Origin of the sequence: Brevundimonas sp. (genome assembly GCF_046299535.1) — a bacterium.
In the GTDB taxonomy this organism is placed as follows: Bacteria; Pseudomonadota; Alphaproteobacteria; order Caulobacterales; family Caulobacteraceae; genus Brevundimonas.
Map to the genome: position 1 here is coordinate 107,617 of NZ_JBKBIB010000003.1, position 109,987 is coordinate 217,603.

Sequence of the window (109,987 nt, forward strand, 5' to 3'; positions counted from 1 at the left end):
CCACTGTTTTTTTCTGTGCTTTTTGTCTGCCAGCTCGGGTGGCGTCGTGCTGCGTCCCCCCCCCCCCTCTCCCCCCTCCCCTCCCCCCCCCTCCAGACACACCTCGGTGAAGCCGCCGGTGGAGGCGCCCACGTCCAGCACCACCCGACCCCCGACCGCCACCGGCCACAGGGTCAGGGCGTGATCCAGCTTCAGCGCCGCGCGGCCCACGAAGCGGTGCGCCGGCTCGGCGGTGACGGCGACGTCCTCGTCCACCTTCTGCGACGGCTGTTTGGCGGGCTCGCCGTCGACCGTCACCCCGCCCGCCTCGATGGCGGCGCGGGCGCGGGCGCGGGTGTCGAACAGGCCGCGCGCGACCAGCAGTTGGTCCAGCCGGGTTTTCAGGTCAGGTCCTCCAGCCGCTTCAAGGCGGCCTGCATCTTCGCCTTGCCGGCCTCCGCGGCGGCCAGTTTCTCGCGCTGTTCATCCACCACTTCAGGAGCGGCGCGGGCGACGAAATTGGGATTGCCCAGCTTCTTGTTCACATGGCCGATGTCGGCGTCAAAGTCAGCCACGGCCTTCTCCAGCCGGGCGCGTTCGGCGCCCAGATCGATCAGGTCGGCCAGCGCCAGAGCCGCCGTGGTCGAGCCGGAGACGAAGGTCACCGTCCCCGCCGGCGCCGCGTCCGCCGTCTGCACCGACGAGACCCGGGCCAGGGTCTGAAGCAGATCGCGGTGACGCTCCACGCGGGCGGCGGTCTGGCCGTCGGGCGCCACAATGGTCAGTGGCGGCTTGGCCGCAGGCGGCACGTTCATCTCGCCGCGCAGGGCCCGCACCTCGGTGACCAGATCCACCAGCCAGCCGATTTCGGCCCCGGCGTCCGCGTCGACGAAGCTGTCCGGGAATTCCGGCCAGGCCGCGCCCATGACCAGCCCCTCGCCGCCCAGCTGCGTCCACAGCTCCTCGGTGATGAAGGGCATGACCGGGTGCAGCAACTTGATGGTCTGGTCCAGGGTCCAGGCGGTCATGGCGCGAGTCTCGGCCTTCGCCGCCTCGTCGGCGCCGCCGAACACCGGCTTGGCCAGCTCCAGATACCAGTCGCAGAACACGTTCCAGATGAAGCGGTACAGGGCGCCCGCCGCGTCGTCGAAACGGCCGCCCTCAATCGCCTCTGACACCTGACGCTCGGTCTTGACCAGTTCGCCGCGAATCCAGCGGTTGATGGTCTGCTCGACCGCAGCCGGATCGAAGCCCTCGACCCGCGCCGCCTCGTTCATCTGGGCGAAGCGGGCGGCATTCCACAGCTTGGTGCCGAAGTTGCGATAGCCCTCGATACGCTGCTTCGACAGCTTGATGTCGCGGGTGCCCGACAGGATGGCCATGGTGAAGCGCAGGGGGTCCGCGCCCAGGTCGTCGATGATCTCCAGCGGGTCGATGACGTTGCCCTTGGACTTCGACATCTTCTGGCCCTTCTCGTCGCGGACCAGGCCGTTGATGATGACCCGCCTGAAGGGAACCTCATCCATGAAGTGCAGGCCCATCATCATCATCCGGGCCACCCAGAAGAAGATGATGTCCGCCGCCGTGACCAGATCGGACGTGGGATAGAACCGCTCCAGATCCTCGGTCTTGTCCGGCCAGCCCATGGTCGAGAACGGCCACAGGGCCGACGAGAACCAGGTATCCAGCACGTCCTCGTCGCGGTTCAGGGCGGTCTCGGCGCCGTAGTGGTCGCGCGCGGCGGCGCGGGCGTCATCCTCGGTCTCGGCCACGAAGATTTCGCCGTCCGGCCCGTACCATGCGGGGATCTGGTGGCCCCACCACAGCTGGCGAGAGATGCACCAGGGTTCGATGTTGCGCAGCCATTCGAAATAGATCTTGGAGTAGCTGGCGGGCTCGAAGGTGGTGTCGCCCTGCTCCACTGCCTTGATGGCCGGCTGCGCCAGGGTCTTGGCGTCAACGTACCACTGGTCCGTCAGCCACGGCTCGATGACCACGCCCGAGCGGTCGCCGTGCGGGACCATGTGGCGGGTCTTTTCGACCGCCTTCAGCCAGCCATCCTCTTCGGCGCGCGCGACGATGGCCTTGCGCGCGGCGAAGCGGTCAAGACCTTGAAGGTCGATCGGGATCGTCGTGAGTAATTCCAGGGTGGCCGGGTCTTCGTCGACTTGTCCATCGGCGTCTGTGCCTTTGAAGGCCCAGTTATGATCGATGATCCGGGCGTTCGCATCGAGAATGTTGATCGATGCCAAACCCGCTCGCTTCCCAACGCCGAAGTCATTGAAGTCGTGCGCCGGGGTGATCTTCACCGCGCCGGAACCCTTGGTCGGGTCGGCGTAAGCGTCGGCCACAATGGGGATCAAGCGGTTGGTGATCGGCAGGACCACCGACTTGCCGACGATGGACGCATACCGCTCATCATCCGGATGCACCGCCACGCCGGTGTCGCCCAGCATGGTCTCGGGCCGGGTGGTGGCCACGACGATGTAGTCGCGGGTCTCCCACTCCGTCGCCTTGCCGTCCTCGTCGAAGGCCACCGGGTGTTCATAGGTCACGCCGTCGGCCAGCGGATAGGCGAAGTGCCAGTAGGCGCCCTCCACCTCCTTCTGCTCGACTTCGAGGTCGGAGATGGCGGTCTGGAAGTGGGGGTCCCAGTTGACCAGCCGCTTGTCGCGATAGATCAGCCCGTCCCGGTGCAGTTGCACGAACACCTTGCGGACGGCCGCGTTCAGGCCCTCGTCCAGGGTGAAGCGTTCACGGCTCCAGTCGCACGAGGCGCCCAGACGGCGCAGCTGGCGCACGATGGTCCCGCCGCTCTCGGCCTTCCATTCCCAGACCTTGTCGTTGAAGGCGTCACGGCCCAGATCGCGGCGGCCGATGTTGCCCTCGGCCGCCAGCTTTCGCTCCACCACCATCTGGGTGGCGATGCCCGCGTGGTCGGTGCCGGGCAGCCACAGCACCGCCTTGCCCTTCATGCGGTGATAGCGCGCCAGAATGTCCTGCAGCGTGTTGTTCAGCGCATGGCCGATGTGCAGCGAGCCGGTCACATTGGGCGGCGGAATGACGATCGAATAGGCGTCCGCCGCGCCATCGGTGCGGGGCGCGAACAGGCCGCTCTCCTCCCACTGTTGATACAGGCGGGACTCGGCGGCGGCGGGGTCGAACGTCTTCTCAAGCATAGGGTGATCGTTTCGCGGAAAGAAAAAGGCGGCCCCGTCGGAGCCGCCTTCCGTAGATAGTCTGATGAGACGCCGAGGGCTAGCGGCCGCCCTGGCGGGAGATGCGCTCCACCTCGGCGCGTACCTCGCGTTCGACGATGCCGGGCAGGTTCGCATCCAGCCAGTCCTTCAGCATCGGCCGCAGCAGTTCGCGAACGATATCCTCCAGCGAGCGGGCGTCAGCGGGGGTGCGGGCGGCGGCGGTCAGGCCGGCGAAGGCCGAGGCGGCGGCGCCGGCGGCGGCGGCGCTGACGAGAGACTCGGCGGGCTGAGCGGCGACGGGGGCGGGTTGCGGCGCCATCTGCGGGGCCGGCGCGGGCGCCGGTTCGGGCTCGGGTTCGGGAAACGGCTCGGGCGCGGACACGTCCAGATCGCCGATGCTCTCCTCGGCCTGGGGCACCTCATAGCGCTCGGTCAGCTCCAGAACCTCCTCGTCCTCGGCGGGCGCGGCCTCGGGCTCGGGGGCGGGCTCTTCCATGGCGGGGGCGGCGGGTTCCGGTTCGGGCGCCGGCTCCGGGTCGGCCTGGAGGGTTTCGGCCTCGGGCTCCGGTTCGGCGGGCGCCGGCTCTGCGGACGCCCCTTCGGCCGGGGCGTCGTCCTCGGAGATGATCCGCCGGATGGAGGCGAGAATCTCCTCCATGGTCGGTTCCTGGGCGGACTGATCGGTCATGGCGAATCCCCGAAGCGGACGGTCATAATCTTCAAACGTCAAAGGGAGGCGCGCTCTAAAGCACGCTAGCCCCCTGTGCTTGTCGTCGCACTTAGAGCCCCGGGAATCAACGCTCGTTTCGCCGATACGCCGAAATTGCGCCGCCTACTCCAGCGGAGCGGGGCGACGCGTCTGCGCCTTCAACTGGGTGTCGATGGGAGCGTCCACCTGATCGTTGGCGGGCATGATCGAAGGCGCCGCGATACGATCCAGAGCCTCGATGGCGCCGTCCCACGGCAGGCCGCCGCGGTTGCGCACGCGCTGGAAGTTCGCCGAGGCGTCATAGACGTCCAGCGACGGGTCCAGATAACGGCCCTCAAGGCGCCCCATGGCGGCCAACAGCGCCGCCTGGGCCACATAGTTGTTGCGCCGCGCGGCCACCAGATTGACCTCCGCCGAGCGCAGCTCCAGCTCCTGATTCAGCACGTCCAGAGTGGTGCGCAGGCCGACCTGGGCCTCCTGACGCACGCCCTCGGCGGCGATGCGGGCGGCGCGCACCGCCTCCTCGCCCGCCTGCAGTGACGACTGGGCCGAAATCATCTGGGCGTAGGCGGTGCTCACCGTGCGCAGCACCTCCCGGCGCTGGCCCTCCACATTGATCTGGGCGGCGTTGGCCTCTTCCAGCGCCTGCGCCACGCGCGAACGGTTCAGCCCGCCGGTGAACAGGGGCACCGATACATTGGCTGTGACGTTCAGGCTGGGCCGCTCGAAGGGATCGAAATCGTTCAGGCGGCTGGCCCCGCCATAGCTGGCGTTCAGACTGGCGGAGGGCAGATAGGCGCCCCGGGCCGAAGCCACCCGGGCCTCGGCGCCGCGTAACTGGTACTCCGCCGCGATCAGGGCGGGGTTCTCCGCCAGACCGGCGTCCAGGGCCATGTCGAAATCAGCGGGCACGCCCGGCAGCGGCGGCGGCGTCTCCAGATTGGCGGGCGACTGGCCCACGACGGCGGCGTAGGCGGCGCGGCTGACCGACAGCTGCGCCTGGGCGGCGGCCAGATCGGATTCGGACTGGGCCAGACGGGCTTCGGCCTGGGCGACGTCGGTGCGGGTGATCTCTCCCACCTCGAACCGGGCGCTCGCTTCCTCAAGCTGACGCCCCAGCACGCCAAGGTTGTCCTGGCGAATGCGCAGGATCTCCATGTCCCGCTGCACATCCACATAGGCCTGGATCACGCCCTGAAGCACCGACTGCTCGACCGCGCGCAGATTCTCGCGACCGGCCATCACGCTCGCCTCGGCGGCGTTGATGCCGTGGGCGAGGCGGCCGCCCGTGTACAGGGTCTGGGAAAGCCCCACGCTGAGGCTGCCGGAATTGCTCTCTCGCGCCGCGCCGCCGCTGGAGAAGGCCGCGCCGGGAATGACGCCTGTGGCGTCAGGAATCCCGTCGCCGTCGGTATCGATGGGCACCGGAATGTCCGGGATGGCCCCGCCGCTGGTGGAGTCGCCATAGTTGCGGGTGTACGAGGCGCCGGCCGAGGCGTCGATGTTGGGACGCAGTCCGGCGCGGGCCTGCACATAGGTCTCGTCCAGGGCACGCTGCTGGGCGCGCTGGGCCAGCAGGGTCGGATTGGTCTGATACGCCAGGGCGATGGCGTCCTGCAGCGAGTCCGCCGAAACCGGGCCCGCCAGCGCCGCCATCAGGGCCAGAGCGGCGGCGGAAGCCAGCGCGCGGGTACGTCTCACCATGACCAGTCCTCAAAAATTCGGGCGCGATATGCGCGCGCGTCAGGCTGGTTTGCGAAATGCCCGCCCTTCGCGCCAGTTAAGTTTTCTTCACGCAAGACGGGCAGCGCTCCGTCCGGCGGTCGACCTCAGAAGCTGAACGCCGGCTCGGGCGTCATGCCCGCCAGCATCGGCGGCGCCGCATCGAACAGGTCGCGCCGCGAAAATCCGTCGCGGCCGCGCACATACAGCACACCCCGGCCGGACGCGCCCTCGCGCTCCACCACCGCCAGACGCCCGCCCACGGCCAGGGCGTCCAGCCAGGCCTGCGGCCGCCCGGCCACAGCCCCTTCGCTGATGATAATGTCGTAGTCCTCGCCCTGCGGCTGATCGAAGGGCGCGACCGTCGTCTCCACCCCGGCCTCGGCCAGCGCGGGGGCGACAACATCCAGCACCGCCTGATCCGCCTCCTGCGCCGTGACCTTCGCGCCCAGACGGGCCAGCACGGCGCCCGCGTATGGGGCCGCCATGGCCAGGGCCCTTTCGCCGGCACGCATGTCCAGCGCGCTGAGCAGCTTGGCCACCTCGCGCGGCAGCATCAGCACGCGCCCGCCCCCGATCTCGCATTCCACCTCGGCATAGGCCGAGAACGCCCGCTCGGGCGCACAGAACCGCTCGCGCGGGACCGCAAGCAAAGCGGCCTGAAGGGCGCGGTCCGTCACGTCGTTCACGCGGACCTGGGAATCCACCATCATCTTGCGGGCGGCGACGAAGTCCATGGCAGCTCGAATCCTGATCAGCCGGAAGGCCTGAAAACCTGCGCGCCTTATAGGTCCGCCCGCCCCGCCCCGGCAAGGCCGCGGCGGCGGATGATCAGGACGCCGGCTCCAGCCGGGACTGTCCCCCGCCTGATCCGGTCTCGGCCGCCCCGCCGGAGTCCGGCAGGATGACTTCAACCCTGCGATTCCGTTGCCTGCCCTGCTCGTCGTCCGAACCGTCAGACCGCGCGTTGGGCGCCACGGGCCGCCCGGCGCCGAAGCCGGCGGTCTGGAGACGATCCCGCGCCACGCCCCTCTCGACCAGCCAGGCGGCGACCGCCTCGGCGCGCCGCTCGGACAGATCCTGGTTATAATCCTCGGCGCCCCGGGAATCCGTGTGCCCTTCGATCTGGATGGTTCCGCCTTCGGCGTCACCCAGCAGGTCCGCCAGGCGATTCAGGGTTCCTCGCGCCTCGGGCCTTATGGTGGCGCGGTCAAAATCGAAGGTGACGTCCCCTTCCAGAGACACCACCGTGCCCCGCTCCGTATCCACGGCGCCCAGTTCAGTCTTCAGCGCCTCGACCACCCGCAACGCGCTGGCGCCGCGGCCGGAGGCGCCGAGACTGGAGGCTTCGCTGCTCATGGGGCGCAGGGCCGTGGCGGGGTTCGCCCTCATACCGGACAGGGCCGACACCTCGGCCACTCCCCGGGCGCCGAACGCGCCCTCCAGCGGCAGACGGAGCTCGAAGCGGGGCGTGCTGCTGAACACGCTGTCGGAGGACCCCCGCTCGTTCAGCACCAGAGTCACGTCCGAACCCCGCGTCGGCGCCCCGGCGAACACCAGCGCCCCGTCTATGGTCTGTCCGGCGGGAATGCTCAGTCGCTCGTTGGTGGGCGGTGCAATCAGTGGAAGTTTCTCGCCGCTGTCCGTGAGCAGGTAAGAGATCTCGTTCCCGTTATTCAGGGTGATCTCCCGATCCCGGCCGTTGATGACGCGCACCATCACCTCGGTGGTCTCCGCGCCCACCCGGGCCGACAGGATCTGCAGTACAGCCCCCGAGGCGTGGGTGAGCTGGGCGCCCACCGGCGCGCCGGTGCGCCCGGGGCCCGCGTCTCCGCAGGCCGCCATCATGGCGGACAGGGCGCAGGCCAGGCCGACGACCATCCCGCGCCGGGCCCCGAAGGCCCTCACGATGCCGCTTCCGCTTCCTGCGACCCCGTCGTCGACAGCGGCAGATCAATCCGGAAACCCGGAGTGCGAGAGTATCGATTGTCGGACGCGCTGTTCTCGTTCAGCACCAGCACGGCGCTCTGGGCGCGGGGAAGGCGGCCGAGGAAAATCAGCTCGCCTTCCAGGGTCTGGCCCGGCTGAACCGCCAGGGTGGTGTTTCCGGCCGGCGGAGAAATGTAGATGCGCTCCCCGCTGTCCACGACGATGTAGCCCTGGCGATTGTTGAAGCGGTTCAGCTGGATCTCGTTGGTGGCCCCGTTGAGGATTCTCACGCCCACGACGGTTTCGGTCTGGCGGGACTGCAGCGATGTCAGTTGCAACACCACGCCGTTGGGATGCGCCACCTGAATATCCAGCGGGGCGACCTCTCCCCCGCGCCAGAGAGACGTCTGGGCAGGGGCGCCATCCGCCGCCACCGGCTGGTTCATCGACCCGTCGGGTGCTGTCGCAGCAGGGGCTCCCGGCGCCGCTTCCTCGTTTCCTCCACAGGCTGAAAGGGCTACAGCCGTGCCCGCCAGAGCGGCGATCAGGATGCGGGTTGAAGCCATGCGCTTTCCTCCTGTGTTCCAGCCTGCGGCCGGAATGTCCCCGCCGCGCCATGTAGAAAACTCCGGAAACGGCGTCGGGTTCAGCGTCTGGGACGCGGGGACTGGTCCAGGCCGGTCGCCGCGCCCCTGAAAACGCGCGTTGCGGCGAGCCGGACGATCTGATAGCGAACGCCCTCGCTCGAGCGACGGCCCTTCTGAAGGGCCCCGGCGGCCTGATGGCGGAGTGGTTACGCAGCGGACTGCAAATCCGTGTACGCCGGTTCGATTCCGGCTCAGGCCTCCAAATCCCTTCCCTGTTCAAGCATCGCCCCGATCAGGGTGTCTTCGTCCTTCGGGTTTGGCTGCGAGGCGCGACCGCCGTATGGGCGAGGAGGATGATCTTCCCTCCCCGCCCGCACCCACTCCTCAGACCGTGGTCGCCGTCGGCCGCACGATGATCTCGCTCACGTCCACCTCGCGCGGCTGTTCGACGGCGAAGCGGACCGCCCGGGCGATGGCCTCGGCCGGGATCGCCTTCTTGCGGTAGTCGTCGATGAAGGCTGCGGTGTCGGCGTGGGTGATGGTTTCGGCCAGCTCGGACTCGGTGACGCCGGGGGACACCACCGAGACGCGCACCTTGTCCGTTTCCTGACGCAGGGACTCCGAAATCACCCGCACCGCGAACTTGGTGGCGCAATAGACCGAGGCCGTCGGCAGGATCTGGTGCCCGGCGGTGGAGGCGATATTGATGATCTGGCCCTCGCCCTGCGCTTCCATGAGCGGCAGGACGGCTGCGATGCCGTGCAGGACGCCGCGGATGTTGACGTCGATCATGCGGTCCCATTCGTCGACCTTCAGGGCGGCCAGCGGCGACAGGGGCATGACGCCCGCGTTGTTGACGATGACGTCGACCCGGCCGAAGTGGTCGCGCGCTGCCTCGACGAAAGCCTTCACATCCTCGCGAGAGGTCACGTCCAGGGCGCGGGCCATGGCCTCGCCGCCCGCCGCCTCGATATCGGCCTTCAGGGCCTCCAGCCGATCCAGCCGCCGCGCGCCGATCACCACACGCGCGCCGGCGCCAGCCAGTTCGCGGGCGATCGCTTCGCCGATACCGCTGCTGGCGCCGGTCACCAGCACCACCTTGTTCATTGCATTCGTCATGTCTGTCTCCCTTGTCTGACGAGACCGGAATAGGATGGCGGCGGGCGAATGCGTTAGAACGGTTCTCCGCCATCCTTGCACAATCCTCCGCAGTACAGCATGGCCCGTTGCGCCGGGCGCCCGGTGGTGGGAAGCAGCAATATGGACCATCTCGCCTCCCTGATCGCCCGGCACACGCCCGGCGACGGCATGTTCGATACAGCCATTCCCGGCATGGCGCTCATTCGCCAGGCCCGTCCGACCGAGCGGATTCCCGCGCTGCACCAGCCGGCTGTTTGCATCATCGCCCAGGGCGCCAAAGTGGTCATGCTGGGCGAGGAAACGTATCGCTACGACGCCGCCTCGCATCTTGTGGTGTCCGTCGATCTGCCGCTGACCGGCCAGGTGACAGAGGCTTCGCCCGAGCGCCCCTATCTGTGTCTGCGTATCGATCTGGAGCCGGCGCTTCTGATGGCGTTGATGACCGAGCGCCCGCCCGCGCCCGGCGGGGAAGGCTCGCGCGGGGTGCACCTCAGCCTCACCACCCCCGAACTGGCGGACGCGGCGGCGCGCATGGTGCAGCTTCTGGACAATCCGGACCACGCTGCGGTGCTCGCGCCCCTGATCCGGCGCGAGATCCACTACTGGCTGCTCACCGGCGATCAGGCAGGCGTGGTCCGTCAGATCGGCGCGCCGGACAGCCGTCTTTCCCATGTGGGTCGCGCCATCGCCTGGATCCGCGACAACTATGATCGCCCGTTCAGCATCGAGGCCGTGGCCCGCGAAGCGGCCATGAGCCCGTCGGCCCTGCACCAGCATTTCAAGGCGGTGACCGCCATGAGCCCCCTTCAGTATCAGAAGCAGATCCGTCTGCAGGAGGCCCGGCGGCTCATGCTGAGCGAAGCCTGCGACGCCCAGGGCGCGGGCTTTCAGGTGGGCTATGACAGCCCCTCACAGTTCTCGCGGGAATACGCCCGCCTGTTCGGGACGCCGCCCGCCCGCGATGCAGCCCGTCTTCGTGCAGAAGGAACGCTGGCGACCGCCGTGTGACCCTGCGGACAACTTTGCGTTCCCGGCGAGCGCGTGATGGGGCTAGCGTGGCGGCATGATGCTCAACATCCGCCTGTCGCCCTTGCTCATCGGCCTGGCCGCCCTCGTCCTGACCGCGTGCCAGAGCACCCTGCCCTATGTCCGGACGGATCAGCCCGCCCCGACGCCGGTGGTGGTGGCGGACCGTTCGCCCGAGCGGCGGGCCCTGAACGAACAGGTCTATGACGAGGCGACGCGCTGGATCGGACGGCTGTTCTATCGATCCGACTTCGGGGGGGTGGACTGGGATGCGCTGACCGCCGCGCGGCGCGAGGCCGTGGTGGCCCAGCCCGACGAGTTCGCCTTCTACGACAGCCTCAACGCGGTCATCGAGGCGCTGGACGACCGCCACACCAACGCCCGCGCGCCTCATCGCCGGGTCCGCACCGAGGCGCTGGAACGGGGGGAGGCCCAGGCGACCTATGGCATGACCCTGCGCTGGGCGCCCGACGGCTGGTTCGTCCATGTGGTGCGCCCGGACAGCCCGGCGGGCCGCGCGGGCGTGCAGGTGGGCTGGAAGGCCGAGACCTTCGACGGCCGCAGTCTGGAGGCGTCCCTGCCGCCGTCGGAAGGTCGGGCCGAAGAGATCGTCTTCACCGATGAGACCGGCGCATCCCACGCCTTCATCCTGACCGCCGAGATCATGCCGGCCCTGCCCCAGCACCGCGTGGAGCGTCTGGACGGCGACCTTCTGCTGCTGGCCTTCGAGGGTTTCGACACGGCCCCGGTCGACGCCGTGATGGAGGCCATCGCGGCCTTGCGATTCGAGCAACCGGCCCAGGGCGTCATTCTGGATCTGCGGGGCAACCGCGGCGGCTCGCTTTATGAGATGACGCGCCTCATGGGCATGCTGGTGCGCGAGCCCATGATCGCCACGATCATGACCGGCCGCTTCGTGGACCAGCGCATCGCGGTCGACCCGGCCGAGGGCGCCTACGGGGGGCCGCTCGTGGTTCTGGTGGACGCCGCCTCGGTCAGCGCCGCCGAGGTTCTGGCCGCCGCCTTTCAGGAGTCCGGCCGGGCGGTGGTGGTGGGCGAACGGACCCAGGGCGTGGTCGTGGCCTCCCGCCACCTGAACCTGTCAGACGGCGGTCGCCTCAGCGTCGGCATGCAGGAACTGCGCACCCCGTCCGGGGTGGTGCTGGAGAAGCGCGGCGTGACCCCCGACATTGAGATCGCCCCCACCCTGGCCCAGCGCCGCGCGGGCGAGGACGTTGTCCTGGCGGCGGCGGCGGCCCTGCTGACCTCTACTCCCTGACGGGCTTTACGCGCGAGGCCGCCTCACGCGCCCGTTCGCGGGCCTGATCGGTCGTCTCGCCCCGCGCCAGGGCGACGCCCATGCGGCGTCGCTCGAAGCTCTCGGGCTTGCCGAACAGGCGGATGTCGGCGGTGGGCACGGACAGGGCGTGGTCGACGCCCTCGAAGGCGATGCCCTGCGCGTCCATGCCGCCATAGATGACGGCGCTGGCGGCGATGTCGGTACGGCTCACGTCCACCGGCAGGCCGAGGATGGCGCGGGCGTGGATGGCGAACTCGCTGAAGCGCTGGCTGGCGAGGGTCACCAGACCCGTATCGTGCGGGCGAGGCGAAACCTCGGAGAACCAGACCTGATCGCCCCTCACGAACAGCTCCACCCCGAACAGGCCGAGACCGCCCAGCGCGTCGGTGACCTTGCGGGCGATGTCCTGCGCGGCGGTCAGGGCGGCGGTGCTCATGGCCTGCGGTTGCCAGCTTTCCACATAGTCGCCCTTGACCTGACGATGGCCGATGGGGTCGCAGAAGTCGGTGACGACCACACCGTCGCGCAGGGACCGCACAGTCAGCAGGGTGATCTCGAAGTCGAAATCGATGCGTCCCTCGACGATGACTCGCGCCGTCTCGACCCGGCCGCCGGACTGGGCGTAGGCCCAGGCGTTGGCGCAATCCTCAAGCGCCTCCACATAGCTCTGCCCCTTGCCGGAGGAGGACATCACCGGCTTGACGAAGACCGGCAGGCCGAGGCGGTGGGCCGCGTCCGCCAGCTCCATGGCCGAGCCGGCGAAGGCGTAGGGGCTGGTGGGAAGCCCAAGCTCCTCGGCCGCCAGACGTCGGATGCCCTCGCGGTTCATGGTCAGCTGGGTGGCCCGCGCGGTGGGGATGACCGTGGCCATGCCCGCCGCCTCGATGGCGGCCAGCACGTCGGTGGCGATGGCCTCGATCTCGGGCACGATGATGTGGGGCGCCTCGGCCATGATGACCCCGTTCAGCACCTGCGGGTCGGTCATGGGGATGACGTGGCTGCGGTGCGCCACCTGCATGGCCGGCGCGTTGGGGTAGCGATCCACCGCCACCACCTCGGCGCCCAGGCGTTGCAGCTCGATGGCCACTTCCTTGCCCAGTTCGCCGGCGCCCAGCAGCATCACGCGCACGGCGGTGTCGGAAAGCGGGGTGCCCAGTTTCATCGGTCGTGCTCCCGGCGTCAGAGCCGCGCCTTCACCTGCTCCACCACCGCATCGGCGGTGATGCCGAAGCCTTCGTACAGGCGCGGGGCCGGGGCCGAGGCGCCGAAGGACGACATACCCACGAAAGCGCCGTCCTCGCCGATGAACCGCTCCCAGCCCTGCTTGATGGCGGCCTCCACGGCCACGCGGACCGTGCCGCGGCCGATGACGGCGTCCTGGTAGGCTTTCGGCTGCTGCTCGAACAGTTCGAAACAGGGAACCGAGACCACCCGGGTCGGCACGCCCTGGGCCTGAAGCGTGTCGCGGGCCTTCAGCGCCAGCGGCACCTCGGTGCCCGTGGCGAACAGGGTGGCCTTCGCCTCCCCGTCGGCGGCGCGCAGCTCATAGGCGCCTCGGGCGCACAGATTTTCATCCGACGCCGAGACGCGCACCGCGTCCGTCTTCTGCCGCGACAAGGCCAGGGCCGAGGGGGCGTTGCGGTGCTCCAGCGCCAGCTTCCAGCACTCGAAGGCTTCCACCGTGTCGGCGGGGCGGAACAGCAGCAGGTTGGGAATCGCGCGCAGGGCGGCCAGATGCTCCACCGGCTGGTGGGTGGGGCCGTCCTCGCCCAGACCGATGGAGTCGTGGGTCAGCACATGCACCACCCGGATGCCCATCAGGGCGGCGAGGCGGATGGACGGGCGCGAATAGTCGGAGAACACCATGAAGGTGCCGCCGTAGGGGATCACCCCGCCGTGCAGCGCCATGCCGTTCATGGCCGCGGCCATGCCGTGCTCGCGGATGCCCCAGTTCACATAGCGGCCGGAATAGTCCGGCGTGTCGAGGATGGGCGTGTCCTTGACATAGGTGTTGTTGGACCCCGTCAGGTCGGCCGAGCCACCGATCATCTCGGGGATGCGGCCGAACAGCTCGGTCAGGGCGGCGCCGGACGACTGGCGCGTGGCCTGGGCCGGCTTCGTCTCCACCAGTTCGGCGATCTTCGCGTCGAGGGCGTCGAAGGCGCCGGCAGGCAGGTCGCCCTTCATCGCGCGGGTGAAATGGTCCGCCTGCGGGTGAGCGGCCAGGCGTCCTTCCCAGGCCTTGCGCAGCTTGGCGCCCCGACGCCCCACGGCGCGCCAGGCCTTCTCGATGGGGTCCGGCAGGTCGAACGGCTCGTGATCCCAGCTCAGGCCCAGACGGGTGGCGGCCACCTCGGCGGCGCCCAGGGCCGCGCCGTGTGTCTTGTGGCTGCCTTCCATGGTGGCGGCGCCGCGGCCGATCTTGGTCTTGCAGGCGATCAGGGTGGGCTTGTCCTGGCGCGTGGCCCACAGCAGGGCGCGGCGGATCTGGCCCTCGTCATGGCCGTCGATGGCCTTGACCGCCCAGCCCGAGGCCTTGAAGCGCGCCAGCTGGTCGGTGGCGTCGGACAGGCGCACCGCGCCGTCGATGGTGATGTCGTTGTCGTCCCACAGCACGGTCAGACGGTTCAGCTTCAGCCGCCCGGCGATGCCGATGGCCTCCTGGCTGACGCCCTCCATCAAACAGCCGTCGCCGGCGATGACCCAGGTACGGTGATCCACTAGATCGTCGCCGAAGCGCGCGTTCAGATGCCGCTCGGCCATGGCGAAGCCCACGGCGTTGGCCAGGCCCTGGCCCAGCGGGCCGGTGGTGGTCTCCGCGCCCGGAATGTGGCCGTACTCCGGGTGACCCGCCGTCTTGGACCCCCACTGACGGAAGTCGGAGAGTTCCTCCTTCGTCACGGCCTTGTAGCCGGTCAGGTGCAGCAGGCTGTACAGCAGCATGGAGCCGTGGCCGGCCGACAGGATGAACCGGTCCCGGTCCGCCCAGTCCGGACGGCTGGCGTCGAACTTCAGATATTTCGAGAACAGCACCGTCGCCACATCGGCCATGCCCATGGGCATGCCGGGATGGCCGCTGTTGGCCTTTTCCACCGCATCCATGGACAGCACCCGGATCGCATCGGCCATCTGGCGCATTGAGGGCTTGGCGGACGGGGTGCGGATGGTCTGGGGCTCGGCCACGGCGGCGGACCTCTCGAACAATAGAAAGTAAACGGGGACGGCGCCGCTTTACCCCGGCGCGCCTTCGGGTTCTATACGAAAACTGGAGGATTTGAGCATGGCTGACGCCGTCGAGGCCGCACGGGCCCGCATCGACCGTGCGCTGAACGATCTGGAGCGCAAGGTGCGCGAGCTGAAGGCGCGCCCGGCGCCCGTGGCCGACGACGACCTGTTCGCACCGCGATCCGGCGGCGACGATCCCGCCAGCGCCTCGCGCGTGGCCGAGCTGGAGACCGCCGCCGACGAGGCGTCACAGGCCCTGTCCCGCGCCGCTGACGAGGTTCGCGCCATGCTGAACGGAGAGGGCTGATGGCCACCGTCACTGTCGAGATCAACGGCCGACCCTATGCCGTGGGCTGCGCCGACGGCCAGGAAGAGCGCGTGCGCATCCTGGCCAAACAGTTCGACAACCATGTGCGCGACGTGGCTGCGGACGTGGGACAGGTGGGCGACATCCGTCTGTTCCTGATGGCCGCCCTGATGCTGGCGGACCAGTTGCAGGAAGCCCGCATGGGCGAGGCTCCCCAAGCCCCGACCGCCGCGCCCTCCGAGGCTGGCGTCGCGGAGGCCCTGAACGCGGTCGCCGCCCGCATCGAGAAGATCGCGGCGGGCATCTGATCCGCCTTGTTGAAGACACCGCCCGCGCCTATCTTGCGCGGTGGCGGGTCATGCTGTGGCTCACGTCGAAGGCAACATATCCTCGCGGCCTTAATTCACTCGAAGGGAGTTGTCCCTGTCCGGGCTCGTGGGCCCGGGCATACGGCGCCCACCTGGTTACCCAGGCTCGAGAGGATCAAACCGTCCTTCACGGCTCTCGCGGCGCCGCCAACCTTTTCCCTCGAAATACGCTAGGCTGGGATCGTGACCGTCAAAGCCGATCTTCGCGCCGCCATGCGGGGCCGCCGCAAACAGGCGTCCGACGCCAACCCCTACGCCGCCGAGCGGCTGGTGGAGCATGCCGGGGCCATGCTGGACGTCTTGTTCTCCACCACCGGTGACTTCGCAAAAGACGCCCCCGACCGGACGATCACCGCCGCCCTCTATGGCGCACAGGGCTCGGAGATGGACGCCGCCCCCCTCGCCCGCGCCCTGATGGTTCACGGGCTGGAGCTGGCGCTGCCGGTGGTGGTGCGTCGCGACGCCCCGCTGGTCTTTCGCCGCTGGCGCCCCGGCGACCCGCTGGAGCTGGATCAGGCCGGATGCCCCGCGCCGCTGGATCTGGCGGGCGAGATCACGCCCGACCTCATCATTGTGCCGCTGCTGGCGTTCGACGCCTCGGGCGGACGGCTCGGTCAGGGCGGCGGCTATTACGACCGGACGCTGGAGGCCCTGCGCGCCATGGACCGCACCCCGCCCATCGCCGCCGTCGGCCTGGCCTATGCGGCCCAGGAGATGGACAACCTGCCCATGGACCCTCACGACCAGCCTCTGGATGGCGTCCTGACCGAAGCGGGCTATAGGTCCGCCAAAAGGATTTCTGAATGAGACTGGCTTTCTTCGGCGATGTGGTGGGCAAGTCCGGCCGCGACGGGCTGTCCGATCACCTGCCGGGCCTTCGCCGCGACCTGAAGCTGGACTTCGTGGTGGTGAATGCCGAGAACGCGGCGGGCGGCTTCGGCATCACCGAGAACACGGCGCGCGAGATCTTCGCCGCCGGCGCCGACGTCCTGACCCTGGGCAACCACTCCTGGGACCAGCGCGAGGCCCTGACCTATATCGTGCGCGAGCCGCGCCTGATCCGCCCGGCCAACTATCCCCGCCTGATGGATGCGCCGGGCCGTGGCGCCGACGTGTTCACCACATCAGATGGCCGCCGCGTGCTGGTCATGAACGTGCTGGGCCGGGTGCACATGGACCCCATGGACGATCCGTTCAGCGCGGTGGAGCGCGAGCTCAACGCCGCGCCGCTGGGCGTGGTCGCCGACGCCGTGATCGTGGACATGCACTGCGAGGCCACCAGCGAGAAGATGGCCATGGGCCACTTCTGCGACGGCCGCGCCTCGCTGGTGGTGGGCACCCACACCCACGTGCCCACGGCCGACTGCCAGATCCTGCCGGGCGGCACCGCCTACCAGACCGACGCGGGCGGCTGCTGCGACTACGATTCGGTGATCGGCAACGACAAGGAAGAACCCCTGCGCCGCTTCACCACCCGCTTGTCCGGCGGCCGCTACGCCCCGGCCAGCGGCCCGGCGACGGTGTGCGGAGTCTATGTGGAGACCGACGACCGCACCGGCCTCGCCACTCGGGTCGAGCCGATCCGGATCGGCGGCCGGTTGAGACAGAGCGTGCCGACGGCCTGATCAGTCGTCCAGCCATCCCATCAGCGCCAGCGCGCCGACGCCGGTAAGCACGCCCAGCGCAAAGGCGGTGACCACCGCGCCGGTGGCCACGGCGGTGGAGACGGTGACGGGCCGGGCCTCGTACCATTCGACGATGTCGGCTTCGTCCTCGTCGTCGATCAGAACTTCCTCGGCGCCCATGTCGTCCTCCACTTGGCTGATGCAAGTCTAATCCCCGGCCGGCGCACCGGTTCCTTGTTAGGTTGCGGCGGTTGCGCTAGATGGCGCCCTTCCCTTTCCGACCCAGATTCCGGGGTTCCGCATGGCCGGCCATTCCAAGTTCAAGAACATCATGCACCGCAAGGGGCGCGCCGACGCGGTGCGCTCCAAGCTGTTCTCGCGTCTGTCGCGGGAGATCACCGTCGCGGCCAAGTCCGGCCTGCCCGACCCGGCGCTGAACCCGCGCTTGCGACTGGCGGTCAACAACGCCAAGGCCGAAAGCCTGCCCAAGGACGTGATCCAGCGCGCCATCAACAAGGCGTCAGGCGGCGACGTCGATACCCTCGAGGAGATCCGCTACGAGGGCCGCGGCCCCGGCGGCGTGGGCATCATCGTCGAGGCGTTGACCGACAACCGCAATCGCGCCGGATCCAACATCCGCGCCGCCTTCACCAAGAACGGCGGCGCCCTGGGCGAGATCAACTCCGTCGCCTTCATGTGGGACCGTGTCGGCGAGATCCGCTACCCGGCCGAGGCGGGCACCGAGGACGCCGTCATGGAGGCCGCTATCGAGGCGGGCGCCCAGGACGTGCACAGCGATCTGGTCAAGCCCGACATCTACGAGGACGCGCCGGGCCACGTGATCTGGACCGCCTTCGAGGATCTGAACGAGGTGGCCGAAGCCATGTCCAAGGTGCTGGGCGACCCCAAGTCCACTGCCATCGTCTGGAAACCCCAGTCCGAAGTGCCGGTTACGGGCGAGGCCGTGGGCACCCTGATGAAGCTGCTGGACGCCCTGGACGCCGAGGACGACGTGGCGAACGTCTATTCGAACGAGGACATCTCGGACGAGGACGCGGCGAAGTACGCGGGCTGATCCGTTCTGTAACGCGGCGTGACTTTGCCGCCGTCGGACGCTAGACAGCGGCAAAATAACAGTTTCAGGGGTATTTCGGCATGGATCTCGCGGCTCTGAACGCGGTGGCGACGGCTATGGTGCAGCCCGGCAAGGGCATTCTGGCGGCGGACGAGTCCACAGGCACCATCAAGAAACGCTTTGACGCCATCGGGGTCGAGAACACCGAGGAGAACCGCCGCGACTATCGCGAGCTGATGTTCCGCGCCGACGCCATGAAGGATCACATCTCGGGCGTCATCCTGTTCGAGGAGACCCTGTTCCAGGACGCCGCCGACGGCACGCCGCTGGTGGAGCTGATCAACGCTGCGGGTTCCATCCCCGGCATCAAGGTGGACAAGGGCGCCACCAAGATGGCCGGCTTCCCCGGCGAGACCGTCACCAAGGGTCTGGACGGCCTCAGCAAGCGCCTGCGGTCCTACCGGGAGCGCGGCGCGCGCTTCGCCAAGTGGCGCGGCGTCATCGAGATCGCCGACGGCGTGCCCACCTGGACGTGCATCAAGTCCAACGCACACGCCCTGGCCCGCTACGCCCGCATCTGCCAGCAGGAGCAGATCGTGCCGATCGTGGAGCCCGAGGTGCTGATGGACGGTCCCCACGACATCAACCGCTGTGACGAGGTCACGCGCATGGTGCTGCAGGCGGTGTTCAACGAGCTGTTCGAACAGCGCGTGGCGCTGGAGGGCATCGTGCTCAAGCCCAACATGATCATCTCCGGCAAGGGCAGCGTCCGCCAGGCCAGCGTCGAGGAAGTGGCCGAGCGCACCATCGCCGCCCTCAAGGCCACCGTGCCCTCGGCGGTGCCCGGCATCGCCTATCTGTCGGGCGGCCAGACCGACGAACAGGCCACCGCCCATCTGGACGCCATGAACCGCATCGGCGGCTTCCCGTGGAAGATGACCTTCTCCTACGGCCGCGCCCTTCAGGCCGCGCCCCAGCGCATCTGGGGCGGCGACAACGCCAACACCGCCAGGGCCCAGGCCGCCTTCGCCCATCGCGCACGCCTGAACGGCCTGGCCAGCCTGGGCCAGTACGAAGCGTCCATGGAGAACGAGGCGGCCTGAGGCCGCCTCACCAGTTTCCGTAAACCGGCGTGAACCGGCTGCGCAGGCGGCTGACCTCCCGATCCGCGTCGGTGATGTCGTAGAACAGGGCGTTGGCCTGATCGTTGGCCGTATCCCGGTCCCGCCGCAGCCGGTTGATGCGGTCACGGATCGTGCGGCGCTGCTCCTGGGTCAGATCTTCCTCGTTGGCCAGGCGGTATTCGGCGTCGCGGATGTCCTGCTCATATTCCGCGGCTCGGGCCCGGGACTCGTCCGCGCGCGCGCGCAAGGTGTCGGCTCGCTGCATGGCGTCCCAGATCAGGCGCCCGTCGGAATAGGCGTAGAGGAAATCCTGCTCCAGATCCGCAGGGCAGAAACCGTTGGCGTAGCCGCCGCCGGAGACAGCCACCCTGAAGGCGCGGCCTGGCACGCAGTACTGGCGCACGCCCTGCTCATGACCCCGGTAATAGGCGTTCGGATCCGGCGTTACGCCGTGTCGCGCGCAGGCCTGGGCGTGATCGGACAGACGCCCCGCGCCATAGCCCGCCGCGCCGTCAGCGCGCCCCTGACCCACCCAGTCCCCCATCAGGCACTGCTCCTGATTCATGGTGGCGCAGCTTCCCAGCCCCATCAGGATCGCGCCCGCCCCCAGCGTCAGCAGAATTCGCATGTCACACTCCCCCCGTTAACCATTCGCCCGGCGGCTAGATGCCTCAAAGACCTCTGTTTGGCCAGAGCTTGGCCGCTCACCGCTGGATTTCGGGACCAGTTCGCCTCACACAGGCTGAATGGATGCTGACGAGGATGTTGAGGAAACCGGCGGGTCCGCGCTGACCGTCCGCCTGACCGACGCCCACGCGGGCCAGCGTCTGGACAAGGCCCTGTCGGACGAGATCCCCGACCTGTCCCGCGCCCGCCTGCAGGCCCTGATCGAACAGGGCCGCGTCACCCTGAACGGCGCGCCCATATCCCGCTCGGGCAAGGCCGCGCCGGGACTCTACGACATCCTGATTCCGGCCGTCGCGCCCGCTGATCCGGCCCCCGAGGCCCTGCCCCTGCCCGTGCTGTTCGAGGACGCTCACCTGATCGTGGTGGACAAGCCCGCCGGCATGGCCGCCCACCCGGCGCCGGGCAACGAGACCGGCACCCTGGTCAACGCCCTGCTGCATCACTGCGCGGGCTCCCTGTCCGGGGTCGGCGGGGTGGCCCGACCCGGCATCGTCCACCGGCTGGACAAGGACACCTCCGGCGTCATGGTCGCGGCCAAGTCCGACGCGGCCCACGCGGGCCTGTCGGCCCTGTTCGCGGCCCACGACATCGAACGCACCTACATCGCCCTGACGCGGGGAATGCCGATTCCCCGAGAGGGCCGCATCGAGACGCAGATCGGCCGCTCCAACGCCGACCGCAAGAAGATGGCGGTGCTGAAATCCGGCGGACGGCTGGCCGTGACCGACTACAAGGTCCAGCAGGTTTTCGGTGCGCCGAAAAGGCTCGGCGGCGCCCCCATGGCCGCCCGCGTCGCCTGCACCCTGCACACCGGCCGCACCCACCAGATTCGCGTCCATCTGGCGTCGAAGGGCGCGCCGATCCTGGGCGACCCCACCTATGGCTCCGGCAGCCCGGCCCAGCCGGTGAAGGACGCCATCGCCGCCGCCGGCCTGAAGCGCCAGGCCCTGCACGCCGCCGTCCTGGGCTTCATCCACCCCATCACCGGCGAGGCTCTTCGCTTCGAGACCGATCCGCCGGAGGATATGCGGATGCTCGAAGCCGACCTCGCCGCCCTGTGATGCGGCGCTCGTGGCCGATCATCGTGGCTTGCCTCGCCGCCTGCGGCCCCGGCGGGACTGGTGGTGAGGTCCCGACCGCTCCGGAGATGCATAGTCCGGTGGGTCTGGCGACGCTGCCGTGCGACCGGTCAGAACCGTTGGCGCCGCTTCGGGCGCGCTATTGCCAGGGCCGGAACTTTCTCACGCCAGAGGCGCGGGACGCCATGATCGACACAGCCCGGGCGCTGTCGGAACAACATTCCGGCGCCGTGATCCACTTCATGGATGCGTCTGGTCCTGACGGGGTGAAGCCCTTTCAGCCCCATCTCAGCCACGGCGACGGTCGTCAGCTCGATATTGCGCTCTTCTTTGAGACCCTTGAGGGGGAGCAGCTCGTCACCCCGCCAGACACGTCAGGATATGGAGGCTGGTGGCCGTCGGAGCCGCCCCGACCCGGCGAGCGCCTGGCCTGCCCGCATGGGCGATCAGGTCCCGCAGACAAGCCGGATCCGCCGGTGGACCGAGACTGGCGTCTGGACGAAGTGCGAACCCGGGACCTGATTCAGCTGCTGGTCGATGATCCCCGGGTGCGGCGTATCCTGATCGAACCCCATCTTGAAGAACGCCTCGGTTTTTGGGGCCACCCCAAAATGCGGTTCGCCGGTTGCCAAGCGGCCCGCCATGACGATCATCTGCATATCGACTTTTACGAATAGGATACGCACGTGCCCGACTCGCAGTTCACCGACAACACCGACGCCAGGCGATACGAATTGGCCGTCGATGGCGGGACCATCGTCGCCACCTACAATCTCGTCGACGGCGGCGTCATGATCACCGAAACGATCACGCCAATTCCGCTTGAGGGCAAAGGCCACGCCAGCGCCCTGGCCCGTCACGTTCTGGCGGACATTGAGGCGCGTGGTCTCAAGATCCTGCCCGTGTGTCCCTTCTTCGCCGGCTGGCTGAAGCGGCATCCCGAACACGCCGAGACGGTCCACCCCACCTATCGACAGATCATCGGCGTTTGAGATCGCGGCCCGGCCTTGCGGCCGCCGGAATGGCCGTCGAGAGCGCGGCGCCCGGTGTCCGTATTGAAAAAGGACGGACTATCCGCTATACAGATCGGGGCGGATCGGGATGCGCGAAAAACACAATTGTTCACCCCTGCGTCGATTCACCCCTGACAATGGGCGAAACTCATTCCTATCTGGCTTGTTGAGGGGCGAAAGGTCCGGTGCACATCCGGTGGCTGGACCGAGCAACGCCTGCTCTTGACGCGTTGGAGGGTAGCCATATGGCTTTGAAATCACTTGCGGTTATGTCGCCTGAACAGGGGCTGTCCCGCTATTTGACGGAAATCCGCAAGTTTCCGATGCTGACCAAGGATGAGGAATTCATGCTGGCCAAGCGTTGGTCCGAGCATGAAGACCCCGAGGCGGCCCACCGCCTTGTGACCTCCCATCTGCGCCTGGTGGCCAAGATCGCCATGGGCTACCGCGGCTATGGCCTGCCCATCGGCGAAGTGATCTCCGAGGGCAATGTCGGCCTGATGCAGGCGGTCAAGAAATTCGATCCGGACAAGGGCTTCCGCCTGGCCACCTACGCCATGTGGTGGATCCGCGCCTCGATCCAGGAATACATCCTGCGCAGCTGGTCGCTCGTGAAGATGGGCACCACGGCCGCCCAGAAGAAGCTGTTCTTCAACCTGCGCAAGGCCAAGAGCCAGATCTCCGCCTTTGAGGAAGGCGATCTGCGTCCCGAGCATGTCACCAGGATCGCCACCGATCTAGGCGTGCCCGAGGAGGACGTGATCAACATGAACCGGCGCCTGACGGGCGACGCGTCCCTGAACTCGCCCCTGCGTTCCGACAGCGAAAGCGAATGGCAGGACTGGCTGACCGACGAGACCCAGGTGTCCCAGGAAACCACCCTGGCCAACACCGAGGAGCACTCCCTGCGCATGGGTCTGCTGCAGGAGGCCATGGAAGAGCTGACGGACCGCGAGAAGCACATCCTGACCGAGCGTCGGCTCAAGGATGATCCGGTCACCCTCGAGGAGTTGGCTGGCCAGTACGGCGTCAGCCGCGAACGCGTGCGCCAGATCGAGGTCCGCGCCTTCGAAAAGCTCCAGAAGGCCATGCGAGCCGCCGCGACCGAACGGAACTTGGAAGCGGTCTGAGGGCGTTGGCGGCTCTTACGCCGCCAACTCCGCAAGGGTTTCCGGCGCCGCCAGCGCCACCACGGCCGCGACTGGCGCGGCCAAGGCGGCTTTCGTCGGCTGTGCGTCCATCAGGGCCCGCTCCAGCTCCGAGACGGCGATCACCAGCGGGGTATCGGACGCCTTCATGGAAAGGGCTTTCAGGGCCGCACCCTGTTCACGAATGGCCCGCAGCGCCTGCATGGGATCGCTGTCGAACTGCTTGTGGGCCGAGGCCAGGATGCGCATGGCCTGATCCTTGGCCGCCGCATCGGCGCCGCCCTTGGGCGCGTCCGCCTTGCGTTTTCTCGGGCCGGAGTACTCACCCGAGTTGAAGCGGCGCCGGTCGGGACCCACATAGCCCACCGCCTCGATCCAGTTGCGCGGCTTCAGCGACACCACCTCGACCCGCTTGGTCAGGTCGCCGGAGGTGTAGGGCTTCCTCAGAAACTCGTGTACGCCGGAATCCCGGGCTCCCAGAATGCTGGCGGCGGTGGCCTCGGCGGTGATCATGATGATGGGAACCTTGCGGCACGCCAGGTTCGAGCGGCGCACAGCCCTGGCGAAGGCTTCGCCGTCCAGATTTGGGCCCTTGTACTCGGTGAAGATCAGGGTGGGTTCGAAATCGCGACAGGCGTCCAGCGCCACCCGGCCCTCGGCCCGGTGCACCACCTCGCCCACCCCCAACCCCTTCAGGCTCTCGGCCAGCAGCTTGGCCGCCGTCCCGTTGGGATCGACGATCAGCACGCGCTTCAGCGTGGGGGCCATCCTGGCCAGACTTTTTGCGTCAGTGGTGAACACGGGCGACTCCGGCGAACGCCCTTGGTTACCCATTGTGGGTAAAGATCGCCTTGACGCTATATCGAGATGCCGGGTTCCAGACTGAACCTATCCCTCGAACGGATCCCGCATCAGGATCGTGTCGTCCCGCTCCGGACTGGTGGAGAGCAGGGCCACCGGCGCCTCGATCAGCTCCTCGATCCGGCGAACATATTTGATCGCCGCGGCGGGCAGGTCCCTCCACGACCGCGCGCCCTGGGTGCTTTCGCTCCAGCCTTCCAGCGTCTCATAGACCGGCTGCACGCCCGCCTGATCCTTCATGCCGGCCGGCAGGTAATCCAGTTCCCGGTCCCCGATCCGGTAGCCGGTGCAGATCTTCAGCTCGTCGAACCCGTCCAGCACGTCCAGCTTCGTCAGGGCGATGCCGTGGATGCCGTTCACGGCGATGGACTGGCGCACCAGCACCGCGTCGAACCAGCCGCAGCGCCGCGGCCGCCCCGTCACCGTGCCGAACTCGCGCCCGCGCTCGGCGATGCGCTCGCCCACCGGATCGAAAAGCTCGGTGGGGAACGGCCCCTCGCCCACGCGGGTGGTGTAGGCCTTCACGATGCCCAGCACATAGCCCACCGAGCGCGGCCCAAGGCCCGAACCCGCCGCCGCCTGCCCCGCCACCGTGTTCGACGACGTCACATAGGGATAGGTGCCGTGGTCCACGTCCAGCAGAGTGCCTTGCGCGCCCTCAAACAGGATGCGTTTGCCCTCGCGGTAGAACCGGTCCAGCGTCCGCCACACCGGCTGGCCCGCATAGACCAGCACCTTGGGCGCCACCTCAAGCAACGCAGTCTTGAGCCCGGCCACGTCCACCTCCGGCAGGTCCAGGCCCTTCCTCAGGGCGTTGTGGTGAGCCAGCAGCCGCTCGATCTTGGCGTCCAGCGCCTCGGGGTCCGACAGGTCTCCCACGCGGATCGCGCGCCGTCCCGCCTTGTCCTCATAGGCCGGGCCGATGCCCCGCCCGGTGGTGCCGATCTTGGTCTTGCCGGCCTGCGCCTCGCGCGCCTGGTCCAGGTCCTTGTGCAGCGGCAGGATCAGACAGGCGTTGTCCGCCAGGCTCAGGATCTCGGGAGTGATCGACACCCCCTGCGCCTCGATGCGGCCGATCTCGTCCAGCAGGGCCCAGGGATCCACCACCACGCCGTTGCCGATCACCGAAGGCTTCTGCTGCACCACGCCCGAGGGCAGCAGGCTCAGTTTGTAGACCTTGTCGCCCACCACCAGCGTATGGCCGGCGTTGTGACCGCCCTGGAACCGCACCACCACATCGGCCCGGTTCGACAGCCAGTCGACGATCTTGCCCTTGCCCTCGTCGCCCCACTGGGCGCCGACCACCGCGACGTTCGCCAAGACATTACACTCCGCTGGAATTGCGGGAGCACGCTATACCGAGGGAATCGCTCCGTGTCCCCCTCTCCTCCCTATTTCTCAGGAAGGTCAGGGCGCAGTCGATGCGGGATCACCGCAGGGCTTCCCCGAACGCCCAGTCCAGCCACGGCGTCGCCGCCTGCACATCCGCCGTCTCGACGGTGCATCCGCACCACAGCCTCAGGCCCGGCGGCGCATTGCGGTGCGGCTCCATGTCGAACACCGCCCCTTCGCCTTCCAGCAGATCCTTGAACCGCTTCACGAAGGCGCGCTGATCCTCCGCCGGCAGGCCCGTCACCCGCCCGTCCGTGAACTTGAGGCACACCGACGTCGTCGACCGGATCTCCGGCCGCCCGGCCAGGAAATCGATCCAGTCGGTCCGCTCCACCCAGTCCGACAGCGCCGCGAAGTTCGCGTCCGTCCGCGCGATCAGGGTCTCCAGCCCGCCGATGCCCCGCGCCCACTCCAGGGCGTCGATCCAGTCCTCGATGGTCATCACCGAGAAGGTGTTGATCATGGTCCCGGTCGCCAGCGCGCGATCAAATCCCTCAGCGCCTTGCAGCCTCAAAACCTTCGGAATGGGCCACGGCGCCCGGTACGCATCCAGCCGCTCGACGGCGCGAGGCGACAGCACGGCCACCCCGATCCCGGCCTCGCCGCCCAGCGCCTTCTGGAAGGAGAAGGTCGTCACATCCAGCTTCGGCCAGTCCAGCGGCATGGCGAACGCCGCCGAGGTGGCGTCGCAGATGCTCAGCCCCTCGCGGTCATCGCGGATGAAGTCGGCATCGGGAACCCGCACGCCCGAGGTGGTCCCGTTCCACGGAAACACCACGTCCTTCGCCGGATCGACCCGCGACAGGTCCGGCAGCTCGCCCCACGGCGCCTCGATGATCTCCGGGTCCAGCTTCAGGTGATCGCGCACGTCGGCGGCCCAGGTCAGGCCGAAATTCTCAAAGGCCACCACCTGCACCGGCCGCTGCCCCAGCATGGCCCACAGCGCCGCCTCCACCGCCCCCGTGTCCGACGCCGGCAGATAACAGGCCACATAGTCCTGGGGGACCTGCAGCACCTCGCGGGTCAGCCTCAGCGCATAGGCGAACCGCTCCACCACCTCCGGCGCGCGAATGCCCCGGCCCAGCAGGTCGGTAGGCAGCCCCGCCAGCGACCATCCCGGCCGCTTGGCCGTCGGCCCGGCCGAGAACCACGGCCGCACCGGCTTCACCGACGGCTTCCCCCCCAACGTCATCACGCCTTCCCCGGCGAATAGGGTCGGTCCGCCCGCCATTTCTCGGCGAATTTGACGAGGTTGTGGTCCTGATATTCCGGCAGGGTCACCACCAGCCTGGCCAGCAGGTCGCCGCGCTTGCCGCCCGCGAACGCGCCCTTGCCCTTGAGCCGCAGCACCTGGCCCGAGTTGGACGCCCTGGGAATGGTCATGCTGACCGCCCCGTCCGGCGTCTTCACCGTCACCTTGCCGCCCAGCACCGCGTCGGGCACCGACACCGGCAGATCCATGTGCAGGTCCGCGCCCTCGCGGCGATACAGGGGGTGCGGCTGGACCTTCAGCTCGATCAGGGCGTCGCCCGCCTCGCCGCCGCGTCCCGGCATGCCCTGTCCGCGCAGGCGGATGGTCTGGCCGTCGCCCGCGCCCTTGGGAATGGTCACGTCCAGGGTGCGCCCGTCCGAGAACTGGATGCGCCGGGTCGCCCCTGTGATGGCGTCCTCGAGGCTGATGTCCAGCGTCGCCTTCAGGTCCTGCCCGCGCGAGGAGAACCCGCGCCCGCCCGTCTGGCGCGCACCGCCCCCGCCGCCGAACATGCCGAACAGTTCGTCCAGATCGATGCCCTCGAACCCGGCCTTGGCGCCGCCCGCGCCGGGGCCCTGACCAAAGCCGCCCTGCCCGAAACCGCCGCCCGCGCCGCGCGGCCCGCCGCCGCCGAAGCCGCGAAATTGCTCGCGCCCGTCCGCGTCGATCTCGCCCCGGTCGAACTTCCGGCGCTTCTCCTCGTCGCCCAGAATGTCGAAGGCCGCGGTGATGCGCTTGAACCGGTCCTCGGCCGCCGTGTCGCCGGGGTTCTTGTCCGGATGGAATTCCTTGGCCAGCTTCCGGAACGCCTTGCGGATCTCGTCCTGAGTGGCGCCCCGCGCCACGCCCAGTTCCTTGTAAGGATCACCCGCCACGTCCGACCCTGCTCCATAAAAGCCAAAGCCGTCAGTTAAGCCATGCCGCCTCCATCGCAAAGGGGCGGGCCCCAGATCATGGCGCCATATCCGCTGCCGCCTCCACGCCCCATCCGAAAACCGCGCTCCACTGGCTCACCGCTACGCGCGCGTCCTCGCCCACGCCGGCCGGAAAATCCGCCGCCAGGCCGGCCGCGCCATACACCGCCGTCTCGGCCTCTACCTCGAACATCCGAACCACCGCCGCCCCGTCCAGCACCCGCACCCGGAACCGCAGCGGATCGCTTCCTTGGGTCTCCGCGTCCCAGCGGTCCCCGTCCCGGCGCGTCCGCGCGATCCAGCGCAGCCTCAGCCCGCCGTCCTCCGCCGCAACGCTCAGATGCGCGGGCGCCCAGGGCCGGTCATGCACACCGCGCCAGATAAAGGTCGCCTCGCTAAATCCGCCACCGCCCGGCGGCGCCCCGGCCGGTCCGGCGCGCCAAAGCATCGGCAGGCCCCGTTCACCCGCCTGAACCTCCAGCCGCGCCAGCGCTTCATGCAGAAACACGATAACCGCCCCGGCCCCCGCGCCCATCTCGGCTTCCGTGCCCTGCTGCCCACGCAACAGGCCGCCCAGCCGCCAGACATCGCCGCCCAGCAGCTCGGCGTCCCGGAACTGCACGATCTCCCAGCCCTCGTCGCCGCGCACAGCCACGGCATTGGCCCCGTTCAGCACCGCGCCCGCGCTCCGCGTCTCCGGCGCCCGGCCCTCGACCGCCGCCACCAGCGCATTTGCCTCGTCCCAGCGCCCGGTCACGCCCGGCGGCAGGGGCTCTGTCAGCCGCCCCACCGTCGCCGGCGCCGCCACGCTGGCCCGCGCCGTCAGCCCGTCCGCGTCCCCGCCCCCATGCACCTGCATGGCGCGCCACGGCTCCGCCGCTGCCGCCGCCAGCGGCCGCCCGTCATCCTCCGCGCCGGGCAGGGGCGGCAGGTCCAGCAGGGCGAGGAAGGGCGCGCCGGCGCCGCCCCCCGGCGTCTCCACCCGCCAGTCGACCGCCTCGTCGACCGCCCCCGGCTCCACCCAGGGCGTCAGCACCGCGCGCGGGTCCTCGTCCAGCTCCATCCGCGCCACGCGCCAGATGCCGCCATGGCCCTCCACCGCCACTGCATCCCCCGGCTCCAGCCGCAGCGCCTCCAGCGGCCCCAGGTGCACGGTCAGGGTCTCCATGGGCGACGCCAGCGCCCGTCCCGCGACCTCCCGCGCCAGCCCCGCCGAACAGGCCGCCGGCAGGTCCACGTCCAGCCCGCCGCCGCCCGTGTCCGGCCCGCGCACCACCACCGACCCGGCCTGATAATCCGCCGCCTCATCGATGAAGCGCACCCTTGCCGTGTCCGGCGCCGTCTCCAGCACCCGCGCCGCCGACACGGGCGATCCGTCCTCCGGCATGGCCATGGCGTCGGTCGCCAACATCGCGACATCCGCGCGCCGCCCCACCACCGCCACGCGCCCGTCCCGCTCGCCGCCCTCTGCGCCCAGGGCGAACAGCAGCGGCTCCAGCGCGTCGCGCGTCCGCATGGGCCGGTCGATCACATAGCCCGCCACAGCCCCGTCCACGCCGCCGATGGCGAAGTCCGCCTCGTCCAGCCCGCCGCGCTTCAGGATCGCCGCGATCAGGTCACGCCCCTCCCCCGCCAGCCGCCCGTTCAGCCAGTGTCCCGCGCGCCAGTTGCCTGCATCGGCCCACACCCCCGCCCGCGCCGGAAAGTCCGGATACGGCCGCGCATCCCAGCACCAGGCGTCCAGCCCCTGCACCATTCGCCCGCCATAGACCGCCGAAACCGGATTGTTCGCGTCCGCCGCGAAGTGGCTCAGCCACGCCTCCATGGCCCGCCGCTGCATCAGGTCGTCCCGCGCCCCGGTCGAGAACGGCGGCAGGAAGCTCTCGCTGCTCTTGGGGTCCGAAAACAGGTTCGGCCCGTTGCCGCCCTTGTCCACGGCCGCGCAGCCGAACTCGGTCAGCCGGATCGGCTTCATGCCCGGAATCCAGGCCGTCGGCGTGGGGCTCCGCACCCCGCCCGGCCGGTCATGGTGGGCGTTGGACCACCAGCTTTTCAGATCCTTGGACCGCCACACCCACGGTTCGCCGTAAGCCTCATCCGTGATCGGCGTGCGCACCTGCGCCGCCCGGTCCGCGTCCGAGCCATAGAACCAGTCGAAATTCTCCCCGCCCGCCGCGTTCGCCGCCAGATAGGCCGGGTCCGCCGACCCCGCATATCCGGCGACCGCGTCCAGATGACCCTCCCCCTCGCGCCAGTCGCCGATGGGCGGGTACCAGTCGACGCCCACATAATCGATGTTCGGGTCCGCCCACAGCGGGTCCAGGTGAAACACCGCCTCCCCGCCGCCGGGCTGGTGGCCGAAATATTCCGACCAGTCCGCCGCGTAGGAGATCTCCACCCCCGGCCCCGTGATCGCCCGGCACTCCGCCGCCAGCGCCCGCAGCGCCGCCACCGCCGGATAGCCGCCACCCCCGTCCCTGAGCGTCGTCACCCCGCGCAGCTCCGAGCCGATGATCAGGCCGTCCGCCCCCGCCTCCGCCGCCAGCGCCGCATAATGCCGCGCCATGCGTCTCAGGCCCCAGTCGCCCGCCCCGCCGAAGAAGGCTGCGACCTCCCCGTCCGCCGCCGCCCCGCCCTCGCCCGTGATCCGCCCCCGCCAGGGATAGGCCGGCTGATCGCCGCCCGGCGGAATGTCCATGAACACGAACGGATACAGGGTCACCGCCATGCCGCGCGCCTTCAACTCGCGCACGGCCTTGACCACCGTCTGGTCCGAGGGCGTGCCGCCATAGGCCAGGCCGCCGTGCACCTCCGACACCACGAACGCCTCGCCCCGCGTGACCCCCGCCACGGACCAGACCAGCGGCTCGGTCGGCTTCACCGCCCGCTCCACGCCGGGCCGGATGCGGCACTGGCTCATGCGCAGGTCGTCGCCGAACCAGCCCACCACCAGGTTGATGCGCCGCACATTCGGCAGCTGCGCCTCCAGCTGGTCCAGCGACACCAGCAGGTCAGCCCGCCCCTGCAGATTGTTCAGGTTCTCCGCCGTGGTCCGCGTCAGTCCCTCGCGCCGCATCACCGGCGTGGTCGCCAGACAGAACTCCCCCGCCCCGGGAATCAGGCACACACCGTCCAGCCGATCCTCCAGCCCCGGCGCGCCGCCCCGCGGCCGCCGGAACACCTCGAAGCCCAGCTGCGGCGGCCGGTTCCCGAACGACCCCAGCGGCAGGTCCTCGAACACCACATAGGCCGTGCCCCGATAGGCCGGGGCCGCGCCCTCGACCGCCTGGATCAGCGGGTCCGCATTCTGGTCCTCGGTCCCCCGGTGCACCCGCATCACCACGCCCGACAGGTCCAGCGGCCGTCCGTCGGCCCACACCCGCCCCACCCCGTCGATGGGCCCCTCACACAGGGCCACCGCCAAGCTCAGGGAATAGTCGTAGTCCACCGTGCGCGGCCCGCCCTTGCCGCCGCTGCGTTCGTTGCGCTTCTCCAGAAACCGCGCGGCCCAGATCACCTGGCCCGTGACCCGCGCCCGCCCGAACACGCACGCCATGGGCGCCCCGTCCGCCGAGGACTGCACCTTCAGCGTCTCCAGCCGTGGCCCGCGCTGACGCGGCTCGGCCAGCGACGCTGCCGCCAGCCGGTCCAGCGACGCCCCCGCGAACGCCCCGATGGCGCGCCCCAGCCCGCCCCCGATCGCCCCGCCGATCCCCCCCAGAATCACCTGCGCCATCAGTCCTGCTCCAATCCGCTGTTCCCTCTCCCTCCCCATTGGGGGAGGGCGGCCGGCGCGCAGCAACGGCCGGGTGGGGCGGGCTTGGCCACACAAGCGCGGCTGCCTTGCCGAGCCGCCCCCACCCGTTTCGCCTGCGGCTCAACGCCCTCCCCCGCCGGGGGAGGGAGAGGGGACTCCGGCCACGCAAACGCCGCCGCCACGCGCCGCGTCCACCAGTCGCCCATCCAGCTCTCGATCACCGCCCGCCCCCAGTAGGCGTGGATCAGGGTCATCTCCTCCCCCACCGGGGGAGGGGGACCATGCGAAGCATGGTGGAGGGGGTCTGTCCCCCGCACCGATCCGCTCCCCACGATCCCGCAATGCTTCACCGGAACCCCGGCGCTCATGCGGAACAGCAGCACATCCCCCGCCCGCGCCTCGCGCACCGGGATCTGGATCATCCACCGCCGCGCCGCCTTCAGCAGGGTCTCGTCCCCGCCCCGCTCGGCCCAGTCCGGCGAATAGGGCGGCAGCGTCTCCGGCTCATGCCCGTAAAGCCCCCGCCACACCCCCCGCACCAGCCCCAGGCAATCGCACCCCTCGCCCATCACGCTGGCCCGGTGCCGATAGGGCGTCCCGATCCATGCACGCGCTTCGACAAGCGCCCGCCGGCGTTCTCCCTCCCCGCCCCGGGGAGGGCGGTCGGCGCGCAGCGACGGCCGGGTGGGGGCGACTTCAGCAAGATCGCACATCCCCCTCACCGCCGGCTCCCGCCGTCATGGCGTCCCCCCTCGGCCGGATACGCCGTCAGGAAGTCGTCGCCCGGAATGTCCGGAAAGCCCCGGAACCGCGCCCCGTTACCGAACACCCCCACACACGTCGCCCACCGCTTGTCACACACTGCGCCCGGATGATCCGCCAGATCCACCCCACATCGCGCGTCCCCCAGCACCGCGTCGCAGCTGCGCCCATAGGTGCGCCCCACCACCCGCTCCAGCGCCGCCATGGGCCCGTCGAGCTCGGCGGTGAACGCCTCCCCGTCCCGCACCATCCGGCTGATCCGCCCGGTCCACAGCCGCACCTTCAGGTCCGGCCGCGCCCAGTCCACGCGCCACACCTCCAGCCGCGCCCCATCATAGAGCCCCGCCGTGATGTCGCCCTCGGTGATCGCCCCGTCGTCCAGCGCACCGGACGCCGCCGCCGACCCGGCCGTCAGCCCCGCAGCCCCCTCGGCCGCGCCCGCCGTCCATCCGCTGGCCGCCCGGCACACGACCCCCTCCACGGGCAGGTCCCGGTCATGGTCCGTGAACCCCAGCCGGACCCTGTCCGCCCGCGCCAGCACCCAGGCATGGCACATCGTCGCCGCCCCGCCCTCGATGCGGTCGGCCAGTTCGTCTGGAATGTGTCTCATCAATCCTCCCGCCTCTCCCCTCGCGGGAGAGGCCTGAGTCGCAGCGAGCCGCCTTGCGGATCGCTTCTCGCGACCAGGGTGAGGGGGCGCTGGGGCCCCTAGACCCGCACCTCGACCAACGGCACGGCCGCCATGCGCCCGGCCTCGAAGGTCTCCAGCGTCACCTCGATGCGGTCCGCGTCGAAGCGCACCGGCGTGTCGAACTCGAACCCCGCCGTCATCACCGCCCCCGCGCCCGGCGCCACATCCAGCGTCACAACACCCGTCGCCGGGTCCACCGCGAAATCCTCGACCTCGACCCCGTCCACCGCCAGCCGCACCGACCCCGCCACGGGCTTGCGGATCTCGCGCGCCAGCCCGCCGTAGTCCTTGACCAGCTGGAACGCCGCCGCCTCGCCGTCCCCCGTTCCGATAACCTGATCGCCCGCCGAAACCGCCGCCCCCGGCGCGCACGACTTGAAGTCGGCGAAGTCCCGAAACCGGAACCCGTACAGCCGCCCGCGCCGCGCCTCGAAGAACGCCGTCAGCGCCGCCATGTCATCCAGCGACCGCAGCCCCGCCCCGATCAGATAGCGCCGGCGCCCATGGGCCCAGGGCGTCGAGCGCCGCTCGTGGCCGGAGCCCAGCGTCACCACCTCCGTCCGCCGCTCCACCCCGCCCGTCGATCCGAACGCAAGGCGCACCGGGAGCCTCACCTCGTGGAAATTCATGGCTAATCGCCGCTCCCTGACTTGATTGTTGCACCGGCCCGCGTCCACTCTCCCGCTCCACGGCATGGAGGGGTGAAAAATGCGCGGCGAGATTCTCAGCTACGACGACAATATCGGGTCCGGTCTGATCAGCGGGGACGACGGCGTCCGCTACACCTTCGCGCGGTCATCCCTGGCCCAGCTGCGTCCCCTGCGCCCCGGCATGCGCGTGGATTTCGTGCCCGTCGACGGCACAGCCACCGAGATCATGGTGATCGGCGGCGGACCCGTGACCGGCCTGTCCGTCGACGGCGTGGACTGGAAAAATCTCTTCCTCAGCTTCGAGGGACGCACGCGGCGCTCCCACTTCTGGATCTCCTGGCTGATCCTGCTGGGCGTCGGCGTGGTGGTCGGCTGGATCCCGCTGCTGGGAATCCTCATCTCCTTGGCCCTGATCTGGCCCAATCTCGCTATCGCGGTGAAGCGTCTGCACGACATGGGCCGCACCGGGTGGCTGGCGCTGGCGCCGATCGGCATCGCAATTGTCTGCACCTTCGCCGGCTTCGCGGTTCTGGGCGCGGGCGCCCTCGCCGCCGGGTCAGCCGGCGCCTACGACGAGGCAGCGGGCTTCGCCATGCTGGCGGCCGCGGGCCCGGCCATGCTGCTGTTCTCGGTGGCCGCCCTCATCGGCCTGGCCTTCCTGCTGTGGATCGGCCTGACCGACAGCCAGCCCGGCGAAAACCGCTTCGGGCCCAATCCCAAGGGCCAGTAGTCAGCCGTCGCGTCGCGCGCCCAGCCGCACCGCGCGCGTCAGGGCCTGGGCGATCTGCGCCTCGGACCGCAACAGGCCCTGCGCGCCGCCGTCCACCCGCACATTGACTGTCACCCCCGACCCGCCGCCCATGGGCTCGATCACGCCCGCGCCGTGCGGCCGGAACACCTCCGGCCCCCGCTCGCCCACCACATAGGCGGCCCCCGGCGTCACCGGCCCGCCGTCGGCCCGCGAGCCGCCGAACAGCCCGCCTACCGCCGCCGCCAGCACGTCGCCCAGCGATCCGCGCCCAATTCCGATCTTGGCCCCCGCCGCCGCGTTCACCGCCGCCAGCACCGCCCGCGCCAGTTCCGCCAGGCTCACCTCCCCGTCCGCCGCCGCACGCGCCAGCGACCGCGCCATGCCCTCGCCCGCGCGGCCAAAGGCGTCCTCGATGGACGCCGCCGCCCGCTCCGCCGGCTCCCGCAAAGCCTCCAGCGCCTCGCCCGCCTCGGCGGCCTGCTGAGGCAGGGCGTCCAGTGGTGTCATGTCCGTCATCTGTTCCTCCCAGTGGCGAGTGATCAGTGACGAGTGACGAGTCGAGGCGGCGCGGGTTCGTCACTCGCCACTCGTCACTCGGCACTCATTCATCCGGCCACCGCTGCATCAGCTCATCCAGCCGTCCGCGCTTCATCGCACCCGGCCCGCGCTCCGCCTCCGTCAGCATCCGCCATTCCTTCAGCGACAACCGCCAGAACGCGCCCGGCGGAATTCCCATGGCCAGCGCCGCGCGCAGCATCGGCGCCCACATCACACCGAGGCGGCGAACGCCGCCGCCACCGCCTCGGCCGCCGCACGCGCATCCACCCGCGCCGCGCTCAAGCCATCGGCCAGTTCATGCTCGCCGCCGCCGCGCAGCAACGCCGCCAGAACCGCCAGCAAATCCGCCGCCGACAGCGCCCGCATGCGTCCCGCCAGGGCCTCGATCCCCTGCACCCCCAGCGCACCTTCCATCTCCGCCAGCGCCCCCAGCGTCAGGCACAGCCTGCGCGGCGCCCCGGCCAGATCGGCCACGACTTCTCCACGCGCGGCATTAGCTGGGAGTGGCGAGTGACGCGTGGCGAGTGACGAGTCGCCCTGCCTCTGCATCATCCGCCTGCCTCCACGAGCACACGCTCGCTCCGCCGCACGGGCGATCGCTCGCCACTCGCCACTGACCACTCGCCACTCATCAAACCGCCTCGAACGTCACTTCGCCCGCGCTGGCCAGGCTCAGGGCGAAGCTCGCCTCGCCCTCGTGCTCCCCGGCGTATTCCAGCGCCGCCACCAGGAACGGCCCCTCCAGCACCCCGAAGTCCGGCACGATCAGCCGCCAGGTCCGCGCGCTCTGGTCAAAGAACGACTCCCGGATCGCGGCGTCCGACGCCGCATCGCGAAAGATCCCCTGCCCGCTCACCGCCGCCGAACGCACCCCGGCGCCCGCCAGCAGTTCGCGCCAGCGCCCGGCGCTGTCGCCGTCGGTCACATCCACCGTGCGCGCGTTCAGGGCGATGGTCCGCGCCCGCAATCCCGCCACCGTGGCGAACCCCTCCGGCGCCCCGCCGTCGCCGATTTTCAGCAGTATGTCCTTGCCCGCCTGAGCACCCATCTCGATCCCTTTTCAAATGTGGCGAGTGGTCAGTGGCGAGTGACGAGGTTTCCGCGCCGAACCGCTTCGCCCTCGCACTCATCACTCGCCACTCGTCACTGCCTCAGTCACCGCCCGCACCCGCACCACCGCGTGGCTGCGGCGCCCTTCCGGGCTTCCGAACACATCGGCGAAGGTCACGCGCGGGTTGACCACCCGAACCCCCTCCGCCGCCGAATACGCGGTCAGATCCGCCTCATGCAGGGCCGCCCGGATCGCGGCGGACATCGCCCGCGTCTCCCCCAGCCCCTCGAACCGCGAATGGCCGGTCAGGGTCAGCACCTGCTCCACCCCGCCGCCGTCCGCCCGAACCGGCCGGCTCTCCACCCGGCTGACAGTCACATAGGGGAACATCCGTTTCGCCGGCTCCCCGTCCCAGATCCGCCCGGCCACCAGCGCATCCAGGGCGTCGTCGCCGCGCAGTCGCGCGATCAGCGCCGCCTGCAGCGCCGCTTCATGATTGATCATCGGTCTCGCTCCAGCATCAGGCGCGCCCGCCCCGGCGTCGCCGCGTCCACCAGCGCGATGCGCCAGTCCGCCCCGTCCCACCGCAGCAGCCGCCCCTCGGTCAGCCGCGCGTCGGCCCGGCATTCGGCGGTCAGGGTCAGCGCCTCCGCCACGCCCTCGCCGCCCGTGCGCACCCCGCGCCGCGCCGCCCCCGGCGCGATCCAGACGAAGCCCAACGGTTCGTAACTGACCGCCCGCCCGCCCTGGGCCGTCACGCCCTCGACGCGCGCCAGCAGCTCCGCCAGCTTCCTCACAGCCGCACCTGTCGGTACGGCGCGATCCAGCCCTCCACTGGCGCAATGGGCATCTCGTCCTCGCCGCGCTCATAGGCCCGCAGCGTCAGCATCAGCACCGCCAGCCTCAGGGCCGCGGGCGAGGTGGAGGTCAGGGTCAGCCCCGTCTCCCCCTCCACCCGCCTGCGGGCCGCATCGATCAGCAGGGCGATCAGGTCATCCTCCGCGTCATGGGTGACGCGCAGAAACGCCTTCGCCGCCGCCATGGAAACGGGTGCGGTCATTTTGAATCTCTCGAAGTGATTGGTGACGAGCGGCGAGTGGCGAGCTGAACCAGCCCGTCACTCGCCGCTCTGATCCGTCGGCCAGCCGTCAGCGGGAGCGGCGATCCCTCGCCACTCGTCACTGACCACTCGCCACTCGGAGGCCGTCAGGCCTCCGCGAACTTCAGCACCTTGCCCGCCGTCAGCGTCAGCTGACGGCGAACTTCAGCACCTTGATCGCATCAAAGTCCTGCACGCCGCCGCCCACCCGCTTGGTGGTGTAGAACAGCACATAGGGCTTGGCGCTGTAGGGATCGCGCAGCACGCTCAGCCCCGCCCGGTCCACGATCAGATAGCCGCGCCGGAAGTCCCCGAACGCCACCGCCAGAGCGGCGGCGCCGATGTCCGGCGCCTCCTCGATCTCGGTGACGGGATAGCCCAGCAGGCTGGACGTCGCCCCCGGCTGGGTCGCCGGGCTCCAGACATAGTTGTCGTCCGCGTCCCGGAACTTCCTGATCGCGCTGGCCGTGCGCCGGTTCATCACGAACCGCCCGTTCGCCCGGTACTTGGCCTTGGGCGCATAGATCAGGTCGATCAGCCGATCCACCGGCGCGTCGCCGAACGCACCGTCCGCGCCGGTCAGCACATGGCCGATCTCGCCCCACTGCGCATCGTCGTTGGCCACCGTCGGATAGCTCAGGAAGCCCCTGGGCTTGTTGATCCCGTCACCGGTCACGAAGGCCGCCGTTTCCTGGGCCGCGAAGGCATCCTCGATCTCCCCCGCCAGCCATTCGTCCAGGCTCACGAACGCATCGTCCAGCAGAGTCTGGGTCGCCGCCGGGCTGGCGTACAGTTCGGCCGAGGGGAACTCGAGCAGGCTCAGGTTGGCGCCCTCGGTCTCCGGCCTGGGCGCCGTCTCCGCAACCCACCCGGCCTCCACGCCGTCGGTGGACACCGGCTTCCTGAACACGCCCGAGGCCACCGTCCGCACGGTGGCGATCTCGCGCATGGGCGAGGCCGCCATCAGGCGACGCTCCACCAGCCGCTCCGTCTCCGCCGGCGCGATCAGCCCGCCCGACCCCGACCCGCTGTCCAGCCCGGCCTTCACCTCCAATCCTCCCCCTCCGGGGGAGGTGGCGGCGAAGCCGACGGAGGGGGTGGCGCCACATCTCAGATACGCATCCCACGCCGCCTTGGCCTCCGGCGCGGCGACCACCGCGCCCTCCATGGCCGGCCGCCGGGCCTCGCTCACCACCCGGTCCAGCCGCGCCTGGGCGCCCGCCACCGCCGCGTCGATCCGCGCCACCTTCTCCTCCAGCAGCGTATCGGCCGAGGCCTTCTTCTCGATCTCCGCCAGGCGCGCGTCATTGGCGCCCTTGAACGCCTCGAACGCCGCCATCAGCTCATGCATCGCCGCCCGCGCCTCAGGCGAGGCGGCGGCCTGTTTGGTCTCTCTCATCATGTCTCCAGTTGAAAACGGGCCGGCTTCGCCGCACCCTCGTCATCCGGCTCGCCGCCGGTCCCGTTCAGACGCTTTGGGGGCGCCCGTGTCGGATTTCAGAAAGCTTGCCGCGTTCGCACTCACGGTCGCGCTCATCTCATGCGCAGACAACGTGACGGCTCAAGATGCCGCCTGCTACGACGCCGAGGTCTCCGCCCGCATCGTTTCACAGACACCCACCGTGGCTCCGGCCTGTGCCGACTGCGTCATCATGCGCTGGCCCTGGATCGTCGATCTGGACGTTCGCCGTGTTCACGCCGGCGAGGTCCGTCGCGGCCCATTGACCGTCCTGACGGTTCAGCACACCGACTTCCGACGCGACCTCGGCGGCGTTCGCTGGACGTTGCGCCGCAACACCGAGGGCGGATTCAATGTCGTCGGGTTCGGGGAAGACCCCGAGCGCCAGTGTTCGCCGGATGACCCGCCCGCCTCGCCCTACATCACCCCACCGAAGGGCCAAACGCTCGAAGACCTCCGCCGGGAAGGTCGTGAATACTACGGCCGCGACAACTGAAACCGCGCCCCCGGCAGCATCGGGAACGTCACCAGCGACACCTCCCACAGGTCCACTTCGCTGAGCACCCGCAGCCGCCCCTCCTTCCTCGCCCGCACCGCCCGGAAGCCGATCGACAAACCATCCAGCGCCCCGGCCCGCGCCAGGGCCCCGGCGAAGCGCGCCTCGGGCGACCAGTCCATGATGCGTCCGGCGACAAACAGCCCGCGGTCGTCCTCCGCCAACTCATCCCACACCCCCACCAGCGCCCGCGCCTCGTGCTGGTGCAGCATCTTCACCCCCGACGCCCCGGTCCGCGCCAGGCTCTCCGCGAACGCCCCCTTCGCCACCACGTCCCCGTTCAGATCCGCCACGCCCCACAGGGAGGCGTAGCCCTGAATGAGGAGTGGCGCGTGGCGAGTGATCAGTGGCGAGTCCGACCGGGACGCCGCCGACGTCATGTCTTCAATGGTCACGCCCGTCCCCCACTCTCCGAACACCTCGTCACTCGCCACTGATCACTCGCCACTCACCTTCGCCTCAATCCGCTCCAGCGACGCCCGCGTGGCCACCGCCTGCTCCTCCAGCCGCGCCAGCCGCTCGGCCACCAGCCGTTGTTCCGCCACCCGGGTCTCCAGCGTCTCGATCCGCGCCGCCGCGCCCCCGGCCCAGATCAGCCCCGCCGCCGTCTGCACCGCCACCGCGACGATCACGGCCCAGGGCATTTTCCGCTCGCTCATCGTCCCACCCCCGCCATCTCCCGCCGCTCGTCCTCGCCCAGAAAGCTCGCCGCCTCCAGCCGCGCCCACAGGGCGTCCCGCTCCGGCTGCAGCGCCGGCACATGATCCAGATCCGCCTCGATGCGGCAGTCGGCGAACCGGGGCTGCATCCACGCCGTCATGGCCCCTGCCGTCTTGGCTGCCAGCGGAACCACCGTCCCGCGCCAGAACGCCCCGTTGGCCTCGCGATAGTTGGCGTATGTCGCGTCCCCCGGAATCCCCAGCAGCTGCGGCGGAACCCCGAACGCCAGGGCGATCTCCCGCGCCGCCGCATGCTTGCCCGCGATGAAGTCCATGTCCGCCGGCGTCCAGGCCATGGGCTTCCACTCCAGCCCGCCTTCCAGCAACAGCGGCCGCCCGGCGTTCACCGCCCCCTGATGCCGCTCGCCCAGCTCCGCCTTCAGCGCCGCGTACTGCTCTTCGGTCAGCCGCTCGCCGTCCTTCGCGCCGTACACCAGCGCCCCCGACGGCCGCGCCCCGTTGTCCAGCAGCGCCTTGTTCCAAGCCCCCGATGCGTTGTGCACATCGATGGCGAAGGCCGCCGCCTCCAGCGGCGAAAACCCGTACCAGTCGTCCACCGGATTATGCAGCTTCAGATGCAGCACCGGCGAGAACCCGTCCGCCGCCCGGCCCAGCCGCACGGTCCGTCCCCCCACCGTATAGTCATAGGCCGCCGGCCACCCGCCGGGCCCCGGCACCACCTTCACCCGGTCCGGACGCAGCACATACAGCTCGTCGACGCCCCGCCGCTCCGGATCGTTTCCGCCCGCCTCCTCCAGATAGGCGTTGCCCGCCGTCTGCAGGTTCGCATACAGCGCCTCGAACAGCTCGGCCCGCCCCTGCTCCGGATTGGGCCGGTCCAGCACGCGGACCAGCGGATGATCCGCCCCCGCCCGCTCGCCGCCCTGAAACACCGTCAGCGGCACCGACGCCGCCGCCTCGGCGATCATCCGCACGCAGCGATAGGCCACCGGGTTCCTGCCGAACCCCTCCCGCGTCAGGCTCTCATAGTCCCGCGGCGTCCACACCGCCCGCCCCTGCTGCGTCCAGGCGATCACTCGCCCCACAGCCGAGTCCTTCACCTCCGGCGCCCGCCGTTTCAGAAATCCGAACATCATTCTCCTTTCGCCTCTCCCCTGGTGAGAGAGGCCTGAGTCGCAGCGATCCGCCCGCGGATCGCTTCTGGCGACCAGGGTGAGGGATCGCCCCCACTTGGACCAACTCGGAATTCAAGTTGGACCAACTCCCGTCCCGTGCTATCTTCCCGGCATGACCACCCAGGTGAACATCGCCGAGGCCAAGGCCCGTCTTTCGGAGCTGGTCGCCCGCGCCGAGGCCGGCGAGGACATCGTCCTGGCCCGCGCAGGAAAGCCGGCCATCCGTCTCGTGCCCGCAGGCGTCTCCGAGCGGCCGCGCAAGCACGCCTTCATCGGCGCGCTTGAACATCTGGGTCCGGTCTCGGACGAGTTCCTCGATCTCTTCCTCGAGCCCGACACGGAGTATGATCCCGACAAGTCGATCTTCCCGGAATGAGCCGGGTTCTCATCGACACCCATGTCCTGATCTGGTCGTTGCTCGCCAGCCGCCGCCTGTCCGCCGGGGCCCTTCGACAGATTGAGGCGGCCGATCTGGTGCTGGTCAGCGCCGCCAGCTTCTACGAGCTCGAGTTGAAACGGCGCGCCGATCGGGCTCGCTCGCGACGCGATGACCTGGCCGCCCTTCCGGCCGCCCTGCTGGAGCATGTTCAGGGCCTGGGTCTGGCGGTCCTCCCCATCTCCCCGGAACAGGCTGTCATGGCCGCAAAGCTCCCCATCTCCCACGGCGATCCGTGGGACCGCGTCCTGCTGGCCCAAGCCCGCGATCTGGATGTCCCCCTGATCAGCGCCGACGCCGTCCTGCGTCGCTACGCCGGGGACGTCCCCGTCATCTGGTGATCGCTACAGCGCCCTGATCCTCGGCCCTTTGCCGCGCTTGCCCAGCATCAGGTCCGTCAGCGCCCAGACCAGCGCATCCGCCCGGTCCGGCGAACGCTTCGGTCCCTCCTCGGACCCCAGCGCCATCAGTTCCTCCTCCAGCTCGGTGAAGGCCCCGCAGTGAACCACCCGGCTCTGTTCGTACAGCATGGCCACAGGCTCGGCCCGCGCCCGCTTGGCCCGGCTGGCGTGAACCAGCTCGACCCGCACCGGGCACCCGGCCTGCCGCAACACCGCCGACACCATCTCCCCGCCCTGGTTGGCCTCGGCCAGCACCCGGTCGGCCCCGAACGCCCGCGCCGTCTCCGCCACGCGCGCCGCCCAGCCGCCGGGGGTCAGCCCCCGCACAGACCGGTCCGCCAGCACATACGCCCGTCCGTCCAGCCGTCCGGCCGCCACGATCCCGCAGGCGTCCCCGCCCGCGCTGATGGGCGGGTCCACCGCCACCACCACCCGCTCGAACCATCCGGGCGCCTCGCCCGTGAAGGCGTCGCGCGCCCGGGCCAGGTCTCCGGCCCGGAACAGGGCGCCGTCGCCCTCGGTCACCAGCCCTTCCAGCTCCTGCGCCGCCAGCCGCGTCCCGCCGTACAGCGCCGTCAGATGCTCCAGAAATCCGGGCGACAGATTGGCGGCGTTGGCCGCCGTGGCCATGCGCGTCACCGCCGTGCCCGGCGCCGTCATCAACCGCCTCAGGGCCGGGATCGGCCGGGGCGTCGTGGTCACCGTCAGGCGCGGCCGCCGCCCCAGCCTCAGCCCGAAGCGCAGGGTGTCCAGCACCCTCTGCGGCTCGCGCCAGGCGCACAGCTCGTCGGCCCAGGCCGCGTGGAACTGCGGTCCGCGCAAACTCTCCGGGTCCTCCGCCGACAGGGCGTAGGCGATCGCGCCGCCCTCCCAGACCAGCCGCCGCCGCGACCCCTCCCACCGGGGCCGGTCGTCCGGCGGGGCCAGCTGCATCACGCCGGACGGCCCCTCGATCATCACCTCGCGCACATCGTGCAGGCTGGGCCCGACCAAGGCGATGCGCTTGCCTTCCCAGGCCCGATCCAGCACCCATCCGGCCCCGGCGAAGGTCTTGCCCGACCCCCGCCCGCCCAGCATCAACCAGACGGCATGGGCCTCATCGGGCTCCTGCTGACGCTTGCGCGCCTGCACCCCCCAGAAGCGCTCCAGCGCCGTCGCCACGCCCAGCGTCATCAGTTCGTCCAGCTCGTTCCGCGTCAGCCTCTGCAGCCATTGCAGCGAAGCGAGCGTTAATGGCGGCCTGACGCCGCTCGAGATCATGGTCATCCGCCCGGAACTCGTCCCTCTCCTGTTTCAGACCCGCGCGAACGGCGCGGCTTATGGCCTGATCATCGCCGTCGCTCACGGCCCGCAGCACGGCCGCGGTCGCCCGCGCCATGGCCGCCTTGGCCACCGCCAGCATCCGCGCGGCCACGATCAGATCCTTCAGCCTGCGGACATAGGCCGGCCGCTGCTCGTCGGTCTTCGGCTTCTGGTCCTTCAGCAGGCGCACCTGTTCGGCCAGCATCGCTTCCAGTTCGCCCAGGCTCCAGGCGGTCAGGTCGACCGCCCCGCCGTCTTCGCTTTTTCCCGTCATGCCCAAAGAATACGGGACCAGCGTCCACGGTCGGAAAACCGGACGAAATTAATCGCCCGCCCCTTGTCCGTCTTCGCATTGGCTCGAAAAAATACGGGATCAACCGCCGACTTGCGCCCCTATTTCCGGGGCAGGCCGCGCTCCGCCATCCACTCGGGCGCCTCGTAATCCAGCGCGTCCTCGGGCTCGTTCAGGGTCAGTTCGTTGATGGTCTGGCCCCGGATCGACACCCCGGCCCGGTGCACGCTCTCCGGATCACCCGAGACCAGCGGGTGCCAGTCCGCCAGCCCCCGCCCTTCATGCAGCCGCCGGTAGGCGCACGAGTGCGGGATCCACTTCAGCGCTCCGATATTGCCGGGGGTCAGCTTGACGCAGTCCGGCACCTTGGCCTGCCGGTTGGCGTAGTCCGAACAGGCGCAGGCCTTCGGGTCGAACAACTGGCAGTGGACCTTCGTTGGGATCACCTCGCCCGTGTCCTCATCCTCGAACCGCACCAGACAGCACAGCCCGCACCCGTCGCACAGGCTCTCCCACTCGGCGGGGCTCATCTGCTCCAGCGACTTGGTTTCCCAGAAGGGTTTCATCCCCCGGTTCCCGCCAGTTCAGCCTTCTTCTCCTCAAGCTCCAGCCATTCGGTCTCGGCCGCATCCACCTGATCGCGCAGGGCCTGCAGTTCGGCGGTGATCCGCTGGAAACCGGCCGGATCGCGGGCGTACAGGTCCGGATCAGCCAGCTTCGCCTCCTTCGCCGCGATGGCGGCGGGCGCCTCGGCCATCAGCCGCTCGATCTCCTCCAGCCGGCGGGCGTCCTTGTAGGACAGCTTTTTCTGGGGACGTGCACGGCCTTCTCCCTCCCCGTCCCGGGGAGGGGGGCGCGAAGCGCCGGGTGGGGAGGGCTCGGCGATCCGGGCGCTGTCTTGCGGCTGCGCCCCCGACCCGCCGCTGCTCGCCACTCGCCCGTCGCCACTCAAAAACCCCGGGTTCTGGCGCATGAAGTCGGTCCAGCCGCCCGGCGTCTCCACCACCCCGCCCCGGCCGTTCAGGGCGATGGTGGAGGTGGCCAGACGGTCCACGAAGTCCCGGTCGTGGCTGACCAGGATCAGGGTGCCGTCATAGCTCTCCAGCAGCTCCTCCAGCCGGTCCAGGGTGTCCATGTCCAGATCGTTGGTGGGCTCGTCCAGGATCAGAAGATTGGCGGGCTGGGCCAGGGCGCGGGCCAGCAGCAGCCGGTTGCGCTCGCCGCCGGACAGGGTCGAGACCGGCTGGCGCAGCTGCGCCTCGGTGAACAGGAAGTCCCGGGCGTAGGCGGCCACATGCTTGGGCGTGCCGCGCACCATGACCGAGTCCCCGCCGCCGGGCGTCAGGGCGTCGCGCAGGGTCATGTCGCTGGTCAGCTCGGCCCGCGCCTGATCCAGATAGACCGGCTCCAGCCCCGCCCCCAGCTTCACCGAACCGGCGTCCGGCGCCATCTCGCCCAGCATCAGCTTGACCAGGGTGGTCTTGCCCGCCCCGTTGGGGCCGACGATGGCGATGCGGTCGCCCCGCAGGATCCGGGTGGTGAAGGGCGGCAGGATGACCCGGTCGCCGAAGGCCTTGCTCACCCCCTTCAGCTCCGCCACCCGCTTGCCCGACTGACCGCCCGAATCCACGTCCAGATTCAGCTCGCGCGGCTGGTCGCGCAGACGCTCGGACCGGTCGGCCCGCATGGCCCGCAGCTGTCGCGCGCGGCCCTCGTTGCGGGTGCGCCGCCCGGTGATGGAGCGGTAGAAGGCGTGGGTCTCGGACTCGATGGCCTTGGACAGGCGACGCAGGGATTCCGCCTCCTCGGCGGTGACCTGATCGGCCCAGTCGTCGAAATGCTCGAAGCCCCGGTTCAGGGTCCGCACCTGACGGCCCTCCAGCCAGTAGCAGGTGTTGGTGACCTTGTTCAGAAAGGCGCGGTCGTGGCTGACGGTCAGCACGGCCATGCGCGATGAGGCCAGTTCCTGCTCCAGCCGCTCGATGGCCAGGATGTCCAGGTGGTTGGTGGGCTCGTCCAGCAGCAGGACATCCGGCTCCTCGGCGAACGCCTTGGCCAGGGCGGCGCGGCGAATCTCGCCGCCGGACAGGCCCTTGGCCGCCTTGGCGGGCGACAGGCCGAAGGTCTCCAGCCAGCTTTCGGCGGTCCAGGATTCGGCCCCGCCCGAGACGGCGTAGTCCAGCAGGGTCTCGCCGGTGATCACCGGCTCCTGGGGCACATAGGCGAAGCGGGTGCCGCTCTGGACCGTGCGGTCCCCGGAGTCCGGCTCGATCAGGCCCATGACCATGCGCATCAGGGTCGACTTGCCCGCCCCGTTGCGGCCCACCAGACAGCCGCGCATGCGCGGCTCGATGGCCAGGTCCACCCCCTCGAACAGGGGGCGGGGTCCGTCCTGCAGACGGATGTCCTTGAGCGCGATGAGGGGCGGTCTTGAGGCGTTCTTGGCGGCCATGATGATCCGTCAGATAGGGAGGCGCGCCCTATACGTCATCCGGGGCGCCAATGGCCACCGTCACCGCACCTTGAGCCCCAACCGTCCAGCCGGTATGGAGGTCCATGATCCCCGTCCCCCGTCGCACCGCCGAACAGACCCGCCAACTCATCCTGGACACCGCCATCGCCGTGGCCGCCGAGGGCGGGTCGCTGGCCCTGACCCTGGACGCCGTGGTCGAGCGCCTGCCGGTCAGCAAGGGGGCCCTGCTGCACCACTTCCCCACCAAGGCGGCGCTGCTGGAAGGCATGATCGACGAACTGGCCCGCCAGCACGTGGAGGAGGTTCGCGCCGAGGCGGCCAAGGATCCCGAGCCCTACAACCGCAACGCCCGGGCCGCCATGCGGGTCAGCGTGAACAATCCCGGCGACGAGCAGGATCTGGTGCTGGGCCGCGCGGCGCTGGTGGCCTGCGCCATCGACCCCGCGCTGGCGCGGCGCTGGCGAGCGGGCATCGCGGTGCTGGACGAGGACGACCCGGCCGATCCGGCGGGGCGGGACGACGCCCTGATGCTGCGCCTTCTGGCCAACGGGCTGTGGATGTCGGACCTGTTCGGCCTGTTCGACGTGACCCCGGACCAGCGCGCGGCCATCGGCGCCCTGCTGACCGGACCAGACGCCACGTGAGCCCGATCACCTGGCTGGCGCTGGGGGCCGCCATCCTGCTGGAGGTGGTGGGCACCAGCCTGCTTCAGGCCTCCCAGCAGTTCACCCGGCCCGTGCCGACCTTCGGCATGGCGGGCTGCTATCTGGCCGCCTTCTACCTGCTGTCCGTGGCGCTCAGGGAGATTCCCGTGGGCCTCGCCTACGCCATCTGGAGCGGCATGGGCGTGGTGCTGATCGCCATGATCGGCTGGGTGGTGTTCAAGCAGCGACTCGACGCCCCCGCCGTCCTCGGCCTGGCCATGATCATCAGCGGCGTCATCGTCATCAACGTCTTCTCGAAGACCGTCACCCACTGAGACCGGGTGTCACCGGGTGTACGACGGCCCCCGGAACACAGCGTTGAGGAACAGCACGTCCAGCCCGCGCATGAAGCCCCGCGCCGACGGGTCGTGGGCGAAGCCGATCAACTGCCCCGAGCCCAGCGGCTGAGCCACCACGGCGGGCTTGTAGGCCAGCTGGGCCCGGTTCTCGTCCCAGATGTAGCCCGCCGCCAGCAGGTCGTCCGGCCCGGCGAACCGCACCACATTGGCCCCCTGGTCCAGCCGCAGCGGCGCATAGATGGTCGAGCCCGAGGCCAGGATGTTCAGCTCGGGCGCCACGCCTGCCGCCAGCCAGTGGTCCGGGTCGGTCGCAGCGCGCAGCAGGATCCCGGGGATGGAGTCCGGGCTGCCCTCGGCCGGGCGGATGGCGCCGCGCAGCTGGTCGGCGCTGGTCAGGATCACGCCGGGCACAGTGGCCTCGTCGGCGGGGGCGGGGGCCTCGGCGTCCTCATCGGTGACGCGGCCTTCCAGCCGGGTGGCCAGCATCTGGGAGCCGGGCTCGGACATGAAGCCCATGCCGCCGCCGACCCCGATCAGGACGCCGCCCTGCCGGGCCCAGTCGCGCAGACCAGCCACGCCCCGCTCGCCCAGCACGCCGGCGTAACCGCCGCCGTCGGGCAGGATGATCACGTCGTACTGGCTGAGGTCGGACCCCGCCATCTGCGCTGTGCGGATGATGGTGACCGGATAGCCGTAGGCCTGCTCGATCATCCAGCGCAGCCCGCCCGCCGAGGTGGGGCCGGTCGGCGCCTCCCAGGCCATGGCGATGCGCGGCGCGCGGACCGCCGGCGCCCGGCCCGAGCCCAGGCTGGGGCCCGCCGTCACCCAGGTGTCGCCCACGCCCTGAACGACGGCGCCGCTGTCCGCCGCGATGCGGGCGATGCGGGCGGGGGCGTCCTCGGGATTGGCGCCCCGCGTCAGGACCATGGAACCGGCGGGCCAGTCGCGGCCGTCCAGGGTGAAGCCGGCCTCGAGCACGCGCACGGTCAGGCCGTCGCGCAGGGCGGCGGTCAGGAAGCGCATGCCCGACAGGCCGGGGCGCACGATCCAGGCGGCGGCGTTCTGGCCGTCGATGACTCCGCCGGTCAGGGGCGTGTCGCCGGACAAGGGCGTGACCGCCACGCCGGGGCGGCTGCGGCACTGGATGGCGGGGGTGTTGTAGGCCAGCGGCAGGGCCCAGGCGGCCACATCATACAGCTGGTGGTCCAGCCCCTGGGCGCGGCGGCGCTCCTGCTCGGCGGTGAAGTCGGCGGGCAGGCTGATGGACGGATCCAGCAGCACCCGGGCCAGACGCCCGGCGGGCTGGGCCAGGTCGATCACATAGGTCCCGGCGCCGTGCGAACCGCAGGCGGAGAAGCCGGCCCCGGCCACGCCCACCTCGATGCCCTGCCCGGCCAGCAACCGGGCCAGCCGGTCGGCGGCCGTCGGGTCCGCCCCCGTGCGCGGCAGCAGGATGGCGCCCATGCGCCGGCCCTCGTCGATGGCCGAGGCGTGATAGGCGTGGAAATCGCTCATCAGCTGCCGGCGGTTCACCGCCGCCGCGTCGATGGTGGACAGCGAGATCAGGAACTGGCTGCGCACCGTCTCGAACAGGGTCAGCAGGCTGCCGTCCGAGCGGCGGCGCACATCGCCCCGGGCCGAGCCCTGCTCGTAGGTCATGGCGATGGCGCCGGAATAGCCGGGCCAGTTGTCGCCGAAGCCGGGGTAGAAGGCGTCGAAGGTCTCGCGGGTGAAATAGTCTATGCCCGCCTGATCGAAGACCTGGCCGTGGGCCCGGCCGATGACCTCGCGCATGGCCAGCTGGCTGGGGGTGAACAGCGGATTGAAGGGGTCGGCTTCCGGCGGGAAGAAATAGGTCTGGTCCGTGCCCATCTCGTGGATGTCGGCCACCACCTGGGGCTTCCACTGCATCTGCAGGGCGGCATGGCCCCGGGTCTCGGGCTGGGTCTGGGCGAACCAGTCGCGGTTCAGGTCGAACAGATAGTGGTTGAAGCGCCCGGTGGGCCACGGCTCGCGGCCCTGCACCGACTGCACGTCGGGATCGGATTCCAGCCCCTGCCCGGCGCGGTAGCCGTTGATGAAGCGGTCGCGGCCGTCGGGGTTCTGGGTGGGGATCAGCACCACCACGGTGTTCTGGAGCATCCGGTCGATACGGGGGTCGCCCCGCGCGGCCAGCAGGTGCCGGGCCACGGCCATGGAGGCCTCGGCCGGGCCGACCTCGTTGCCGTGCACCGAATAAGCCAGCCAGACGATGGCGGGGGTCTCGGCGATCAGCCGCCGGGCCGTGGCCGCGTCGGTGGTGCGGGGGTCGGCCAGGGCGCGGGATGCGGCGCGGATCTGGTCCAGCCGGGCGATGTTCTCCGGCGAGGAGATGGCCGCCCAGATCAGGCGCCGTCCCTGCCAGGTGCGGCCGTACTCGCCGGTGACCATGCGGTCGGGCGCCGCTGCGGCCAGGGTCTCCAGATAGCGATGGATATCGGCCACGGGGGTCAGCCGCTCGCCCACCGGATGGCCGATGACGCCTTCGGGCGCCGGGATGGCCGTGTCCAGATTGGCCCCGGGGAACAGGTCCTGGGGCTGAGCCTGGACCTGGGCGGCGGGGGCCAGAAGCAAGCCGCAGACCAGCGCGACGACAGACAGCAGACGGATCATGAAACAGCCCCCGGGAACAGGGCTACAGGCTTAGCCGATCGGAGGCCGGGGGCAAGGGCGTGGGTGTGCGGAAATCACGGTGCAATTAGTGCAATTGATGCAATTCGGGGGATCGCCGGCTTGCTCCCTGTTTGTGCGGCGAGGCGCTGATGCTCGGAGAAAGCCAGGCCTCATCTTCACCTTAGCAAGGCGGCCCGGCGCGCGAGGCTGGCCAGCGGTCGCTCACCCTCCGTCTGCCGCAACCCCTCCAGAAATCCCGGCTGCTGGCGCTCCGCCTCGGCGAGGCCCACGGACAGGCCGGCGCGGAAGTCGGCGCCCAGGTCGCCGTTCGCGGCCTCGGCCACGCGGCGGATGATGGTGATGGTTTCGCTCACGGCGGTCTCCGTCTGGAAGGCGCCGACCCGGACCGATGGCTACGGCGCCCAAGGGCGGGAGTCGAGAGCGTGTTCGTCTTATGTTCCCGCGATCTGTGGATAGCCGGAACGCTGAAAGAGACCGCTGCGCCGATGACCGGACCCCACGAAAAAGGCCGCCGGGGTTGCCCCCGGCGGCCAGCACGTCCGTCCGGCCCGATCCCCGCGGGGTCGGCGGCGGGTCGCGGGGGACCAGCCGGGCGGAGTGTCTCCTGAGCCCTTCTCCCATGGGGAGACGGGATAAATCGTCAGTCTTCCTGGCCTTCGTCGGGCTCGGGGGCGCCCAGCATCTCCTCGGCGATCTGACCCGAGTGAGCGCGGACGGCCTTTTCGATGGAGGCGGCGATGTCAGGGTTCTGCTTGAGGAACTCGCGCACGTTCTCACGGCCCTGGCCGATGCGCTGGCTGTCATAGCTGAACCATGAGCCGGACTTCTCGATCACCTCGGCCTTGACGCCCAGATCGATGATCTCGCCGATCTTGGAGATGCCCTCGCCGTACATGATGTCGAAGATCACCTCGCGGAACGGCGGGGCCACCTTGTTCTTGACCACCTTCACGCGGGTGGTGTTGCCCACCACCTCGTCGCGGTTCTTGATGGCGCCGGTGCGGCGGATATCCAGACGCACCGAGGCGTAGAATTTCAGGGCGTTGCCGCCGGTGGTGGTCTCGGGCGAGCCGTACATCACCCCGATCTTGTGCCGGATCTGGTTGATGAAGATGACGATGCAGTTGGTGCGCGAGATGGAGGCGGTCAGCTTGCGCAGCGCCTGGCTCATCAGACGCGCCTGAAGGCCCGGCAGGCTGTCGCCCATCTCGCCCTCGATCTCGGCGCGGGGGGTCAGGGCGGCGACGGAGTCCACCACCACGATGTCCACGGCGCCCGAGCGGACCAGGGTGTCGGTGATCTCCAGCGCCTGTTCGCCGTTGTCCGGCTGGCTGACCAGAAGGTCGTCCAGATTGACGCCCAGCTTCTGGGCGTAGCTGGGGTCCAGCGCATGCTCGGCGTCCACGAAGGCCGCGGTGCCGCCCGCCTTCTGGATCTCGGCCACGGTGTGCAGGGCCAGGGTGGTCTTGCCGGAGGATTCAGGACCGAAGATCTCGATCACCCGCCCATAGGGCAGGCCGCCGATGCCCAGCGCCATGTCCAGGCCCAGCGAGCCGGTCGAGACGCTGGCGATCTCCGCCACCACCCCGCCCTTGCCGAGCTTCATCACCGAGCCCTTGCCGAACGCCCGATCAATCTGGGCCAGCGCCGCTTCCAGCGCCTTGGCCTTGTCGCCGTCTTCCTTGCCCACGAGTTTCAATGCCGCCTGCGCCATTACTTTCGGTCCCTTTGCCACGATTCCCCAGATGTCGTTCCGGAAGAGGCCCGCTACCGACCCGCCCTTGCGACTGACGCCATATGTGCATGGTTTGTTCTCGTTCGCAATATGTTCTTTTCCGCCCATGCGTCCGATTTTGACGCATCGGGTGCGGGCCGTTCAAACCGCCTGGGTTTGTCTCGCCCCGTCCTGTCCGGCCAGGGCGTCGCCCATGGCCTCGAACAGGCCGGCCAGGGTGATGGGCTTGGCCAGGTGGCCGTCGGCGCCCGCCTCTCGTCCGGCCTGCACGTGCTCGGCCATGGCGTTGGCGGTCAGCATCAGGACCGGGGTGCGAACACGGGCGTCCTCGATCTCCAGCGCGCGGATCTCGCGGGTGGCGGTCAGGCCGTCCATCACCGGCATCTGCATGTCCATCAGGATCAGATCCCAGTCCGTCTCGCCATACGCCCGCACCGCCTCGGCGCCGTCCGCCACAGCGGTCAGGTCCATGGCGGTCTGCGACAGCATCACCTCGATCACCTTGCGGTTGGCGGGGTGGTCGTCGGCCAGCAGCACCTTCAGCGGCAGGGCCGTCAGGTCGGCGCGATCCACCGGGGCGGCGGGCTGGACCGCCTCCGCCTCGGCGGGCGGCAGGGGAATCTCGAACCAGAAGATGGAGCCCTCGCCCGGGGTGCTGTCGCAGTCCAGGGTTCCGCCCATCAGCCGGGCCAGGTCGCGGGAGATGGCCAGCCCCAGACCGGTGCCGCCGAAGCGGCGGGTGATGGAGCCGTCCGCCTGCTGGAATCGGCTGAAAATGCGGGCCTTCTGTTCGGCGTCGAAGCCGATGCCGGTGTCCCGGACCTCGAAGCGCACACAGTCGCCTTCACGGGCCTCTACCGTCAGGGTGATCCGGCCCTGACTGGTGAACTTGAGGGCGTTGGAGACCAGATTGGCCAGGATCTGGCGCACCCGCACCGCGTCCCCGTCCACCACCCGGTCCAGCGCCGGGTCGAGGCGGGCGGTGAGCAGCACGTCCTTCTCCTCGGCGCGCAGGCCCCACAGGGTGGTGATGTCATGCACCGCCTCGCCAAGGTGGAAGGGCGAGCGCTCGATGGTGATCTGGCCGGATTCGATCTTGGCGCTGTCGAGGATGTCGGAGAGCAGGCGCTCCAGGGTCTTGCCGGACGAGCGGATGACCTCGGCCATCTCGTGCTCGCGCGGGTTCAGCTCGGCCCGCGCCAGGGCGTCGGCCATGGCCACGACGCCGTTGAGGGGGGTGCGGATCTCGTGGCTCATATTGGCCAGGAAGGCGGACTTGGCCTCGTTGGCCTGGTGAGCCCGCAGGCGGGAGTCGCGCAAATGCCGGCTCTGGCGCAGCTGCCAGATCAGGACGCCCACAGCGAACAGCAGGAACAGGATGGCGATTCCGACCATCCAGCGCTGGGACCGGATCACATCCTCCTGCAGGCCGGCGTTGGCCTCGACCATGGCCAGCTGGCGGCGGCGCTCGTCCAGCTGGGCCTGCATGTCGCCCGTGACCTGGCCCAGCCCGGCGCTGAACCGGCGCGCCGTGGCCACCTCATTGTCCAGGAAATGGTCGCGCAGGGCGCGGTAGGCCTCGGCCTCGCGGCCCTGGGCGAACAGCAGCTCGGCGCGGGCCAGGGGCACGCGGGAGACGCCCTCCTCGCGGAACTCGCCCGCCGCCTGCAAGCCCTCGATGCGGGCCAGATCGTCCGCCGCCGCGTCGGCCATGCCCAGACGCGCCCGCGCGATGGCCCGGCGCGGCAGCATCTGGGGCGCCAGAAACGCGGCGGCGCCCAGATCCTCGCCATAGGGCTCAAGGCACGCCAGCACATCCCGCCAGGCGCGGCGCGCCTCGGCCGTCATGGCGCACAGATTGGCGTCATAGACCACCAGGCCCTCCACGCCCGAGCGCCGCGCCAGCCGGTGGTGCGCCAGATACAGGGCATGGGCCGTGTCGCCGTCCCCCATCTGGGTCGACAGGCGCGCCAGGTTGTAGAGGCTGTCGAAATCGGGGCGGGGGTAATCCGGCGCGTTATAGTCGATTTCATAGCGCCCGAAGGCGGCGGTGGCGCCGGCCACGTCGTTCAGTTTCATCAGCCCCATGCCGGTCATCTCCCACAGGCCGGCGTGCGCCGTATCGGCGTAGGGCTCTGTATCGGGCACCCGGCTGTCCATCTCGGCCAGGCGCTCAAGCCCCTCGCCGATCCGGTCCTGATCCATCAGGGCCAGGGCGTGGACGCGCACCGCGTGGGCCTGGACGAACCAGTCATCGGCGGTCCCGGCCACGCGGTCCATTTCGGCGGCCGCAGCGGTGTCGCCCTCGTCATAACGGATGGTCAGGGCGTTGAGCCGGGCGATGGCGATGTAGCGATCGTCGCCCAGCCTGCGGGCCGCCTCGGCCAGACGGTCGTTCCACCGCCGCGCCTGGTCGAACTCGCCCTGGTTCAGGCTGATCCAGGCCACGTGGTAGAGCCGGTTCAGCCCCTCGCGATCATTCCGGGTCATGGCCTCGCGGCCGAAGGCGTACAGGTCGTCGAAGCTGGTCGCCGCCGCCCGCGCCTCCACCGCCCGCGCCAGCTCCATGGCGGTGCGGGGGGGCGTGCTCGCGCGGGCGTCCCGGGCGCCTGCGGTCATCAGCAGCAAAACAGACAGGAGGGCGGCGACGAGGCAGATTCGGTACATGAGGGACTCTGAAAAACTGCACCCAGTCTAGACCGCGAGTGTTTCGCAACACTTAGCGCCGACGGCCGCCCAGGAGCCGTGACATCCGCTCCGCGTGCGGAAAAATGTCAGCGATCCCGGCCACTTGAAAAACCGTCACAAAAGCATCGTTTCGCCGTCACCATTTCTGGTCCCGGCCGTCACAAGGGGCCGCTATCGGCGCTCCCGAGGCTGGCTTTCTCTCGCCGGCGCATCGGGGACACACACCATGACCAGAACCACGTTCAGCGCCGGATTGCGCATCGGCGCTTCGGCGCTCGCCCTCTTCGCCGCCCTGGCCGCGGCGCCCGCCATCGCGGGCAATGTGAACGCCAACACCGCTTCCGCCAGCCAGAGCGTCATCACCGGCCGGGTGTCGGACCAGAACGGCGCCGCCCTGCCCGGCGCGCGGGTGATCATCGTGGAGACCGGCGCCGAGACGGCCACGGACCGTCAGGGCCGTTATGTGCTGCCCTGGACCGCCTCGGGCCGGGCCACCCTGGAGGTTCAGTATCTGGGCCTGCCCGCCGCCACCCGCGTGGTGAACACCGCCGGCGGCGCCACTGTGGCCGACATCGTGGTGGCCCAGGCGACCGAGGTGGCCGAACTTGTCATCGTCGGCTCCATCTCTGACGGGGTGGCGCGCGCCCTGAACCAGCAGCGCACCGCCGACAACACCACCAATGTGGTGTCCTCGGACTCCATCGGCCGCTTCCCCGACACCAACATCGCCGAGGCCCTGCAGCGGGTGCCCGGCATCGGCGTGGAGCGCGACCAGGGCGAGGGCAATTTCGTCAGCCTGCGCGGCGCCCCGGCGGCCTTCACCTCCATCACCGTGGACGGCGTGTCCCTGCCCTCGTCCAGCCCCGACACCCGCGCGGTGGACCTGGGCACCCTGCCGGCGGACGTGGTCAGCGCGCTGGAAATCTCCAAGACCCTGCTGCCGCACCAGGAAGCGGACTCTATCGCCGGTTCGATCAACCTGGTGACCCGCTCGCCCTTCGACAATCCGCGCCTGCGCATCAGCGGCAACGCGGGCATGGGCTACAATGAACTGGGGTCCACCAACGATGAGCGCGCCTCGCTGATCATCTCGGACGTGTTCGGGCCGGAGGCGCAGTTCGGCGCCCTGCTGTCGGCCAGCTACGCCCAGACCGACCGCCGCGTGGACAACATCGAATCCGTCTGGGACGTCATCGAGGACGCCGACGGCGAGGACATCCTCGGGGTCTCATCGCAGGAGTTCAAGGACTACAATACCCGCCGCGAACGCCTCAGCATGACCGGCGCGCTGGAGTATCGTCCGAACGCCCTGAACCGCTTCTACCTGCGGGGCACCTGGGCCCGGCGCACGGATGACGAGTTCCGCAACCTGCTGGCCATCCTGTATGAGGACGGCGCCATCCAGCCCGGGGCCACGGAACGGTCAGCCAGCTTTACGGGCGCGCGTTTCGCCCGCGAGTTCCGGCACCGGGTGGTGCGGGACGAGAACCTGACCATCAGCGCCGGAGGCGAGCACGAGTTCGACGGTTTCCGCCTGGACTACGTCCTGTCGGTCGCCAACTCGGAGCAGACCTATCCGAACCGCCAGCAGCTGCTGTTCCGGTCGGGCGCCAGCTATGACCTCAGCTATGACTTCAGCGGGGATTTCGATAATCCGGCCCTGTCGCTGTTCACCAGCCAGGAGCACCTGAACCCGGCCAACTACAGCTTCCGCGAACACGTCAACCGCTGGGCCGACACCACCCAGGATGAGACGGCCTTCGCCGCCAACGTCACGATCCCCTCCACGCTGTTCAACCAGCCCGCCGAATGGCAGTTCGGCGGCCGGGTGCGCCAGCGCGACATCGAGTCGGACGAGGAGAGCTACCGCAACCGCGACTCTTCGGCCCGCCCGGCCCTGAGCTTCGGCGACCTGCTGTCGGATGAGCCCTCGCGCAACTTCGACTACAATCTGGGCTGGAAGTACGACTCCGGGCTGGTGCTGGATTACTTCCGCAACCAGGGTCCGCTGACGGCCGCCCCGGCCTATCGCCGGCTCCCCAACTCCTTCGCCGCGGACTACACGGCGGGCGAGGACATCTACGCCGCCTACGGCATGACCCGGATTCAGTTCGACCGGGCCAACCTGATCCTGGGCCTGCGGGTGGAACGGACCGAGTTCGAAGGGTCCGCTCCCCAGTACGACGAGGACGACCTCGAGAACTTCACGACCGTCTCCTTCTCGCGCAGCTACACCGAGGTGTTTCCCAACGTCACCCTGCGCTACGCCTTCAGCGACAACCTGATCGGCCGCGCTTCCATCACCCGGGGCATCGCGCGCCCCCGCTACCGCGACAACGTTCCGCGCGCGGAAGTGACCGACAGCAGCAGCGCAACGCCATCCGTCACGCGCGGCAACATCGACCTTCGCCCCACGCTGTCCAACAATTTCGACGCCAGCCTCGAGTACTATTTCGAGCCGCTGGGGATCGTGTCCGCGGGCGTGTTCTACCGCGACCTGAAAGACTATGTGTTCGAACTGACGTCTACGGGAACTTTCGGCGGGACGGCGGCCAACATCACCCAGCCGGAGAACGCGCCGGACGGCCACATCGCCGGGATCGAGTTCAACTACCAGCAGCAGTTCACCTTCCTGCCGGGCTGGATGTCGGGCTTCGGCGTGGCGGCCAACTACACCTGGACCGAGGCGGAGATGACCCTGCCGTTCGCCGCGCCGGATCGGGGAACCAAGGTGGGCCTGCCCAACCAGTCGGATTCCACGGTGAACCTGTCGGTTTTCTATGAAACCAGCCGTTTCAACGCGCGCCTGGCCTGGACCGACCGCGACGACTTCATCCAGGAGTTCAACTACGACGACCCGCGCCTGGACACTTACTGGGAAGGCCGCTCGCAGCTGGACTTCACCGCCGATGTGGACGTGACCGAGCGGGTGAACCTGTACTTCGAGGCCAAGAACCTGACCGACTCCGAAGGCGTCCGTTACGCCGGGGACCGCTCGCGTCCCACCGAGCGTGAACGCTTCGGCCGCCTGCTGTTCGCCGGCGTGCGGGTCAACTTCTAGGCTTCAGCAACGACACTCCCCCAGACTGGGCGGAAGGCTTCGGCCTTCCGCCCTTTTTCTTTTGGGGATCAGGCGGCGAACGCCTGCTCCAGCGCCTTCAGCATGGGCTTGGGGCGGCCCAGCCAGTCGAACAGCAGGGGCTCGTCGCGGCCGTCGTCCCAGTCGCCCCGGCGCAGGACGCTGTCCCGGTCGCGCAGACCCCAGACGGTGAAGGCGAAGCGCTGACGCTGGGGCAGGGCCATGAAGGCGTCGGCGATCTCGCGCACCCGCTCGGTCTGCAGTTCGCGGCGGCGCTCGATGCGGGTCAGGTCGGTGCGCGAGCGCCCCATGGACATGTCCAGCTCCGACACATGGATGGGCAGGCCGAACTGGCCCATCTCATGGATGAAGGCCGCCGTGCGGCCCGGCTCGATGCTGTAGTCGATGTGGGACTGGGTCCCCAGACCGCCGATGGGCGCGCCCTGGCTCAAGAGGCGCTCAACCATCCGCAGGAAGGTCGCGCCCTTCCGGGGGTTGTGCTCCAGATTGTAGTCGTTGATGAACAGCACCGCGTCCGGGTCCGCCTCGGCCGCCACCTCGAAGGCGCGGCGGATGTAGCCGTCCTGCCCGAAGCGCTGCGACCAGTGACAGTCGCGCAGCCCGTTGCCGTCCTCGGCCACCGCCTCATTGACCACGTCCCAGCCGGTCACCCGGCCCCGGTAGCGGCCCATGACCTCGCGGATGTAGCGGTCATGCTCGGCGGCGAAGCGGGTCTCGTCCAGACCCTCGAAGTACTCCCGGCCCTGCGAGTACCAGATCAGGGCGTGGCCGAAGAGGCTCATGCCGCGCTGGTCGGCAAAGTCGGCGATGGCGTCCGGCGCGGCGAAGCGCAGGCGCCCGCCCGGGCCCAGGATGTATTCCATCTTCATCTCCCACTCGGGCGTGAGCTGGGAGAAATGGGTGGAGGCCAGTTCGGTCCACTGGGGGTCGCGGAAATGGTCGGTCATGGCCGCGACGCCGACGGGGAACGACGCCACGTCGCGCAGCGGGCGGACCGGCCCCTGAACCACCTGCGACGCCGCCGGGCGCCCCTCGCAGGCGGCCAGGGCCAGGGTGGAGGCCAGAAGCGTGCGGCGGCTGAACAGGGGCTGGGTCATGGGAGAGGCCGGTGCAAGAGGCGGGCCAGCCGCAAGACCTACTGATCTTCAGGACTGGCCACGGCGCTCGTTCGACATGGCGCCCACTGGAACACGTAGGCCGCGTCTGACCGTGCGAACTCTACCGCCGTGGTCAAGAATAGTGGCTCTCCGTCGTAGCACAGAGCAACCGCAGGGCCGTCGGTTGAAAGAATTTCCAATCGATAGAGAGTGTCGAACTCGGCAATCGGAACGCGGGCCAGATCACCAGCGACCTTCAGTTCGACCAAGGTCCAGGATGAGCCCGCAGCGCCACCTGCCAATCGCTCCGAGACGATGATCTGCGCCCGCTCATCGATCGTGTGACGGTCACGCTCAGTCGGTTCCACAGATCGGGAACAGGCGGCAACCATCGAAAAGCCGGCCATTGCCCCCACCACCATCCCAAATACCGCAAAGGTTCGGCTGGTCAGGGTTTGGCGCATGGTGGATTCTCAGCTCGCCCGCTTCCTCAGCCCCAGTTCATCAAAGGCCGCCGTTTCGCGTTTGGCGGCGGCGATGAGGCGGTTGAGGCGGGTGGTTTCGGCCACCTGTTCGAACTTCTTCAGGTCCTCGAAGGCGGAGGTCAGGGCGTCGCGGGCGCCGGCTTCCTCGGCGTCCAGGGTGGTCAAATCGGTTTCGGCGACGGCCTTTCTGGCCTTCCAGCCGGCCAGATAGGCGCCCAGCATCATGGCGGCCTGCGCATCATGGCGGCTGCGCTCGCGCTCCACCTCGGCCTCGGCGTCCAGCACCGCCAGTCGCATCTCGGTGGACGCGCGCCGGGTGGTGATCTCGGCGAGGCGCTTCTGCAGCGTCTCCACCTCATAGTTGGAAATGCGGATCAGCGAGTGGGCCCAGCTGGTCATTGGTCAGTCTCCGGCGGGATCATGCCCTGATTGAGGATGGCTTCGAGGCGGGTGAAGGAATCAGCCATGCGCGTCACCTCGTCCTTGTCCTGCCCCAGGAAGGCTTCCAGGGCGGGGTTGAGGGCGATGGAGCGATCGACGATGGGGTCGGCGCCGGCGCGGTAGGCGCCGATGCGGATCAGCTCCTCCATGTCCGAATAGGCGCTCAGGCACTGGCGGGCGCGGCGGTTCAGCTCGCGCTCGGGCAAGGTCTGGCAGTCCGGCAAGGTCCGGCTGACCGATTTCAGCACGTCGATGGCGGGGAAGCGCCCGCGCTCGGCGATCTTGCGGTCCATGACGATGTGGCCGTCGAGGATGCCGCGCACGGCGTCGGCGATGGGCTCGTCATGATCGCCCCCGTCCACCAGAACGGTGAACAGGGCGGTGATGGGGCCCGCCTGGGTGCCGTCCGGCCGGATCTGGCCCGGGCCCGCGCGCTCCAGCAGCTTGGGCAGTTCGGAAAAGACGGTGGGGGTGTAGCCCTTGGTGGTGGGCGGCTCGCCCGCGGCCAGGCCGATCTCGCGCTGGGCCATGGCGAAGCGGGTGACGGAGTCCATCAGGCAGAGGACCTCCAGGTCCTGATCCCGGAAATATTCGGCCACGGCCATGGTCATGTAGGCGGCCTGACGGCGCTTGAGGGCAGGCTCATCACTGGTGGCGACCACCACCACGGCGCGCTTCAGCCCCTCCTCGCCCAGGGTCTCCTCGATGAACTCGCGGACCTCCCGGCCCCGTTCGCCGATCAGGCCGACGACGACCACATCGCAGGTGGCCTGGCGCGCCAGCATGGACAGCAGCACCGACTTGCCCACGCCCGAGCCGGCGAAGATGCCCAGACGCTGGCCCCGGCAGGTGGTGGTGAACACGTCCATGGAGCGCACGCCCAGATCCAGCCGCTCGCCCACCCGGCCGCGCGAATGGGCCGGCGGCGGCGCGGCGCGCAGGGGATAGGGGGCGGGTCCGGGCGGCAGAGGGCCCTTGCCGTCGATGGGATCGCCGAAGGCGTCGATGATGCGGCCCAGCCAGGCCGTGGTCGGCCGCACGCTGGCGGCCATGTCGAGAATGCGGATGTCGGCGCCCGGCGCCACGCCCTCCACCGGGCCGTAAGGCATCAGCAGGGCCTTGGAGTCGCGGAAGCCCACCACCTCGGCGGGCAGGCCCGCATGGCCCCGGCGCACGATCTCGGCCCGGGCGCCCACGGCCAGCCGGCTCATGCCGCCGCGCGCCTCGATCAGCAGGCCGGACACGCCCGCGACCTTGCCGGTCACGACCAGCGGATCCACAGCTTCCACAGCGGCGACGAGATTGCGCAAGACTGCCCCTCAGCACTGAACAGCCCCGGCCGTTCTGCTGTTAACAATTGCTGCGAAACGGTTAAGCGGGAGTGAAGGCGCTGTAAGCTCACGCTCAATGTTGATGGACGCCCCCTTCAGCATTTCTGCCTTTGATGCGCGCTCAAAGGGCCTATCTGTATGATCACGCCGCACCACCACGACAGGAGCCTTTCCATGACCGACACCCCTTACGACGCCTCGCGGCACGCCAAGACCGGACGGGGCAAGGTCTATGACTCCATCATCGACACCATCGGCGACACGCCGCTGATCCGGCTGCCGCGCCTGTCGGCGGAGCTGAAGCCGAAGGCGACCGTTCTGGCCAAGCTGGAGTTCTTCAATCCCATCGCCTCGGTCAAGGACCGCATCGGGGTGGCCATGATCGAGGCGCTGGAGCAGGCCGGAAAGCTGAAGCCCGGCGACGTGATCATCGAGCCCACCAGCGGCAACACCGGCATCGCCCTGGCCTTCGTGGCCGCCGCCAAGGGCTACAAGTTGATCCTGGTCATGCCCGAGAGCATGTCCATCGAGCGCCGCAAGATGCTGGCCCTGCTGGGCGCCGAGCTGGTGCTGACCCCGGCCGAGAAGGGCATGAAGGGCGCCATCGCCACGGCCAATGACTTGCTGAACGCCACGCCCGGGGCGGTGCAGCCGCAGCAGTTCGACAACCTGGCCAATCCCGCTATCCACCGCGCCACCACGGCGGAGGAAATCTGGAACGACACCGCCGGGGCGGTGGACATGGTCATCGCGGGCGTCGGCACCGGCGGCACGATCACCGGCGTGGGTCAGGTGCTGAAGGCGCGCAAGCCCTCGGTGCGCATGATCGCGGTGGAGCCCACCGCCTCGCCTGTGCTGTCCGGCGGCGCGCCCGGCCCGCACAAGATCCAGGGCATCGGCGCCGGCTTCATTCCCTCCATCGTGGATCAGTCCATGATCGACGGGGTGGAGCAGGTCGCCAACGAGGACGCCTTCGACATGGCGCGCCGCGCCGCGCGGGTCGAGGGCCTGCCGGTGGGCATCTCCTCCGGCGCCGCCCTGACCGCCGCCTTCCGCCAGGCCGCCCTGGACGAGAACGCCGGCAAGACCATCGTGGCCATCATCCCCAGCTTCGCGGAGCGCTACCTGTCCACGGCCCTGTTCGAGGGATTGTAGGCGTCGACTGTCACGCCTGATTAACCGAAAGGGGCCTAGGCTGGCGCCGACATGTCCGAGCCTGCGGCCACATCCGCTGACGGCGCGCCCTCGCCGGGGCCGCGCGCACGCCATGCGCTGCTGAAGCGCCTGGCCGATGTGGCGGCCTTGCCCGCCAGCCGGGTGAACGCCTTCGAGCGCGCGGTGGTCGGTGATCTGCTGGTGGAGATGCTGCGCCTGGCCACGCCCGACGATCGTCGCAGGGTGGCCGTGCGGCTGGCCCCGCTGGGCGAAATTCCCCACAGCCTGGCGCGGCTTCTGCTGCGGGACGAGCCGGATATCGCGGGGGTTCTGATCGAACAGTGCGCCGCCCTGTCGGACTCCGACCTGATGGCCTGCGCAGCCGAGGCCGGAGCGGAGCATCGCTTCCTGCTGGCCGCACGCCGCAACCTGTCCGAGGTGGTGACCGACGCCCTGCTGGCCCACAGAGAGCCGGCGGTGATCGAGGCGGTGCTGCGCAACACCACCGCGCGCCTGTCCCAGCCCGGAATCGAGACCGTGGTCACCATGAGCCGCATCCATCCCCAGTTGTGCCAGCATGTGTTGCGGCGGCCGGAGATGCGGCCCTCGGGGGCCTATGTGATGTTCTGGTGGTCCGGGCCGGACGAGCGGCGGGCCATCCTTCAGCGCTTCGCCGTATCGCGAGAGGTGATGCAGGAGGTGGTGGAGGACGTCTTCGCCATGGCCGCCGCCGAGGGATGGCAGGACCCGGTGTCGCGCAAGGCCCTGCAATTCATCGAGCGACGCCAGAGGAACCGCGCCGCCATCGAGAAGAGCCCCTATGACAGTCTGGAGCACGCCGTGTCCGAAGCGGCGTCGGGCGGACTGACCCGCGAGCTGGCGGCGGAGATTTCCTATCTGTCAGGGATCAAGCCCCTGACCGGAGCCAAGATCCTGGGCGACGTGGGCGGGGAACCCATGGCCATCCTGTGCAAGGCGACGGGGTTGTCCAAGGGCGACCTGCAGGGCCTGTGGCGCTCCATGCGTCGGCCCGAGACGACGGACGACGGCGGCTGGCACCCGGTCTGGGAACGGGTGATGATCACCTATGACATGTTCGCCGTGGACCGGGCCCAGACGGTGCTGCGCTACTGGAACTGGGCCCTGTCCTCGGCCCTCACACCGCAATTGATGCAGGCGATCCGGGAAGGCGATGAAGAGGCGCTGGACGAATACTCTGCCCCCGAGCGCGCCGCTATGCTGGCCCTGGCTGAAAACTTCGGACGCTGAACTGATCGACAGCTTTACAGATCAGAAAACGGATCAGCGTCGCCCCTATGCGTATTGCTGTTGATAAGCTGTCAAAAGAACTCTATTGCCAACACCCGATGGGGAGCGGCTGCCAGCTTCTGACCCGAACAAACAGCAGAACACCGGAAGCGCGATCATGGACGAAACGTCTGAACTTCTCGAAATGACCGCCGACATCGTGTCGGCCTATGTGAGCAACAACAACGTGGACGCCGAGGCCCTGACGGGCGTCATCCAGAGCGTCCATGCCGCCCTGGTGGTGGTCAAGGCGGGCGGCGCCCAGCCTGAGCCCGAGCCGCAGGAGCCGGCCGTGTCGGTGCGCAAGTCGATCACGCCGGACTTCCTGATCTGCCTGGAGGACGGCCGCAAGTTCAAGTCGCTGAAGCGCCACCTGCGCACCAAGTACGACATGAGCCCGGAAGAGTATCGGGCCAAGTGGGGCCTGCCCAAGGACTATCCCATGGTCGCCCCGAACTACGCCAAGGCCCGTTCGGAACTGGCCAAGCAGATGGGCCTGGGCCAGGGCGGCCGCAAACCCGCCCGCCGGCCGCGCGCCAAGTAAGACAGCCTGCCCGTCAGGCTGGAAACGCCCGCCCCGGTCGCCGGGGCGGGCGTTTTCCTGTTCAGCCCCTGAAAAATCCCGCTCATCCCGGCGAAAGCCGGCATGAGGAAAGTCAGTGGATGGGTTCGGCAGCCACAGCCGGCGCAAGCTCCACCACCGGCATGCGCGCTGTGAAGGCCGAGCCCTCGCCCAGGGTGCTGTCCACCATCAGCCGCCCGCCGTGCAGTTCAGTCAGGGACCGCACCAGCGCCAGGCCCAGGCCCGTGCCCTGTTTCTTCTGGCCCGCGTCGCCGGCCTGCTCGAAGGGGCGGCCGAGCCGGCCCAGATCCTCGGCGGCGATCCCCACGCCGGTGTCCGAAACCACCACTTCAAGATACGGGCCCACCGCCTCGGCGGACAGGGTCACCGAGCCCGGCGCCGGGGTGAACTTCACCGCATTGGCCAGCAGGTTGAGGGTGATCTGTTTCAGGGCGCGGCGATCCGCCATGACGGTCAGGGGGGCGGGCGGCAGCACGCTGGTCAGGACCACCCCCTTCTCGTCGGCGTTCAGGCGCACCATGGCCACGGCTTCGGACAGGACGTCCCGGGCGTCGAACCGCTCCAGCGCCAGTTCGTAACGGTCCGCCTCGATCTTGGAGACGTCCAGCACGTCGTTGATGACGGCCAGAAGATGCCCGCCCGCCTCGTGGATGGAGACGGCGTAGTCGGCGTATTTCGGCGGCAGCGGACCGAACAGACTCTGGCGCATGATGTCCGAGAAGCCCACCACGGCGTTCAGCGGCGTGCGCAGTTCGTGGCTCATGGCCGCCAGGAACCGGGTCTTTCCCTTGTCGCGGGCCTCGGCCTCGCCCCGGGCGGCGTCCAGGGCGGCCTCGCGGGCGTACTGGGCGGTGGCGTCATGCATCTGCCCGATCAGGCGGCCGTCCTGCATCCGCTTGAGCGCCAGCATCACGCGCCGGTCCAGCGCTTCGCGCGGGGCGAAGCGCGTCTGGGCGTCAAGGCCGTTCAGGGCCTTGTCCATTCCCGACAGCACCGCAGGCCGGTCGGGTCCGTGGACGGCGGCGATCAGGCCCTGCTCGAACAGGATGTGGGCCGGCAGGCCCGGCGGCGGCGCGCCGTAGGCGGCCAGCACCCGGCCCGACGGCGTCAGCACCACGGTCAGGCCCGGCTGACAGGTCAGGATCGCCTCGTACCGCTCCAGACCCGCGTCAGCCCGCTCGAGACGCATCTGGGCGGTGAAAAAGGACAGGCGCAAGGCCAGGGCCGCGGCTGCGGCGGTCATCACCCCGGTCAGGGCGGCCAGGACGGCGTTGTCGCCGACGGGCGCGCCGATCGCCGCGGCCGCCAGACCGCCCACCGCCGCCAGGCCGGTCCCCAGCGCGCCCATCTGGCCCAGCCGGACGCCGCCGAGCGCCAGTCCCGCGATCAGGGGCATGAAGACGAAAGCGGCCAGCGGTCCGCCCAGACCCTCGGACAGCACCGCCGCCACGATGGCGGACAGGCTCCACGCGGTCAGCAGGATGACCCTCTGCCGGAAGCCGTCGCGTCTCAGCAACAGCAGGCCGCCCAGACCGGGCGCCACCATGATCATCAGGGCCAGGGCGGCGGGGCCCTCGGCCCCCGCGCCTACGAACCGGCCGCCAAGGGCCAGCACCGCGCAGGCGGTGGCCCAGCCCGCATGCCACATGGCCAGGGACGGCGCGCCGGCTGCTGACACGGCGGCGTCAGGCCCGGAGGTGGAGGCGGCGGGAGAGGTCAAGCGCGGCGGGGTCCGTTGCGATTTAGAGTCAGGCGCGGCGTTCGGCGCGACAGACCAGACTAGAGGGCCGGAGGAAATCCGGCGAGATCGCTCGCGTCCGAGGCGACCAGATTTCGGTGGACCATCCGCGCGGGGGTGGGGACGGCGGCGGTTGTGGGCCGCCGCCGGGGCGTCTATCTGCGCGTCATGACCGACGCCCCCCTGACCCCGCCCGACCACAGCATCGACGAGACCCTGGCCGAACTGGCCGAGGAATTCGACCTGCTGGGCGACTGGGAGCCGCGCATCGAATACGTCATCGAGCTGGGCAAGGGCCTGACGCCGCTGCCTGATCATGCACGGGTCGAGGCCAACAAGGTGCCCGGCTGCGCGGCCCAGGTGTGGCTGCATGTGATCCGCGACGGGGGGCGGCTGTTCTTCCTGGCGGATTCCGACAGCCACCTGTCCAAGGGCAACATCGCCCTGTTGCTGCGCCTGTACTCGGGCCGGGAGCCCGCCGAGATCCTGGCCTTCGACGCCCGCGCGGCCATGGACCGGCTGGGCCTGCCCCAGGCCCTGACCATGCAGCGCGCCAACGGCCTGAACGCCATGATCGGGCGAATCCGTCAGGAAGCGGCGACGGGGGCCTGAGCGCGCCGCCGTTGCACGGTGCAATTGGTGCAATTGGTGCAATCGCGCGGACGAAGACCGGGGGCGCCCTAGCGCCGGACGGGCGGGCGTTCCAGGCGGACGCGCAGGATCTTCAGGCCGCGCACATCCTCGGCGATGAAGCGCACGCCCTTGAAGTTCAGGACGTCTCCCCGCTTGGGCAGCACGCCGTTTCTGGCCAGGAACAGGCCGGCGACCGTGGAAACCTCGGGATGGCCGACATCAAGGCCGTGATCCTCCTCCAGCTCCGCCAGGGTGACCTCGCCGTCCAGCAGCATGGCCCCGTCGGGCAGGACCGTGATCCAGTCCGACGCGGCGCCCTCATCGTCGATCAGATCGGCGACCAGATCATCCATGGTGACGAAGCCCAGCGCGCCGCCGAACTCGTCGACCACCAGGGCGGCATGCACCCGCTGTTTCTTGAACAGGGCCATCAGGTCGTAGGCGGACATGCCCGCGGCCACGCGCGGCGCCGGCCGCACGAGAGCCCTGAGGTCGATGTCGGCCTGGGCCACGCGGGCGCGGATGAAGTCCTTGACGTGCAGCACCCCCACCACCTCGTCCAGCGAGGCGCCGAACACCGGATAGCGGGCCAGGGTGTGGCCGGTGATGATGGCCGCGACCTCGTCGGGGGAGGCTGACAGGGGAATGGCGACCATGCGGGCGCGCGAGGTCATCAGCTCCTGGGCGGTGCGATCCTCCATCTCGAAGATGTTCTCGATCAGCCGGGCCTGGGCGACGTTCATGTGGCCGCCGGACATCATCTCCTCGGTGGCGATTTCCAGCTCCTGATAGCTGTAGAGCATGGCGCCCTTGCCCGGATCGGGAATGCCCAGCAGGCGCATCAGACCGAAGGCGGTCCGGTTCAGAAGCATGACCATGGGCCGGAACAGGACGCCGAACAGGCGCATCACCGGATTGAGGACGATGCTGACCTTCTCGGGGGACTGCAGCGCCAGGGCCTTGGGGATCATTTCCCCGAAGACCACGTGCAGGAAGGTGATCCCGCTGAGCGCGATGGCGAAGCCCACGGCGTGGGACTGGTCGTAGCTGAGCCCCAGGCCTTCCAGCGGCCCGTAAAGCCAGCGGGCGACGGCGGGCTCGCCGTACATGCCCAGGCCGATGCTGGCCAGGGTGATGCCCAGCTGGGCGATAGCGATGTAGGAATCCTTGCCGGCCTCGCGATCGAACACCCGCAGCAACCAGCGGGCCGCGCGGTCGCCGTCCTGCGCCAGGGTCTCGAAGCGGCTGCGCCGGGCGCCCACCAGCCCGAACTCGGCCGCCACGAAAAGGCCGTTGACGATCACCAGGGCCAGGACGGCGGCGATGGGCAGCAGGACGTCGGTCATTCCCCGACCTCCGGTCCGCGCCGGATGCGCACGCGGCGCACCGCATGGCCCTCCATGGCCTCCACCACCAGCCGGACGGGCGAGTCCTCCACCGCCACCTGGTCCCCCACCACCGGCAAGCGTCCCAGTTCGTGCCAGACAAGGCCGCTGACGGTGTCGGCCCGGTCCTCGGGCAGGACCACGCCGTGGCGGTCGGCCAGCATGGCCAGACGCACATCGCCCCGGACGCTCAGGTCCGGGCCGTCGACGACGAACAGTTCGTCCTCGTCGTCGAACTCGTCCTGAACCTCGCCGAAGACTTCCTCGAGGGCGTCTTCCAGCGTCACAAGGCCGGTGAAGCTGCCGTACTCATTGATGACCATGGCGCTGCGCCGGCCGTGCTCGCGCAGGGTCTGCCACAGGCTGGGCACGCTCATCACGTCGGCGACGATCAGGGGATCGCGCCGGATGGAGCCCACCAGGGCGTGCGGGGTCTTTTCGAACGTGGCGAACAGGGTGCGCAGGTGGATGATGCCCACCACGTCGTCGGTAGTCTCGCCGGTCACCGGAAAGCGGGAATAGGGCGTCTCGGCGACCCGCTTCAGCGCCGCCTCGACGGTTTCCGTCGCCTTGACCCGGACCATGCGGGTGCGGGGGGTCATGATCTCGCGCACCCGCCGCCCGTGGACACTGAGGGCGCCGGCCAGCATGTCCCGCTCGTCCGCGTCGATCAGCCCCCCGGCGGCGCTGGCCTTGAACAGACCTTCCAGCTCATCGGGGGAATGGACGTGGGTATGGCTGTGATCGGCGCTGAGCCGGAACAGCCGCATGATGGCGAAGGCGGTCCCGTTGAAGACGAAGATCAGCGGCCGGAACAGCAGCAGGCTGAACCGCATGGGCGCCAGGGTGGCCATGGACAGCCGCTCGGGATAGCGAAGGGCGATGGTCTTGGGCAGCAGTTCGCCCAGCACGACCTGAACCATGGTGACGGCCAGCAGCACGATGATGATCGCGGTCACCTGGCCGCCCACGGCGCCCAGAAGCGGGGCCAGCAAGGGGGTCAGCTGGGCCTGCCCATAGGCGCCCGCCACCAGGCTGCTGATGGTGATGCCGATCTGGCAGCCCGCCACATAGTCGTCCAGCCGCGCCCGATCGCGCAGGATGGCGAGCAACTGGCCGGCGGGACGACTGCCGGCCTCGGCGCCCTCCTGCACCCGCGACTTGCGCGCGCCGACGGTGGCGAACTCCGCCGCCACATACAGCGCGTTCGCAGCCACCATGAGGAAGATCACGCCGATGGGGATCAGGAAGCTGAAAATTGTACGGGCGCCTCGGTGACGGAGATCCGGGCCATACCAGCGCGCCGCCGGAACGACAATCGCGATGACAGGGCCGGACGACCAGTGCGCCCTGAACGCAGGACTCCCGTCATCCGATCCCGTAATGACGCGCCAGATCGGCCAGGGCCTGCTTCAGGATGGTCTTGCCCTGACGGCGACGCAGGCCGAGGCCCTGTTCGGCCAGCTGGAGCGACGAGCCGTGGATGCAGATGCGCTCCAGCATGGCGCGGCGTCCGGGCGTGGCGGCGTCCAGGGCGGCCTGGACCCGCCGGCGGGCCTGAAGCGCGCGCTCGCCGGGCCCCGAGGGCGTCCCCTGCCCGGCCCCGGCGCGCGGCAGGGCGTCCCATCGCATGGTCAGGGACGGCCCCAGACTGGCCAGCTCGGCGTCCGCGCGCAGCTTCTCGCCCGCCGCCACCTCGGCCGGCGACAGCCATGGCCGACCGCTGGGGTCCTTGCGCCGGGCCAGCCACAGGATCGGCGACTCCCCCAGATTGACGGCGCGCGGTTTCACGGCCCCGTCCGGCGCCGTGACCGGGCGCGTCCCCGGCACGAAGCCGGGACGCCCGCCGCCTGAGGGACGCGGCGGGACCGCCCCCGCGCGCGCCGTCCAGCCGCCGCCCTCGCGCACCGCCAGTCCCGGATCGCGCGCCAGATCGCGGAAGGCGGCCTCGTCCAGGGTCAGGACCGGTCGGCGGCGGCGGTCCGGCCCGAGCCGCAATCGGTAGCGGCCGGGCCCGGGCGCCGCCTCGATCCAGGCGCCGGGGCGGGCCAGCAGGGCGCGCAGACGCTCGCTCATGCCGCCGCAGCCTCCCGTCCGGCGATCTCGGCCAGCCCGCGGCCGACCCGGTCCAGCAGGCCGTCCAGGGCGGGGTCGTCGCGCCTGTCCTCCACCTCGCGGCACGCCTTGGCCACGGTGGTGCGGTCGCGGTCGAAGGCGGCCCCCACCCGATACAGCGGCCAGCCGTACTCGGTGTGGCTGAGATACCAGGCCAGGGCGCGGGCGCGGCGCACCTCGTCAGGCAGCCGGCGGCGCGACTGCATGGCCGCGGCGGGCACCCCCGTCACACTGGCCACCGCCTGCATGGCCAGAAGCGCACGGGCGCGGTCGGCGCGGACCCGCTCCACCCTCTGCTCCAGTGTTTCGTCGTGGTCGTCCATCATCATCCTCACTCCGGTTCCTGCGCCCCAGCGGCGCGACGCCATGCTGGACCCGCCCGGAAGCAGTGCGGATTATATTCCTATTTTGTGCGTCAGTATCGGACGCATCCCGTTAAGGCCTGCGGCATTGGCGTGGCGAAAATGCGGGATCAAGGGCGGCCGAACGCGTTCGCATTCGGCCGGCTCCCTGCTCGCGCGGGACCCGCCAGGCGAGGCGCGGCAAAGAAATATCGAATCGTTGACTCGTTCTGCTGGACGCCGATTCGCAAATCAGACTATCGATTCGGCATTAACCGTTCTTAAGGTTTTTGCGGCCTTAACTGGTCGGAAAGGTTACCCGCTCGTCCGTGAGCGGCCTTATGGTCAAGGTTCGCCTGGAGGGGCATCAATGCGTGTTCTGCTGATTGAAGACGACAGCGCGACCGCGCAGAGCATCGAGCTGATGCTCAAGTCGGAAGGCTTCAACGTCTACACGACCGATCTGGGTGAGGAAGGCATCGATCTGGGCAAGATCTATGACTATGACCTCATTCTGCTGGACCTGAACCTGCCTGACATGAACGGCCTCGAGGTCCTGCGTCAGCTGCGCGTGGGCAAGATCAACACCCCGGTCATGATCCTGTCGGGCTCGACCGAGGTTGAGACCAAGGTCAAGACCTTCGGCGGCGGCGCCGACGACTATCTGACCAAGCCGTTCCACAAGGACGAGCTGGTGGCGCGCGTGCACGCCGTGGTGCGTCGCTCCAAGGGGCACGCCCAGGCCATCATCACCACCGGCGAGATCGCGGTGAACCTGGACGCCAAGACGGTGGAGGTGGACGGCCACCGGGTCCACCTGACCGGCAAGGAATACCAGATGCTGGAGCTGCTTTCCCTGCGCAAGGGCACGACCCTGACCAAGGAAATGTTCCTGAACCACCTGTACGGCGGCATGGACGAGCCCGAGCTGAAAATCATCGACGTGTTCATCTGCAAGCTGCGCAAGAAGCTGGCCACGGCCGCCGGCGGCAAGCACTACATCGAGACCGTCTGGGGCCGGGGCTATGTGCTGCGCGACCCGCACGAGAACGCCACGGCCAACGCGGCCTGATCGTCCCGATCACAGACTACGGAAAGGCCCGCCGGATCGCTCCGGCGGGCCTTTCTGCTTTTGGCCCTAGAGGTCGCCCAGCGCCAGGAACGCGCGGGCGGCGGCGTAGTCTCCGGCCTCGAAATGCACGCGCATGACGCTGTCGTCGCGGAACAGGAACTCCACCGTGAACCGCTCGCGCGGGTCCAGGTCGGCGAGAGCCTCGGCCGCCGCGTCGGGGAAGCGCCACAGCTCGCCCTGGGCGCGACCTTCAGGCAGCAGGGCGGCCGGGGCCAGCTCGCTGGATGAAGCCCAGAAGGCGCGGCGGGCGGTGGCGGGCGGCAGGGGCGCGAGGCTGGCCTGGACGATCCAGGGCTGACGCGCCCGGCCCGGATCGCGCATCACCACGCGAGCGCCGTAGGGCCGGGGGCCGCCGGGAAAGGACACCGCCGCCGCCAGACCCTCTTCGCCGCCGGGCGAGACCACGCGGCCGAAGGTCACCGGGGCTGACCGGAAGCGACCCATCTGGGACAGGCGCCAGGCGTCGCGGGCGTAGCGGGTGCGGTCAGCGGTCCAGTCCTGACGCGCCCCGGGAAAGGTCATGCGGGCGGTGCGCAGCCAGCCGGCGAACCCGTCGCGCACGCGGGCCGCGGCGGTGGTCAGGTCCTGCGAGGCGCAATCCGCCGAACGGGCGCGGTTCGCCGCGCGGGTCCGCGTCGCGGCCAGGGCGGGCTCGGGCGTTCCGGCGCGCAGGGCCGCGCCCCGCGCCTGATGGGTCGACACATCCAGCGCCGCGCGCACCGGGGCGGCGAACAGGCCACAGCGGGCGTCCGCCGCCAGCATTAGGCTGCGTTCGTAATAGAGGCGTTCGGCCCCCGCCTGCGCCGCCCCCGCAGAGAGGGCCAGCAGCGCCGCGCCGGTCGCCAGACGTTCTGTCAGGCCTTTGATCATGGGGCCAGACTAGGCCATACCCCTTCCGGTCCCGTTTCCTTTCAGGGTTAGCGAATTGCTTATCGTCAGTGACGTGTGGGTCAGCGCCCTGATCCGCCGCGCCGAACTGTCCGGGGCCTTCGCCACGGTCGTGCGCAAGGGCGACGCCCGGGCCGGCAGCGTCATCGTCAAGGCGTATGACACCAGTGAGCGCAAGGCGCGGCTGTACAGCGAAGCCTTCGGTCCGGACGGCGAGCGGCTGTGGATCCAGCCCGTCTCCAGCGATCAGGAAAGCGAGCTGGACGCCTATATACAAAGACAGGTCGGCTATGATCCCGACCTGTGGGTGGTGGAGGTCGAGGACCGCCAGGGCCGCCATTTCATCACCGAGACGGTGCAGGGCGAGCGGTCGTAAATCCTTAACCGCGTTCGTGAACCGGGCCGAAAGCGCGCCCGGCTAGTCTCATCATCAACGGGCGAAGAATGCGTCCGACAATGATGGTGATGGCGCAGTGCTCTTTCTGCTGAACGATGTGGTGTTCGACCTGGACGCGGCCTGTCCGGTCACGGCGGCCGACGCGCGCCGGTTCGACCGGCTGGATCTGGACTATGTGCTGGAGCTGGCGTGCGAGATGTTCGCCGGAGATCCGATGCTGCATCACAACGATCCCGAGCGCGCGCTGCGTCTGGCGTGGCTGATCGCCGACCGGGCGCCGGAGCTGAACGCGGCCATGTTCGCCGCGCCGGAAAAAGACTGTGCGCCCGAGTTGGTGGAGCCGCGCTTCTGCGCCCTGCCCGCCCCGATCATGCGCCAGCTTCACGCCCGCGCGGCCAGGGGCGCGCTGGACGCCGTGGCCGCCGACAAGGCGGTGTGGGGCCGGCTGGCGGCGTGATCTAGAGGATCACGCGGAACAGGGCGTTCACCGCGAAGGCCACGCCCAGCAACAGGGCGAACCCGATGACAAGGTAGAGGCCGGGGTGCAACTCGCCCGGCTTGTGGAAGGCAGGGGGCGCGTCCTCGCGCGAGTGCGGGGTCATGGTCATGTGGTTTCCTCCTTCAGCGGCGGAAGGCTGCATGGCCCTGCCGTCTCGCGTTACGGATATGTAATGTACCACGAATAGCCCTGTTCCGCGAGGGGTTATGGACCGGGCGCAACACGTCTCGACTCCGCGATCATGCAGACGCTAGATTTCCGTCGGGAACGGGGGATTGAGCATGTCTGGACTGAAACCGGCGCGGATCGCCATGGCGGCGCTGGCGCTGATGCTGCTGGCCGTATCGCCGGCGCGGGCGGACTGGCTGCGCGCCGAGAGCGAGCGGTTCGTCATCTACAGCGACGGCGATGAGCGGAACCTGAGAGCCTATGTCCAGAAGCTGGAGACCTTCGACAGGGTGCTGCGCCTGTTCATGGGGCTGCCGATGGAGCAAGCCCCGCCGCGCAAATTTCCGATCTATCTGATCGGGCAGCAGCGCGATCTGGCCCGGGTGCTGCCGAGCGCGATCCAGAACCAGGCGGGCGTGTACATCACCGTGGAGCAGGACATCTTCGCGGTCGCCACGCGGTCGCGAAACGACGACTCGACCCTGCTGCACGAATACGCCCACCACTTCATGTTCCAGAATTTCAACTTCCCCTACCCCGCGTGGTTCGTGGAAGGATTCGCGGAGTACTACGCCGCCTCGACCATCGAGCCCGGCCGCGTCGAGGTGGGCCTCTACAACGAGAACCGGGTCGCCTGGCTTCAGAACGGCCAGTGGATGCGGATGGAGGACGTGCTGGCCGGGCGCGCGCGCAACGCCCGGGGGGACCGGTTCAACGAGACCTATTATCCGCTGGCGTGGCTGCTGACCCACTGGTTCATGGGCGACGTGGAGCGGCGCGCAGCGATGCAGCGGTATCTGGCGGATGTGGGCTCAGGCGGTGATCCGGTGGAGGCTCTGGAGCGGCACACGGGCCTCACGCCGATCGCGCTGCGTGACGCCCTGCGCGCCTATATGCGAGGGCGTATTCCGTATTCGCGGGTGAGCCATCCCTTCCCGACAGCCCCTGTCGCCATAGAACGCCTGCCGCGCTCAGCCAACGATCTGCTGCTCATCAATCAGCAGTTGAAGCTGGAGCGCGGAAGCGATGACGGTCTGATTGAGCAGGTCCGGCAACTGGCCGCCCGGCACCCCGGCGATCCATTTGCGCAACTGGTGCTCGGGCGGGGCGAAATCCTGCTTGGCGACCCTCAACAGGGAGAAACGGTCCTCAACGCTCTGCTGGATCAGCAGCCAGACAATGTCGAAGCCCTGCAACTGCTGGCCCTTTCGCGCATGAAAGGGGCCTCCGAACATCCCGAAGGCTACGATGTCGCCATGGGCCAGATGCGCGGTTTCCTGCAGCGGGCCTATGAGGCTGACGACGCGAACTACTACACCTTCCTGCTGATCGCCCAGAACCGTATCGGCGAGCCCGGCTATCCCAACGAGAACGATCTGGCGGCCTGGGAGCTGACCTACATCATTGCGCCGCAACTCGGGCAGGCCCGTTTCGGACTGGCGCAGGCGTTGATGGCCCACGATCGGAACGCCGAGGCCATCGCCCTGCTCGAGCCCCTGGCCAACGATCCGCACAACCCGCACAATGCGGCCATGGTGCGCACACTGATCGCGCGCGCCGAGGCGGGCCTGAACGGGGACGACGCGGACGCGCTGCCCTGGGACGAGGCGGATGGCGAGATGATGGACGACGGCGAATTCGACTAGGCTCCGTCCGAAGCAGGGGCTGGACGTCATCAAAGAGCGCCAGTCCCATCACCCGAGGTGACAGCGCGCCCTGTCCGCGCTATCGGCGCGGCCATGTCGAAAAGAACACTGCCTGAAGAAGCTGCGCGGCGGCGCACCTTCGCCATCATCGCGCACCCTGACGCGGGCAAGACCACCCTGACCGAGCACATCCTGCTGGCCGGGGGCGCCATCCGCGCGGCGGGGGCGGTGCGGGCGCGCGGCGAGAACCGTCGGACCCGCTCGGACTGGATGAAGATCGAGAAGGAGCGGGGCATCTCCGTCTCGGCGTCGGTGATGACGTTCGAGCACGACGACAAGATGTTCAACCTGCTGGACACCCCGGGGCACGAGGACTTCTCGGAGGACACCTACCGGACCCTGACGGCGGCGGACTGCGCCATCATGGTGCTGGACGCGGCCAAGGGCATCGAGCCCCAGACCCTGAAGCTGTTCGAGGTGTGTCGTCTTCGGGACATCCCGATCATCACCTTCATCAACAAGCTGGACCGCGAGGCCCAGGATCCCATGGCCCTGCTGGACGAGATCGCGTCCCGCCTGCAGCTGGATCCCTCCCCCATCTGGTGGCCGGCCCAGAGCGGAAACCGCCTGCGCGGCATGGTGGAGATGGGGACCGGCCGGTTCCAGCCCTACGCCCGCAAGGAAGCCGGGGCGACCGAGGACCCGGACCATCCCCCCGCCCTGCCCCTGTCGGACGCGGCGCAGTATTTCGAAGCGGGCGAGCAGGAGGCGCTGGTCGAGGCGGCGGAGCTGGTCGAGGGCGGCTACAAGCGGTTTGACGTGCAGGCGTTCCTGGAAGGCCACATGACCCCGGTGCTGTGGGGTTCGGCCCTGCGCCACTTCGGCATCGACGAACTGCTCAAGGCCATCGGCGACTGGGCCCCCGCGCCCAAGGTCATGAAGGCGAGGAAGGAAGCTCCGCCGGAGACCCGCAACGCGCCGGAGCCCGAGGACATCGTCGTGGAGCCGGGCAAGGACGAGGTCACCGGCTTCGTGTTCAAGGTCCAGGCCAATATGGACCCCAACCACCGCGACCGCATCGCCATGTTCCGCATGGCGTCGGGCCGCTTCCAGCGGGGCATGAAACTGAAGGTGCAGAACACGGGCAAGGCCCTGTCGGTGAACGCGCCGATCATGTTCTTCGCCTCCGATCGCGAACTGGCCGACGACGCCTTTGCCGGCGACGTGATCGGCATTCCCAACCATGGCGTGCTGCGGGTGGGCGACAGCCTGTCGGAGACGGGGCTGGTGCGTTTCGCCGGCCTGCCGAACTTCGCGCCGGAAATCCTGCAGCGGGTGCGGGTCAAGGATCCGCTCAAGGCCAAGCACCTGAAGAAGGCGCTGGAGGGTCTGGCCGAGGAAGGCGTGACCCAGCTGTTCCGCCCCGAACTGGGCGCGGACTTCATCGTCGGCGCGGTGGGCCAGCTGCAGTTCGAGGTCATGGCCGACCGGCTGAACAGCGAATACGGCCTGGATTCCATGTTTGAGCCCAGCCCCTGGGCCGAGGCCCGCTGGGTGTCCGGTGAGAAGGCCGATCTGGAAGACTTCATGGGCAAATACCGGCCCCAGATGGCCGCCGACATCGACGGCGCGCCGGTGTTCCTGGCCAAGTCCGCCTGGGAGACCGGCTATGTGGGCGAGCGCTTCCCGAAGGTGGCGTTCTCGCGGACCAAAGAGCGGGGATAAGCCGGCGCCGCCGCCTTCCCGAGGCCCTGATTCCGTGCTCTCATTCCTCGAGGCGCGGGGCGTCACGGGAAATTTTGCATGATCGTCGCGGTCGCCATGGCGGTTCTGTCAGGCCTTTCGGGGCAAGTGACGGTGCTGACCGGCTATGAGTCGGCTGTGCGCTGCGCGGGCCTGACCCAGGCGGCCTCGGAACTTGAAGGCGGCGAGAGCGCGCGGGGACAACGCCTGTTCGACGCCGCGCTCTACTGGTCGCTGGCCGCCGGCCAGGCCGCCGATGCGGCGGGCCGCCCCGCGGAAATCAGCGACAACGACCAGACCCGCGCCCGCATCCGGGCCGTCCGTGAATTGAACGCCGGCGAGGACGCCGCGCGCGAAGCCCTGTCCCGATGTCTGGAGCGGACGCCGGATCTGGGATGAACCTGCAAGCTTGGCGCTGAACCGCCGGCGCGGCGCTGCGTTTGCTTGTTGCGGGGCGGATGAGGTGAGGCGATCCCGATACGGGACAGAAGGCGAGTATGGGAATGTTCGAGTTCGGACGGGATCTGAGACGGCTCTTCGCGCAGGCGCGGGAGGGCGACGATCGCAGCTGGATCGAACTCATCGGCGCCGACCTGCTTGAAGCCGAAGCGCGGGGTCAGGCCACGGACGCCCACAGGACCCGCTGCCGCGAACCGGTGCTGACCGGCCTGAAGGCGTCGGCCCTGTGGCGCGAACACGCCCGCAGAACCGGCCGCCGCGACAGCCTCGCCCGCGCGCTTTCGGCCGCGTCCGACGCGGGCCAGGCGGCCGTGACCACGGACCAGCACATCGAGGCGGCCATGGAGACCGCCCTGTGCCTGATGCTGCAATATGAACAACGGGGCGGCGCCGACCTTCTGCAGCAGATCGATCTGGTGCTGGACGGCCACGAGACCGGACGCTCCGGCGCGCTGTCGGCGCGTCTGGCGGTCGCCCACGCCCGCCTGGAGGCCCTGAAGGCCCGGCGCAGCGGCGAGCCGGCCGCCATGCTGGACGCCTCGGCCCTGATGGATTCCGCCCTGCACGACGTGGCCAACCGGCCCGATCTGGCCCCGGAAGCGGCGGAGGTTCAGCTGGACCGCGCGGCGCTGGCGCTGGAGGCCGGCCTGCTGCGCGGCGACACACGCCTGCTGGACCAGGCCGGACGCGATCTGCGCGCCCTGGTGGCGTCAGCCTCGCCCGAGTACCGGCCGGTCACACGGGCGCGGGCGCTGACCTTGTGCGCCGCAGGCCTGTCGGCCCTGGCCGCCCTGGCGGGCGACGAAGAGGCGCGAAGCAAGGCGCACGAGCTGTTCGACGCCGCAGCCGACGCCTTCACCCCCGATCACAGCCCGCTGGACTGGGCCGCCATCGAACTGGCGCGCGCCGCGCGGGACATGAACCCCGACCTGGATCGCCTGATCGAGATCGAGACGGTTACCGCGGGCGAAGGCCTGATTCTGGGCGCCGTGGCGCGGGAGCGCCGCGTGGCCGTGGAGGCCCGGCAGGCGGAACTCGGCCGGGACGCCGCCCGGCTGGCCCGGATGGAGACGCGCCTGCGTCGGCGGCTGGCTACGGGTCAGGCGTCTGAAAATCCGCTCGACTGGGCCGTGGACCAGATCACCCTGTCGCAGGTGCAATTGACGCGGATGCGGCTCACCGGGCGCGGCGAGGCCGGGCATCTGGGGCTGGTGCTGGTGGAAGCGGCCGAGACCGCGCGGGATCTGGGAGCCGGACTGATCGCCGACCGGGCCAGGGCGCTTCTGACCATGGTCCGCCAGACCTTTCCGAGCAGCCCCGGTTGATCCGTCAGGCGGCCTGACGGCGCAGACGCCAGAAACGCAGGGTCCGCAGCGCCGTCTCACGCGGTAGTTCGGCGTAATGACGGGCGTACTCGCGCGCCTTGCCCATGGCGTTGTCCTCGCGGCTGAGCAGGACCACGGCGTAGGTAAGGAACAGGGCCTTGTCCAGGTCCGCCGATTTGCACACCACCGCCAGGGCGTCCATCTCGCGGCGCTCGACGATGGTGCGGGCGGTGTGGAAATCGATGTCCGACAGTTCCGCCAGGGCGATGAGGAAAGCGGTTCGACCGCCCGAGCGCAGGAAGCGGGCCAGAACCTGCGGGGTCAACTGATTGGCCGCGTTCAGCTCCTGAACATAGGCCAGTTGCTCGGCGTAGTCGGGCGGCAGGACCCCGTCAGCGGCGGCCACGCGCGCGCGGCCGGCCTCCAGCGCATTCTCCAGCAGGGCGGGATCCAGTTTGGCGTTCTGCTCCAGAATTTGCTGGCGCAGGCGGGCCTCGACCACGAAATACATCTCGTTGAGCAGGTCCGGCGGCAGACTGGTCCGGTTGACCACCGCCTCGTGCAGCGCGGGATTGGCCCGCGCCCGGTCCACCGCCGCCTCGCTGGAGGCGCGCGACATCCGGGCCCCGTCGTTGCGCAGCAGGGCGCCCAGGGTTTCATCGTCGCCCCGCTCGACGATCACCGAGGACAGCGCCTCGGACAACGAAGGGCGGCTCGATACGGCGCGCAGCCGCTCCTGCCCGCCTTCACGCACGGCCTTCATCAGGTCGTCCTGCTGCAGCACGGGCGACCAGGCCAGAACCGGCGCGGCCACCGCGTCAGAGTCGTCCTCGGCCAGGCGCCGGATCAGACGGATCGGAGCGTCCGCCTGGGCGGCGAAGCGCTGGGCCAGCTCGGCCCGGACCGCCTCCTCCATGTCGTCGGCCAGATGCGCCAGGACCACGCCGTAGTGTTCGGTCTCGGCCTCGGTCCTGGCCGTGGCGCCGAAGAAGTGGTCGGTCAGGTCGCGCAAGAGGGCGCGCCGCTTCTCGCTGGATCCCTCGCGGGCCAGATTGACCAGTTCAGGCAGGCGCGAGCCCGTCTCCACCGACTGGGTCATCGTCTCGCTCACAGATCGCCCGCCACGGACGGCGCCAGACCGCCCTGGCTGCGCATCAGGGTGGGGGGCGGGGGCGGCTCGGCCAGGTCCACCGGCGCGCTATCCAGGAAGAACGGCGCCGGCAGGGTGGCGGGGTCAGGGGCGCGGCCCGCTTCCCGATGGACGGAATAATAGCGCGCGCCGTCCCGGCTGTCGGGACCCGTGCGGGGCCGGGGCGCGGGCGGGGCAGCCTCTGCGGCGGCGTTGGCGGCCATGCGACGGACCGGGGCGTCGGCGCGCGGCGCCATGGGATCGTCCCCGGGCGTCGCCTGCATCGCGCCGGTTGCGCCCGCTTCGGTCCTCGGCGAACGGACGGGGGTCTGGGCCACAGGGGTGTGGGCCACAGGGGTCTGGGCCACCGGAGTGCGGGGCGCGGGGGCCGCGTGGACCGGCGCGGTTCCGGCCGCCGCGACCTGGCTGTAGGGAACCGGCGTTGACGCCCAGGCCGGTCCGGCGGACACCACGGGGGGCGATCCGAAGGCGTTGGCCGGCGTCAGGCCCTGCGGGAAAGGCCGGGCCGAGGCGGTGTAGTCGGGCAGCACGCTGGGCTGGATCTGGAGCGGCGCCGGCGGGGCGGTTTCCAAAGTTTGCGCGGCGGCGACGGCGGCGGGCTGGTCCGGGCGGGGCCCCTCGGCCTTGCCGGGCCAGGTGAGCGTGCGCAGGCCCGCCTGACGGCTGGCGCCCGGATCCCCGGCGCTTTGGGCGTCCGCCGATGAGGCCGCCAGGACGAGGCCGGCCGCCAGCAGACCTGAACACAGGATGCTGTGGTTCCCTTGTCGTGACGCCATGGCCCGAAGCCCCCTGGAGATCATGGCCGAAGCCTCGGCCGGATTGGGGGCAAGGCTAGGCCGCACGGCCTTAACCCGTCGCTAACGGAGGCCCCGATTTCCGCCCCGGCGGCGCAGCACCGCGCGTTCCACCGCGCCGATCACGGCGTTCAGCGCCACCCCCATCCCCGCCAGGCAGGCCAGGGCGGCCAGAAGCTCGGCGGTGCGCAGGCGATTGCCCGCCTCCAGCAGTCGCCAGGCCAGCCCCTGGGTCTGGCCCGTGCCCGAGACGAATTCGGCCACCACAGCCCCGATCACCGCCAGCCCCGCGGCCACCCGCAGCCCCTCCAGGGCGAAGGGCGCGGCGGCGGGAGTCCGCAGCCGCCACAGCCGCTGCAGGGGCGAGGCGCCGTAGAGGTCGAAGAGACGCTCCAGGTCCGGGTCCGCTGACTTCAGGCCTGTCAGCACCCCGGAAAACAGGGGAAAGAAGGCCACGGTCGCGGCCAGCGCCACCACGGCGCGGTCGGCGTTATCCAGCCCGGCCCAGATCAGCACCAGCGGAGCGATGGCCACCACCGGGGTCACCTGCAAGGTCACCGCCAGGGGCCGCACCGCCCGCTCGGCCGTCGTGCTCAGCGACACCGTCAGGGCGAGCGCCGTCGACACCAGCCCCGCGACGATCAGGGCCTGCAGCGCCATCCAGAACGTGGCCCAGGCCGAGGCTGCCAGGCGGGGGCCGGTCTCGATCAGGGCCACGACCACCGCGCCGGGCGTGGGCAGGAAGTAGGCGGGCACGGCCAGGGCCCGGCAGGCGATTTCCCATCCCGCCAGCAGCACGGCCAGCAGGAGCAGCGGCGCCAGGATGTCGCCCGCCCGCCTCACGCCGCCGGCTCCATGGCCGAATCGAGCGCCGTGGCGATCTGCTCGACACAGCGGGCGTGGGCCGGGTCCAGGCGATGTCCGCCGGGTCGCGGCAAGGCGCCCGGAGTCGTGACCCCGGCGGCGATCCGGCCGTCTGCGGCCCGCATCACCAGCACCCGGCCGGCCATATACGCCGCCTCCTCCACGTCATGGGTCACGAAGACGATGGCGGGGCGGGTGCGGGCCCACAGGCCGTGAATGTCCTCGATCAGGGCGCGGCGGGTGGCCGAGTCCAGCGCCGCGAACGGCTCGTCCAGCAGCAGCAGGTCGGGATCTGTCACCAGAGCCCGCGCCAGGGACGCCCGCATGGCCATGCCGCCGGACAGCTGGTGAGGCCGCGCCGCCGCCCGGTCGCCCAGCCCTACCTGCGCCAGAACAGCCCGCGCCCGCGCATGGGCCCGGTCCCCCGGCTGGCCGGAAAGGCGGAGCGGCAGGGCCACATTGTCGATGGCGGCCGCCCACGGCATCAGGGTGGCGTTCTGGAACACCAGACCGGTGCGGCCCTTGTCCACGTACCGGTCCACCCGGCCCGCGTCAGGCGTCTCCAGCCCGGCCAGCAAACGCAGCAGCGTGGACTTGCCGCATCCCGACGCGCCCACCAGAGCGACGATCTCCCCGCGCCGCACATCCAGATCAACCGGCCCGATGGGGCCCCGGTCCGCATGGCGAACGACCACCCCGTCCAGCCGGGCGATGAGGGAAGGATCAGCGGTCATGGAGTCCGGCCCCGTCAGAAGTCGGGACTTTTCCACGAGCCGGGGCGGGACGGAAGATTTGTTTCAGTCGTTCTTCCGGGCCTCACGGATGCGGGCGCGTTCCTGCTCGATGGCCTGGCGGCGCGCGGCTTCGCGGGCCGCGATCTGGCGTTCCAGCTGGACCAGTTCGTTGGCGTTGCGGCGCGAGGCGGCCTCGCGGCTCTCACCCGGCTCCCGCCCGGTGATGTCCGGAATGTAGATGGGCGTGGCGCAGGTGCGGGTCTGGATATCGTACCAGCCGCCGTCCGCCTCGCACCGGTCGCCGGGGGCCGTCCAGAACACGCGGAAGACCACGACCCCGACCATGAGGACGGCGAATATGATCAGAAACAGGAAGGCCAGCCGCTTGAAGCTCAGATACACGCGCGAGAATCCCCGGGAAGTTGACTTGGCGTTACGTTGACAGGCCGCGACGACCGTTCCATGTCCTGCCGCACCAATAAGGCCGCGGCCGGGCGGCTTTCCAGACCAAAGTTTCGAAAAGGGTTCGGCATGAAGGTTCTTGTCCCCGTCAAACGGGTGATCGATTACAACGTCAAGGCGCGCGTGAAGGCGGACCAGTCGGGCGTCGACCTGGCCAACGTCAAGATGAGCATGAACCCCTTCGACGAGATCGCCGTCGAGGAGGCCGTGCGCCTCAAGGAAGGCAAGGAGCACCACGCCGCCGGCACCGCCGACGAGATCGTGGTGGTCTCCATCGGCCCGAGCCAGGCGCAGGAGACCATCCGCACCGCCCTGGCCATGGGCGCCGACCGGGGCATCCTGATCCAGTCGGATGGCGATCTGGAGCCGCTGGCCGTGGCCAAGCTGCTGAAGGCCGTGGTGGATGAAGAGAAGCCTGACCTCGTCCTGATGGGCAAACAGGCCATCGACGGCGACAACAACGCCGTGGGCCAGATGCTGGCCGCCCTGCTGGACTGGCCCCAGGGCACCTTCGCCTCCAAGCTGGAGATCAAGGACGGCAAGGCCGTGGTGACCCGCGAGATCGACGGGGGGCTGCAGACCCTGGCCTCGACCCTGCCGGCGGTGGTGACCACCGACCTGCGCCTGAACACCCCGCGCTACGCCTCCCTGCCCAACATCATGAAGGCCAAGAAGAAGGAGATCGCGCAGAAAGCGGTCGCCGACTACGGCGTCGACACGGCGCCGCGCCTGAAGGTGCTGAAGGTCACCGAGCCGCCCAAGCGCTCGGCCGGGATCAAGGTGGCCGACGCCGCCGAACTGGTGGCCAAGCTCAAGTCCGAAGGAGTCCTGTAATGGCCGTTCTCGTCATCGCCGATCACGACAACGCCCACGTGCGCGACACCACCCACAAGACCGTCGCCGCTGCGCAACAGCTGAACGCGGGCGACATCGACATCCTGGTGGTGGGCGAAGGCGCCCAGGCCGCCGCCGACGCGGCTGCGAAGATCTCGGGCGTGCGCAAGGTGCTGCTGGCCGAGTCCGCCGAACTGGGCAAGACCATCGCCGAGGCCGTCGAGGCCGTGGTGGTGCCCATGGCCGGGGACTATGACGCCATCCTGTCGCCCGCCTCCTCGGACGGCAAGAATTTCGCCCCGCGCATCGCCGCCAAGCTGGATGTGGCCCCCATCTCGGACATCGTCGAGGTGGTCTCCGGCGACACCTTCACGCGGCCCATCTATGCGGGCAATGCGCTGGAGACGATCCAGAGCTCGGACAAGATCAAGGTCATCACCGTGCGCCCCACCGCCTTCACGGCGGCCGAGGACGGCGGCTCGGCCAGCATCGAAACCATCAAGGGCGCCGACGCGGCCAAGACCGACTTCGTCAGCGAGGAAATGGTCAAGTCCGACCGGCCTGAGCTGGGCGCGGCGAAAATCGTGGTCTCCGGCGGCCGGGCCCTGGGCTCGGCGGACGAGTTCCACGCCGTCATGGACCCGCTGGCCGACAAGCTGGGCGCCGCCGTGGGCGCCAGCCGCGCCGCCGTGGACGCGGGCTATGCGCCCAACGACTATCAGGTCGGGCAAACGGGTAAGGTCGTGGCGCCGGAGCTCTACATCGCCATCGGCATCTCGGGCGCCATCCAGCACCTGGCCGGCATGAAGGACTCCAAGGTCATCGTGGCCATCAACAAGGACGCCGACGCCCCCATCTTCCAGGTGGCGGATTACGGCATCGTCGGCGACTACAAGACCGTGGTCCCCGAACTGATGACGGCGCTGGGGTAGGCCAAAATTCCCCGTTCTCCCATTGGGAGAACGGGGCCCCGCGCACCGGAGCGCACAGCGCGAAGGTTCTGGCGCGGGGGATGAGGGTTCGGTGGTTCTGAAACGCGCGCCCCACCCTCACCCTGCGCGCCGAAGAAGCGGTCTGCTGCGCATCCCGCTGCGCGCAGCCCTCTCCCACAGGGAGAGGGATTCCTCGGCGACCACCCTTCCCCGCCGCCCCTTCCTTGGCGTAAGACAGCCGTCCGCGCCTTTCCGCGCGATCGGTTCAAGAGGCGTTCGACCGCATGGTTGAAATCAGGACGGTGGCTGTCATCGGCGCGGGCCAGATGGGCATGGGCATCGCCCATGTTGTGGCTCTCGGCGGTTATGACGTCAGGCTCTACGACGTGGGCGCGGACAAGCTGCCCGCCGCCATCGGCGCCATCGGCGCCAGCATGGCCCGTCAGGTCTCGCGCGGGACCATCACGGCGGCCGACGCCGACGCGGCCCTGGCCCGCATCCATCCGATCCAGACCCTGTCAGAGGCCGGCGGCGCCGATCTGGTGATCGAGGCGGCGACCGAGGACGAGGCCATCAAGAAGTCGGTCTTCCGCGACCTGACCCCGTATCTCGGCGCCGACACCCTGCTGGCGTCCAACACCTCGTCCATCTCCATCACGCGGCTGGCCTCGGTCACCGACCGGCCCGAGCGGTTCATCGGCCTGCATTTCATGAAACCGGCGCCGGCCATGAAGCTGGTGGAGCTGATCCGCGGCATCGCCACCTCGGGCCAAACCTATGAAACCGCCGTCGCCTTCGCCGAGGCCCTGGGCAAGACCACCACCGAGTCCGAAGACTTCCCCGCCTTCATCGTCAACCGCATCCTGGCGCCGATGATGAACGAGGCGGTCTATACGCTGTACGAGGGCGTGGGGAACGTCACCGCCATCGACACGGCCCTGAAGCTGGGGGCCAACCACCCCATGGGGCCGCTGGAGCTGGCCGATTTCATGGGGCTGGACGTGGTGCTGGCTATCATGAACGTGCTGTACGAGGGCCTTGGCGACAGCAAGTACCGCCCCTGCCCGCTGCTGGTGAAATACGTCGAGGCCGGATGGCTGGGTCGCAAGACCGGGCGCGGCTTCTATGACTATTCCGGCGAAACCCCGGTTCCGACCCGATGAGGCCCGACCTGAAGGACATTCGCAACGTGGGCGACCTGCCCGGCCAGGCGCCCATCAAGTGGCGCGGCATGCCGGGGCTTTGGGCCTTGCTCGCCACCCTGGCCGCCATCGCCTGGCCGCCCCTGATCCTGACCCTGCCGCTGATGCCGCCGGTGCATGTGATGCCGGGCGTCGACATGGACTGGCGGCTGCAGGTGCTGATCGCGGGCGTGATCGCTGTGCCGGTGGGGATGTACCTGCTGATGCGCGAGCGGGAGCGGTCGGGGTCGCCCTCCACGCGTCTGGGCGTGGTCTGGCGGTTCCTTCTGTATGGCGGGCTGCTGGCCGCGACGCTGCAGGTTCTGACCGCCCTGGTGATGATGGTCCTGCGCTGGGTCGAGGCGGGCGCCCTGGCGCAGAGCCTGGGCGCGGCGGAGACCACCCTGCTGATCTACGGGGTCGCCGGCCTGCCGCTGGCCATGCTGATCGGCCTCAGCTACGCCCTCTGGGCCGGACTGTGCGTGGCGCTGATCGCCTTCACGCCAAGACCGCCTGCGGTGCGCCCCCGCGCCGGCCTTCTGGACTCCGAAGGCGTCTGAGCCGCCCACGCGGAATCATTACCGCTCTTTCATGAATCCCGGCTTGCCGTGCGGACGGATCGGGGCGACCCTCCGGCCCGAATGTCAGGGAGGGGCGACATGACCGAGGCAGCCATCAATACATCGGGGCGCGATCCCGTCGCGGAACCGATGCCCGTGCGGGCGGCGGACCGGCTGTTCAGCCTGGACGTGGTGCGCGGCTTCGCGGTGCTGGGCATCCTGGCGGTGAACGCCATCACCTTCGCCATGCCCGAGCCGGTGATGATGAACCCCTCGCTGCAGCCCGGCGGGCTTGAAGGCGAGGCGGCGGCGGCCTGGCAAGCGATGCATGTGTTCTTCCAGGACAAGATGCGCACCCTCTTCTCCATGCTGTTCGGAGCCTCGATCTTCCTGATCGGCGGCGAACGCAGTGAGCTGACGCGGGGCAAGCTGCTGCGGAAGCGGCTGTTCTGGCTGGGTCTCTTCGGTGTGGCCCACGGCCTGTTCTTCTGGTTCGGCGATATCCTGCTGCTGTACGCCCTGACCGGCCTTGTGGTGTTGCTGGTCAGGTCCTGGAGCGCGCGGCGGCTGCTGATCGTGGGCGTGACGCTCAATCTGGTCCTTTCAGCGCTGTACGTCGGCCTCATGGCCCTGATGCGGATGGCGCCGCCCGAGGCCATGGAAAGCTTGGGCTGGGAGACGACGCCCGAGCAGCTCAGCGTGATGATCGCGGCCTATCAGGGCAACGCCATCGAGACGACGCTGACGGTGATGGGAAACTGGGCGTCGGTGGTTCCGTTCATGGCCGTCGTCCTCATTCCCGCAACGGCCGCCCTGATGATGATCGGCATGGGGCTGTTCAAGGCCGGCTTCCTCGCCGGACGCTCGCCGGTCTGGGTCTACGGCCTGTTCATCGTTCTGGGCGCGGGCTCGCTGTGGCTGATCCATGGGGAGACAGCCGCGCTGATCGCCGCCGGCTTCCCGCTGGTGGAGACCATGATGCGCCCGGCCAACACCTTCCTGTCGCCGCTGGTGTCGCTGGCCTACGCCAGCGCCCTTATCCTGCTGGCGCGGTTCGGGCTGAAGCTGATCCTGACGCCGCTGGCCAGAGCCGGGCAGATGGCCTTCACCAACTATCTGAGCCAGACCCTGATCATGACCACCATCTTCTACGGCGGGCGCGGCCTGGGTTATTTCGGCCAGATGGGCTGGCCCGATCTTTGGCTGGTCGTCATCGGCGTCTGGGTGGTGCAGCTGATCTGGTCGCCGCTGTGGCTGTCGCGCTTCACCATGGGGCCGCTGGAATGGTTGTGGCGCCGCCTGACCTACGGCAAGGGCGTCGCGCTGAAGCGGGCATAGGGTGCGCTACCGCTCGCGTCGCGGCGGCTCGCTGCTTGAGCGCGCGGGGAGTCTGACCATTGTCGCGGGGGGCGTGATGGCGTAAGCGCGCGCCATGACCTCCCCCGCTGACGCCACCGCCGAACCCGTCCGTCCCGAAGCCCGTGCGCCGCGCGGATTCCAGGACCGGCGGGGTCATGATCTGGTGGCCGAGCGCCGCATCGTCCAGGCGGTGTCCGAGGTCTATGAGCGCTGGGGCTTCGAACCGCTGGAGACCTCGGCCTTCGAATACGCCGACGCCCTCGGCAAATTCCTGCCCGACGCCGACAGGCCGAACGAGGGCGTGTTCGCCCTGCAGGACGACGACGATCAGTGGATGGCCCTGCGCTATGATCTGACCGCGCCCCTGGCCCGGTTCGCGGCCCAGACCTGGGAGACCCTGCCCAAGCCGTTCCGCCGCTACGCCTTCGGTCCCGTCTGGCGCAACGAGAAGCCCGGCCCCGGCCGCTTCCGCGAGTTCGTCCAGTGCGACGCCGACACCGTGGGCTCCGACCGGCCCGAGGCGGACGCGGAGATCATCGCCATGGCCGTCGAGGGTCTGCAGGCCGCCGGCCTCGCGCCGGGTCAGGCGACCATCAAGATCGCCAGCCGCAAGCTGGTCAACGGCGTGCTTCAGGCCGCGGGCGTGACCGAACAGGGCCAGACCCTGGCCGTGCTGCGCGCCGTGGACAAGCTGGACCGGCTTGGGCCCGACGGGGTGAAGCTGCTGCTGGGCGAAGGCCGGCTGGACGACTCGGGCGACTTCACCAGGGGCGCCGGACTGAATGCGAAGGGCATCGACGCCGTGCTGGCCTTCCTGGCGGTGCAGGCCGGGCCGCGCGACAGCGTGCTGAACGCTCTGGACGCCGTGGTCGGCGGCACCGAGGCCGGCGCAGAAGGCCTCAATGAACTGGGCCGCATCAGCGCCGCGCTGAAGGCCATGGGCGTGGCCGACGAGGCCGCCGGCATCGACCCGTCGGTGGTGCGCGGGCTGGAGTATTACACCGGCGCGGTGTTCGAGGCCGAGCTGCTTCTGGACACCACCGACGACAAGGGCCGTCCGGTGCGCTTCGGCTCCATCGGCGGCGGCGGACGCTATGACGATCTGGTGGCCCGCTTCACCGGCGAGCGCACGCCCGCCACCGGCTTTTCCTTCGGCGTGTCGCGCCTGGTTTCGGCCCTGCGCGCGGCGGGCCGCGATCCGGCCGGGGACGCGCGCGGCCCGGTGGTGATCATCGCCTTTTCCGAAGACGACATGGCCCACTATTTCGCGGCGGCGTCCGAGCTGCGCGAGGCGGGGATCGCGGCCGAGGTCTATCTGGGCAAGGCGGGCATGAAGGCCCAGATGAAATACGCCGACCGGCGCGGCGCCCCGGCCGCCGTCATCATGGGCGGCGACGAGATCGCGGCGGGCAAGGTGACCATCAAGGATCTGGACCTGGGCCGGGAACTGGCCCGCAAGGTGGCCGACAACGACGCCTGGCGAAACGAACGGCCCGGCCAGTCGCTGGTGAATCGCGCCGACCTGACGGCAGCGGTGCGAGCGATCCTTGAGCACGGCAAATAACCTTCACCATTACGTGGGTTATCAGCGATCACTTTGCTTTTGCCCGACTTTTTGGGGCTGCGGCGGCTTGACGCGCCCGCGATTATGGCGTTTTGTTGCACTTGTGTGAAGCACGGCGCGCCTTCGGGCGAGCTGATGATTCTCCGGCGTTTCGGGGAGGAAGCGCCTGCTCCGACAGAGAGCGAGAAGACCCGCCGCGATGTATCCCCCGCGGCGGGTTTTTTCTGTCTGGTGGTCATGTTCAGGGCGCTAACGCTCGGCTCGCGGAGCCTCGCTGCTTGAGCGCGTCTTGGTGCGCTAACGCTCGTGACGCGGAGCCTCGCTGCTTGAGCGCGTCTTGGTGCGCTAACGCTCGCGACGCAGTCGCTCGGTGCTTGAGCGCAAATCTCCGCTCATCCCGGCGAAGGGAAACGAAAAAGGGCCGGGGCGTCGCCGCTCCGGCCCTTCCTCAGTTCGCTCTGACGCGGCCTACCAGAGGCGGACGCGCTCTTCCGGGGCGACGTAGTAGCGGTCGCCCGGCTCAACGTCGAAGGCGTCATACCACGCGTCCACATTGCGCACCGGACCGATCACCCGGAACTCGGCGGGCGAGTGCGGGCCCTGGGCCAGTTGCTGACGCAGGGCGTCGTCGCGGTACAGGCCCCGCCACACCTGGGCCCAGCCCAGGAATACCCGCTGGTCGCCGGTGTAGCCGTCCAGCACCGGCGCTTCCTGACCGCCCAGCGACACCCGGTAGGCTTCCAGACCCAGGGTCACGCCGGCCAGATCGCCGATGTTCTCGCCCATGGCCAGGGCGCCCTGGATGAAGTGACCCGGGATCGGTTCATAGGAGTCGTACTGGGCGCCCAGGATGTCTGTCTGGGCGACGAAGCGTGCAGCGTCTTCTTCCGTCCACCAGTCTTGCAGACGGCCGTCGCCGTCAGACTTGCGGCCCTGATCGTCGAAGCCGTGGCCGATCTCGTGACCGATCACCCCGCCGATGGCGCCATAGTTGACCGCCGGGTCGCCGTCCGGATCGAAGAACGGCGGCTGCAGGATGGCGGCCGGGAAGACGATCTCGTTCTTGGTCGAGGAATAGTAGGCGTTCACCGTCTGGGGTGTCATGAACCATTCGGCGTCGTCCACCGGACGGCCCAAGCGGTTCAGATCGTAGTTCCAGCGCCACTGGCCCGAACGGAGATAGTTGCCGAACAGGTCCCCGGCCTGGATGTCCAGGTCGGAATAGTCGCGCCATTCATCGGGGTAGCCGATCTTGACGCCGAACTTGTCCAGCTTGTCCAGGGCGCGGGCGCGGGTCTCCTCGCCCATCCAGTCCAGGTTGCGGATGCGCTCGCCCATGGCGGTCTTCAGGTTCTGGACCAGCTCCTCCATCTGGGCGCGGTGCTCGGGCGGGAACCAGCGGGCGACATACAGACGGCCGAGCGCCTCGCCGAGGCGGCCCTGGGCGAAGGTGACGCCGCGCTTGTCGCGGGGCCGCTGGGCCTGGGCGCCGGTGAGCTCGCGGGAGCGGAATTCCCACTGGGCGTCGCCGAAGCGCTCGGACAGATAGGGCGCGGCCTGATCCACGGTGTGGAAGGCCTGCCAGGCGCGCAGGGTGTCCATGGGCGCCTCGGCGAAGACGCGCGCCATTTCCGGGAAGGCGGTGTTCTGGCTGACCACGAAGCGGTCCTGCTCGCCCAGTCCAGCCGCCTCGAAATAGCCGGCCCAGTCGAAGCCCGGAGCATAGGCGCTCAGCTCCGCCGTGGACATGGGGTTGTAGGTCAGGTCGCGGTCGCGGCTCTGGATGCGGGTCCAGTGGGCGGTGGCGATGGCGGTTTCCATCTGCACCACGTCGGCGGCGGCCTGTTCGGCGTTCTCCCAGCCGGCCATGTCCAGCATCTGCGCCACATAGGCCTGATAGGCGACCAGCTTGTCGGCGAAATTCTCGGCCAGATAGTAGTCGCGGTTGGGCAGGCCGATGCCGCCCTGGCTCAGATAGACCGCATAGGCCTCAGGATTGCGGGCGTCGTCGCTGATGTAGGTCCCCCAGAACGAGCCGCCCGGCGCGCCCTGGGTTCCGCCCATGTAGGCGGCCATGGCGTCATGGCTGTCGATGGCGCGGATGGCGTCCAGCATCGGCTGGATGGGCCGGGCGTCCAGGGCGTTGATGGCCGCCACATCCATGAAGCTGTTGTAGGCGTCGCGGATCTTGGCTTCATCGCTGCCGGCCGCCAGATCGCCCGAGGCCGAGATTTCCTCGATCAGCGCGGTCATGCGGTTCTCGGACAACTGGCTCAGCAGGTCGAACGAACCGTAGCGGGTGCGGTCGGCCGGGATCTCCAGATTGTCCACATAGGTTCCGTTGGCGTAGCGGAAGAAGTCGTCGCCGGGTCGCACGCTGGTGTCGCGGCCCTCCAGATCGAAGCCCCAGGTTCCGTAGCGCGGCGTCTCGATGCTCTCATAGCCCGTCGCGCCCAGTTGCGGCGCCTGGAACAGGGAGACGGCGCTGCACGTCTGGTTCAGGCACTCGTGGTCGTGGCCGCCGTCGGCCATGGCTGCGGCGGGCAGGAGCAGTGCGGCGACAGCGGCGCCGATCATGAGTTTTTTCATCGTATTTCCTACAGGGTCCCTGAGCCGGGACGAGGTCGGCGGCACCATAGGCAGGCCGACCCGCCCGCGAACCTAAAAAAAAGTTCATCCGGACTCCGGGCGCTATCGCTTCGGCGCGGCGCATGCCGTTTAGATGGCCACCTGACAGGGCGAGAACTCATGGCGGCGGAGCACGCGGGCGAATACAAGGATCTGGTGGTCTTTCTGGCCGCCGCCGGCGTGCTGGTGCCCATCTTCAGCCGGTTCAAGGTCAGCCCCGTGCTGGGCTTTCTGGCGGCGGGCGTGCTGCTGGGGCCCGACGGGCTGGGCCGGTTCGCCGACGTGGCGCCCTGGGTCGAGTGGCTGACCATCACCGACCGGGCGGACATGGCCGTCCTGGCCGAACTGGGCGTGGCCTTCCTGCTGTTCATGATCGGACTGGAGTTGTCGTGGGGGCGGCTGAAGACCATGCGGCGCATGGTGTTCGGTCTGGGCGTGGCCCAGATTCTGGCCTGCACCGCCGCCCTGTCCGCCCTTTTCCTCCTGCTCGGCCAGACCCTGGACACCGCGCTGGTGGCGGGCATGGCCCTGGCCCTGTCGTCGACGGCCATCGTCCTGCCGGTGCTGGCCGAGCGCAACCGCATGGGCGCGGGCTCTGGCCGGGCGACCTTCTCGATCCTGCTGGCCCAGGATCTGGCGGTGGCGCCGCTGCTGATCACCGTCACCGTGCTGGCGGCCCTGGCCGCGACCGCGGACGGCGGCCTGCATCCCGCCGCCATCGGCGCCGCCCTTCTGACCCTGGGGCCGGCCGCCCTCGGGGTCGGACTGATCGTCATTCTGGGCCGGCTGGTGCTGCGGCCCCTGTTTCGCTCCGTGGCCCGCGCGCCGGGGCGAGAGCTGTTTCTGGCTGCCGCCCTGCTGATCGTGGTTGGCGGCGGCGTGGCGGCCCAGGCGGCGGGGCTGTCCATGGGGCTGGGCGCCCTGATTGCGGGCCTGTTGCTGGCCGAGACCGAGTACCGCCGCGAGGTCGAACTGGCCATCGAACCTTTCAAGGGCCTGTTGCTGGGCGTCTTCTTCGTCAGCGTCGGCATCGGCCTGGACCTGGACGCGGTGTTCGCCGAGCCCCTGCAGATCCTTTCGCTGGCGGTGGGGCTCATGGTCATCAAGGCGGCGGTGATCTTCGCCCTGGCGCGGGTCGCCGGGCTGAAGACCCGCGCGGCGCTGGAAACGGCGCTGGTGCTGGGTCCGGCGGGCGAGTTCGCCTTCGTCATCCTCAGCGCCGGGGTGGCCGAAGGCGTCGCCTCCCCGGCCTTCATCCAGTCGGTGCTGGTGTCCGCCACCCTGACCATGTTCGCCATCCCGCTGCTGGCCGGCCTGGGCGCGCGGATCACCGGGCGCGCGCCGGCGAAGGATCCCGCCGGGGATGTTCCCGCGTCCCCCGGCCTGTCGCCGTCCGAGAGCGCGGTGCTGATCGTCGGTTTCGGACGGGTCGGGCGGCTGGTGGGCGAGATGCTCAGGACGCACGGACAGACCTATGTGGCCGTGGACGCGGATTCCCGCACCGTCACCGCAGCCCGCCGCGACGGCGAACCGATCTATTACGGCGACGCCGCCAATCCCGAGATGCTGAAGCTGTGTGGCGTTGACGGCATCCGCGCGCTGGTCGTCACCATGGACGCGCCCGGCAAGGTGGACGAGGTGGTCAAGGCCGCCCGGGGCCTGCGCGAAGACCTGATCCTGATCGCCCGCGCCCGCGATGACCGCCACGCGGAGCGACTGTATGCGCTGGGCGTCACCGATGCGGTGCCCGAGACCATCGAGGCCAGTCTGCAACTGGCCGAGAACACCCTGGCGGACCTGGGCGTGCCGATGGGCCAGATCCTCGCCTCGGTGCACGAACGGCGCGACGCGTTCCGCAAGACCTTCCAGGCCGCGATGCCCGAGGCGCGCCGCCGCCCCGCCCGCGCCCTGCGCTCAAGGGCGCCCGGGCGCCCGGCCGGATAGCCGTCAGTCGTCGCGGATGTGATCGTCGTCCAGGGCGTCCTTGGCGTCCAGCATGGCGCGCTTGAAGCCCAGCGGGTCGGCGATGGTCTTCAGGTGATTGGCGCCCTGCTCACTGGCGGTCAGGATGAGGATGTCGCCGAAACCGAAGATGCGGCCGATCAGGCTCTGTTCGGTTTTCACGTCGTTCAGCTTTTCCAGCAGGCTGTCGGACACCTTCTTGTTCAGCACCCCTTCCATCTGGATGATGCGGCGGCTGGTCATTACGTTCATCTGGTTGCGCCAGACCAGATGCTCCCACACCCAGCCGGCCAGGGGGATCACCGCCAGCCCCGCCACCCACATCCAGCGATCGTCGCCCTCATAGGTGGTCCGGTAGAGCCACACCGCGCCGGCCGCCATAGCCCAGAACGCCAGCGCCCACCACATGGTCCTGAACACCCGCACCAGCCAGTGACGCCGGGTGATGCGGGTGATCTGTTCATCGTCGCTGAGCACCTTCTTCAGGTAGCCCCTTGCCCGATAGGCCATGGTTCGCCTCCCCGCCAGAATGCCAGTTAACTATGCGGTTTCGGCGCGCGAACCGCCAGCCGGGTTGTCCACCGGAAAACGTTTTCATTAACTTCTGGAACGCATTTTGGTCACCCTTGCGTGATCAAACAAAAACTCTGGTCAGGACAGTGGCTGCAGGCCATTGAATTTATTTAAATAACCGACGAGAAAAGAGCGGAGGCCCTACTCGGTCTCTATTTCGAGCGTGACCGGGGAGGGGTTACCGGTTCGGGCCGCAGCGCCCCAGCGTAGAGTGACAGTGAGTATGCGAGAGTCTTCCCTGAACGCCCCCTTCGAGCCCGTTGAAGAACCCGCCGGCGGCCCCCGCCTGAACCGCCGACAGGCCGCCAAGGTGCGCACGCGCCAGAAGGTGCTGGACGCCGCCCGGGATCTGTTCTCGGAGCGTGGCTATGATCCGGCGACCATCCGCGACATCGCCAAGGGCGCGGGCATGTCCACGGGCGCCGTCTTCGCCAATTTCCAGGACAAGGCCGAGCTTTTCGAAGCCGTGCTTGCCGAGAACATGGAACGCCTGACGGAGGTCGTCCGCGCGGCGGCCGCGCCGTCCGGGTCGGTCAGCGAGCGCCTCACCACCGCGCTGAACGCCGGCTATCACCACACTATGGATCACCTGCCCCTCATGCAGGCCATCGTGGCGCGGTCATGGTTCCAGCCCCAGCAGGCCGAACAGCGCGCCCGCGGGTTCACCAAGGGCCTGCTGTCGGTGATCGGCGAGGTTCTGCGCGACGGCGTGCGTTCCGGCGAACTGAAGCAGGACGTGGACACCCGTCTGGTGGGCGACATGGTGTGGGACGCCTGGCTCACCAACTATCGCGGCGCGGCCTATGACGGCTGGGACGAGAAGGCCCTGTCCGAGCGCCTGTCCCGTCAGCTGGACGTGATCCTCGCCGGCGCCGCCGCCAGGGGCTGATCCCGCCGCGATCCTTACGGCGTCGTTAACCCTGTGGCCGCACATGCGCCGTAAAACGGGGTGAAGGTCAGAATGATTCCTGACCGCGCCTGAAACGGAGCCCCGCACATGCAACGCCGCCAACTGATCCTTTCCGGTCTCGCCGCCGGCGCCATGGGGGCGTGCGCCACCCGCCAGCCGGCCGACCCGAACTATCCGATCAGTTCGGACTCCAGCGCCCCGGCCTACACCTTCGACGAGCTGGTGGCCGCCGGTTCGCGCGAACTGGGCATCGCCGCCGAGGCCATCGGCGCGGCCATCGAGCGGGTCTTCGCCGACCAGGGCGACCGCCCCACCGGCTACATCGCCGGCGAGGAAGGTTCCGGCGCGGCCGCAGTCGGCCTGCGTTACGGCCGAGGCGCCCTGCACATGAAGGATCTCAGCGCTTCCCAGGAAGTGTTCTGGCAGGGGATTTCCGTGGGCTGGGATTTCGGCGGCAACGCCAGCCGGGTCTTCACCCTGGTCTACGGCCTTTTCCATCCCGACATGCTGTACCGTCGCTACCCCGGCGTGGAGGGCACCGCCTATCTGGTGGCGGGACTGGGCGTGAACTATCAGCGCGCCGAGAACATCACCCTGGCCCCCATCCGCACCGGCGTCGGCCTGCGCCTGGGCGCCAATGTGGGCACCATGAGCTACAGCCGCCAGCGGAATTTGCTGCCTTTCTAGGGTCGTTGCCCGGGCGAAGGGCTTTATTTCGGGGTCGCTAACGCTCGCCGCGCGGCGTCTCTCTGCTTGAGCGAAGGCTACTCCGAAGACGGGGACGTCAGCAGCGCCTCGATTCCTTCGCGGTAGCTGGGAAAGGCGGGCCGCCAGCCCAGTTCGGCCTTGGCCCGGGCGTTGGAGACTCGCTTGGAGTCCAGATAGAACCGCCGCATGGTCTCGCTGACCGACGGATCGGTCCAGTCGGTCTCGGGCGGCGGCGCCATCCCCATCCGGCGCGCGGCCCATTCAGTCACCACGTCGGCGGGCGCCGGCTCATCATCCGCCAGGTTATAGAGCCCCCCCGGATGAGGCCGGGCCATGGAGGCGAACAGGCCCGCAGCCGCGTCGTCCACATGGATGCGATTGAATATCTGGCCCGGCTTGCGCACCAATTTCGCGGTCCCCGCCCGCAGCCGGTCCACCGGCGAGCGTCCCGGGCCATAGATACCGGGAAGGCGGAAAATCTGGATGGTCAGGCCCAGGCCCGGCCCGGCCTCCAGCCACTCGCGCTCCGCCCGCACGCGCCGGGCGCCCTGGATGCTGGCGGCGTTCAGCGGGCAGGCCTCGAAAACCCAGCCTCCCGCCCGGTCGCCGTACACCGCCGTAGAGGAGACATAGCCGATCCAGTCGGGATAGGCGCCCGCCGCCGCCAGGGCCGGCAGCAAAACCCGTGCGCCGGGGCATCCGCGCGCGTCGGGCGGGGCCGCGACGACGATGGCGTGGGCGGCCGTCGCGGCGCGGGCCAGGGCTGCAGTGTCTTCAGGGTCCAGAGCCTCCACGCCCCGGGCCTGAAGCGCCGCTCGCCGCTCCGGGGCGCGAGAGGTCAGGATCGCGCGCGCGCCCTCCGTCCCCGCCAGCCGCGCGATCGCTTCGCCGAGGTAGCCGCCACCGAAAACCAGAATCGTCCGTGACACGTCGGATCAGCTCGCCTGACGCGTCTCAAGCCGGGTGACCGCGGCGACCATCGGCTCACGCGCAGCCTGCTCGCGGGCGGCGTTCCAGTGGGACACGCACGGCACCTTGGTCAGGTCGGCCCGGTCGGCATAGCGTCGGGCGATGCCCGTCACCTCGTCCAGCAGCCCTTGGGCCAGGGTAATGGGTTTCAGGCCCAGATCCCGGAACTTGTCGTTGGCCACCACCAGATCGTTCTCGTCCGCCTCCTGGCGTGGGTTGGGCAGGTTGGCGATCTCGGCGCCGGTCATGTCCGCGATCATGCGGGCCAGGTCGCGCACCCGGTGGCTCTCGGTCATCTGGTTCAGGATCCGGACCCGCTCGCCTCTGCCCGGCGTGTTGTTCAGCGCCAGCTCGATGCAGCGCACGGTGTCCTGAATATGGATGAAGGCCCGGGTCTGGCCGCCCGATCCGTGCACCGTAAGGGGATGGCCCACCGCCGCCTGCATCAGGAAGCGGTTCAACACCGTGCCGTAGTCGCCGTCATAGTCGAAGCGGTTGATCAGGCGCTCGTCCTGGCGGGTCTCCTCGGTCTGGGTGCCCCAGACGATGCCCTGGTGCAGGTCGGTGATCCGCACCCCATCGTTCTTGGCGTAGAACTGGAACAGCAGGGCGTCCTGGGTCTTGGTCATGTGATAGATCGAGCCCGGATTGGGCGGGAACAGGATTTCCTGCTCCACCGGCCCGCGGTCGGTCTCAACCGTCACGGTCAGATAGCCTTCCGGGATCGTCAGGCCGGCGGTGGCGTAGCCATAGACCCCCATGGTGCCCAGGTGCGCCAGATGGATGTCCAGACCGCTTTCCACCATGGCGGCGAGCACATGGTTGGTGGCGTTCAGATTGTTGTCGACGGTGTAGAGCTTGTGACGCGCCGACTTCATGGAATAGGGCGCGGCGCGCTGTTCGGCGAAGTGCACGATGGCGTCGGGCTTCTCGTCCTTGAGGAGGGCGACGAAGCGGTCGAATTCCTTGCCCAGGGTCAGGTTGTGAAAGCTGATCTGGCGACCGGAGACGTCCTTCCAGGCGGCGATGCGCTCGCCGATCGGCCGGATCGGGGTCAGGGACGCCACCTCCAGCTCGTTGTCGATGTTCCGACGCGACAGGTTGTCCACCACCGTCACGTCCCAGCCCCTCGCCGACAAATGCAGGGCCGTTGGCCAGCCACAGAAGCCGTCGCCGCCGAGAACAAGAACGCGCATTACACCAATTTCCTTGCGGTTTCAGACCCTGCCTAGCCCATGCGCCGCCCACTAGGAAGCGCCCGGCCGAACGCGCATCATAGACCGCCATGTGGCCACAACGGGTCAGGAGCGTATTTTGACGATCATCGTCACCGGAGCCGCGGGCTTCATCGGCATGCACGTGGCCGAAAGTCTGCTGACGCGCGGCGAGGCCGTGATCGGGGTGGATAATTTCACCGACTACTACGACCCCGCGCTGAAGGTCGCCCGCGCCGCCCGGCTGGAGGCGCAACCGGGCTTTCGCATGGTGCGCGCCGATGTGGCGGATCACCAGACCTTCGCCGATCTTGTCAGGACCAGCGGCGCGGATCGCATCATCCACCTGGCCGCCCAGGCGGGGGTCCGGTACAGCCTGGAGAACCCCTTCGCCTACGAACACTCGAACCTGGCGGGCCAGCTGTCGGTGCTGGAGGCCGCGCGCCACTCTCCCGGCCTGACGCATCTGGTCTATGCCTCGTCCAGCTCGGTTTACGGCGACCAGCCGGTGGGCGGAGGCGGGCTCAGCGAAGTCGACGCGGCCATGGCGCCCGTCTCGCTCTACGCCGCCACCAAGCGGTCGGCGGAACTGATGAGCCACGCCTACGCCGGCCTCTATGCCCTTCCCCTGACCGGGCTGCGCTTCTTCACCGTCTATGGACCATGGGGACGGCCGGACATGGCCTATTACGGTTTCACGCGGGCCATCCTGAGCGGTGAACCGATCCAGGTGTACGGCCAGGGCCAGATGGCGCGCGACTTCACCTATGTGGACGACATCGTGAACGGGGTGATCGGCGCGCTGGACCGCCCCCCTGCCCCCGGCGAGAACCGTATTCTCAACATCGGCGATGATCGGCCCGTGGGCCTGATGGAGATGATCGCCACCCTGGAACGGCTGCTGGGACGCGAGGCGGTCAAGGTGATGAAACCCATGCAGCCCGGCGACGTCACCGCCACCCATGCCGACATATCCCGCCTGAACGCCCTGACCGGCTATCGGCCCAGGGTGATGCTGGAGGAGGGCCTGGCCCGTTTCGTGGACTGGTATCGGGATTTTGAGGCGGCCGGCGACTGACAGGGCGCCCTCGCAGCGTTAGACAAGGACCATGAACGCCCATGACCCCAATCTCGAAGGCCTGGCCCAGCTTCACTACGGCGACGGCGACTATGTGGTGCTGAAGCCCGGACGGTTCGTCGTCTGCGCCGTCACAGGGCGCCAGATCCCGCTGGACGCCCTGCGCTACTGGAGCATCGATCTGCAGGAGGCCTATGTGGGTCCGGGAGAACTGATGGAACGGGCCGCAGCGGCATGATCTCCGCCCGTCGCTCCTTCCTTCTGGGCGCCGGCGCCCTGGGGCTGGCCGGACCCGCATGGTCGCGTGAGGGCCTGGCCCTGAACGGGCGGTTCGTCCAGGGCGGCTTCGCCATGGGCCGCACCTGGCCCCGCGCCATCGTCTTCGTGAACGGCGAGGCCCTGACCACCGCCTCGGCGGCGGGGCTGTTCATCGTCGGCTTCGACCGGGACGCCCCGACGTCGGCCCGGATCGAGGTCCTGTCCGGCGTCCGGCGCGAGAGCCGTGATCTGACCATCGCCCAGGGCGATTTCGCCATCACCCGCATCGACGGCCTGCCGCCCCAGACGGTGACCCCCACCGCGCCCGAGGTCCTGGCCCGAATCCAGCGCGAGGCGGCGCTGAAGACCGAAGGCTTCGCCAGCCGCGCGGACGCCGACCATTTCAACGGCGGCTTCATCCGCCCGCTGGAGACCTGGCGGGTCACCAGCCGCTGGGGCGCCCAGCGCGTCCTGAACGGCACGGCGGCCCGGCCCCATTACGGCATCGACCTTGGCGCGCCGACCGGCGCGGTGATCCGGGCCCCGGCCGACGGGCTGGTGACCCTGGCCGCGCCGGACCTGCATTTCGAGGGCGGCCTGACCCTGATCGACCATGGCCAGGGCCTGATCTCTGCCTATCTGCACCAATCACGGCTGGATGTGCGGCCCGGCCAGCAGGTGGTTCAGGGCGAGCCCATCGGCAGGGTGGGCGCCAGCGGCCGGGCCACGGGGCCGCACCTGTGCTGGCGGCTGAGATGGCGCGACCGCAACCTGGACCCCAGTCTGCTGATCGACGCGGCGGCCCCGCCTCCGGCCTGATCGAGGCCGACGGGACACGAAACCGCGTCAATGACCCACGGGCCCGTTGTCGGGGATTTTCACGCCCGATCTTTGTCCCTAACGTTCGCCGAATCGGCGGGGGCCGTTTTGGAGAGGGAACGGCAATGGCGGCCATGGAAGCGCTCGAGGTTTTGCTGGTGGACGACAACCAGCATATGCGCACCATCGCCAGTGCAATTCTGAAATCGGCGGGCATCCGACGCATTCATGAGGTCGATGACGGCGCCGAGGCGCTGAAGGCGATGAATCATGTGCCGATCGATCTGGCCATCGTGGACTTCAACATGTTCCCGCTGGACGGTGTGGAGTTCACGCGCATGGTCCGCAACAGTCCCGACAGCGCCAATCCGTATCTGCCCATCATCATGATGACCGGCCATTCCGAACGGGCAAAGGTGCAGCAGGCCCGCGACGCGGGCGTCACCGAGTTCGTGGTCAAGCCGGTCAAGCCCAAGGCGATGCTGGACCGGATTCACGCGGTGATCTTCAACCCCCGCCCCTTCGTGAAGGCCGATGACTATTTCGGGCCCTGCCGTCGCCGCAAGACGATGGAAGACTACGCCGGTCCCTGGCGTCGCTCCAACGACGCGGGCTCGGCCTCCAACGTGGCGTAAACCGCGTCGGGAAAGCGCTTGTGTGTCCAGAACCATTCCTGGGGCCGGGCGCGCACCTGGTCCTCGATAAAGCGGGTGATGGCCTGGGTGGCCTCTTCCACGGCACGGGCCTTGTCGGCGGCCGACGTGGCGGGCCGCACCCGCATCTCGGGATGGAAGGTCACGATCAGGCGGGCCGGGCCTGACCGCTCCACGGTGACCGGAACGATGGGGGCGTCAAAACGCTGCGCCAGACGGCTGGGGCCCGTGGCGGTGTTCACCGGATGGCCGAAGAAGGCCACCGTCGGCCCCTCGCGGAATTTCTGGTCGTTCAGCAGGGCCACCGACTCACCGCGCTTCATGCCCTCCAGCAATTCGCGCGCGCCGTCCCCGCCCTTGGCCGCCATCAGTTCGACCCCGTAGCGGGCGCGCTGTGCGGTGATCATGCGGTCCACATAGGGGTTGTTGCCCGCGCGGTAGGTGACCTGGGTCTTCAGGCCCGTCGAGACGATGGCCGCGGCCATGGCCTCCCAGTTCGAGAAGTGCCCCGATACCAGCACCGCCGCCCGGCCGCTGTCGCGCAGGGCGTGCAGTCGCTCGGCCCCCACCACCTTCACCCGCCCGGTCCCCGGCGTGATGCGGTCCATGAGAGGAAATTCGGCGAAGGTGCGCCCGGTGCTTTCCCACTGGGCGCGGGCCAGGGCCGCGCGTCCGGCCTCGTCCATGTCCGGAAAGGCAAGACGGAGGTTTCTCTGAACTGTCCTTTCGGCGCTGGTCATGGGACCGATGCGGGCCACCAGCCACGCGCCGAAGTTCGACGCCGTCTCCAGCGGGAGGGCGCGCATCAGGCCGGAATAGGCCGCGAAGGCCGCCGCCTGGGCCAGCCAGCCCAGGCGTTTTCCGGGCGACGGATTGTCGTCCCGGCCGTGAACTGCGCGCCTACCAGGCAATGGTGACCCCGCCGTCGATCACCAGGGTCTGGCCGGTCATGTAGGCGGAGGCGGGCGCCGCCAGATAGACCGCCGCCCCGGCGATCTCGTCGGGCTGGCCGATGCGCCGCAGGGGCGCCGGCTCGGTGACGGTCTTCAGCAGGTCCGGGTTCTCCCACAGATATTTGGCGAAATCGGTCTGGACCAGTCCCGGGGCAATGCAGTTCACCCGCACGTTGGATGGCCCCCACTCCACCGCCAGATTGCGCGCCATCTGCATGTCGGCGGCCTTGGAGACATTGTAGGCGCCGATCAGGGCGTTGCCGCGCAGCCCGCCGATGGAGGACAGCAGGATGATGGAGCCGTCCTTCCGCTCCAGCATCTGGGGCGCGACCATCTGGATCAACCAGTGATTCGAGATGACGTTGTTCTGAAGGATCTTTTCGAACTGCTCGTCGGTAATCCCGGCCATGGGCCCGGCGTAAGGATTGGTGGCGGCGTTGCACACCAGGATGTCGATCTGGCCGAAGGCGACGTTGGTCTCGTCCACGAGACGCTGCAGGTCTTCCTTTGATGCGATGTTGGCGGGAACGGCGATGGCGCGGCCCTCCCCGTGCTTCGCATTGATGGCCTGGGCGACCTCCTCGCATGGCCCGGCCTTGCGCGACGAGATGACGACATTGGCGCCGTGGTCGGCCATCTGCTCGGCGATCGCCTTGCCGATGCCCTTGGACGAACCGGTGATGACGGCGGTTTTCCCCGACAAATCGAACAGTTTCATGCGTTAACCTTCTTGTTCCCCTATACGGCACTAGCCGCGGACCCCTGATACCCTGATACTCAGGCGATTCCATCCGGGAAGGCGGCGATCCATTCCCATGCGCAAGATCACATTCGGGCTGCTTTTTGCATCCTACCTGTTTCTGGCCCTGACGGTCTCGGCGCTCATCTGGCGCGCGGGCTTCGGGCTGGGCAATGCTGCGGCGGCGTTCTTCGGAGCGCTCGGCGTCGGCATGGCCATGCACGCCCTGGTGACCGGGGCGCTGGACCGCCGCGCCATCCGCAAGGAGGTGGAAGCCGTGCGTCAGGCCCATCGCCTGCTGGCCGACGCCATGGAGAACACCCAGAACGCCCTGTCCGAACTGGCCCAGGCCATCGAGACCGGCGCCCTGTCGCGCACCGAGGAGCTGACCACCGAGGTGCGCATGCTGGAAAGCCTCGTCACCCAGATCAGCGAGGGGCTCGAGGCCAAGCTGGCCGCCACGCCCGCCTATCCGCCCGGCAGTCTGGAAGCCCGTATCTATCAACAGCAAGGCGCCCTGCTGCGCACGGTCCAGGACGCCCTGGCCGACAACCGGGTGGATCTGTACCTGCAGCCGGTGGTCACCCTGCCCCAGCGGCGCACCACCTTCTACGAGAGCTTCACCCGCCTGCGAGACGGCACCGGCCGGGTGCTGATGCCCGCCGAATATCTGTCGGTGGCCGAGGGCGAGGGTCTGGTCCCCGCCATCGACAACCTGCTGCTGTTCCGCTGCGCCCAGATCGTGCGCCGGCTGGCGACCCAGGACCGCAAGGTGGGGGTGTTCTGCAACGTCTCCCTGACCTCGCTGGGCGACGAGACCTTCTTTCCCAAATTTCTCGAGTTCCTCAGCGAGAACCGCGATCTGAAGGACGCCCTGATCTTCGAGCTGGGCCAGGCGGTGTTCGACGCGCGCGGCGCGGTGGAGGCCCGCAACATGGCCAAGCTGGCCGACCTGGGCTTCCGCTTCTCCATCGACAAGGTCCAGACCCTCGATCTGGACTTCACCGACCTGCAGCGCTCTGACGTCAAGTTCGTCAAGATCGCCGCCGACCTCCTGATCGAACAACTGCTGGATCAGGACGCGGGCGCGGCCGTGCCGTCCCTGCGCGACATCCAGGCCGCCGACTTCGCCGGTCTGGTGCGCCGCTACGGCATGGAGGTCATCGCCGAGAAGGTGGAGACCGAGCGTCAGGCGGTGGACGTGCTGGAGCTGGACATCGCCATGGGCCAGGGCCACCTGTTCGGCGAGCCCCGCGCCATCAAGGAAGCGGTGCTGGCCGAGGCGGACACGCCCTCCGACTTCGTCCGCGACACCCTCCAAAGCGCCGAACGCCGCCGCCGCTTCGCCTGACCAGGATCTCCTCCCCATTCCTGAGATGGGGAGGTGGCGCGGGCGCGAGTCAGCGCGCGTGACGGAGGGGGCGGCGCGGGCGGACAGAGATTTGGCGATTCATGCGGCGAACACCGGATCGCCCCCTCCACCACCCCGGGGGCTCCCCTCCCCGCAAACGGGGAGGATTTTAGCCCAGGTCTGTGATGTCGCCGGTGCGGGGGGGCTGGCCGGCGAACTCGTCGGCGTAGGCGGGGGCCAGCAGGGACCGGAACACCGACTGGGGCACCGCGATCTCGTAGCCGCCCTCGGCGTAGGGGCCGACCTGGTAGGGGCCGATGAGGAAGACCAGCCCGCCCGCCTTGCCCGGCGTGGTGGACGACGCCAGCACGAAGGGGGTCGTGCCCGCGCGGGGGCACGACCAACCGCTCTGAGTCGGATTCAGACCGATGGTCTCGGCGCCGGGGTTGCGCGCACGGCGAGCGGTGTTGATGGCGTCGCACAGGGCCTGGTCCAGCGCCGACAGGTCGGCGCCGCGCCGGAACAGCTGGGCCGGCTGGACGAATTGCTTGAGGGCCTTGTCCCAGATCACCGCGCCATAGGCCGGGTTGGGGTGGGCGCCGCCGGTGTATTCGGAGCTGTTGCGCTGCAGGCTGATCAGCTTGCCGGTCTCGCCCGCGGCCACATAGTCGATGTGCTTGGAATAGGGCGGCAGGTCCATGTCGCCTTCGTATTCGGTGCGGTCCGCCTGGGCGCCCTCGGAGAAGGTGCGCAGCTCGCGCACGGCTTCCGCATACAGGCGGGCGTGCAGGTCCGGCTGGGCGCGTACGGCTTCGGGCAGGGCCAGATTGACCTGGGCGAAGCGGTTCTCGCTCTCGTAGGTCATGGGCGCCGCGCCGTCGGCGGGGGTGACCGCGGCGCCCTCGGCCGGCGCCTCGGGGGCGGGGGCCTCGCGCTCGCGTCGGTCGCAGGCGGCGAGGGTCAGGGCCGCGGCGGCTGTGATGATCAGGGCGCGGGAAGGCAGGCTCATCTTCGACGTCTCCTCGGGAAGGATGGCTGACCCTACAACGGGATCGCGCCGAGCGCGACGGCGGCCAGCAGGATCAGGCCCGCCTCGCGGTTGGATTTGAACAGGCGCAGGGCCAGGACCCCGTCGTCGGGCTTCAGACGAGCCCCCTGCAGCGCCAGATGACCGGCGTACGCCAGCAGGCCCAGGGCGAACAGCGGGCCCAGACCAACCAACGCCCCGGCCCCCGCCGCGCACAGGACGGCCAGGCCGTAGAACACCGCGACGCCGGTCCTGACCTTGCCGCCCAGCCGCCGGGCGGAGGACTTCACCCCGACCATGGCGTCGTCCTCAATGTCCTGAAGGGCGTAGATGGTGTCGTAGCCGAGGGTCCAGAAGACGCCGCCCAGATAGAGCAGAAACACCGCCGGATGCACCTGCCCGCCCACGGCGGCGAACCCCATCAGGGCGCCCCAGTTGAAGGTCAGGCCCAGCCAGGCCTGGGGCCACCAGGTGATGCGCTTCATGAAGGGATAGGCCGCCACCAGCGCCAGCGAGCCCACGCCCAGCAATATGGCGGTCAGGTTGAAAGTCAGCAGGATCAGCAGGCTCACCAGCGAACAGCCGATGACGAAGGCCCAGGCCCCCTTCACGCGGATGCGGCCGGAGGCGACGGGCCGGGCGGCGGTGCGGGCCACCTGCCGGTCGATGTCGCGGTCGACGATGTCGTTGAAGGCGCAGCCCGCCGCCCGCATCAGGCAGGCCCCGACGGCGAAGGCGGCCAGCAGCCACCAGCCGTATGCGTCCGGCGCCGCCCGATTCTGGGCCAGCGCCAGAGCAATCCCCTGCCAGCCGGGCAGCAGCAGCAGCCAGACGCCGATGGGCCGGTCGAAGCGGCCCAGCTTCAGCCACGGCTTCAGGCCTTCCGGCGCGAAGCGGTCCACCCAGTTGGCGCGCGCGGCGTCGGGAAGCGGCGAGGTGCTCATGGCCGAGCCATAGCGCCGCTTTGCGGCCCGGGCGAGAGGAACGATGTCGTTTCGGCGCCACAGGGACGCATAATGCAAATGGGTCGCATTGCCTGTCTGCACCGCCCCGCCTAGAAGCCGCCAACCTTAAGAATGCGTCGCAGAAAAAGCGGCGCCACCCGGAGCCCGCCGTCATGCGTCATCGCGCCGCCGCCTCGATCCTCGCTCTTTCCGCCGCCCTGGCCGCCCCGGCCGCCTGGGCCGCAGACAGCGATCCCGTGGTGCTGGAGGCGGTCATCGTCACCGCCTCGGCGGAGGACGCCCGCACGGTGGGCGGCTCAGCGACCTTCCTGGACAACGCTGCGCTGGACGTCTTCGGCCACGCCGACGTCAACCAGGTGCTGCGTCAGGTGCCGGGCGTGTTCCTGCAGGAGGAGGACGGGTTCGGCCTGCGCCCCAACATCGGCATCCGGGGGTCGGGCACAGACCGTTCCGGCCGGGTGGCAGTGATGGAGGACGGCGTGCTGATCGCCCCGGCGCCCTACGCGGCCCCGGCCGCCTACTATTTTCCCCGTCTGACGCGCATGACGGGCGTGGAGGTGACCAAGGGCCCCGGGGCCATCAAATACGGCCCCCTGACCACCGGAGGGGCGATCAATCTGTTCTCCACGCCGATCCCGGACACGGCGGCCGGCGAGCTGGAGATTCTCGGCGGAACCGACGGCGCCCTGCGCGCCCACGGCTGGGTCGGGGGCTGGGCGCCGCTGGGCGGGGGGCTCGAGTTCGGGGGCCTGATCGAGGGGCTGCGCGAGGAGAGCGACGGCTTCAAGATTCTGGACAACGGCGGCCCCACCGGATTCGACATCGACGATCTGGTGTTCAAGCTGGCCGTGCGCACCGGGCCGGGCGCCGTCCTGCCCCAGTCGCTGGAGCTGAAGCACCAGACCTATGACGAGACCTCGCACGAAACCTATCTTGGCCTGACCCTGGCGGACTTCGGCGCTGATCCGTTCCGGCGCTACAACGGCAGCCAGGTCGACCGCATGAACGTGGCCCACGACACCTGGCAGCTGACCCACCGCATCGCCCTGTCCAGCGCCCTGGACCTGACCACCATCGCCTACCGCACAGAGACCACCCGGGCCTGGTACAAGCTGAACGACGTGCGCAATTCGGCCGGGACCGGCTGGGTCGGGATCGGCGCGGTGCTGGCCGATCCGGGCGCCTATGCGGACCAGATGGCCGTGCTGGTCGGGGCGGACGGATTCACCAGCGCCGACGGCGCCCTGCGGGTGCGCAACAACAACCGCGCCTATGAATCAGAGGGCATCCAGACGGTGCTGACCGCCCGCTTCCACACGGGCGCCCTGTCCCACCAGCTGGAGGTTTCGGCCCGCTATCACCAGGATTCCGAGGACCGGTTCCAGCGCGATGACCTCTACCGCATGGACGACGGGACCATGGTCCTGACCACCCGGGGCGTGGACGGCGTGCAGGACAACCGGGTCGGCGAGGCCGAGGCCTGGGCCTTCTTCGTGCGGGACGTGATCCGGACCGGGGCCCTGACCCTGACCCCGGGCGTTCGCTATGAGACCATAGACCTGACCCGCACCAACTACGCCCTGGTGGGCGGTCCGCGCGGCGCGCCCCTGTCCGTGCTCGAGTCCAGCGTCGACGTGTGGATCCCCGGCGTGGGCCTGACCTATGACCTGACCCCGTCCCTGCGGCTGGTGGCCGGGGCGCACAGGGGTTTCTCCAACCCCGGCCCGGGCTCCTCGGTGGAGCCGGAGACCTCGTGGAACTATGAGGCGGGCGTGCGACACCGGTCAGGCGGGCTGGACGTGGAGGTCATCGCCTACGTCAACGACTACGACAATCTGCTGGGAACCTGCACGGCCTCGACGGGCGGCGGCTGCACCATCGGCGACCAGTTCTCGGGCGGAGCCTTCGTGGCGCGCGGCGTGGAGGCGACGGCGGCCTATGATCTGGGCTTGGCCATGGGCGCGGGCTTCGGCGTGCCGCTGTCGCTGGTCTACACCTTCACCGACACCGAGTTCCGCACCAGTTTCTCGTCCAGCTACGAGCCCTGGGGCGATGTGCAGGCCGGGGACGAGGCGCCCTATCTGCCGGCGCATCAGCTGACCCTGAACGCCGGGGTGCGGTTCGACCGGTGGCGCGCCGACGTGCGGCTGAACCGGGTCAGCGAGGCCCGCGCCGTGGCGGGATCGGGCCCCGTCGCGGCAGAGGACCGCATCGACGCGCGGACCCTGGTGGACATGGCCGGGTCGTTCGACCTGACGGACAACGTGGCCCTGTTCGCCAGCGTCCAGAACCTGACCAACGAGGTCTACAACGTGGCCTTCTCGCCCGCCGGTGCCCGGCCGGGCGCCCCGCGCCTAGCCATGGGCGGTCTGCGCCTGCGCTTCTGATCGAAGCCGGAGGTCAGGGCGCCATGCGGCCTTCGGCCTCGTGGAACGGGAAGACGAGGTCCGGGTCGGGGACGATCGGTTTTTCACGGCCCGGGCGCTCCAGCCGGGACAGGACGTGACTCATGATGCCGAGCCGGGCGTCCTTCTTGCGGTCGGTCCCCACGATGGTCCAGGGCGAGTGGCCCGTATGGGTGGCCCACAGCATCTGGTCCCGCGCGGTGGAGTAGTCGTCCCAGCGGGCCTGGGCCACCCCGTCCAGGGCCGAGATCTTGAACTTCTTGAGCGGGTCCTCGCGGCGCGCCTCGAGCCGGGCGGCCTGCTCCTCGCGGCTGATGTCCAGCCACAGCTTGATCAGGGCGATGCCGTGGCGGGTCAGCATGTCCTCGAATTCGGGCGCGTCCTCGAGGAAGGCGGCGTGCTCGGCCGGGGTGCAGAAGCCCATCACCGGCTCGACGCCGCCGCGGTTGTACCAGGAGCGGTTGAACACCACGAACTCACCTGCCGCCGGGAAGTGGGGGGTGTAGCGCTGGAAATACCACTGGGTGGTCTCGCGCTCTGTGGGCTTGGGCAGGGCGACCACACGGGTGTTCCGGGGCGCCATGTGGGCGGTCATGCGGCGGATGGCGCCGTCCTTGCCGGCGGTGTCGCGCCCCTCCAGCACCACCAGCACCCGGCGGCCTTCGGCCATCAGCCAGGCCTGGGTCTGGACCATCTCGATCTGGAGCCGCTTCAGGCTCGCCTTGTAACCGCTGTTCTTTGTCATGCCCCACAGTGCGTCCGGCGGCGCCGGGGCGCAAGCGGGGCGCGTCAGGGATGAAAGAGTCCGCGATCCCGCTAGACTGCCCGCAGGATCACAGGAGTTCTCCATGCTCGACCGCCGCCGCATGATCACGACCGCAGCCGCCCTGACGGTCGCCGGAACCGCAGAACGGGCGATGGCGACGCCCTTGCCCCGCGACGCGGTGCTGACAGAGGCGCTGGAGCGCTCCGGCGCGCCCGCTCTGGCGGGAGCCGTCATCGGACGGGAGGGCCTGATCTGGAGCGGGGCCGCAGGGGTGCGGGCCGCCGGGAGCGACGACGCCGTGACCGGCGACGACCTGTGGCATCTGGGCTCCAACACCAAGGCCATGACGGCGATGCTGTACGGGCGGCTGGTGGAGGACGGGCTGGCCCGGTGGGGCGCGACCCTGCCCGGGCTGTTCCCGGATATGGAAGTCGACGCAGCGTGGGCGGAAACCACGATCGAGGATCTGATGACCCACCGGGGGGGCCTGCTGGACACTACGGTGCTGGACCTGCCCACCCGCGCCGCCGGGTTCAGCGACGGCCGTCCCGTGAACGAACAGCGCACCGATCTGGCCCGCCGCGCCCTGAACCGGCCGCCCGCGGGGGAGCCGGGAGTCTTCGCCTATGGCAACCTGAACTACATTCTGGTCGGGGCGGCCATCGAGCGCCTGACCGGGACGACGTGGGAAGACGCCATGCGCGCGCGGCTGTTCCAGCCGCTGGGGATCACCAGCGGCGGGTTCGGTCCGCCGTCGGGGGATCAGCCGCGCGGACACATGAATCTGGGCGGACCCGTGCCGGTGGAGCCGGATCAAGCGGGATCGGACAATCCCTCGATGATGGGGCCGGGGGCCACAATCCATATGACGCTGGCGGACTATGGCCGGTTCCTGATCCTGTTCCTGACCGATGGCGGCGGCTTCGTGACGCCGGAAACTCTCGCCCGACTGACCACGCCGCCGGACGGCGCGGACTACGCCCTGGGCTGGGCCGTGTCGGCCGACAGTCCGCTGACCGGCGGCCCGATGCTGGCCCATGAAGGCTCCAACACCCTGTGGCATGTGACGACGATCATTGCGCCTGCACGGGGGCTGGCCGCTGTCGCCGCCTCCAATGATCACGGCCGGGGCGGACCCGCGACCCAGGGATTGGCCGCCCGGCTGATCCGCCCGTAAACGGGAGAAGGCGTTTTGGCACCGTCACGCCCTTGGTCTAGACAGGGGTGATGGATCGTGACCTCGCCGACTTCTGGAACCTGCTGTGGGAGCTGGCGCTGGGCGTCATTGCGGGTTTCTTTCTGCTGAACGCGTTCGCCCCGCCCCAGGATCTGCCGTGGAAACCGCTGGATCTTGACGCGCCCATCGGGCGGGCCACGGCCGCCAAGGTGTCCGACTTCGAACTGGCCCGCACGGCGGCGGCCGAAGAGGTGACCGCCGTCACCGACGCCTGCATGGCGATGCTTCGCGAGGCGGGCGTGGAGGTGCAGCGCGCAGGGGACCGCGACGACGGCGGATTCTGCATTGTTCGCGGCGCGGTGCGCATCACCGGCGGGGACGTGACGCCTCTGGCGCCGGCCGGGGTGATCATGCAGTGCCCCCTGGCCATGCGCTACGTGATCTGGGACCGTCAGGTGCTGCGGCCCGCGGCGCAGGAGACCTTCGGATCGGATGCGGCCCGTGTGGACAACTACGGTTCCTATTCCTGCCGCCGCATCTACGGATCGGAACAGGTCAATGACCGGCCCAGCGAG

At 69.3% G+C, this 109,987-nt stretch carries 111 protein-coding genes, 1 tRNA gene and 1 other RNA gene (1 of these 113 cut by a window edge); 49 read left to right on the top strand and 64 right to left on the bottom strand.

Going from position 1 to position 109,987, the window contains the following annotated elements; translation table 11 throughout:
- The 7 genes from ACK4FB_RS03270 to ACK4FB_RS03300 all read right to left on the bottom strand — a co-directional run.
- Positions 1 to 384: S4 domain-containing protein (locus tag ACK4FB_RS03270; protein WP_409748131.1), on the bottom strand; the 384-nt coding region annotated here is incomplete at its 3' end.
- Positions 381 to 3,158, bottom strand: coding sequence for a valine--tRNA ligase (locus ACK4FB_RS03275; protein ID WP_409747803.1), 2,778 nt, complete (start codon positions 3,156 to 3,158; stop codon positions 381 to 383). The genes ACK4FB_RS03275 and ACK4FB_RS03270, both read right to left, overlap by 4 nt.
- A gap of 79 nt (positions 3,159 to 3,237) precedes the next feature.
- Entirely contained in the window at positions 3,238 to 3,867 is a 630-nt protein-coding gene (locus tag ACK4FB_RS03280) for a DUF2497 domain-containing protein (protein WP_409747805.1), read from the bottom strand.
- A gap of 144 nt (positions 3,868 to 4,011) precedes the next feature.
- Positions 4,012 to 5,592: a TolC family outer membrane protein gene (locus ACK4FB_RS03285; protein ID WP_409747807.1), complete on the bottom strand. Its 1,581-nt coding sequence runs from the start codon at positions 5,590 to 5,592 to the stop codon at positions 4,012 to 4,014.
- A 125-nt stretch (positions 5,593 to 5,717) separates the two neighbouring features.
- Complete coding sequence (locus tag ACK4FB_RS03290) at positions 5,718 to 6,347, bottom strand: protein-L-isoaspartate O-methyltransferase family protein (RefSeq protein WP_409747809.1); 630 nt, start codon at positions 6,345 to 6,347, stop codon at positions 5,718 to 5,720.
- Between the two features lie 94 nt (positions 6,348 to 6,441).
- On the bottom strand, positions 6,442 to 7,518 hold the full coding sequence (locus ACK4FB_RS03295; RefSeq protein WP_409747811.1) for an OmpA family protein: 1,077 nt from the start codon (positions 7,516 to 7,518) through the stop codon (positions 6,442 to 6,444).
- The gene (locus ACK4FB_RS03300; protein WP_409747813.1) at positions 7,515 to 8,105 is read right to left on the bottom strand and encodes a hypothetical protein; all 591 of its coding nucleotides are present in this window, start codon (positions 8,103 to 8,105) and stop codon (positions 7,515 to 7,517) included. The genes ACK4FB_RS03295 and ACK4FB_RS03300 overlap by 4 nt, the downstream gene beginning before the upstream one ends.
- A 209-nt stretch (positions 8,106 to 8,314) precedes the next feature.
- Between ACK4FB_RS03300 and ACK4FB_RS03305 the strand changes: the two genes are divergently transcribed.
- A tRNA-Cys gene (locus tag ACK4FB_RS03305) sits at positions 8,315 to 8,388 on the top strand.
- 122 nt (positions 8,389 to 8,510) lie between these two features.
- Here ACK4FB_RS03305 and ACK4FB_RS03310 read toward each other — a convergent pair.
- On the bottom strand, positions 8,511 to 9,245 hold the full coding sequence (locus ACK4FB_RS03310) for an SDR family oxidoreductase (protein ID WP_409747815.1): 735 nt from the start codon (positions 9,243 to 9,245) through the stop codon (positions 8,511 to 8,513).
- Positions 9,246 to 9,386: 141 nt separating this feature from the next.
- Between ACK4FB_RS03310 and ACK4FB_RS03315 the strand changes: the two genes are divergently transcribed.
- On the top strand, positions 9,387 to 10,274 hold the full coding sequence (locus ACK4FB_RS03315) for an AraC family transcriptional regulator N-terminal domain-containing protein (protein WP_409747817.1): 888 nt from the start codon (positions 9,387 to 9,389) through the stop codon (positions 10,272 to 10,274).
- A gap of 55 nt (positions 10,275 to 10,329) precedes the next feature.
- The gene (locus ACK4FB_RS03320) at positions 10,330 to 11,571 is read left to right on the top strand and encodes a S41 family peptidase (protein WP_409747819.1); all 1,242 of its coding nucleotides are present in this window, start codon (positions 10,330 to 10,332) and stop codon (positions 11,569 to 11,571) included.
- On the opposite strand, the gene purT is transcribed toward ACK4FB_RS03320, so the two are convergent.
- Together purT and tkt are read right to left on the bottom strand one after the other, a co-directional pair.
- A complete protein-coding gene (gene purT / locus ACK4FB_RS03325; RefSeq protein WP_409747821.1) occupies positions 11,561 to 12,754 on the bottom strand; it encodes a formate-dependent phosphoribosylglycinamide formyltransferase in 1,194 nt (397 codons plus the stop codon). The two genes, ACK4FB_RS03320 and purT, sit on opposite strands and share 11 nt — an antisense overlap.
- A gap of 17 nt (positions 12,755 to 12,771) precedes the next feature.
- Positions 12,772 to 14,775: a transketolase gene (gene tkt, locus ACK4FB_RS03330; RefSeq protein WP_409747823.1), complete on the bottom strand. Its 2,004-nt coding sequence runs from the start codon at positions 14,773 to 14,775 to the stop codon at positions 12,772 to 12,774.
- 97 nt (positions 14,776 to 14,872) lie between these two features.
- On the opposite strand from tkt, the gene ACK4FB_RS03335 reads away from it, so the two are divergent.
- The 5 genes from ACK4FB_RS03335 (at position 14,873) to ACK4FB_RS03355 (ending at position 17,117) form a co-directional block, all read left to right on the top strand.
- Complete coding sequence (locus ACK4FB_RS03335) at positions 14,873 to 15,124, top strand: hypothetical protein (protein WP_409747825.1); 252 nt, start codon at positions 14,873 to 14,875, stop codon at positions 15,122 to 15,124.
- Positions 15,124 to 15,432, top strand: a complete 309-nt coding sequence (locus ACK4FB_RS03340) for a cell division protein ZapA (protein ID WP_409747827.1) — start codon at positions 15,124 to 15,126, stop codon at positions 15,430 to 15,432. Before ACK4FB_RS03335 ends, ACK4FB_RS03340 begins: the two co-directional genes overlap by 1 nt.
- A gap of 47 nt (positions 15,433 to 15,479) precedes the next feature.
- Positions 15,480 to 15,641: non-coding RNA, 6S RNA (ssrS, locus tag ACK4FB_RS03345), on the top strand.
- A 34-nt stretch (positions 15,642 to 15,675) separates the two neighbouring features.
- Positions 15,676 to 16,299, top strand: coding sequence for a 5-formyltetrahydrofolate cyclo-ligase (locus ACK4FB_RS03350; protein WP_409747829.1), 624 nt, complete (start codon positions 15,676 to 15,678; stop codon positions 16,297 to 16,299).
- Positions 16,296 to 17,117 (top strand): YmdB family metallophosphoesterase, encoded by an 822-nt coding sequence (locus tag ACK4FB_RS03355; protein ID WP_409747831.1) that lies wholly within the window; start codon positions 16,296 to 16,298, stop codon positions 17,115 to 17,117. The genes ACK4FB_RS03350 and ACK4FB_RS03355 overlap by 4 nt, the downstream gene beginning before the upstream one ends.
- Here ACK4FB_RS03355 and ACK4FB_RS03360 read toward each other — a convergent pair whose 3' ends face one another.
- Entirely contained in the window at positions 17,118 to 17,297 is a 180-nt protein-coding gene (locus tag ACK4FB_RS03360; protein WP_409747833.1) for a hypothetical protein, read from the bottom strand. It lies immediately after the preceding gene.
- Positions 17,298 to 17,418: 121 nt separating this feature from the next.
- Between ACK4FB_RS03360 and ACK4FB_RS03365 the strand changes: the two genes are divergently transcribed.
- Together ACK4FB_RS03365 and ACK4FB_RS03370 are read left to right on the top strand one after the other, a co-directional pair.
- The gene (locus ACK4FB_RS03365) at positions 17,419 to 18,192 is read left to right on the top strand and encodes a YebC/PmpR family DNA-binding transcriptional regulator (RefSeq protein ID WP_409747835.1); all 774 of its coding nucleotides are present in this window, start codon (positions 17,419 to 17,421) and stop codon (positions 18,190 to 18,192) included.
- Positions 18,193 to 18,272: 80 nt separating this feature from the next.
- The gene (locus ACK4FB_RS03370; RefSeq protein ID WP_409747837.1) at positions 18,273 to 19,295 is read left to right on the top strand and encodes a class I fructose-bisphosphate aldolase; all 1,023 of its coding nucleotides are present in this window, start codon (positions 18,273 to 18,275) and stop codon (positions 19,293 to 19,295) included.
- Positions 19,296 to 19,302: 7 nt separating this feature from the next.
- Here the strand turns inward: ACK4FB_RS03370 and ACK4FB_RS03375 are convergent, their stop codons facing one another.
- Entirely contained in the window at positions 19,303 to 19,944 is a 642-nt protein-coding gene (locus ACK4FB_RS03375; RefSeq protein ID WP_409747839.1) for a DUF2799 domain-containing protein, read from the bottom strand.
- Positions 19,945 to 20,062: 118 nt separating this feature from the next.
- Between ACK4FB_RS03375 and ACK4FB_RS03380 the strand changes: the two genes are divergently transcribed.
- The 4 genes from ACK4FB_RS03380 to rpoH all read left to right on the top strand — a co-directional run bounded on the left by ACK4FB_RS03380 (position 20,063) and on the right by rpoH (position 23,225).
- Entirely contained in the window at positions 20,063 to 21,064 is a 1,002-nt protein-coding gene (locus ACK4FB_RS03380; RefSeq protein ID WP_409747841.1) for an RluA family pseudouridine synthase, read from the top strand.
- Between the two features lie 203 nt (positions 21,065 to 21,267).
- Complete coding sequence (locus tag ACK4FB_RS03385) at positions 21,268 to 21,759, top strand: hypothetical protein (RefSeq protein ID WP_409747843.1); 492 nt, start codon at positions 21,268 to 21,270, stop codon at positions 21,757 to 21,759.
- A gap of 9 nt (positions 21,760 to 21,768) precedes the next feature.
- Positions 21,769 to 22,074 (top strand): GNAT family N-acetyltransferase, encoded by a 306-nt coding sequence (locus ACK4FB_RS03390; RefSeq protein WP_409747845.1) that lies wholly within the window; start codon positions 21,769 to 21,771, stop codon positions 22,072 to 22,074.
- A gap of 266 nt (positions 22,075 to 22,340) precedes the next feature.
- The gene (gene rpoH / locus ACK4FB_RS03395; protein ID WP_409747847.1) at positions 22,341 to 23,225 is read left to right on the top strand and encodes an RNA polymerase sigma factor RpoH; all 885 of its coding nucleotides are present in this window, start codon (positions 22,341 to 22,343) and stop codon (positions 23,223 to 23,225) included.
- 15 nt (positions 23,226 to 23,240) lie between these two features.
- On the opposite strand, the gene ACK4FB_RS03400 is transcribed toward rpoH, so the two are convergent.
- The 8 genes from ACK4FB_RS03400 to ACK4FB_RS03435 all read right to left on the bottom strand — a co-directional run bounded on the left by ACK4FB_RS03400 (position 23,241) and on the right by ACK4FB_RS03435 (position 33,501).
- Positions 23,241 to 24,044: a response regulator gene (locus ACK4FB_RS03400; protein ID WP_409747848.1), complete on the bottom strand. Its 804-nt coding sequence runs from the start codon at positions 24,042 to 24,044 to the stop codon at positions 23,241 to 23,243.
- Between the two features lie 87 nt (positions 24,045 to 24,131).
- Complete coding sequence (locus ACK4FB_RS03405; protein WP_409747850.1) at positions 24,132 to 25,424, bottom strand: adenylosuccinate synthase; 1,293 nt, start codon at positions 25,422 to 25,424, stop codon at positions 24,132 to 24,134.
- Between the two features lie 109 nt (positions 25,425 to 25,533).
- Positions 25,534 to 26,688 (bottom strand): phosphoserine transaminase, encoded by a 1,155-nt coding sequence (locus ACK4FB_RS03410; RefSeq protein WP_409747852.1) that lies wholly within the window; start codon positions 26,686 to 26,688, stop codon positions 25,534 to 25,536.
- On the bottom strand, positions 26,688 to 27,623 hold the full coding sequence (locus tag ACK4FB_RS03415) for a DnaJ C-terminal domain-containing protein (RefSeq protein ID WP_409747854.1): 936 nt from the start codon (positions 27,621 to 27,623) through the stop codon (positions 26,688 to 26,690). The genes ACK4FB_RS03410 and ACK4FB_RS03415 overlap by 1 nt, the downstream gene beginning before the upstream one ends.
- 76 nt (positions 27,624 to 27,699) lie before the next feature.
- Positions 27,700 to 31,398, bottom strand: a complete 3,699-nt coding sequence (locus tag ACK4FB_RS03420; RefSeq protein WP_409747856.1) for a glycoside hydrolase TIM-barrel-like domain-containing protein — start codon at positions 31,396 to 31,398, stop codon at positions 27,700 to 27,702.
- On the bottom strand, positions 31,398 to 32,132 hold the full coding sequence (locus ACK4FB_RS03425) for a hypothetical protein (protein WP_409747858.1): 735 nt from the start codon (positions 32,130 to 32,132) through the stop codon (positions 31,398 to 31,400). The genes ACK4FB_RS03420 and ACK4FB_RS03425 overlap by 1 nt, the downstream gene beginning before the upstream one ends.
- 5 nt (positions 32,133 to 32,137) lie before the next feature.
- Positions 32,138 to 32,791: a DUF2163 domain-containing protein gene (locus ACK4FB_RS03430; RefSeq protein ID WP_409747859.1), complete on the bottom strand. Its 654-nt coding sequence runs from the start codon at positions 32,789 to 32,791 to the stop codon at positions 32,138 to 32,140.
- A 98-nt stretch (positions 32,792 to 32,889) separates the two neighbouring features.
- A complete protein-coding gene (locus ACK4FB_RS03435) occupies positions 32,890 to 33,501 on the bottom strand; it encodes a TIGR02217 family protein (RefSeq protein WP_409747861.1) in 612 nt (203 codons plus the stop codon).
- A 79-nt stretch (positions 33,502 to 33,580) separates the two neighbouring features.
- On the opposite strand from ACK4FB_RS03435, the gene ACK4FB_RS03440 reads away from it, so the two are divergent.
- A complete protein-coding gene (locus tag ACK4FB_RS03440; RefSeq protein WP_409747863.1) occupies positions 33,581 to 34,252 on the top strand; it encodes a DUF805 domain-containing protein in 672 nt (223 codons plus the stop codon).
- Here ACK4FB_RS03440 and ACK4FB_RS03445 read toward each other — a convergent pair whose 3' ends face one another.
- The 8 genes from ACK4FB_RS03445 to ACK4FB_RS03480 form a co-directional block, all read right to left on the bottom strand.
- Positions 34,253 to 34,789 (bottom strand): phage tail tape measure C-terminal domain-containing protein, encoded by a 537-nt coding sequence (locus ACK4FB_RS03445; RefSeq protein ID WP_409747865.1) that lies wholly within the window; start codon positions 34,787 to 34,789, stop codon positions 34,253 to 34,255.
- Positions 34,790 to 34,874: 85 nt separating this feature from the next.
- On the bottom strand, positions 34,875 to 35,030 hold the full coding sequence (locus tag ACK4FB_RS03450; protein ID WP_409747867.1) for a phage tail assembly chaperone: 156 nt from the start codon (positions 35,028 to 35,030) through the stop codon (positions 34,875 to 34,877).
- An 11-nt stretch (positions 35,031 to 35,041) separates the two neighbouring features.
- Positions 35,042 to 35,380 carry a GTA-gp10 family protein gene (locus ACK4FB_RS03455; RefSeq protein WP_409748133.1) on the bottom strand — a complete coding sequence of 113 codons (339 nt, stop codon included), beginning with the start codon at positions 35,378 to 35,380 and terminating at the stop codon, positions 35,042 to 35,044.
- Between the two features lie 82 nt (positions 35,381 to 35,462).
- The gene (locus ACK4FB_RS03460) at positions 35,463 to 35,879 is read right to left on the bottom strand and encodes a phage major tail protein, TP901-1 family (RefSeq protein WP_409747869.1); all 417 of its coding nucleotides are present in this window, start codon (positions 35,877 to 35,879) and stop codon (positions 35,463 to 35,465) included.
- Positions 35,880 to 35,960: 81 nt separating this feature from the next.
- On the bottom strand, positions 35,961 to 36,386 hold the full coding sequence (locus tag ACK4FB_RS03465; RefSeq protein ID WP_409747871.1) for a DUF3168 domain-containing protein: 426 nt from the start codon (positions 36,384 to 36,386) through the stop codon (positions 35,961 to 35,963).
- On the bottom strand, positions 36,383 to 36,679 hold the full coding sequence (locus ACK4FB_RS03470) for a phage head-tail adapter protein (RefSeq protein WP_409747873.1): 297 nt from the start codon (positions 36,677 to 36,679) through the stop codon (positions 36,383 to 36,385). The genes ACK4FB_RS03465 and ACK4FB_RS03470 overlap by 4 nt, the downstream gene beginning before the upstream one ends.
- On the bottom strand, positions 36,676 to 36,942 hold the full coding sequence (locus ACK4FB_RS03475; RefSeq protein WP_409747875.1) for a head-tail connector protein: 267 nt from the start codon (positions 36,940 to 36,942) through the stop codon (positions 36,676 to 36,678). The genes ACK4FB_RS03470 and ACK4FB_RS03475 overlap by 4 nt, the downstream gene beginning before the upstream one ends.
- Positions 36,943 to 37,129: 187 nt before the next feature.
- Positions 37,130 to 38,380 carry a phage major capsid protein gene (locus ACK4FB_RS03480; protein ID WP_409747877.1) on the bottom strand — a complete coding sequence of 417 codons (1,251 nt, stop codon included), beginning with the start codon at positions 38,378 to 38,380 and terminating at the stop codon, positions 37,130 to 37,132.
- A gap of 88 nt (positions 38,381 to 38,468) precedes the next feature.
- On the opposite strand from ACK4FB_RS03480, the gene ACK4FB_RS03485 reads away from it, so the two are divergent.
- On the top strand, positions 38,469 to 38,936 hold the full coding sequence (locus ACK4FB_RS03485) for a hypothetical protein (RefSeq protein WP_409747879.1): 468 nt from the start codon (positions 38,469 to 38,471) through the stop codon (positions 38,934 to 38,936).
- Here ACK4FB_RS03485 and ACK4FB_RS03490 read toward each other — a convergent pair.
- From ACK4FB_RS03490 to ACK4FB_RS03500, 3 genes are read right to left on the bottom strand one after another with little or no spacing between them, the layout of a single operon-like run.
- Positions 38,918 to 39,376: an HK97 family phage prohead protease gene (locus ACK4FB_RS03490; protein WP_409748135.1), complete on the bottom strand. Its 459-nt coding sequence runs from the start codon at positions 39,374 to 39,376 to the stop codon at positions 38,918 to 38,920. The genes ACK4FB_RS03485 and ACK4FB_RS03490 overlap by 19 nt on opposite strands.
- 57 nt (positions 39,377 to 39,433) lie before the next feature.
- Entirely contained in the window at positions 39,434 to 39,655 is a 222-nt protein-coding gene (locus ACK4FB_RS03495; protein WP_409747881.1) for a hypothetical protein, read from the bottom strand.
- A complete protein-coding gene (locus ACK4FB_RS03500) occupies positions 39,652 to 40,812 on the bottom strand; it encodes a phage portal protein (protein ID WP_409747883.1) in 1,161 nt (386 codons plus the stop codon). Before ACK4FB_RS03500 ends, ACK4FB_RS03495 begins: the two co-directional genes overlap by 4 nt.
- Positions 40,813 to 40,963: 151 nt before the next feature.
- Between ACK4FB_RS03500 and ACK4FB_RS03505 the strand changes: the two genes are divergently transcribed.
- A complete protein-coding gene (locus ACK4FB_RS03505) occupies positions 40,964 to 41,227 on the top strand; it encodes a type II toxin-antitoxin system Phd/YefM family antitoxin (protein WP_409747885.1) in 264 nt (87 codons plus the stop codon).
- A complete protein-coding gene (locus ACK4FB_RS03510; protein WP_409747887.1) occupies positions 41,224 to 41,628 on the top strand; it encodes a type II toxin-antitoxin system VapC family toxin in 405 nt (134 codons plus the stop codon). The genes ACK4FB_RS03505 and ACK4FB_RS03510 overlap by 4 nt, the downstream gene beginning before the upstream one ends.
- 3 nt (positions 41,629 to 41,631) lie before the next feature.
- Here ACK4FB_RS03510 and ACK4FB_RS03515 read toward each other — a convergent pair whose 3' ends face one another.
- The 4 genes from ACK4FB_RS03515 to ACK4FB_RS03530 form a co-directional block, all read right to left on the bottom strand.
- A complete protein-coding gene (locus ACK4FB_RS03515; protein ID WP_409747889.1) occupies positions 41,632 to 42,861 on the bottom strand; it encodes a DNA-packaging protein in 1,230 nt (409 codons plus the stop codon).
- A complete protein-coding gene (locus ACK4FB_RS03520) occupies positions 42,785 to 43,264 on the bottom strand; it encodes a hypothetical protein (protein WP_409747891.1) in 480 nt (159 codons plus the stop codon). The genes ACK4FB_RS03515 and ACK4FB_RS03520 overlap by 77 nt, the downstream gene beginning before the upstream one ends.
- A gap of 119 nt (positions 43,265 to 43,383) precedes the next feature.
- Complete coding sequence (locus tag ACK4FB_RS03525; RefSeq protein WP_409747893.1) at positions 43,384 to 43,848, bottom strand: YcgN family cysteine cluster protein; 465 nt, start codon at positions 43,846 to 43,848, stop codon at positions 43,384 to 43,386.
- Positions 43,845 to 45,734 carry an ABC-F family ATP-binding cassette domain-containing protein gene (locus ACK4FB_RS03530; protein WP_409747895.1) on the bottom strand — a complete coding sequence of 630 codons (1,890 nt, stop codon included), beginning with the start codon at positions 45,732 to 45,734 and terminating at the stop codon, positions 43,845 to 43,847. The genes ACK4FB_RS03525 and ACK4FB_RS03530 overlap by 4 nt, the downstream gene beginning before the upstream one ends.
- A 104-nt stretch (positions 45,735 to 45,838) precedes the next feature.
- Between ACK4FB_RS03530 and ACK4FB_RS03535 the strand changes: the two genes are divergently transcribed.
- Entirely contained in the window at positions 45,839 to 46,399 is a 561-nt protein-coding gene (locus ACK4FB_RS03535; protein WP_409747897.1) for a TetR/AcrR family transcriptional regulator, read from the top strand.
- A gap of 5 nt (positions 46,400 to 46,404) precedes the next feature.
- Positions 46,405 to 46,734 (top strand): DMT family transporter, encoded by a 330-nt coding sequence (locus ACK4FB_RS03540; RefSeq protein WP_409748137.1) that lies wholly within the window; start codon positions 46,405 to 46,407, stop codon positions 46,732 to 46,734.
- A gap of 9 nt (positions 46,735 to 46,743) precedes the next feature.
- Here ACK4FB_RS03540 and ACK4FB_RS03545 read toward each other — a convergent pair whose 3' ends face one another.
- The 4 genes from ACK4FB_RS03545 to ACK4FB_RS03560 all read right to left on the bottom strand — a co-directional run bounded on the left by ACK4FB_RS03545 (position 46,744) and on the right by ACK4FB_RS03560 (position 53,833).
- On the bottom strand, positions 46,744 to 49,410 hold the full coding sequence (locus ACK4FB_RS03545; protein ID WP_409747899.1) for a M14 metallopeptidase family protein: 2,667 nt from the start codon (positions 49,408 to 49,410) through the stop codon (positions 46,744 to 46,746).
- 176 nt (positions 49,411 to 49,586) lie between these two features.
- The gene (locus ACK4FB_RS03550; RefSeq protein WP_409747901.1) at positions 49,587 to 49,784 is read right to left on the bottom strand and encodes a hypothetical protein; all 198 of its coding nucleotides are present in this window, start codon (positions 49,782 to 49,784) and stop codon (positions 49,587 to 49,589) included.
- 287 nt (positions 49,785 to 50,071) lie between these two features.
- Positions 50,072 to 51,145 (bottom strand): recombinase RecA, encoded by a 1,074-nt coding sequence (gene recA, locus ACK4FB_RS03555; RefSeq protein ID WP_409747903.1) that lies wholly within the window; start codon positions 51,143 to 51,145, stop codon positions 50,072 to 50,074.
- Positions 51,146 to 51,307: 162 nt separating this feature from the next.
- Positions 51,308 to 53,833 carry an ATP-binding protein gene (locus ACK4FB_RS03560; protein WP_409747905.1) on the bottom strand — a complete coding sequence of 842 codons (2,526 nt, stop codon included), beginning with the start codon at positions 53,831 to 53,833 and terminating at the stop codon, positions 51,308 to 51,310.
- Between the two features lie 247 nt (positions 53,834 to 54,080).
- Between ACK4FB_RS03560 and ACK4FB_RS03565 the strand changes: the two genes are divergently transcribed.
- The gene (locus tag ACK4FB_RS03565; protein ID WP_409747907.1) at positions 54,081 to 56,915 is read left to right on the top strand and encodes a TonB-dependent receptor; all 2,835 of its coding nucleotides are present in this window, start codon (positions 54,081 to 54,083) and stop codon (positions 56,913 to 56,915) included.
- 68 nt (positions 56,916 to 56,983) lie between these two features.
- On the opposite strand, the gene ACK4FB_RS03570 is transcribed toward ACK4FB_RS03565, so the two are convergent.
- The 4 genes from ACK4FB_RS03570 to fliI are packed head-to-tail and all read right to left on the bottom strand — an operon-like array spanning position 56,984 to position 60,287.
- Positions 56,984 to 58,051 (bottom strand): endo-1,4-beta-xylanase, encoded by a 1,068-nt coding sequence (locus tag ACK4FB_RS03570; protein ID WP_409747909.1) that lies wholly within the window; start codon positions 58,049 to 58,051, stop codon positions 56,984 to 56,986.
- 38 nt (positions 58,052 to 58,089) lie between these two features.
- Positions 58,090 to 58,515, bottom strand: coding sequence for a hypothetical protein (locus ACK4FB_RS03575; RefSeq protein ID WP_409747911.1), 426 nt, complete (start codon positions 58,513 to 58,515; stop codon positions 58,090 to 58,092).
- Between the two features lie 9 nt (positions 58,516 to 58,524).
- Complete coding sequence (locus tag ACK4FB_RS03580) at positions 58,525 to 58,935, bottom strand: flagellar export protein FliJ (RefSeq protein WP_409747913.1); 411 nt, start codon at positions 58,933 to 58,935, stop codon at positions 58,525 to 58,527.
- Positions 58,932 to 60,287, bottom strand: coding sequence for a flagellar protein export ATPase FliI (gene fliI, locus ACK4FB_RS03585; RefSeq protein WP_409747915.1), 1,356 nt, complete (start codon positions 60,285 to 60,287; stop codon positions 58,932 to 58,934). The genes ACK4FB_RS03580 and fliI overlap by 4 nt, the downstream gene beginning before the upstream one ends.
- A gap of 195 nt (positions 60,288 to 60,482) precedes the next feature.
- On the opposite strand from fliI, the gene cysK reads away from it, so the two are divergent.
- From cysK to ACK4FB_RS03600, 3 genes are all read left to right on the top strand, one after another.
- Complete coding sequence (gene cysK / locus ACK4FB_RS03590; RefSeq protein WP_409747917.1) at positions 60,483 to 61,463, top strand: cysteine synthase A; 981 nt, start codon at positions 60,483 to 60,485, stop codon at positions 61,461 to 61,463.
- A 51-nt stretch (positions 61,464 to 61,514) separates the two neighbouring features.
- A complete protein-coding gene (locus ACK4FB_RS03595; RefSeq protein ID WP_409747919.1) occupies positions 61,515 to 62,732 on the top strand; it encodes a DUF2336 domain-containing protein in 1,218 nt (405 codons plus the stop codon).
- Between the two features lie 157 nt (positions 62,733 to 62,889).
- The gene (locus tag ACK4FB_RS03600) at positions 62,890 to 63,315 is read left to right on the top strand and encodes a MucR family transcriptional regulator (protein ID WP_409747921.1); all 426 of its coding nucleotides are present in this window, start codon (positions 62,890 to 62,892) and stop codon (positions 63,313 to 63,315) included.
- A gap of 112 nt (positions 63,316 to 63,427) precedes the next feature.
- Here ACK4FB_RS03600 and ACK4FB_RS03605 read toward each other — a convergent pair whose 3' ends face one another.
- On the bottom strand, positions 63,428 to 65,074 hold the full coding sequence (locus ACK4FB_RS03605; RefSeq protein WP_409747923.1) for a sensor histidine kinase: 1,647 nt from the start codon (positions 65,072 to 65,074) through the stop codon (positions 63,428 to 63,430).
- 186 nt (positions 65,075 to 65,260) lie between these two features.
- Here ACK4FB_RS03605 and ACK4FB_RS03610 point away from each other — a divergent pair, with 186 nt between their 5' ends.
- Positions 65,261 to 65,704 (top strand): SufE family protein, encoded by a 444-nt coding sequence (locus ACK4FB_RS03610; protein ID WP_409747925.1) that lies wholly within the window; start codon positions 65,261 to 65,263, stop codon positions 65,702 to 65,704.
- 68 nt (positions 65,705 to 65,772) lie between these two features.
- On the opposite strand, the gene ACK4FB_RS03615 is transcribed toward ACK4FB_RS03610, so the two are convergent.
- The 4 genes from ACK4FB_RS03615 to ACK4FB_RS03630 form a co-directional block, all read right to left on the bottom strand.
- A complete protein-coding gene (locus ACK4FB_RS03615) occupies positions 65,773 to 67,071 on the bottom strand; it encodes a hemolysin family protein (RefSeq protein WP_409747927.1) in 1,299 nt (432 codons plus the stop codon).
- Positions 67,068 to 68,330: a hemolysin family protein gene (locus tag ACK4FB_RS03620; protein ID WP_409747929.1), complete on the bottom strand. Its 1,263-nt coding sequence runs from the start codon at positions 68,328 to 68,330 to the stop codon at positions 67,068 to 67,070. Before ACK4FB_RS03620 ends, ACK4FB_RS03615 begins: the two co-directional genes overlap by 4 nt.
- 148 nt (positions 68,331 to 68,478) lie before the next feature.
- Positions 68,479 to 69,186 (bottom strand): DUF6456 domain-containing protein, encoded by a 708-nt coding sequence (locus tag ACK4FB_RS03625; protein ID WP_409747931.1) that lies wholly within the window; start codon positions 69,184 to 69,186, stop codon positions 68,479 to 68,481.
- Positions 69,183 to 69,554 carry a helix-turn-helix domain-containing protein gene (locus tag ACK4FB_RS03630; protein ID WP_409747933.1) on the bottom strand — a complete coding sequence of 124 codons (372 nt, stop codon included), beginning with the start codon at positions 69,552 to 69,554 and terminating at the stop codon, positions 69,183 to 69,185. Before ACK4FB_RS03630 ends, ACK4FB_RS03625 begins: the two co-directional genes overlap by 4 nt.
- A gap of 382 nt (positions 69,555 to 69,936) precedes the next feature.
- Here ACK4FB_RS03630 and ctrA point away from each other — a divergent pair, with 382 nt between their 5' ends.
- Positions 69,937 to 70,638, top strand: a complete 702-nt coding sequence (ctrA, locus tag ACK4FB_RS03635; RefSeq protein ID WP_409747935.1) for a response regulator transcription factor CtrA — start codon at positions 69,937 to 69,939, stop codon at positions 70,636 to 70,638.
- 66 nt (positions 70,639 to 70,704) lie between these two features.
- On the opposite strand, the gene ACK4FB_RS03640 is transcribed toward ctrA, so the two are convergent.
- Positions 70,705 to 71,568: a hypothetical protein gene (locus ACK4FB_RS03640; RefSeq protein ID WP_409747937.1), complete on the bottom strand. Its 864-nt coding sequence runs from the start codon at positions 71,566 to 71,568 to the stop codon at positions 70,705 to 70,707.
- Between the two features lie 55 nt (positions 71,569 to 71,623).
- On the opposite strand from ACK4FB_RS03640, the gene ACK4FB_RS03645 reads away from it, so the two are divergent.
- The gene (locus tag ACK4FB_RS03645; RefSeq protein WP_409747939.1) at positions 71,624 to 71,962 is read left to right on the top strand and encodes a DUF1491 family protein; all 339 of its coding nucleotides are present in this window, start codon (positions 71,624 to 71,626) and stop codon (positions 71,960 to 71,962) included.
- Positions 71,963 to 72,059: 97 nt separating this feature from the next.
- Positions 72,060 to 72,440, top strand: a complete 381-nt coding sequence (locus ACK4FB_RS03650; RefSeq protein ID WP_409747941.1) for a hypothetical protein — start codon at positions 72,060 to 72,062, stop codon at positions 72,438 to 72,440.
- Between the two features lies 1 nt (position 72,441).
- Here the strand turns inward: ACK4FB_RS03650 and ACK4FB_RS03655 are convergent, their stop codons facing one another.
- A complete protein-coding gene (locus tag ACK4FB_RS03655; RefSeq protein ID WP_409747943.1) occupies positions 72,442 to 72,591 on the bottom strand; it encodes a hypothetical protein in 150 nt (49 codons plus the stop codon).
- A gap of 172 nt (positions 72,592 to 72,763) precedes the next feature.
- On the opposite strand from ACK4FB_RS03655, the gene ACK4FB_RS03660 reads away from it, so the two are divergent.
- From ACK4FB_RS03660 to ACK4FB_RS03675, 4 genes are all read left to right on the top strand, one after another.
- On the top strand, positions 72,764 to 74,296 hold the full coding sequence (locus ACK4FB_RS03660; RefSeq protein ID WP_409747945.1) for a DUF1570 domain-containing protein: 1,533 nt from the start codon (positions 72,764 to 72,766) through the stop codon (positions 74,294 to 74,296).
- 93 nt (positions 74,297 to 74,389) lie between these two features.
- Positions 74,390 to 76,021, top strand: coding sequence for a peptide chain release factor 3 (locus tag ACK4FB_RS03665; RefSeq protein WP_409747947.1), 1,632 nt, complete (start codon positions 74,390 to 74,392; stop codon positions 76,019 to 76,021).
- Positions 76,022 to 76,099: 78 nt separating this feature from the next.
- Positions 76,100 to 76,438: a hypothetical protein gene (locus tag ACK4FB_RS03670; RefSeq protein ID WP_409747949.1), complete on the top strand. Its 339-nt coding sequence runs from the start codon at positions 76,100 to 76,102 to the stop codon at positions 76,436 to 76,438.
- 104 nt (positions 76,439 to 76,542) lie between these two features.
- On the top strand, positions 76,543 to 77,823 hold the full coding sequence (locus ACK4FB_RS03675) for a hypothetical protein (RefSeq protein ID WP_409747951.1): 1,281 nt from the start codon (positions 76,543 to 76,545) through the stop codon (positions 77,821 to 77,823).
- Between the two features lie 4 nt (positions 77,824 to 77,827).
- Here ACK4FB_RS03675 and ACK4FB_RS03680 read toward each other — a convergent pair whose 3' ends face one another.
- The 5 genes from ACK4FB_RS03680 to ACK4FB_RS03700 form a co-directional block, all read right to left on the bottom strand.
- A complete protein-coding gene (locus ACK4FB_RS03680) occupies positions 77,828 to 78,922 on the bottom strand; it encodes a DUF2336 domain-containing protein (protein WP_409747953.1) in 1,095 nt (364 codons plus the stop codon).
- Positions 78,923 to 78,930: 8 nt separating this feature from the next.
- Entirely contained in the window at positions 78,931 to 79,749 is an 819-nt protein-coding gene (locus ACK4FB_RS03685; protein WP_409747955.1) for a hypothetical protein, read from the bottom strand.
- Positions 79,750 to 79,830: 81 nt separating this feature from the next.
- Positions 79,831 to 80,610: an ABC transporter permease gene (locus tag ACK4FB_RS03690; protein ID WP_409747957.1), complete on the bottom strand. Its 780-nt coding sequence runs from the start codon at positions 80,608 to 80,610 to the stop codon at positions 79,831 to 79,833.
- The gene (locus ACK4FB_RS03695) at positions 80,607 to 81,365 is read right to left on the bottom strand and encodes an ABC transporter ATP-binding protein (protein ID WP_409747958.1); all 759 of its coding nucleotides are present in this window, start codon (positions 81,363 to 81,365) and stop codon (positions 80,607 to 80,609) included. Before ACK4FB_RS03695 ends, ACK4FB_RS03690 begins: the two co-directional genes overlap by 4 nt.
- A 63-nt stretch (positions 81,366 to 81,428) precedes the next feature.
- Positions 81,429 to 81,767: a hypothetical protein gene (locus ACK4FB_RS03700; RefSeq protein WP_409747960.1), complete on the bottom strand. Its 339-nt coding sequence runs from the start codon at positions 81,765 to 81,767 to the stop codon at positions 81,429 to 81,431.
- A 129-nt stretch (positions 81,768 to 81,896) separates the two neighbouring features.
- On the opposite strand from ACK4FB_RS03700, the gene ACK4FB_RS03705 reads away from it, so the two are divergent.
- The 6 genes from ACK4FB_RS03705 to hisS all read left to right on the top strand — a co-directional run bounded on the left by ACK4FB_RS03705 (position 81,897) and on the right by hisS (position 88,257).
- Positions 81,897 to 82,661 carry an electron transfer flavoprotein subunit beta/FixA family protein gene (locus tag ACK4FB_RS03705; protein WP_409747962.1) on the top strand — a complete coding sequence of 255 codons (765 nt, stop codon included), beginning with the start codon at positions 81,897 to 81,899 and terminating at the stop codon, positions 82,659 to 82,661.
- A complete protein-coding gene (locus tag ACK4FB_RS03710) occupies positions 82,661 to 83,593 on the top strand; it encodes an electron transfer flavoprotein subunit alpha/FixB family protein (RefSeq protein WP_409747964.1) in 933 nt (310 codons plus the stop codon). The genes ACK4FB_RS03705 and ACK4FB_RS03710 overlap by 1 nt, the downstream gene beginning before the upstream one ends.
- Positions 83,594 to 83,877: 284 nt before the next feature.
- On the top strand, positions 83,878 to 84,756 hold the full coding sequence (locus ACK4FB_RS03715) for a 3-hydroxybutyryl-CoA dehydrogenase (protein ID WP_409747966.1): 879 nt from the start codon (positions 83,878 to 83,880) through the stop codon (positions 84,754 to 84,756).
- Positions 84,753 to 85,334: a phthalate transporter gene (locus ACK4FB_RS03720; RefSeq protein WP_409747968.1), complete on the top strand. Its 582-nt coding sequence runs from the start codon at positions 84,753 to 84,755 to the stop codon at positions 85,332 to 85,334. The genes ACK4FB_RS03715 and ACK4FB_RS03720 overlap by 4 nt, the downstream gene beginning before the upstream one ends.
- 99 nt (positions 85,335 to 85,433) lie before the next feature.
- On the top strand, positions 85,434 to 86,672 hold the full coding sequence (locus ACK4FB_RS03725; protein WP_409747970.1) for a DUF418 domain-containing protein: 1,239 nt from the start codon (positions 85,434 to 85,436) through the stop codon (positions 86,670 to 86,672).
- Positions 86,673 to 86,766: 94 nt separating this feature from the next.
- The gene (gene hisS / locus ACK4FB_RS03730; protein ID WP_409747972.1) at positions 86,767 to 88,257 is read left to right on the top strand and encodes a histidine--tRNA ligase; all 1,491 of its coding nucleotides are present in this window, start codon (positions 86,767 to 86,769) and stop codon (positions 88,255 to 88,257) included.
- Between the two features lie 468 nt (positions 88,258 to 88,725).
- On the opposite strand, the gene ACK4FB_RS03735 is transcribed toward hisS, so the two are convergent.
- Positions 88,726 to 90,846 (bottom strand): M13 family metallopeptidase, encoded by a 2,121-nt coding sequence (locus ACK4FB_RS03735; RefSeq protein WP_409747974.1) that lies wholly within the window; start codon positions 90,844 to 90,846, stop codon positions 88,726 to 88,728.
- Positions 90,847 to 91,005: 159 nt separating this feature from the next.
- On the opposite strand from ACK4FB_RS03735, the gene ACK4FB_RS03740 reads away from it, so the two are divergent.
- On the top strand, positions 91,006 to 92,829 hold the full coding sequence (locus tag ACK4FB_RS03740) for a cation:proton antiporter (RefSeq protein WP_409747976.1): 1,824 nt from the start codon (positions 91,006 to 91,008) through the stop codon (positions 92,827 to 92,829).
- Between the two features lie 3 nt (positions 92,830 to 92,832).
- Here the strand turns inward: ACK4FB_RS03740 and ACK4FB_RS03745 are convergent, their stop codons facing one another.
- Positions 92,833 to 93,357, bottom strand: coding sequence for a PH domain-containing protein (locus ACK4FB_RS03745; protein WP_409747978.1), 525 nt, complete (start codon positions 93,355 to 93,357; stop codon positions 92,833 to 92,835).
- A gap of 286 nt (positions 93,358 to 93,643) precedes the next feature.
- Here ACK4FB_RS03745 and ACK4FB_RS03750 point away from each other — a divergent pair, with 286 nt between their 5' ends.
- Both ACK4FB_RS03750 and ACK4FB_RS03755 read left to right on the top strand, forming a co-directional pair.
- Positions 93,644 to 94,309: a TetR/AcrR family transcriptional regulator gene (locus ACK4FB_RS03750; RefSeq protein ID WP_409747980.1), complete on the top strand. Its 666-nt coding sequence runs from the start codon at positions 93,644 to 93,646 to the stop codon at positions 94,307 to 94,309.
- Between the two features lie 108 nt (positions 94,310 to 94,417).
- The gene (locus ACK4FB_RS03755) at positions 94,418 to 95,017 is read left to right on the top strand and encodes an EipA family protein (protein WP_409747982.1); all 600 of its coding nucleotides are present in this window, start codon (positions 94,418 to 94,420) and stop codon (positions 95,015 to 95,017) included.
- A 77-nt stretch (positions 95,018 to 95,094) separates the two neighbouring features.
- On the opposite strand, the gene ACK4FB_RS03760 is transcribed toward ACK4FB_RS03755, so the two are convergent.
- Positions 95,095 to 95,967: an NAD-dependent epimerase/dehydratase family protein gene (locus tag ACK4FB_RS03760; protein ID WP_409747984.1), complete on the bottom strand. Its 873-nt coding sequence runs from the start codon at positions 95,965 to 95,967 to the stop codon at positions 95,095 to 95,097.
- 6 nt (positions 95,968 to 95,973) lie between these two features.
- Positions 95,974 to 97,203, bottom strand: coding sequence for an NAD-dependent epimerase/dehydratase family protein (locus tag ACK4FB_RS03765; protein ID WP_409747986.1), 1,230 nt, complete (start codon positions 97,201 to 97,203; stop codon positions 95,974 to 95,976).
- Positions 97,204 to 97,321: 118 nt separating this feature from the next.
- Between ACK4FB_RS03765 and ACK4FB_RS03770 the strand changes: the two genes are divergently transcribed.
- From ACK4FB_RS03770 to ACK4FB_RS03785, 4 genes are all read left to right on the top strand, one after another.
- Positions 97,322 to 98,299 (top strand): NAD-dependent epimerase/dehydratase family protein, encoded by a 978-nt coding sequence (locus tag ACK4FB_RS03770; RefSeq protein ID WP_409747988.1) that lies wholly within the window; start codon positions 97,322 to 97,324, stop codon positions 98,297 to 98,299.
- Between the two features lie 31 nt (positions 98,300 to 98,330).
- Positions 98,331 to 98,537: a DUF2093 domain-containing protein gene (locus ACK4FB_RS03775; RefSeq protein ID WP_409747990.1), complete on the top strand. Its 207-nt coding sequence runs from the start codon at positions 98,331 to 98,333 to the stop codon at positions 98,535 to 98,537.
- A complete protein-coding gene (locus tag ACK4FB_RS03780; protein ID WP_409747992.1) occupies positions 98,534 to 99,376 on the top strand; it encodes a M23 family metallopeptidase in 843 nt (280 codons plus the stop codon). Before ACK4FB_RS03775 ends, ACK4FB_RS03780 begins: the two co-directional genes overlap by 4 nt.
- A 125-nt stretch (positions 99,377 to 99,501) precedes the next feature.
- Entirely contained in the window at positions 99,502 to 100,011 is a 510-nt protein-coding gene (locus tag ACK4FB_RS03785; protein ID WP_409747994.1) for a response regulator, read from the top strand.
- On the opposite strand, the gene ACK4FB_RS03790 is transcribed toward ACK4FB_RS03785, so the two are convergent.
- On the bottom strand, positions 99,954 to 100,940 hold the full coding sequence (locus ACK4FB_RS03790) for a lysophospholipid acyltransferase family protein (RefSeq protein ID WP_409747996.1): 987 nt from the start codon (positions 100,938 to 100,940) through the stop codon (positions 99,954 to 99,956). The genes ACK4FB_RS03785 and ACK4FB_RS03790 overlap by 58 nt on opposite strands.
- Positions 100,930 to 101,700, bottom strand: a complete 771-nt coding sequence (locus tag ACK4FB_RS03795; RefSeq protein WP_409747998.1) for an SDR family NAD(P)-dependent oxidoreductase — start codon at positions 101,698 to 101,700, stop codon at positions 100,930 to 100,932. Before ACK4FB_RS03795 ends, ACK4FB_RS03790 begins: the two co-directional genes overlap by 11 nt.
- A gap of 97 nt (positions 101,701 to 101,797) precedes the next feature.
- Here ACK4FB_RS03795 and ACK4FB_RS03800 point away from each other — a divergent pair, with 97 nt between their 5' ends.
- A complete protein-coding gene (locus tag ACK4FB_RS03800; protein WP_409748000.1) occupies positions 101,798 to 103,072 on the top strand; it encodes an EAL domain-containing protein in 1,275 nt (424 codons plus the stop codon).
- A 169-nt stretch (positions 103,073 to 103,241) separates the two neighbouring features.
- Here ACK4FB_RS03800 and ACK4FB_RS03805 read toward each other — a convergent pair whose 3' ends face one another.
- The gene (locus ACK4FB_RS03805) at positions 103,242 to 104,081 is read right to left on the bottom strand and encodes a PdaC/SigV domain-containing protein (RefSeq protein ID WP_409748002.1); all 840 of its coding nucleotides are present in this window, start codon (positions 104,079 to 104,081) and stop codon (positions 103,242 to 103,244) included.
- A gap of 32 nt (positions 104,082 to 104,113) precedes the next feature.
- The gene (gene ubiA, locus ACK4FB_RS03810; RefSeq protein ID WP_409748004.1) at positions 104,114 to 105,043 is read right to left on the bottom strand and encodes a 4-hydroxybenzoate octaprenyltransferase; all 930 of its coding nucleotides are present in this window, start codon (positions 105,041 to 105,043) and stop codon (positions 104,114 to 104,116) included.
- A gap of 173 nt (positions 105,044 to 105,216) precedes the next feature.
- On the opposite strand from ubiA, the gene ACK4FB_RS03815 reads away from it, so the two are divergent.
- Entirely contained in the window at positions 105,217 to 107,451 is a 2,235-nt protein-coding gene (locus ACK4FB_RS03815; RefSeq protein WP_409748006.1) for a TonB-dependent receptor family protein, read from the top strand.
- Between the two features lie 13 nt (positions 107,452 to 107,464).
- Here ACK4FB_RS03815 and ppk2 read toward each other — a convergent pair whose 3' ends face one another.
- Positions 107,465 to 108,214, bottom strand: a complete 750-nt coding sequence (gene ppk2, locus ACK4FB_RS03820; protein ID WP_409748008.1) for a polyphosphate kinase 2 — start codon at positions 108,212 to 108,214, stop codon at positions 107,465 to 107,467.
- 103 nt (positions 108,215 to 108,317) lie between these two features.
- Between ppk2 and ACK4FB_RS03825 the strand changes: the two genes are divergently transcribed.
- Together ACK4FB_RS03825 and ACK4FB_RS03830 are read left to right on the top strand one after the other, a co-directional pair.
- A complete protein-coding gene (locus tag ACK4FB_RS03825) occupies positions 108,318 to 109,412 on the top strand; it encodes a serine hydrolase domain-containing protein (protein WP_409748010.1) in 1,095 nt (364 codons plus the stop codon).
- 50 nt (positions 109,413 to 109,462) lie between these two features.
- Positions 109,463 to 109,987: the 5' portion of an extensin family protein gene (locus tag ACK4FB_RS03830; protein WP_409748012.1), read on the top strand. The gene runs 237 nt beyond the window's last position; the window shows 525 of its 762 coding nt (coding positions 1-525); it begins with the start codon at positions 109,463 to 109,465; its stop codon lies beyond the right edge, outside the window.

Coding starts and splice junctions, on each gene's coding strand:
- ACK4FB_RS03275 (WP_409747803.1), bottom strand. CDS start 3,158: ATGCTTGAGAAGACGTTCGACCCCGCCGCCGCCGAGTCCCGCCTGTAT.
- ACK4FB_RS03280 (WP_409747805.1), bottom strand. CDS start 3,867: ATGACCGATCAGTCCGCCCAGGAACCGACCATGGAGGAGATTCTCGCC.
- ACK4FB_RS03285 (WP_409747807.1), bottom strand. CDS start 5,592: ATGGTGAGACGTACCCGCGCGCTGGCTTCCGCCGCCGCTCTGGCCCTG.
- ACK4FB_RS03290 (WP_409747809.1), bottom strand. CDS start 6,347: ATGGACTTCGTCGCCGCCCGCAAGATGATGGTGGATTCCCAGGTCCGC.
- ACK4FB_RS03300 (WP_409747813.1), bottom strand. CDS start 8,105: ATGGCTTCAACCCGCATCCTGATCGCCGCTCTGGCGGGCACGGCTGTA.
- ACK4FB_RS03310 (WP_409747815.1), bottom strand. CDS start 9,245: ATGACGAATGCAATGAACAAGGTGGTGCTGGTGACCGGCGCCAGCAGC.
- ACK4FB_RS03315 (WP_409747817.1), top strand. CDS start 9,387: ATGGACCATCTCGCCTCCCTGATCGCCCGGCACACGCCCGGCGACGGC.
- ACK4FB_RS03320 (WP_409747819.1), top strand. CDS start 10,330: ATGATGCTCAACATCCGCCTGTCGCCCTTGCTCATCGGCCTGGCCGCC.
- purT (WP_409747821.1), bottom strand. CDS start 12,754: ATGAAACTGGGCACCCCGCTTTCCGACACCGCCGTGCGCGTGATGCTG.
- ACK4FB_RS03335 (WP_409747825.1), top strand. CDS start 14,873: ATGGCTGACGCCGTCGAGGCCGCACGGGCCCGCATCGACCGTGCGCTG.
- ACK4FB_RS03340 (WP_409747827.1), top strand. CDS start 15,124: ATGGCCACCGTCACTGTCGAGATCAACGGCCGACCCTATGCCGTGGGC.
- ACK4FB_RS03355 (WP_409747831.1), top strand. CDS start 16,296: ATGAGACTGGCTTTCTTCGGCGATGTGGTGGGCAAGTCCGGCCGCGAC.
- ACK4FB_RS03360 (WP_409747833.1), bottom strand. CDS start 17,297: ATGGGCGCCGAGGAAGTTCTGATCGACGACGAGGACGAAGCCGACATC.
- ACK4FB_RS03365 (WP_409747835.1), top strand. CDS start 17,419: ATGGCCGGCCATTCCAAGTTCAAGAACATCATGCACCGCAAGGGGCGC.
- ACK4FB_RS03370 (WP_409747837.1), top strand. CDS start 18,273: ATGGATCTCGCGGCTCTGAACGCGGTGGCGACGGCTATGGTGCAGCCC.
- ACK4FB_RS03375 (WP_409747839.1), bottom strand. CDS start 19,944: ATGCGAATTCTGCTGACGCTGGGGGCGGGCGCGATCCTGATGGGGCTG.
- ACK4FB_RS03380 (WP_409747841.1), top strand. CDS start 20,063: ATGGATGCTGACGAGGATGTTGAGGAAACCGGCGGGTCCGCGCTGACC.
- ACK4FB_RS03385 (WP_409747843.1), top strand. CDS start 21,268: ATGATCGACACAGCCCGGGCGCTGTCGGAACAACATTCCGGCGCCGTG.
- rpoH (WP_409747847.1), top strand. CDS start 22,341: ATGGCTTTGAAATCACTTGCGGTTATGTCGCCTGAACAGGGGCTGTCC.
- ACK4FB_RS03410 (WP_409747852.1), bottom strand. CDS start 26,688: ATGACGTTGGGGGGGAAGCCGTCGGTGAAGCCGGTGCGGCCGTGGTTC.
- ACK4FB_RS03420 (WP_409747856.1), bottom strand. CDS start 31,398: ATGGCGCAGGTGATTCTGGGGGGGATCGGCGGGGCGATCGGGGGCGGG.
- ACK4FB_RS03425 (WP_409747858.1), bottom strand. CDS start 32,132: ATGTGCGATCTTGCTGAAGTCGCCCCCACCCGGCCGTCGCTGCGCGCC.
- ACK4FB_RS03430 (WP_409747859.1), bottom strand. CDS start 32,791: ATGAGACACATTCCAGACGAACTGGCCGACCGCATCGAGGGCGGGGCG.
- ACK4FB_RS03435 (WP_409747861.1), bottom strand. CDS start 33,501: ATGAATTTCCACGAGGTGAGGCTCCCGGTGCGCCTTGCGTTCGGATCG.
- ACK4FB_RS03440 (WP_409747863.1), top strand. CDS start 33,581: ATGCGCGGCGAGATTCTCAGCTACGACGACAATATCGGGTCCGGTCTG.
- ACK4FB_RS03445 (WP_409747865.1), bottom strand. CDS start 34,789: ATGACGGACATGACACCACTGGACGCCCTGCCTCAGCAGGCCGCCGAG.
- ACK4FB_RS03450 (WP_409747867.1), bottom strand. CDS start 35,030: ATGCTGCGCGCGGCGCTGGCCATGGGAATTCCGCCGGGCGCGTTCTGG.
- ACK4FB_RS03455 (WP_409748133.1), bottom strand. CDS start 35,380: ATGCAGAGGCAGGGCGACTCGTCACTCGCCACGCGTCACTCGCCACTC.
- ACK4FB_RS03460 (WP_409747869.1), bottom strand. CDS start 35,879: ATGGGTGCTCAGGCGGGCAAGGACATACTGCTGAAAATCGGCGACGGC.
- ACK4FB_RS03465 (WP_409747871.1), bottom strand. CDS start 36,386: ATGATCAATCATGAAGCGGCGCTGCAGGCGGCGCTGATCGCGCGACTG.
- ACK4FB_RS03475 (WP_409747875.1), bottom strand. CDS start 36,942: ATGACCGCACCCGTTTCCATGGCGGCGGCGAAGGCGTTTCTGCGCGTC.
- ACK4FB_RS03480 (WP_409747877.1), bottom strand. CDS start 38,380: ATGAGAGAGACCAAACAGGCCGCCGCCTCGCCTGAGGCGCGGGCGGCG.
- ACK4FB_RS03490 (WP_409748135.1), bottom strand. CDS start 39,376: ATGACGTCGGCGGCGTCCCGGTCGGACTCGCCACTGATCACTCGCCAC.
- ACK4FB_RS03495 (WP_409747881.1), bottom strand. CDS start 39,655: ATGAGCGAGCGGAAAATGCCCTGGGCCGTGATCGTCGCGGTGGCGGTG.
- ACK4FB_RS03500 (WP_409747883.1), bottom strand. CDS start 40,812: ATGATGTTCGGATTTCTGAAACGGCGGGCGCCGGAGGTGAAGGACTCG.
- ACK4FB_RS03505 (WP_409747885.1), top strand. CDS start 40,964: ATGACCACCCAGGTGAACATCGCCGAGGCCAAGGCCCGTCTTTCGGAG.
- ACK4FB_RS03510 (WP_409747887.1), top strand. CDS start 41,224: ATGAGCCGGGTTCTCATCGACACCCATGTCCTGATCTGGTCGTTGCTC.
- ACK4FB_RS03515 (WP_409747889.1), bottom strand. CDS start 42,861: ATGACGCTGGGCGTGGCGACGGCGCTGGAGCGCTTCTGGGGGGTGCAG.
- ACK4FB_RS03520 (WP_409747891.1), bottom strand. CDS start 43,264: ATGACGGGAAAAAGCGAAGACGGCGGGGCGGTCGACCTGACCGCCTGG.
- ACK4FB_RS03525 (WP_409747893.1), bottom strand. CDS start 43,848: ATGAAACCCTTCTGGGAAACCAAGTCGCTGGAGCAGATGAGCCCCGCC.
- ACK4FB_RS03530 (WP_409747895.1), bottom strand. CDS start 45,734: ATGGCCGCCAAGAACGCCTCAAGACCGCCCCTCATCGCGCTCAAGGAC.
- ACK4FB_RS03535 (WP_409747897.1), top strand. CDS start 45,839: ATGATCCCCGTCCCCCGTCGCACCGCCGAACAGACCCGCCAACTCATC.
- ACK4FB_RS03545 (WP_409747899.1), bottom strand. CDS start 49,410: ATGATCCGTCTGCTGTCTGTCGTCGCGCTGGTCTGCGGCTTGCTTCTG.
- recA (WP_409747903.1), bottom strand. CDS start 51,145: ATGGCGCAGGCGGCATTGAAACTCGTGGGCAAGGAAGACGGCGACAAG.
- ACK4FB_RS03560 (WP_409747905.1), bottom strand. CDS start 53,833: ATGTACCGAATCTGCCTCGTCGCCGCCCTCCTGTCTGTTTTGCTGCTG.
- ACK4FB_RS03565 (WP_409747907.1), top strand. CDS start 54,081: ATGACCAGAACCACGTTCAGCGCCGGATTGCGCATCGGCGCTTCGGCG.
- ACK4FB_RS03570 (WP_409747909.1), bottom strand. CDS start 58,051: ATGACCCAGCCCCTGTTCAGCCGCCGCACGCTTCTGGCCTCCACCCTG.
- ACK4FB_RS03575 (WP_409747911.1), bottom strand. CDS start 58,515: ATGCGCCAAACCCTGACCAGCCGAACCTTTGCGGTATTTGGGATGGTG.
- ACK4FB_RS03580 (WP_409747913.1), bottom strand. CDS start 58,935: ATGACCAGCTGGGCCCACTCGCTGATCCGCATTTCCAACTATGAGGTG.
- cysK (WP_409747917.1), top strand. CDS start 60,483: ATGACCGACACCCCTTACGACGCCTCGCGGCACGCCAAGACCGGACGG.
- ACK4FB_RS03595 (WP_409747919.1), top strand. CDS start 61,515: ATGTCCGAGCCTGCGGCCACATCCGCTGACGGCGCGCCCTCGCCGGGG.
- ACK4FB_RS03600 (WP_409747921.1), top strand. CDS start 62,890: ATGGACGAAACGTCTGAACTTCTCGAAATGACCGCCGACATCGTGTCG.
- ACK4FB_RS03610 (WP_409747925.1), top strand. CDS start 65,261: ATGACCGACGCCCCCCTGACCCCGCCCGACCACAGCATCGACGAGACC.
- ACK4FB_RS03615 (WP_409747927.1), bottom strand. CDS start 67,071: ATGACCGACGTCCTGCTGCCCATCGCCGCCGTCCTGGCCCTGGTGATC.
- ACK4FB_RS03620 (WP_409747929.1), bottom strand. CDS start 68,330: ATGGTGGCTGCGAACGCGCTGTATGTGGCGGCGGAGTTCGCCACCGTC.
- ACK4FB_RS03625 (WP_409747931.1), bottom strand. CDS start 69,186: ATGAGCGAGCGTCTGCGCGCCCTGCTGGCCCGCCCCGGCGCCTGGATC.
- ACK4FB_RS03630 (WP_409747933.1), bottom strand. CDS start 69,554: ATGATGATGGACGACCACGACGAAACACTGGAGCAGAGGGTGGAGCGG.
- ctrA (WP_409747935.1), top strand. CDS start 69,937: ATGCGTGTTCTGCTGATTGAAGACGACAGCGCGACCGCGCAGAGCATC.
- ACK4FB_RS03640 (WP_409747937.1), bottom strand. CDS start 71,568: ATGATCAAAGGCCTGACAGAACGTCTGGCGACCGGCGCGGCGCTGCTG.
- ACK4FB_RS03655 (WP_409747943.1), bottom strand. CDS start 72,591: ATGACCATGACCCCGCACTCGCGCGAGGACGCGCCCCCTGCCTTCCAC.
- ACK4FB_RS03660 (WP_409747945.1), top strand. CDS start 72,764: ATGTCTGGACTGAAACCGGCGCGGATCGCCATGGCGGCGCTGGCGCTG.
- ACK4FB_RS03665 (WP_409747947.1), top strand. CDS start 74,390: ATGTCGAAAAGAACACTGCCTGAAGAAGCTGCGCGGCGGCGCACCTTC.
- ACK4FB_RS03670 (WP_409747949.1), top strand. CDS start 76,100: ATGATCGTCGCGGTCGCCATGGCGGTTCTGTCAGGCCTTTCGGGGCAA.
- ACK4FB_RS03675 (WP_409747951.1), top strand. CDS start 76,543: ATGTTCGAGTTCGGACGGGATCTGAGACGGCTCTTCGCGCAGGCGCGG.
- ACK4FB_RS03680 (WP_409747953.1), bottom strand. CDS start 78,922: ATGACCCAGTCGGTGGAGACGGGCTCGCGCCTGCCTGAACTGGTCAAT.
- ACK4FB_RS03685 (WP_409747955.1), bottom strand. CDS start 79,749: ATGGCGTCACGACAAGGGAACCACAGCATCCTGTGTTCAGGTCTGCTG.
- ACK4FB_RS03695 (WP_409747958.1), bottom strand. CDS start 81,365: ATGACCGCTGATCCTTCCCTCATCGCCCGGCTGGACGGGGTGGTCGTT.
- ACK4FB_RS03705 (WP_409747962.1), top strand. CDS start 81,897: ATGAAGGTTCTTGTCCCCGTCAAACGGGTGATCGATTACAACGTCAAG.
- ACK4FB_RS03710 (WP_409747964.1), top strand. CDS start 82,661: ATGGCCGTTCTCGTCATCGCCGATCACGACAACGCCCACGTGCGCGAC.
- ACK4FB_RS03715 (WP_409747966.1), top strand. CDS start 83,878: ATGGTTGAAATCAGGACGGTGGCTGTCATCGGCGCGGGCCAGATGGGC.
- ACK4FB_RS03720 (WP_409747968.1), top strand. CDS start 84,753: ATGAGGCCCGACCTGAAGGACATTCGCAACGTGGGCGACCTGCCCGGC.
- ACK4FB_RS03725 (WP_409747970.1), top strand. CDS start 85,434: ATGACCGAGGCAGCCATCAATACATCGGGGCGCGATCCCGTCGCGGAA.
- hisS (WP_409747972.1), top strand. CDS start 86,767: ATGACCTCCCCCGCTGACGCCACCGCCGAACCCGTCCGTCCCGAAGCC.
- ACK4FB_RS03735 (WP_409747974.1), bottom strand. CDS start 90,846: ATGAAAAAACTCATGATCGGCGCCGCTGTCGCCGCACTGCTCCTGCCC.
- ACK4FB_RS03740 (WP_409747976.1), top strand. CDS start 91,006: ATGGCGGCGGAGCACGCGGGCGAATACAAGGATCTGGTGGTCTTTCTG.
- ACK4FB_RS03745 (WP_409747978.1), bottom strand. CDS start 93,357: ATGGCCTATCGGGCAAGGGGCTACCTGAAGAAGGTGCTCAGCGACGAT.
- ACK4FB_RS03750 (WP_409747980.1), top strand. CDS start 93,644: ATGCGAGAGTCTTCCCTGAACGCCCCCTTCGAGCCCGTTGAAGAACCC.
- ACK4FB_RS03755 (WP_409747982.1), top strand. CDS start 94,418: ATGCAACGCCGCCAACTGATCCTTTCCGGTCTCGCCGCCGGCGCCATG.
- ACK4FB_RS03765 (WP_409747986.1), bottom strand. CDS start 97,203: ATGCGCGTTCTTGTTCTCGGCGGCGACGGCTTCTGTGGCTGGCCAACG.
- ACK4FB_RS03775 (WP_409747990.1), top strand. CDS start 98,331: ATGAACGCCCATGACCCCAATCTCGAAGGCCTGGCCCAGCTTCACTAC.
- ACK4FB_RS03780 (WP_409747992.1), top strand. CDS start 98,534: ATGATCTCCGCCCGTCGCTCCTTCCTTCTGGGCGCCGGCGCCCTGGGG.
- ACK4FB_RS03785 (WP_409747994.1), top strand. CDS start 99,502: ATGGCGGCCATGGAAGCGCTCGAGGTTTTGCTGGTGGACGACAACCAG.
- ACK4FB_RS03795 (WP_409747998.1), bottom strand. CDS start 101,700: ATGAAACTGTTCGATTTGTCGGGGAAAACCGCCGTCATCACCGGTTCG.
- ACK4FB_RS03800 (WP_409748000.1), top strand. CDS start 101,798: ATGCGCAAGATCACATTCGGGCTGCTTTTTGCATCCTACCTGTTTCTG.
- ACK4FB_RS03805 (WP_409748002.1), bottom strand. CDS start 104,081: ATGAGCCTGCCTTCCCGCGCCCTGATCATCACAGCCGCCGCGGCCCTG.
- ubiA (WP_409748004.1), bottom strand. CDS start 105,043: ATGAGCACCTCGCCGCTTCCCGACGCCGCGCGCGCCAACTGGGTGGAC.
- ACK4FB_RS03815 (WP_409748006.1), top strand. CDS start 105,217: ATGCGTCATCGCGCCGCCGCCTCGATCCTCGCTCTTTCCGCCGCCCTG.
- ppk2 (WP_409748008.1), bottom strand. CDS start 108,214: ATGACAAAGAACAGCGGTTACAAGGCGAGCCTGAAGCGGCTCCAGATC.
- ACK4FB_RS03825 (WP_409748010.1), top strand. CDS start 108,318: ATGCTCGACCGCCGCCGCATGATCACGACCGCAGCCGCCCTGACGGTC.